Below are 90,462 nucleotides of genomic sequence, written 5' to 3'. Positions count from 1 at the left end.
GCGGCGCGCCTTCGTGTCGTCAGGCGGGTTCCCCACGGTCGGGGGGCGGGGTGCGGCCGGGGAGCGGGGTGCGTTCCTGGCCGTCCCGGTCGGCTGCGGACGCCTCTCGCAACGCCGCCCAGCGGGCGGCGCGGGCGTCCGGGTCCCAGACGGGCGGGGACGCCGGGGCGGACTCGTAGGCGTACGGGTCGAGTGCGTCGTACGAGGCGAGGGCGTCGGTGGGACCGGTGTCGGCGCCGTGCGTACCGAGCAGGTCCGGGGCGGAGGCGTGCGCGAGGTCGTCGACGGTGTGGAGCGCCGGGTCCGGGGTGGGCTCGGCGCCGGTGACGTGGGTGGTGGGGGCCGTGTGGGTGACGTTGGGGGTGGTGAGGGTGTCGGTGGCGGTGGCGGGCGGGGAGCCGGCCGGGATCGACGGTCCGGCCTTCGCCCCCGGGATCCACGCGGGGAACCGTCGGGAGCGCTTCGGGAGCGGTTGAGCCTGCGGCACGGGTGCGGGCGCCGTCGGCCGGCCCGTGGCCCGGGACTCGTCGGTCGGGGATTCGGCACGGCTCTGCCCTTGCGACGTGGCTCGGGTCCCGGTTCTGGTCGCCCCCCGGGGCTCGGCTACGGAGTCGATGCCCGGCTCGGTCCGGGACCCGGCCGCCCGAGACCCGCCCGATGTGCCGCCGGGAGCCACGGCACCCCCTCCGGTGGTCTTCGCCCGGCGCCGGAACAGCCCGAACACCCGGGCCGCCACGGACCGCTTCCGCCCTCCGGTCCCCTCACCCAGGAGCTCCCCCGGCGTTCCGCACTGCCCGGCGCCCCGGGCCACAGGCACCGCGGACGTCTTCTTCCGGCCAGTCGTCCCGGCCACGTCCGCTCTCCTCCGGGCCCGCATCCGCCACCCCCGCGCGAGCAGCGCCACCGGCATCCCCACCGCACCCACCCAGGCCCCGGCCGCGGCGCCGGCCTGCCACCACACCGGTCCGAACGCGGTCAGCGCGGCGACGCCGAGGGGTCCTCCCGCGAGGAGGGCGAGGAGGGCGAAGGCGGCGGCGGACATGAGGGCCGCGAGAAGGGCCGCGACGACCGTGCGCCCCGCGGACCACGGCACCGGCCGGGCGGCGGCGGCCCGCGCCCCGGTGAACCAGCCGACCGTCACCCCCGCGGCGAGCGGCACCGCCCCCACCACCCAGTACGCCGGTGCGCCACCGCCCGCCGGGACGGCCGCGAGCAAGGGGAACGGTGGCAGGAGAACGGCCGGAGCGGCCGCCTCCAGCGGGCCGGTGGGGTGCCCGCCGCCCAGCAGGAAGCCGGGGCCGAGGGCGTAGGCCGCCGCCCACAGCGCCGCGTTGGGGACGAGGGCCAGGCAGAGCAGCAGAACGGCGAACCGTCCGGACAGCCCTTCGGTGAGCTGGAGGAAGGAGTCGCGGGCCGCGTCGCCGTGCCAGACGAGGGACACGGCCACCAGCAGAGCGCCACCACCGCCGAGCACGAGCACGCCCGCCCCGGCGGCGCGTCCGGCGGCGGCCGCGACCTGCCGCCGGTGCGCCGTCCTCGGGGAGCCGCCGAGGAGCGCGGGCAACGGCGGCCGTGGGCACCCGCGCGCCGCCCACACCCCCGTGCCCGCCGCGAGCGCCGCGAGCAGCGGCACGCACAGCGCGGCCCACCACGACGGCCGGAGCACTCCGCCCGCTGCGTAGAGGGTGACCGCCGCGCCGACGGCCACGTAGCCGATGACGAGCCCGGCCCACGTCGCACGCGCGCTCACCCCGGAACCGTCGCCCGCGTGGTCGCGGGCCGATCGGTGCAACAGGACCACCGGCAGGGCCAGCAGGAAGAGGGGGACGAGACCGACCGGCGCGGGCTCGCCGGAGAGTGTGTCGGTGCGGACGAGTTCCACGCCGTGGGAGAGCAGCCACAGCGCCGCCGCCACGTGCAGCGCCCCGCCGGGCCCGCTGTCGGGATACGGCGAACTGATCCACAGCACGGTCACGAGGGCCACGAACGCCCCCAGTCCGAGCCCCGCCGCCAGCACCCCGCCGAGCACCCCGGCGACGAGCTTGGACGACCGCCGGCGCGCCCGCCTGAGCAGCGGCGACAACGGCGACCGGGGCGAGGACGCGTACAGGGAGGGTGCGGAGGCCGCGGGCCTCATCGGTACCCCGGTCGCCGTGGAAGGTGCCGACGGGTCGTTCGGATCGGTCGCGTGGGTCACGTCGGCCATGCTCCCAACGACACGCGCTTTACGGGTGTAACGGAGTATTTGTGCACGTGTCGCCCAATATGTGCTTATGTGTTTTTTCGTACGCAGATCGGTCCAACGGAGGTCGCTTCCGCGGGAGGCGATCCGGTGACCCGGCCCGGGACCAGGACGTCGGGCGAGCCGTCCGGCCGGGGCGCGGCCGAGTGGTACCAGCAGCCGCTCGGCGCGGGAGAAACCACCGCCGATTCCCATGCCCATGCTCATGCCCATGCCGATGCCGACACCGATGCCGACACCGATGCCGACACCGGTCTGTCGGCGCCGGCCCCGCCGCGCCTGACGCCCGGCCAGGCTTTCGACGCGCTCTACGCGTACTGCGCCCCTGCCCTCGTACAGCAGACCTATCTGCTCACCGGGCAACAGCGTCTCGCGCGCGAGGCGGTGGAGCGCGCCTTCCAGCTCGCCTGGCACCGCTGGCCGGAGGTGGCCGTCGACCGTGACCCGGCGGGCTGGGTGCGGGCGGCGGCCCACGAGTACGCCCTCTCCCCCTGGCACCGGCTGCGCCCCCGCCCCCGGCAGCACCTCGATCCGCCGCCCGCCGACCCGACCGATCGCGCCCTGCTGACCGCGCTGCTCGAACTGCCGGCCCCGTACCGCCGCACACTGCTCCTCTACGACGGCGTCGGCCTCGACCTGCCCGACACCGCCGCCGAGACGGAGTCCAGCACGCCTGCCGCGGCGGGCCGGCTGCTCTACGCCCGCGCGAGGGTCACGGAGCGGCTCCCGAAGCCGGTGGCGGCCGACGACCTCGGCCCTCTCCTGGCGGCGCTCCCCTCCGGCGTACGGCCGGGCCCCGTCAGACCCCCCGATCTCCGGGCCCGGGCCGACCTGCGCGCCCGCCGCTGGATCCACGCCGCCATCGCCTTCACCACCCTCCTCCTCACCACCACCGCCCTCACGCTGTACACGGCCCCCGACCATTACGAGGCCCCGGTGCCCCCGGGCGTCCCGGTCCACGGCGTCCCGCCGCGAGCGGCCCCCGGCCCCCTCTCCGCCCCTCAGCAGAAGCTGCGGGCCAAGCTGCGGGCGGAGAGCGCCGCCGGACCGGAACGGCTGCACCCGGAGGCCCAGTGAGCCGGGGCGCACGCCTGGCGCCGACCACCCCCGCGAACGCGTGCGGGCCCGCACCCCTGGACGAGGGGTGCGGGCCCGCGGAAGGCTCGGCCGAGCCGAAGGTCAGCCGCCGAGGATCTCGCGCGCGAGCTTCGCCGTCTCGGTGGGCGTCTTGCCCACCTTGACGCCGGCGGCCTCGAGGGCCTCCTTCTTCGCGGCAGCCGTACCGGAGGAGCCGGAGACGATGGCGCCGGCGTGGCCCATGGTCTTGCCCTCGGGCGCGGTGAAGCCGGCGACGTAACCGACGACCGGCTTCTTCACGTTCGCCTTGATGTAGTCGGCGGCACGCTCCTCCGCGTCGCCACCGATCTCACCGATCATCACGATCAGGTCGGTGTCGGGGTCGGCCTCGAACGCGGCGAGCGCGTCGATGTGCGTCGTACCGATGACCGGGTCGCCACCGATGCCGACGGCCGACGAGAAGCCGATGTCCCGCAGCTCGTACATCATCTGGTACGTCAGCGTGCCGGACTTCGAGACGAGACCGATACGGCCCGGCTTGGTGATGTCACCGGGGATGATGCCGGCATTCGACTGGCCGGGGGTGATCAGACCCGGGCAGTTCGGGCCGATGATCCGGGTCTTGTTGCCCTTGGACCCGGCGTACGCGTAGAACGCGGCCGAGTCGTGGACGGCGATGCCCTCGGTGATGACGACCGCGAGGGGGATCTCGGCGTCGATGGCCTCGACGACGGCGGCCTTGGCGAAGGCCGGCGGCACGAAGAGGACGGACACGTTCGCGCCCGTCTTCTCGATCGCCTCGGCGACGGTGCCGAAGACCGGGATCTCGGTGCCGTCGACGTCGACGGTCGTGCCCGCCTTGCGGGGGTTCACGCCACCGACGATGTTCGTGCCGTCGGCCAGCATGAGCCTGGTGTGCTTCATGCCCGTGGCACCGGTCATGCCCTGGACGATGACCTTGGATTCCTTGTTGAGGAAGATAGCCATGGCTGTTCTGTCCCTCGTCCCTTACTTCGCGGCCGCGAGCTCGGCGGCCTTGTCGGCCGCGCCGTCCATGGTGTCCACGCGCTGGACCAGCGGGTGGTTGGCGTCGGAGAGGATCTTGCGACCCAGCTCGGCGTTGTTGCCGTCCAGACGGACGACGAGGGGCTTGGTGACTTCCTCGCCCTTGTCCTTGAGCAGCTGCAGCGCCTGGACGATGCCGTTGGCGACCTCGTCACAGGCGGTGATGCCACCGAAGACGTTGACGAACACGGACTTGACGTCCGGGTCGCCCAGGATGATCTCCAGGCCGTTCGCCATGACGGCGGCGGAGGCGCCACCGCCGATGTCGAGGAAGTTGGCGGGCTTGACGCCACCGTGGTTCTCACCGGCGTACGCGACGACGTCCAGGGTGCTCATGACGAGACCCGCGCCGTTGCCGATGATGCCGACCTCACCGTCGAGCTTGACGTAGTTGAGGTTCTTCTCCTTGGCCGCGGCCTCGAGCGGGTTCGCGGCCGCGTGGTCGACGAGCTCCTCGTGGTCGGGGTGGCGGAAGTCCGCGTTCTCGTCCAGGGAGACCTTGCCGTCGAGGGCGATGACGTCGCCGGAGGCGACCTTCGCCAGCGGGTTGACCTCGACGAGGAGGGCGTCCTCCTCGATGAAGGTCTTCCACAGCGTCACCAGGACGTCGGCGACCTTGTCGGCGACCTCGGCCGGGAAGTTCGCGGCCTCGACGATCTCGCGCGCCTTCTCGGGGGTCACACCCTCGTTGGCGTCGATCGGCGTCTTGGCGACGGCCTCGGGGCGGGTGGCCGCCACCTCCTCGATCTCCATGCCGCCCTCGACGGAGGCGATGGAGAGGAAGGTGCGGTTGGTGCGGTCGAGGAGGTACGAGACGTAGTACTCCTCGACGATCTCCGGAGCGGTCTCGGCGATCATCACCTTGTGGACCGTGTGGCCCTTGATGTCCATCCCGAGGATGTTGGTCGCGTGCTCGACCGCCTCGTCAGCGGTCGCCGCGAGCTTCACGCCACCGGCCTTGCCGCGGCCACCGACCTTCACCTGGGCCTTGACCACGGACTTGCCACCCAGACGCTCGGTGGCTGCGCGAGCCGCCTCAGGCGTGTCGATGACTTCACCGGCCAGCACCGGTACATCGTGCTTGGCGAAGAGGTCCCTCGCCTGGTACTCGAACAGGTCCACGCGCGTCCGTCCCTATCAGTGAGCTAGCGGTTCGTTGGATGCGTGGGCGTGCCGCGAAGGGCAACGTGACGTCCGCCGTGAGTCACAAGGGAGGCGCACACGGTGTCCGAGCGCGCGGCATGTCCGTCTCGCAGGTTATCGCTGCTTCCCGGAGGCCCCTAAATCGCGGGTCACACCTGAGCGGTGATACCTGTCACATGATGCCGCGCTCACTGGCACCGCGTGCCGCGTATGCGGGACCTCACCGGACGGGGGCACGTCCGGTGAGGTCCCTACGAGGCCCTTCGCTCGTTGCGAAGGGCCCCTGGCGGGGTGATCTCCTCCCCGATCGGAGACCTCCCGCCACCGTCCCCGACTCGCGCCCGGACCGGGCCGACGGCTTTCGGCCGTCCGGATTCGAGCCGTGGGTCGGCTGTCCTGGGGGCTGGCGTGCGAAGGGGGTGACAGTCCTGCCGGCCGTCACGCCGCCATGTCCTCACGCCGTTACGCCGTTACGCCGCCCGGGCCCGTACGGCAGTCGCGTCGTCACGACCGCGAGGCCGTGGGCCCGGCTCCGGTGAATGCGGGGGAACTGTCGGCCGTGCCGCTCGCGGGAGTCAGGTCCGGACCCCGGGTCCGGAGGTCAGGTCCCCGAGAGCGAAGGGGCCGGGCGGCGATCGAGCTGCGGCCGACCTCCCTCCGGCATCCCCGCGCGGCATTCCCGCGGCGAAGGCACCGGCGCTAGCCGGGGAACGTGGGGATGTCCCGGTGCCGGTCCCGGGTTCCGTGCGGGGCGTCGGCCGCGGGGGCGCCGGGCGAGGCCGTCAGCGGCGCCCGGTCGGGCGTGACGACGGTCTGCGGTTCGGCGTGCCGCGGCCCGCCGTTGTCGCCGACGGAGTGCCGTCCGAGGGCACCCGTGGCGAGGCCGCCGGGGTTCGGTCGGTCGGGCACCCGCACGACGTCCGCGTCCCCGGCACCGGCGCCACGGCGAGGAGCCTCCCCGACCCACACGCCGGCGGCGGGCGGCCCGTACGTGACGGACGCCGGACCGGAAGTCCGCTCACCGTCGCTCCCCCCGTCGCCGCGGCCGTCACCGTCGACGGCCGAGTCGCCGCTCCCGGGCTGTTCCCGGCCCGGCTCCCGGGGCGCCACCTCGACGAGCGGGCTCTCCACAGGCAACGTCGTCCACCCGGACGGTTCCGGGAGCCCCGGCACCCCGGGCAGCGACGGTGTCCCGCCCGACGGCGGAAGCGGCGACGGCGGAAGCGGCGACGCCACCCCGGCCAGGCCCTCGGTGACCGACTCGACGAGATCCCCCACGGGCACCACGACGCTCTCGGCGACCGGCCGTAACACGGGGTGGATGACCGGCTGCACGACATCCTCGACGACGGGCCGCACCAGGTCCTCGGCGACCGGCTGAACCAGGTCATCGACGACGGACGGCACGACATGCTCGACGGCCTGCGGTGCGAAGCGTTCCGCCACCGGCCGCAGGGCGTGCCGACTCGACGGCCTCAGCACCGGGTCGGCCACCGGCGGTCGCAGCACCGGAACGGCCACCGGGGGGAGCGCCGGATCGGCCGTCGACTCGGCGGCATCCTCCGTGTCCCGCTCGGCGATGTCCGCCGTGATCGTCTCGATGGGCGGCCGCACGACCCGCTCGGGATCGGCATCGGTGACAGCGGCCGGGAGGGCAGCGTTGATGACGGCGGCCGAGCGGGACGACGACACCGGCGCCCCGTCGTCCGCCGCGCTCGCCCGTGCGCCGCAGAGGACGCCGAGCGCGAACAGTCCGCCCACCAGCAGCGCCACCCGCACCGTACGGCGCGCGGCGGCCCCGCGCGTCGCGCGCAGGACGGCACCGGCACCGGGGAACGCGGCTGCTGCGGTCAAGACGGGGAGGACCCTCCCGTGCGACGGAACGGCGGAGTACGGGGTGAAAAAACACGAGATGCGAACACCCGTGTGAAAGCTGTGAAGCGCCGCCGATCCTCGCACGGGACTCCCGCCGTCGCGCAAGCCCCACGTCACCGACGCGTGGTCATGTCCGCTTTTCCACCTCCCCTGTCCGGTTACCGACTGCCGCGTCGGTCACGGCCGTCGCACCCACTCCTCCCTGCTCCCCCGTGCCGCCCTGTACCCGGCCCTCCCCGTTCCGCTCCTCACGCACTGTCCGGTATCGGCAACGGCCGTTTCTCGATCGCCGCCGCCATCACCTCCGGGAAGAGGTCGGGCGTGCAGGCGAACGCGGGGGCGCCGAGCGCCGCGAGGGCCGCCGCGTGCTCGCGGTCGTAGGCCGGCGCCCCTTCGTCGGAGAGCGCGAGCAGGGTCACGAACTGCGCCCCCGACGCCTTCATCGCCGCCACCCGCTTCAGCATCTCGTCGCGTATTCCGCCCTCGTAGAGATCGCTGATCAGCACGACCACGGTGTCCGCGGGCCTGGTGATCTGCGACTGGCAGTACGCGAGTGCCCTGTTGATGTCCGTGCCGCCGCCGAGCTGGGTGCCGAACAGGACATCGACCGGGTCGTCGAGCTGGTCGGTGAGGTCGACGACCGCCGTGTCGAAGACGACGAGCCGGGTGTTGAGGGACCGCATGGACGCCAGCACGGCCCCGAACACCGACGCGTAGACGACGGAGGCCGCCATCGACCCCGACTGGTCGATGCAGAGGACGACCTCCTTCTTCACCGCCTGCGAGGCCCGCCCGTAGCCGATGAGCCGCTCGGGCACGACGGTCCGGTGGTCCGGCAGGTAGTTCTTGAGGTTGGCCGCGATCGTGCGGTTCCAGTCGATGTCGTGGTGGCGCGGCCGGTTGACGCGTGCACTGCGGTCGAGGGCGCCGGTGAGAGTCGCCCGGGTCCGGGTCGCGAGCCGCTTCTCCAGGTCCTCGACGACCTTCCGTACGACGGCCCGTGCGGTCTCCCTGGTGGTCTCGGGCATGGCCTTGTTGAGGGAGAGGAGGGTGCCGACGAGGTGGACGTCCGCCTCCACCGCCTCCAGCATCTCCGGCTCCAACAGCAGCGCGGACAGCCCGAGCCGGTCGATGGCGTCCCGCTGCATGACCTGGACGACGGAGGAGGGGAAGTACGTCCGGATGTCCCCCAGCCACCGCGCCACGGACGGCGCCGACGCCCCGAGCCCCGCCGAACGGTCCTGACCTGCCCGCGACCTGTCCCCCTTCCCGTACAGCGCGGCCAGCGCCTGGTCCATCGCCGCGTCGCGCCCGCCGAGCGCGTACCCGGTGCCGTCGGCCGCGTCCCCGCCGAGCACGAGCCGCCAGCGCCGCAGCCGTTCGTCGGCCGCGTCCACCTCGGCCCCGGTCTCCGCCCTTGTCTCCGCCTGCGTCTGCGCTTGCGTCTCCGCTTGTGTCCCCGCTGGTGTGCGCGCCTCGGTCGTCATCCGCGCGCCCCCGCCCCGGGGCGGGCCCAGAGCGGCATCACCGTCACGGTCGCCGGGCGCCTGCCCGCACGCGCACCGGGTGCCTGCCCGTTCCCGTCTCCGGTGTCGCTCGGGGTGTCCATCGCGCCGGCGGCCCGCCTGGGCTCGCGCAGTCGTTCGGTCGTCATCCCGCCACCCCCACCATGTCGTCATCCACGTTCGCCCGGCTGCCGTCGCCGTCCAGACCGAGCAGCAGCCGCAGCACCGGCAGCACGGCGTCCGCCCGGTCACCGTCGAGGTCCTCGGCGAAGCCGGGTATGCCGGAACCTCCGGGCGCCGTGCTCCTCCGCCGCCCCGGGCCGCGCCGCACCTGCTCGCCGAGCGTCCGGCGCACCCCCGCCTCGTACGCCGAGAACGTCCGCCGCAGCAACGGCAGTACGTCCGTGAACGCGTCCGCCGTGACCCCGGTGAGCCAGGCGTCCACCAGCGCGAGGAGCCGTTCGTCGTGCACGAGCAGCATCCCGCCGCCGGAGCCGCCGACGAAGCCCTCGATCCACGCCGCCGCGTCCGAGGGCGCCGTCCCCGGCGACAGCACGAGCCCCATGAGCCGCGCCGCCTCGCCCTGCGCCAACTCGCCGTCGTCCAGCAGCAGTCGTACGGCGCGCCCGCGGATCACGCCCGGCGCCGTGTCCCGTACGGAGAGGACGTGGAGCACCGCGTGCCAACGGCCCCGTATGCCGGACCCGGACCCGGAACCGGTCGCGCTTGTGCTTGCGTCGTCCGCCGTCGCGCGGTCTGCCGGGGCGGCGTCGCCGAGCAGGCCCACCGCCCCGTGCACGGCGTCGAGATGGCGGCGCATCTCCTGTGCCGCCTCGGTGTCGAGCGCGGCGCACGCGGGCGGCAGGCCGACGAAGACACGCTCGGCGAGACCGGCGGCCACCTCGGCCAGCGCCCGGGTGTCGGTGGCGCGGACGTCGCCGTAGCGCAGGGAGCGGACGAGGGCCGGGAGTGCCTGGGCGAGGTGACCGACGTCGGCGTCGAGGGCCGCGCGGTCGGCGAGCACGCGCATCACCGCGGGCAGGGCGTCGGGGAGTTCGGCGAGGAGGCAGCGCTCGGCGAGGCCGGTGATGTCGGCGAGGGACCCGGCCGTGACGGCGTCCGCCTCGGCCTTGGCGGTCGTCGCGGCGAGCACGGTGGTCCCCCAGACCCCGGCTTCGGCGACGCGCAGGGACAGCTCGGGCTCCCAGCGCAGCCGCCAGGTCTCCCGAAATGTCCCCGTGCTGCCACGCGAGGTCGTCGGCTCACCCCACTCGACGCCGAGCAGCCGCAGACGGTGCAGCAGACGGCTGCGCTCGGCGTCGTTCTCCTTGCGCAGGTCGAGCTCCACCTCCCGCTCCAGCGCCTCCGGCTTGATCCGCAGCCTGCGCTGGAGCCGGGTGAGATCCCGCTGCAACGGCACCGCCGGCGCCGCGTCGGGCACCTCTCCGAGGACGTCGCCGACCACCAGCCGGTCCTCCACCAGTGACAGCGGCACGTCCGAGCCGTCGCACATCACCGCCCGTACGGCGTCGGTGGTCTCCGTGAGACCCGGCAGCGGGCGGCCGCGCATCGCGGCGAGCGTGTCGGCCAGCCGTACCGCCTCGATGACGTGCGCGGAGGACACGATCCGGTCCTCCTCGCGCAGCAGCCCCGCCACCTTGGTGAGCCACCGCTCCACGGGGCGGTCGGGCGCGGCGAACAGATGCCCGTACCAGCCCGGGGAGTCGATGCCCGCCCCGTAGCCGCCGGCGCGGGCCAGTCGCCGGTTCGTCCACGGCACCCAGGTCATGTCCGCCTTGACCTTGGGCAGGCCCTTCAAGGATGCCCGGTCGGCGGCCACGGTCCGCCTCTCCCGCAGCGCGGGCACATGCCAGGCACCGCAGACCACGGCAACGCCGTCGTCGCCGAACTCCTTCTGGGCGGCCCGCACCTGCAACCGCATGTACGCCTCGCGCACCGGATCGCGGTCGCGTCCTCCGCTGCCGTACACCTCCCGCAGCGCTCCCATGGCCTCCTCCAGCACGGCGAACGGGGCGAACACGTCCCCGCCCGTCCCCCGGTGCTCGACGACGTCCTCCCACCACCGCTCGGCGTCGTCGTACCCAGCGGCTTCGGCGAGCGCGGCGAGCGGATCACCCCGGAGGGCCTCGTCCGGCTCGGCGGCCGGCCCGTCCGGTTCGGCGCCCTCGGATTCCTCCCTCGCCCAGGCGAGCGTGTGCGCGGCCGGCAGGTCGATGAAGCGGGCCGGGACGCCGTGGGCCAGCGCCCAGCGGAGGGCGACCCACTCCGGGGAGAACTCGGCGAAGGGCCAGAAGGAGGAGCGGCCCGGCTCGTCGACCGCGTGGGCGAGGAGCGCGACCGGGGGCCGCATGTCCTCGTCCGCCGCGAGCGGAACGAGTGCATCCGCCTCCGGCGGCCCCTCGATCAGCACGACCCGGGGCCGGGCCGCGTCCAGTGCCGCCCGCACGGCCCGTGCCGACCCCGGCCCGTGATGCCGCACCCCGAGCAGCAACGGCCCGGGCCCCCGCAGCCCGCCCGTACCGCCGGCCCCGCCGCGCGCGCCCGCGCCGACGGCCACCTCCGCATCGCCCCGCGCCTCCTGTCCCGTCACGCGCTCACCTCGCGGCACGCGCGGTAGAAGTCGGTCCAGCCGTCGCGCTCGCGGACGACCGCCTCCAGGTACTCCTGCCAGACGACGCGGTCGGCGGCCGGGTCTCGGACGACGGCGCCGAGGATGCCGGCGGCCACGTCGGAGGCGCGCAGGACGCCGTCGCCGAAGTGGGCGGCGAGGGCCAGGCCGCCCGTGACGACGGAGATCGCCTCGGCGGTGGACAGCGTGCCGCTGGGCGACTTCAGCTTCGTACGGCCGTCCGTCGTGATGCCGTCGCGCAGCTCGCGGAAGACCGTGACGACGCGGCGGATCTCGTCGACGCCGTCGGGCACGGCCGGCAGGTCGAGGGAGCGGCCGATCTGGACGACGCGGCGCGAGACGATGTCGACCTCGGCGTCGGCGCTTTCCGGCAGCGGCAGCACGACGGTGTTGAAACGGCGGCGCAGCGCGCTCGACAGGTCGTTCACCCCGCGGTCGCGGTCGTTGGCCGTGGCGATGAGGTTGAAGCCCCGTACGGCCTGCACCTCCTGCCCCAACTCCGGTATCGGCAGCGTCTTCTCGGACAGGATCGTGATGAGCGTGTCCTGGACGTCTGCCGGGATGCGGGTCAGCTCCTCGACGCGTGCCGTCATGCCCTCCGCCATCGCCCGCATGACGGGGCTGGGCACGAGGGCGTCGCGGCTCGGGCCGTGGGCGAGCAGCTGCGCGTAGTTCCAGCCGTAGCGGATCGCCTCCTCCGGGGTGCCCGCCGTGCCCTGCACGAGCAGGGTGGAGTCGCCGCTGACGGCTGCCGCCAGGTGCTCGGAGACCCAGGTCTTGGCGGTGCCGGGCACACCGAGCAGGAGCAGGGCGCGGTCGGTGGCGAGTGTGGTGACGGCGACCTCGACGATGCGGCGCGGCCCGACGTACTTCGGTGTGATCACCGTGCCGTCCGGGAGCGTCCCGCCGAGCAGATACGTGGCGACGGCCCACGGCGAGAGCTTCCAGCGGGCCGGCCGGGGCCGGTCGTCGTGGGCGGCCAGCGCGGTCAGTTCCCCGGCGAAGGCATGCTCGGCGTGTGCCCGCAGCACCTCACCGCCCGTGCGCGTGTTCGCGGGCGCGGACTGGTTGCGGCTCGGGTCGACAGTGGTCGTTCCAACGGACGCAGGCATGGCTGAGTCCCCCTCCAGCTCGGCCGGTTCGGATCTGCTGACCACCCTGCACCACGCCACTGACAATCCAGTCTGACCTGGGGAAATTAGATCGCGCAAGCCAATTGTCAGTGGTGGGATCTACCTTCGGAACATGACTCAGCAGGGGGTGCGCTGGACGGCTGAGCAGGTGCTGGCATTGGCACCTGACGCAGCGTCGCGCAAAGCCGGAAGCAAACTCGCAGCGGCAGGGCCGTGGTCGGGTACTGGCAGTTCGGACGAGGGGACGGTGTGGGGACTGTGCAAAGGAAGTGGCAGCAAGCCGTATCAGACGATCATCGACGTGGCGGACTCCGCGGGGCCCGCGTACAAGTGCGGTTGTCCGAGCAGGAAGTTCCCGTGCAAGCATGCGCTGGGGCTGCTCCTGCTCTGGGCGGGCGACGCCGCCGCGGTGCCGTCCGGGCAGGCGCCGGACTGGGCGCTGCAGTGGCTGTCAGGCCGCCGTACGCGCGCAGCGGCGAGGACGACGAGGACGGGCGCGGCATCTGGGGCCACGTCCGCTGACCCCGAGGCGGCGCGGCGCCGAGCCGAGCGGCGCGCCGACCGCGTCACCGCGGGCGCGACGGAGCTCGAACAGCGACTGACCGACCTGTTCCGCGGCGGCCTGGCCGCCGCGGAACAGGCGGGGTACGGGCTGTGGGAGGAGACGGCGGCCCGCATGGTCGACGCCCAGGCCCCGGGACTGGCGGCACGCGTCCGGGAGTTGGGCGCGATACCGGCCTCCGGCCCCGGCTGGCCGGCCCGACTCCTGGAGGAGTGCGCCCTCCTGCATCTCCTCGACCAGGGCTGGCTGCGCCGCGATCGCCTGCCGGAGGGCCTCGCGGCCACGGTCGGCTCCCGGATCGGTCTGACCGGCTCGCCGGACGGCCCCCCGGTCCACGACCGCTGGCTCGCCCTCGCGCAGTACGACACCTCCGACGCCCACTCCTCTCTGACCACCCGCCGCATCTGGCTGCACGGCCTCCGGTCGGGCCGTACGGTGCTGCTCCTCTCCTACGGAGCCGCCGGCCGCGCACCCGAACTGTCGCTGCCGGTCGGGCTGGCCTTCGAGGCCGAGGTGTCGGCGTACCCGGGTGCCGGTCAGCTGCGAGCGGCCCTGGGCGAGCGGTTCACCGCGCCCGAGCCCAGCGCCGCACGCCCCCCGGGCATCACTCCGTCCGAGGCGGCGGCCCGCTACGGCGCGGCCCTGCGGGACGATCCCTGGCTGGACTCCTTCCCGGTCACCCTCGGCCGCGTCGTCCCCGTCCCGGTCGGCGACTCCTGGCAACTGGCCGACGCCGACAGCGATCTCGCCCTCCCCCTGATCTCCTCCGCTCGCTCCCGCCCCGGTCTGTGGCGTCTGCTCTCCCTCTCCGGCGGGCTACCCGTGACGGTCTTCGGCGAGTGCGGCCACCGGGGCTTCACCCCGCTGACGGCGTGGTCGGAGGAGTCGGAGGGCGCGTACGAGACGGTCGGGCAGGCGGTGGCGCTGTGCTGAGCGGAGGCGGGAGCCGAAGCGGCATCGGCATCGCCGGCAAAAGCGGAAGCAGTGGTTCGCGGCAGACGGAGGGAACCTCATGAGCAGTGCGTCGGACGCTTCGGCGGGGCCCTCCTGGGAGGAACTGGTCACGACCGCGCTGCTCGGGACGGACCGTCGCGCGCCGGCCGGGCCGGCGCCGGGCCGGACCGCGCCCGTGGCATTGCTGGACGCGGCGGCCGTGGAGACCGTGCGGCGCCGCGCGGGGATACGGCCGGTGCGGTCGGCGGCCCGGCCGGAGCCGGTGGCGCCGGACGAGCGGCCGCCGCTGCCGCCCGCCGCCACGCGGAGGCTGGCGACACTGCTGGCCGACCGGCCCGGCACCGGAGGCGGGCGCCGGGGCACCGCGCCCGACCTGACCGAACTGCTGCCCCAGTGGCTGGCATTGGCCGACGCACATGGGTACGCGGCACCTCCGCAGGCCCTGCCCGCGCTCCTGGACGCGGCGCGCGGCCGTACCGATCTGCGTCCCGCCGTCCTCACCTTCGCGGGCGAGCGGGCCTTGTGGCTGGCCCGGTTGAACAAGGACTGGCGTTTCGCGCTGCGTGCCGCACCCGGCGGTGGCACGGCCCTGCCCGGCGCGGACGAGCCCGACCGTGTCCGGCGCCTGTGGCAGGAGGGCCTGTTCGCGGAGCGCGTCGCCCTGCTCACGGCGATACGGGCCGAGGACGCCGCCTCGGCTCGCGAGGTGCTGTCGGGGACATGGTCGACGGAGCGGGCCGAGGACCGGCTCATGTTCCTGGACACGCTGCGCACGGGTCTGGAGGCGGCCGACGAGCCCTTCCTGGAGTCCGCGTTGACGGACCGCAGCCGGAATGTGCGGGCCACGGCGGCGGAGTTGCTGTCCGCCCTGCCCGACTCGGCGCTCGCGAGGCGCATGGCGAAGCGGGCGACCGCGTGTGTGTCCGTCGACCACGCGGGCAGCACGACGACGACTGTCGGAGCCGCTGTGCTCGCGGTCGAGGCCCCGCACGAGTGCGACCCCGGCATGGAGCGGGACGGTGTGGTGGCCAAGGCTCCGGCCGGGCGGGGTGAACGGTCCTGGTGGCTCGGCCAGTTGGTGGAGGCGACGCCCCTCGCTGCGTGGTCACGGCGGTTCGGGGGACGTACACCGGCGGAGATCGTCGCCCTGCCGGTCGCGGACGGCTGGCACGGTGAGCTGCACGGGGCGTGGTGCCGGGCGGCGGTGCGGCAGCGGGATCCCGCGTGGTCGCGGGCGTTGCTGGGGTCACCCTCCACACCGGAGGCCGGCGGGCCGGGAGCCTTGTCGCTGGCGGAGCGGGCGAAACTGCTGGCGACGCTGGGAAGCATCGAGCGGGCCGAGTGGGTGGCGGGGTTCATCGCCACGCACGGTCTGTCGGAGGCGTTCCAGCTGCTCGGGGTGTGTGCGGTGCCGTGGTCTCCGCCGTTGGGACGGGCGGTGGTGGACGCGCTCGACATCGCGCGGGACGCGGGGAGTTATCCGTGGAGCTTCAGCGGCGTGATGGGGCTGGCCGAGCGGTGCCTGGATCCCGCGGAGGCGGTGCGGCTCCAGCCGCTCACCGCGACGCCGGAGGACGCGGAGGACGCGGCGCCGGGAGCGGGCGGGTACTGGGCGGAGGCGTTCCAGCGGCTCGCGACGACGTTGCGGTTGCGGGCGACGATGCGGAGTGAGCTGGCGGGGACGGACTCCGCGTGAGGAGTTGCGAGTTGGGGGGCTGAGGATCGGAGGGCTGGAGGGCTGAGGGCCAGAGGGTGCAAGATCGGCCGGCCGAGGGGCCAGGCCGGTGTGGGTGGGCAGACGCGGTCGTCGTGAGGGCTGGTCGCGCGGTTCTCCGTGCGGCCGGGCACAGGCCCCCCGGGCTCAAATGCGGGCACGGGCCGTGTTGTGCACACACGGGCGCGAGGAACTGTGCGAGCAGCCCCAGGCCACCCGCACCCGCCCCTCTCCCTACGCCCCCGTCTGCTGCCGCGCATTCGCCCGTACCCACTCCACGATCGACGCCGTCGTCGCCCCGGGAGTGAAAATCTCGGCAACTCCCTTGTCCTTGAGGGGCGCGATGTCCGCCTCGGGGATGATCCCGCCGCCGAAGACGAGAATGTCCTCGGCGTCGCGCTCCCTGAGCAGTTCGATGACGGCTGCGAAGAGCGTGTTGTGGGCGCCGGAGAGGATGGAGAGGCCGATCGCGTCGGCGTCCTCCTGGATCGCGGTGTCGACGATCTGTTCGGGCGTCTGGTGGAGGCCGGTGTAGATGACCTCCATACCGGCGTCGCGCAGCGCCCGCGCGATCACCTTGGCCCCCCGATCGTGGCCGTCGAGTCCCGGCTTGGCGACCACCACGCGGATCGGACCGGCTGCCACACCCATCGCTGCCTCCATGAAACGGCCTCCATGAAACGACTACACCAACCCGTAACAGAACACAGTCACCTATATCGCGTGAACCGCTCGAACCGCTCGGATCGCGGCTTCGGGTTCATAAGACACGTACCCGTACCACCCTCCGCGGAAGTGAACGGACGTTATCCCCAGCATCCCGTAACCGGCAGTTTCGCGGTCCGGAGCGAGGGGGAAATCACACGTGGGACACGTTCGCCGCGCACTGCTCCCGGTTTCCGCGGCTCACGCGTCGCGGGGACCTAGGTGATCACGGAGGTGATCGCGGCACCCGGGCTGCGCCCGGGCCGCTCGCCACAAGCTCCCGCGGCGTGCGCGCCACGGGGTAGCGTGCGCACAAGAGGAGTCGTCGGAAGGACGCCGTACCGCCCCACTGCCGCGAAAAGTCACGGTGACGGGACGGACCGGCACCGGCAGACGGCGGAGGGCAGGGCAACGGGGAGTCGGGAGAGCCGAGCCCCCGTCGCGTGATCGGCGCCTCAGGCATCGCACACGCACCGCACGTCACGCGCGCCACACGCATCGCGTCACGCCACCCCGCACCCGCCACCCGCCGCCCACATCCGCGACCCTTCACTAGGGCACACGGGGGGACACAGTCGTCCACCCGTCTGCCGACGGGAGGTCGCATGAAGGTCACCAGGGCGGTCACGCCCCTTCTTCCGCTCTGCGAGCGACTGCTGCCCACGAGCCTCGCGGGTCTCTCCGTGGCTCTGCTCAAGGCGACCGCCCTGGAGTTGGCGATCCTCGCCGGGCACATGCTGCTCTATCCGTCCGGAATGACCCAGGAGCGCCGGACCGCTCCCACACTCCCCCCGGCCGAGACCCCCAGGCTCCCCACCGAGGAGAAGCCCCCGGTCGTCCTGCTGCACGGGTTCATCGACAACCGCTCGGTCTTCGTCCTGCTGCGCCGCGCCCTCGCCCAGCACGGCGGCCGGCACCTCGAGTCGCTCAACTACTCCCCCCTCACCCGCGACATCCGTACCGCCGCCGAACAGCTCGGCCGGCACATCGAGGACGTCTGCGAACGCACGGGCCAGGAGCGGGTGGACATCGTCGGACACAGCCTCGGCGGACTGATAGCGCGGTACTACGTGCAGCGACTCGGCGGAGACCTCCGCGTCCGTACGCTCGTCACGCTCGGCACCCCGCACGGCGGGACGCTGGCCGTGCCGCTGGCGGACGCGCACCCCATCGTCCGCCAGATGCGGCCGGGTTCGGCACTGCTGGAGGAACTGCGGGAGCCGGCGCCGGGCTGCCGGACACACTTCGTGGCGTTCTGGAGCGATCTGGACCACGTCATGGTGCCGATGGAGACCGCCGGCATCGACCACCCCGACCTGATGGCACAGAACATCCGGGTCACCGGCATCGGCCACCTCGCCCTGCCCGTGCACCCCGCCGTCGTCGGCGAGATACGGCAGGCGCTCGACGCCCCGTCACCCGGCGCCCGTACCGCCGCCCGCCCCGGCGGCCTGACCGTGGCGTGAGCCCGCGGCCACCGACGGGGGCGCAGTGACGCTCGCCACACGACGGAAGAACCGGGACGTAAGGCGATAAACCCGGCGCACGCCCATGCGCCCCCACCACGCGCCCGACTCGTGCCACTCCTTCCGGCAGCGAGAACGCGCCCCACCTCCGGCACGCCATCACCCCGCGAAACACCTCGACCCCGCTGGCGCGGGCGTCCCGTCACCCCCACACGACGGTCGACTATCGAACGCGTTTCGAACGCAAGGCCAAGGTCGTACCCACAGACCGCCGAAAGACGCTCGAATGCCCGTTTCCTGCGCGCACGAAACCCGTTGAAGATTGTCGCGCCCGCATACCGCCGGGTACAGTCACCGCACTGCTCTGCCAGCCCCTGTCGTCGAGGCGAAAGAGAAGTTGGTGAACGATCGTCATCCGTCGGGGACCGCAACACCCCCGGCCCCGGCTTCCGAAGCCGACCCGGCGCACTACGCGTCGTACGGCCACCAGGAAGCCACCTATGGCGACTTCACCACGTACGGCGAATTCCCCGCCACCGGTTTCGACTCCGGCAACGGCGCCCCCGCGACCGCCACCGGCACCTTCGCGGCCGACCCCCTCTTCGGTGACCTGCCGGGCAATGACACCGGCTCCTACGACGCCTCCCAGTGGTCGACGGGCAACCACCAGACGCTGAACTACGACCCGTACGCCGCGCAGCACCACGCCGCCTACGACACGGGCAGTTACGAAACGACGTCCTGGTCGGCCGGTTACGAACACCTCTCCCAGGTCCCGACCCAGCCCCCGGGCCCCGACGCGAGCGGCCAGTGGGACGCCGGCAGCTGGCTGCAGGCCGAGGCGTCCGACGAGACGGGCCGGTCGGGGCACTCCGACCAGACCCAGCAGTGGGTCGGCACCCAGCACTTCGACACGGGCGCGTTCGACGCCACGCAGTGGAACAGCGACGGCACCCCGGCCGGCGACGAGCACGAGGGCCCCGCCGCGGAGTCGTACGAACACGACGGCGCCTCCGAGTCGTACGAGGCCCACGAGCACCCGCAGACCGTGGTGGTGGACCTCTCGGCCGAGGCCGCGGATTTCCACCAGCAGGCGACCGCCACCTTCGAGCAGATCGCCCCGTACGACCAGGACGAAAACCCCTCCGAGGACGACGAGTTCGAGACCGACGACGCGGACCGCGTCGCGCTCCTCGACGGCGAGGAGGAGGTCACCCCGGCGGAGACGAGGAGTGCCGGTCCCGGCAGAGCGGCCACGCGCGCGGCCTCCCGGTCGCGCCGGAAGGCTCCGGCCAAACGTTCCGCCCTGCTGACCGTGGCCGTTCCGTCGGCCTGTGTCATGGGTGTCGCCGGGATCGCGGCGGCCTCCGTCGGCGCCACGTCGGACGACACGGAGACGACGGCGTCGGTCAAGTCGGACGCCACCGCCGTGAAGCCGTCCACCGCCAACAACCAGCTGGACACCCAGCTGGAGAGCCTCTCCGCCGAGGCGGACGACTTCGCCGACCGGGCGAGCCGGACGCAGGAGCGCATCGACCTCAAGGCGCAGCAGGAGCTGGAGCAGAAGAAGGCGGCGGCCGACGCGGCCCGCAAGGAACGACTGCGGCCCAAGTTCGCGCTGCCGGTCTCCCAGCACGGACTGAGCGCGTACTACGGTCAGTCCGGCGTCAACTGGATGTCCCTGCACACCGGCATCGACTTCCCGGTCTCGTACGGCACCCCCGTGATGGCGGCGACCGACGGCACCGTGCGCACCCAGTGGAACGCCGCCTACGGCAACATGGTCGTCGTCACCGCCAAGGACGGCACCGAGACCTGGTACTGCCACCTCTCCACGTACAAGGTCGCTTCCGGTACGACCGTCAAGGCCGGCGACACCATCGCCTACTCTGGCAATTCGGGCAACTCGACCGGCCCGCACCTGCACTTCGAGGTCCACCCGGCGGGCGGCTCCGCCATCGACCCCCTGCCGTGGCTGCGCAGCCACGGGCTGGACCCGACCTGACCGGTGCCGTGACGGGCACCGTCACGGACAACCGGAACGAAGACCGGGCCCCTGCACACGCAGGGGCCCGAGGTGTGTCACGGGGCGGCGGCCCCGTCCTCCGCTACAGCTTCTCCACCGGTGCGTACCGCAGCAGCAGCCGCTTCGGCTTGGTGTCGCCGAAGTCGATCGTCGCCTCCGCGTTGGCGCCCGAGCCCCCGACGCCGACGACCGTGCCGAGGCCGAACTGGTCATGGGTGACGCGGTCGCCCACGGCGAGCGAGACCACCGGCTTCTCGCTGCCGCGACGGGTCGCGAAGCCGGACGCCCCCGAGGCCGACGAACGGGAACGGGACGACGACAGCGAGGACGCGATCCCTGAGGCCGGCCCCGAGGGCATCGGCGTGGAGGCACCCGTGCGCTTCCACTCCAGGTGCGTCGCCGGGATCTCCTCCAGGAAACGGGACGGCGGGTTGTACGAGGGCTGGCCCCAGGCGCTGCGCAGCGAGGACCGGGTGAGGTAGAGGCGTTCCCGCGCGCGGGTGATCCCGACGTACGCGAGGCGGCGCTCCTCCTCCAGTTCCTTGGTCTGGCCGAGGGCGCGCATGTGCGGGAAGACGCCGTCCTCCATACCGGTGAGGAAGACGACCGGGAACTCCAGCCCCTTGGCGGTGTGGAGGGTCATGAGCGTGATGACGCCCGAGCCGTCCTCCTCCTCGTCCGGGATCTGGTCGGAGTCGGCCACCAGCGCCACCCGCTCCAGGAAGGCGGGGAGCCCGGCAGGGGTCGCGGCCACCGCCTCGCCCTCGCCTTCCGCCGCCCCGGACTCCTGCTCGAACTCCAGGGCGACGGCGGCGAGTTCCTGGAGGTTCTCGATACGGGTCTCGTCCTGGGGGTCGGTGGAAGCCTGCAACTCGGCCAGATAACCGGTCCGTTCGAGGACCGCCTCCAGGATGGTCGCCGGTCCGGCGCCGGACTCGACGACCGTGCGCAGGTCGTCCATCAGCGTGTTGAACCGCTTGACCGCGTTGGTCGACCGGGCCGCCATGCCGTAGGCCTCGTCGACGCGCTTCAGCGCCTGCGGGAAGCTGATCTTCTCGCGCTGCGACAGGGCGTCGATCATCGCCTCCGCGCGGTCGCCGATGCCGCGCTTGGGCACGTTGAGGATGCGGCGCAGCGGGACGGAGTCCTCCGGGTTGGCGAGGACACGCAGGTATGCGAGGACGTCCCGGACCTCCTTGCGCTCGTAGAAGCGGACACCGCCGACGACCTTGTAGGGCAGGCCGACGCGGATGAACACCTCTTCGAACACACGGGACTGGGCGTTCGTCCGGTAGAAGACGGCGACGTCCCCGGCCTTCGCGTCACCCGCGTCCGTCAGCCGGTCTATCTCGTCGGCGACGAACTGGGCCTCGTCGTGCTCGGTGTCGGCGACATAGCCGGTGATCTGCGCGCCCGCGCCCGCGTTGGTCCACAGGTTCTTCGGGCGGCGGGACTCGTTGCGTTCGATGACGGCGTTGGCCGCGCTCAGGATCGTCTGGGTGGAGCGGTAGTTCTGCTCCAGCAGGATCGTCGTCGCGTCCGGGTAGTCCTCCTCGAACTGGAGGATGTTGCGGATGGTCGCGCCACGGAAGGCGTAGATCGACTGGTCGGCGTCACCCACGACGCAGAGCTCGGCGGGCGGTACGTCCCACTCGTCGGGCGGTACGTCCACGGGGTGCTCGGCGGTGCCGACCAGCTCTCTGACCAGGGCGTACTGCGCGTGGTTGGTGTCCTGGTACTCGTCGACGAGGACATGCCGGAAGCGGCGGCGGTAGTGCTCGGCGACGTCCGGGAAGGCACGGAGCAGATTGACCGTCGTCATGATCAGGTCGTCGAAGTCGAGCGCGTTCGCCTCGCGGAGACGGGACTGGTAGAGCGCGTAGGCCTGGGCGAGGGTCTTCTCGAAGCCGTCGGTGGCCTGGGCGGCGAAGTCCTCCTCGTCGATCAGCTCGTTCTTGAGGTTCGAGATCTTGGCGCTGAAGGACTTGGGCGGGAAACGCTTCGGGTCGAGGTCCAGATCACGGCAGACGAGCGCCATCAGGCGCTTGCTGTCGGCGGCGTCGTAGATCGAGAAGGAGGACGTGAAGCCGAGCTTCTTGGACTCCCGCCGCAGGATCCGGACGCAGGCGCTGTGGAAGGTCATGACCCACATCGCGTTCGCACGCGGACCGACGAGCTGCTCGACGCGCTCCTTCATCTCACCGGCGGCCTTGTTGGTGAAGGTGATCGCGAGGATCTGCCCCGGGTGGACGCGCCGCTCGCCGAGCAGGTGCGCGATGCGATGGGTGAGCACACGGGTCTTGCCGGAGCCGGCGCCGGCCACGATGAGCAGGGGCGAGCCCGCGTGGATCACGGCCGCGCGCTGGTTGTCGTTCAGCCCGTCCAGGAGCGCCGCCGCGTCGAGAGCGGGGCGGGGGGCTCCGTCGCGGTAGTACGCGTCCCGGTCCGGAGGCACGTCGAACTTCCCGCCGAACAGATCGTCCGGAAGCGGCTCCGGTACGTGATCGTCCTCGGGCGGCGGCGGGGGCTCCTCCGCGTGGCCGCGGGGGGCCTGGAGGTCCGCCAGGAAGCTGTCGTCAAAGAGGCTGCTCATCGCTCTCCGAGTCTAGGCGCCCGCACTGACAGCGGGAGGCCGCCCCGGGAAGTCCGCGTCCGCCGCGTATCGCTCCGCGGTGCCACGTACCGCGACCACGGTGCGACGGTGAGCGATCGAGCGTACCGCCTGCCGCACCGAAGAGGCTAAGGTCACGAAAACGTATCGGGCATATCGAACATCAACCTTCACACGGGCCACACGAATTGGCTAGCTTTTTCTTCTGGGCCGTACGACCCAACCGGCGAACGTCGCCGGGCCGCACGGACCTCCGCCGAGTCCGGTGCGCCTTTCCGAGGCAGCCGGAGCCGGGGACCCACCGTTCTCCGGGGTGAATCGACCCGACCGCCGCACGCGGCACGGGCCGTAGGGCAAACCTTCCGAAGCATGCGCCCGAACCCGACAGCTAACTCGGTAGGCGGACAACGGAAGGAGACGCCGAACCATGGCGCCGCACCGCAAACCGCGTCCGGCCGGAACGCGCGCGGGCATACGCACCCCCGCTCTCGCCACCGCGGCCCTCACCTCCGTGGCCCTGCTCTCCCAGTCGGCCACGGCCGCGCCCTCCGCCGACGGCAAGCCGAGCCTGGAGGAAGTCGAGAAGAAGGTCGGCGACCTCTACCGCCAGGCCGGCTCGGCGACCGAGACCTACAACGCGGCCAAGGAGAGGACGACCAGGCAGAAGAAGCAGGTCGAGACCCTCCTCGAAGCCGTCGCCAAGCGCCAGGAGAAGCTCAACGAGACGCGGGAGGAGCTGGGTTCGTTCGCCGCGGCCCAGTACCGCGCGGGCGCGACGGCCCCCGACCAGGCCTCGCTGCTACTGGCGGACGACCCGCGGGACTACTTCGACCAGAACCAGCTGATGGACCGGTTGACGGACCGTCAGAAGGAAACCGTCGACGGGTACGCCGCCGACCAGGCCGAGGCGGCGGAGAAGCGCCAGGAGGCGAGCGACAGCCTCGAACAGCTCACCGAGTCACAGAACACCCTCAAGGCCAGCAAGGCCAAGGTCCAGGCGAAGCTGGCCCAGGCCCGCGAACTGCTGTCCACCCTCACCGCCGAGGAGAAGGCCCGGCTCGCCGCGATCGAGCAGCGCGAGCGTGAGGAGGCCGACCGCAAGGCGGAGGACCTCGCACGGCAGCAGGCGGCACAGGCGACGCCCCAGGACTCCCCTGAAGCGCAGGACTCCCAGGACGGACAGGACTCCCGGACGAGCCAGGGGGGATCGGAGGCGCCCCCGGAGGGTGTTTCCGCCGGCACGGGGACGTCCACCGGCACCACCCCCGGCACCACCGCTCCGGCCGCCGACTCCACGTACGCCACGAAGGCGGCCAAGGCCATCGCCTTCGCCCGCGCGCAGATCGGCAAGCCGTACGTCTGGGGCGCCACCGGCCCCGGGTCCTACGACTGCTCCGGCCTCACCCAGGCCGCCTGGAAGGCCGCCGGCGTCGACCTCCCCCGCACCACCTACGACCAGGTCGCCGCCGGCACCACGGTCCCCCTCGCCGACGCCAGGCCCGGCGACCTCGTCTTCTTCTACGACAACATCGGCCACGTCGGCCTCTACATCGGCAACGGCATGATGATCCACGCCCCGAAGCCCGGCACGTACGTCCGCGAGGAGTCGGTCTTCTACGACGGCGAGTCCTCGGTCCACAGCGTGGTGCGACCGGCGTAGCCGCGCGGTCGCCGGGGGGCGCGGGGCCGTCAGGTCCAGAGCACCGCGATGAAGACGTTCGCGACGGTCAGCGCGCCCACCAGGCCGAACAGCGGCTTGTCCACCCTCTCCTCGTCCCGCTTCACGTAGACCAGCCCGAGGATCACGATCAGCAGGGCGAGCTTGACGCCGATCTTGATGTTGTTGACGGGCTGGTCGTCGGCCTGGTTGAGGCCGACGAGGAGCACGCCGGTGACGAGCATGGTGAGGGCACCGTGGAGCATGGCGGGCACGAAGCGGGCGGTGCCCCGCCCCATGGCCGTCATCTGGGTGAGGAAACCGCCCAGGAGCGAGGCGATGCCGATGATGTGGAGCCCGACGAGGATGTGGATGAGTACGTCCATGCGCGGAGCCTAATGAGGGGCCCTCGGCCGGCCGGGCACGGGGGCCGTCGCCGTCACGTCACGGAACGCGATGGCGCCGCGGCCACGGAGAGCCGATCTTGCATATATGCGCCGCATAGCACTGCCGCGCCACCGAGTGGTCCGAAATGACCGGATCGGTCATCGCTCAGCGTGAAGTCGGCGGCGCCTGGGCGGGATCACGGTCACATACGGTCACCTCGCGGTCGGTGCACGCCACTTCCGTACAACGCGTTACCGTGCCCTCACACCCAGGTTTAGCGTCCTCCCTCAGGTGACCGGCTCCCCACCGCCGCCCGGCCAGGGGCGGCAGTCGGACACCACCGCCGAGAAGGTCCGGCGGCGTCCCGCTCCCCCTGTGCGGGCCGCCGCCGGACGTGCCACCGCTCCCCCCAGGCGGTCCGTACGGACAGACGACGTCCGTACCGCGGACGGCGGTCGTACGGAGAGGACGTGGACTCCACGTGGCAGCGCACCGCAAGCCCAGACAGCGCTCACTCGGCGGCCATACGGTCCGCACGGCCGCGACCTTCGCCCTCGCGGGCGCGGCGACGGCGACCGGTTTCGACGGCACCGGGCACGCCGAGCCGCAGCTCACGCCCGACCAGGTCAGGGCGAAAGTGAACAAGCTGTTCCAAGAGGCCGAGGTCGCCACCGAGAAGTACAACGGCGCGAAGGAGAAGGCCGACACGGCGCAGGAGAACCTCGAAGAACTGCGCGACCAGGCCGCCCGCCGCACCGAACGGCTCAACTCGGCACGCGACGAGCTGGGTTCGCTGGCGGCGGCGCAGTACCGGCGCGGGGGCATCGACCCCTCGTGGCAGCTCGCGCTCTCCGCCGACCCGGACCAGTACCTGGACGGCGCCGCCCTCGCCGAGCGGGTCGGCAGCCGGCAGTCGGCGGATGTGGCCAGCGTCCGGAGACAGCTGCTGGAGATCGAGCGGCTGCGCGGGGCCGCCCGGGTCGAACTGGGCACGCTCAAGACCCGGCAGACCGAGCTGAAGCGGCACAAGAAGACCGTCACCTCGAAGCTGTCCGACGCCCGGCAGCTGCTCGGCCGGCTCACCACCGAGGACCGGGCACGGTTCGGCACCGCGGGCAGCACCACGGCGCACGCCTCCCGCTCCTCCGTCACCTCCCGCCGCGACCTCACCGGCCCGGTCTCCCCCGCCTCCGCCACCGCCGACGCCCCCGACTCCCGCGCCGCAGCGGCCGTCTCCTACGCCTTCTCCAAGCTCGGCAGCCCCTACGTCTGGGGCGCCACCGGCCCGCACGCCTTCGACTGCTCCGGTCTCACCCTGGCGGCCTACCGCGCCGCAGGCATCTCCCTCCCCCGCACCACCTATTCCCAGATCAACGCCGGCCGCCGCGTCTCCCGTTCGGAACTCCGCCCGGGCGACCTCGTCTTCTTCTACTCCGGCATCAGCCACGTGGGCCTCTACATCGGCAACGGCCAGATGATCCACGCCCCTAACCCCTCGGCCCCGGTACGTGTGGCCCCGCTCGACGAGATGCCCTTCGCGGGGGCCACCCGGGTGGCCTGACCCCTGACCGGCACGCCTCCTTCCCGGTCAGGACGCCTCCGCCGACGGGGGCAGGGCGGCGGGGGAGAGCCAGGCAATAGGGCGAGGCGGGGCTGGGCAGGCGCCTGGCGCTGGGGTGGGCGGGGTGGAGCGGCTTCTCCGGACAGGCCGAGGGCCGGGCTGCCCGCGCCCCGCCCCAGCGGGCTCGGCCGGGCTTCGTCCAGCCGGAGCGGTGACGGCCCGTCCGGGGCAGGACGAACTCGATCAGCGAAGGCCGCGCCGCCTCGACCGTCCTGCTGCCGCTGTCGCCCCGCACCCCGGCGCTGGCCTTCGGCGCCGACGCCCGCCCACCCCTCACACCAGGCGTCTCGCCGTCGCCCATCTCGTCAGCTCGTGCCGGTTGGAAAGCTGCAACTTCCGCAGGACGGCGGAGACATGGGACTCCACCGTCTTCACCGAGATGTAGAGCTGCTTGGCGATCTCCTTGTACGCGTAACCGCGGGCGATGAGACGCAGCACCTCGCGCTCGCGCTGGGTGAGCCGGTCGAGATCCTCGTCGACGGGCGGGGCGTCGGTGGAGGCGAAGGCGTCGAGAACGAAGCCGGCCAGGCGCGGGGAGAAGACGGCGTCGCCCTCCTGTACCCGGAAGATGGAGTCGACGAGGTCGGAGCCCGTGATCGTCTTGGTGACATAGCCTCGCGCACCGCCCCGGATCACACCGATCACATCCTCCGCCGCGTCCGACACGGAGAGCGCGAGGAACCGTACCGGCTGTTCGGCGTCCGCCATCAACGCGGAACAGCGGCGCAGGACTTCGACGCCTCCGCCGCCCGGCAGATGCACATCGAGGAGCACCACCTCGGGCCGCGTACTCGTGATCACCGAGACCGCCTGGTCGACGTCGGGCGCCTCCCCGACGACCTCCACACCCGTACGGTCCGTCTGCCCGATCTCGGCCTGCACCCCCGTACGGAACATCCGGTGATCGTCCACCAGCACGACCCGGACATGCCGTCCGGTCCCGGGGACGGCGACTCCGGCCCCGGACCCGCCTTCGGCCGCGGCGGACTGTCCGGTCGGGGCGGGCTGCCCGGTCGAGGCGGGCTGCCCCGATCCGGCCGGCACGTCGGGGCCGCCGGCAGGGGCGGCCGCTGTGGTCGTGGAAGGCGTGTCGGGCCGGCCCGACTCGTCGGGCACACCCTCGGCCGCGGTGGTGCCCCGCCCCGTCGCACCTTGCTGGTCCCCGACCGGGCCAGTGCCCGAACCGCCGTCCGCGGCAAGGTCGTTCGCCCCGTTCGCGTCACTCATGACGTCGTCTCCGCCCTCTCCATCTCCAACTCGACCTCCGTGCCGCCGTCCGGTACGGCGCGGAGCCGTGCCGTGCCTCCGTTGCGCTCCATACGGCCGATGATCGATTCTCTGACCCCCATGCGGTCGGCGGGTATCGCGTCGAGATCGAAGCCCGGACCGCGGTCACGGACGGACACGAAGACCGTCCTTCCCTCGACCTCCGCGAAGACCTGCACGGCACCGCCCTCGCCACCGTACTTGGCGGCGTTCACCATCGCCTCGCGCGCGGCCTGCATCTGTGCGGTGAGTCCTTCGTCGAGAGGGCAGTCGCCGACGACGACCACCTCTAGGGGAACGCCGTGCTTGTCCTCGACCTCCGCGGCGTTCCGCCGCACGGCCTCCGCGAGGGTGTCCGGCTCGTCGTCCTCGTCCTTTCCTGTGCCCTCGGGCTTGTACAGCCAGTTCCGCAGGTCGCGCTCCTGGGCGCGGGCGAGGCGGCGCACCTCGTTCGGGCTGTCCGCGTTGCGCTGTATCAGCGTCAGCGTGTGCAGCACCGAGTCGTGGACGTGGGCCGCGACCTCCGCGCGCTCCTGGGCGCGGATACGCATCAGGCGCTCCTCGGAGAGATCCTGGGTCATGCGGACGAGGTACGGGCCGGCCAGCAGCGTTATGCCCACGAGCACCGCGAGCGCGGCCTGCAGCACCGAGCCCAGGTGGGCGGCCGAGCCCTGCAGGACGAATATCCCGGACACACCCGCGGTGACCAGCAGGACGCCGGCCCCGGAGCGGAGAAGCGTGATCGTCCGCCGACGGCGGCCGACCTCGGCCCAGCGGGCACGCCGTGCGTTGTCCGCCTGACGCCAGACCAGGGCGACGCCGGCCGCCACGAGGACGGTGGGCCAGAGGTACGCCCGGGCGGCCCCGCCGAGATCCACGTTGCCGACGAAGACCATGGCCACGACGACCATGAGGAGGAGAGCGACTATCTGGCCGCGGTCGGGTTTGCGGGCCACGAGCCTGCGGCGGCCGTCGGGTGAGGTCTCGGTGGCGAGGGCCGGCGGCCGCTGGTTGTCGACGCCTCCCACACCGAGCGGGACGAAGAACCAGAACGCGGCGTAGACCAGGGCACCCAGGCCGTCCGCGAGGAAGAGGCCGGCGAACACGAGCCGCACCCAGGTCACGGGCAGCCCGAGATGTCCGGCGAGCCCTCGCGCCACGCCTCCGAGCCAGCGTCCGTCGCTGCTGCGGTAGAGCTTGCGCGGGGGCCGCGGAGTGTCGACTGGCAGTGCTGCGGCTTCCGGCATGCCATCGATATTCACACGCACGGCGGATCGAGGCATCAGGGTCGATCCCCGAGACGCCCCTGATCTTCGGGCCGGGCAGGCTCGAACACATCCCCGGGCGGATATCAGGGTTCGACCAGGGTCGTCCTGACTGCCATCGGGGCCGCTCGGCGGTCACGATGGACGCATGACGGATCACCAGCACGCGGCAGCGGAGCCGGGCCCCGGCTCGGGTCCGGACGCCCAGCGGCCCATGACCGAGCCGCAGGACGCCGTGCCCCCGCCACCGGACACGGGGGCGGAGGAACCGCGCGCACACGGGAGCACGGGCACAGGCACGCAACGACAGGCGGGTGCGGGCGGGCGGGCGAGCGCGGGCGCTCCCACCGATCGGACGGTCCCCGCGGACCCTCCCGGAGCTGCCGGCCGCCCCTCCCCCGGCGCGGCGGACCCGTCCGCACCTGGCTCGACGGGGCGTCCCTCCCCCGACGATCCGGTCGGGGGGCCCGCCGCTCCGCACAAGTTCCGTCGCGACCGGCGGTACAAGACGCTGGGCGGTGTCTGCGCCGGGCTCGGGCGTCAGTGCGACATGGATCCGGTGATCTTCCGGGTGGTGCTGGCGGTGCTCGCCGCGACCGGCGGCTTCGGCCTCGTCTTCTACGGCTTCGCCTGGTTGTTCGTACCGTACGACGACGAGGAGGAGAACGAGGTACGCAAGCTGCTGACCGGCAGGGTCGACGGCCAGGCCCTCGCGGGAGTGCTCTTCGCGCTGGTCGGCTGCGGCGTCTTCCTCACCATGCTGAGCAACACCACGGTCCTGACCTTCTCCGTGGTCGTCTCCCTGCTCCTGGCCGGCGCGGGGTACTGGTCGCAGCAGCGCGGCGCCCCCGACCCCGATCCGCTCGCCGCACAGGCCGTAGCCGACGCCCCACCGGAGGCCCAGGCTCCGCCCGTGGCATCCGCCTACCCCTCCTGGTGGCGCGACCCGATCATCAAGGACGGAAAGCACGTGGGCGGCACGGGCTATCTGTGGGGGCCGTGGACGGCCGCCGACCGGGACATGGCGGCAGCCGCCAACATCGCCAGGGGTGTCATGCCCGCCCGCCGCGACACCCGCACCGTGCGCCCGCCGAGACCACGTGGTCCGCGCTGGACGGGCGGCTGGATATTCCTGCTCGCGCTGCTCGCCGGTGGCCTCGGCACCGGCGCGACCTGGGAGGGCCGCCCTCTCGCCACCAGCCTGCAGACCGGTCTGGCCTGCGCGCTGACGGTGTTCGGCCTGGGTATAGCCCTGAGCGCCTTCCTCGGCCGTACCGGGGCGGGGTCGATCTTCCTGGCCCTGATCACCGCGGGGATGCTCGCGTGCACGGCGGCGCTTCCGGCGAACATCACCACAGACTGGGCCCGCACGGAGTGGACACCGCGAAACGCGAAGAGCGTGGCGCCCCGGTACGAGCTGGGAACCGGTGTGGGCACGCTGGACCTGTCCGAGGTGGAGATACCGAAGGGCGGGACGCTCACGACGAGCGTGGAGGTGGGCGCGGGCAAGGTGAGGGTGGTGGTCCCGCGGGACGTCACCGTTCGGCTCGACGTCCAAGTGGGCCTCGGTGACATCCAGTTGCCGGGTGACGACAAGGAGGACGTGGACGTGGCACCGGACAAGAGTGATCGGCTGACACTGCCCCCCGGGAAGGGCTCGGACGGCGGTGGCACGCTCGCCATCGACCTCGAAGTCGGAGTGGGACAGGCGGAGGTGGCCCGTGCTGCGTCATGAGTTCCGGCCGGGGACGCTCATAGCAGGCCTCTTCCTCACCGCCGCCGGCGTCGTGTATCTGGGCGACGCGGGCGACGCCTGGCGGACCCCTTGGTTCGCCGTGATACCGCTCGTGATCGGAGGGCTGTGTCTGGCGGGGGTGGTGGGGGTTCTGGACTACGCGATACGTGGGCACCGGGCGTTCGCACGGACGAGGCCGCCGGGGCCGCCAGGGCCGCCGGGACATGGGGGTGCGACAACGGCCGGGACGGCGGAGAGTGCCAGTACTCCTGGGAATGCGAGTCCGGCCGGCAGCGCGAATTCGCCTGGGGTGACGGGCGCGGCCGAGAACGCGAGTACGGCCGGGACGGTGACCGGGTCGGATTCGGGTGGGACGACAGGACCGAGCGGCCCTGCGGGGTGAGCCTGCCTGCATGGTCGGGGCGGCGGATGGGCTGCCGCGCGGGGCACCCGGGGCGTGGGAGAGCCAGCCGCGAACTGTGCGGGGAGCTGTGGTGACGCCTGGGCGGAGGCGGTGCGGAGCTCAGCGGTAGGCGTGTGCGCGGTGCCTGCTGCCGCCGTGACGGCGGGAGCGGATGGCCGCGTCCACGGAGAGCACCGGGGCGCCGGCGAGGACCAGGGGGATCCAGGCCATGAGGTAGGGGAGGTCGTTGCCGTAGTAGTAGGGGGATGCCGACCAGCTCACCGTCAGCCAGAGACTGAGGGAGATCAGGGCGCCGCCGAAGGCGGCGAGGCGGGTGAGGAGACCGAGGAGGGCGCCGATGCCGACGGCCAGTTCACCGATGGCAATGGCGTAGCCGAAGCCGACGGGGTTCTTGAGAGCCATGTCGATCATGGCTGGGATGGCGGAGGATTCCCTGGTGGCGCTCATCATGTCGCCGATGGAGCCGGAGCCGGAGGCCGCCATGAACGCACTGTCGGTGAGTTTGTCCAGGCCCGCATAGATGAAGGTGATGCCGAGGAAGACACGTAGGGGCAGCAGGGCGTAGCGGGTGGCCGTGTCTCGCCAGTCGGGGCCGCCATCGCGATAGGAGGTGTAGGAGTCCGTGCGAATGTCGTGAGTCATGGTCTGCGCCGCCTCTTGTCCGCCGTGCCGTTGACCCCTCAACAGACGATACGTTCGCAGGGGTGGGGGTGCTCAATGGTTAGGGCGTGTTTTTCCGGGTCGGGGATGCTTTTCGAGGGTCGAGTCGCGGCTTCGTCCGCCACGTCTACGCCGGACCATGTCATGGCCCCGCAGCCCCGGTCCGTCCCGATCCGTCCTGTTCCCGTTCCGTCTTGAGAGGCTCGCGCCTCTTCGCACTCACCCCGACTCGCTCGCGCGGCTCCGCGTCGGCGGCGTGGAGCCCGGCCGTCCGCCGGGGGCCGCGACGGCGGTTCCCCCGACGCTCACGGTCTCGCTCGTTCGCGCCCCGCCACCCCTGCACGAGCCTGGGCCCCCGGGCGCCCAGCACACTGCCGCTCGCCCGCGGCGCCCCATGCCGGGCACCCAGCACTCAGCACCGCACCCCTGCCCGGCGCCTGGCAGGTACGCCCCCGTATCTCGCCGCCCCGCCCGCTCCTCGCCCTCCCTGACGTGGTCGCTCAGTCCGCTGAGACCTCGATCGTGTAGCGGTTGGTTTCCACGCCGGCGGCCGTGACGACCTGGACGTCGACCTTGCCGGGTTCGACGTCGGCGGGGACGGGGGCGGTGAGGACGGCGTCCGTGGGGTTGCTGAAGCCGCCGGCGACGGGGACGAGGGGGACGTGGACGTGGACGGCGCCGATGCGGACGACCATGCGGGAGAGGTGATCGGCGGTCTGGGCGCCGGGCGGGACGAAGCCGGCGCCGCGGATCTCGATGTCGTCGCCGTTGCGGATGGGGGCGTCGAGATCACCGGCCTCACGGGCGCGGACGACGGAGAGGACGACAGGACGGCCGCCCTCGGCATATTTGCCGGCGACGTAGGTGGCGGCGGAGACCAGGACGAGGAGGGCCAGGCCCCAGGGGAGGTCGGGGAGTTGGTCGGGGCGGCGGGCGAGGCGGACCGCCGCGAAGGCGAGGGCGACGGCGCAGACGATCACGTACTGGATGTCCGTGAAGCTGCCTCGGCCGGAGTCGTCGGTGAGGAGGTCGGCGGCGCGAGGGCGAGGGGCGCGGACCTTCTGGAGTCGCTGGGAGAGGACACGGAGACCGACCACGCGGCGGACCAGAACGGCGATGCCGCAGACGACGGCCAGGACGGTGACGATGCCCGCGCCGCGGGTGAGGTCGAGTCCGGCGATGAGGGCGTCGCGTTCCCGGTGGTCGGAGGCGGCGGCCAGGCGGCCGACGAGGACGAGAACCGCGAAGACGACGAAGATCACCCAGGCGGCCGCGATCGCGCGGGAGGTGGACAGACGGTTGTCCTCGCCGATGACGGGGGCGAGGGCGCCACCGCGTGCCCGGTGCAGATATCCGGCGCCCGTCAGTGCCGCGCCCACCAGCAGGGCGGCGAGCAGACCGGCGGTGCGGGCGACCGTCCAGCCCGCGCCGATCGCGGTGAGGGACTGGACGAGGAGGAGGGTCACGACGGCGGCCCAGACGACGATCGCCGTGCGCAGCCACAGACGGCCGAGCCAGGCCTCGCCCTCGACGCGGCCGCGTTCGGCGACGAGGGCCGCGGACTGGGTGAGTTCGTCGGAGACCCACTGCCGAGAGGCGGACGCGGAGTGTGCGACGGCTGCCGGCAGTCCCTGCCCGGACGCGAACTCCTCCCGCTTCAGCAGGAACGCGGCGACCGCGCGCCGGTGTCCCGTACGCGCCCCGTGCGGGCAGTCCCCGCACGTGCACCCGCCTTCATGGGCCGCGCCCATGCCCCCTCTGGCCTCCTGCACCGCCACGCCCGAGCCCGCCTTCCCGCACCGCGTCGCCTGCGCGACCGCGTCCTTCGGCATTCGCCGCCGTTGTCATCGCCGTCATTGTCACGGCCGTCGTCGTCACGGCCGTCGTCGTCACGGCCGTCGTCGTCACGGCCGTCGTCGTCACGGCCGTCGTCGTCGCGATTGTTTCGTCCAGGACCCGTCTTCGGCATGGCCGTCAGCAGGACCGTTGTCGTCCGTCGTCAGTACCGTTACCTCGGTTCGGTCGCCGACGCCGCCGTCCGTGCCGTGCCGATGCCTCCGTCGCCGCCTTCGTGGACGGATCAGGGCCTCGTGGGCCTCGTCCGCACGTCCGCTCACTGCCACGGCCGTGCGGCCGTACAAGTGACCTGCGATGACAGCGAATTGTGCCGTACGGGACATGGCCCGCGTCCGGCAGGTCCACTCCGCGCAAGGGAGGAGCGGGGTGAAGTCCCGGTGTCCGTGTTGACCCGGCCGCGAGAATCCAGCCATCGCCCACCCCCGACCACCGGGGCGACAACGACCACCGCGACCGCCACGATCACCACGGCGACAACGACCACCACGACGTCCTTCTGCGGCGGCGCAGCGGATTGGGCGAACTCCACCGTCAGGGTGTCCTGACGGACGAGGAGTTCGCCCCCACGAAGGCGGCCGTGCTGCGCGACTTCTGACCGGCCGGCAGCCCGGGGCCGGCGCGCCCCGGGTCAGCTCAGCAGGTCCGGCTCGCTCCTGCTGATGTCCTGCCACAGCGGCTGGTAGTTGATCCACGCCACCAGGTCGCCGCCCGCCTGCTCCCGCGTCGCCGCGGCCAGCCGGTGTTCGATCAGCAGGGGGCGTCCCGCAGCCTTGGCGGTGAGCTGCACCTGGGCCGAGCGTTCCATCGACAGGAACCACCACGCCGCCGCGTCGACCGAGTCGCCGACCGTCAGCAGACCGTGGTTGCGCAGCACGAGCGCCTTGCGGCTGCCGAGCACGCCGGCGATGCGGCGGCCCTCCTCCGTGTCCACGGCGACGCCCGTGTAGTGGTCGTAGAGCGCCTGGTCCTCGTAGAACGCGCAGGACTCCTGGGTGATCGGGTCGAGCAGCTCGCCGAGTGCGGCCAGCGCGCGGCCGTGCACGGAGTGACAGTGCGCGACCGCGACGACGTCGGGGCGGGCAGCGTGCACCTGTGCGTGGACCGTGAAGGCGGCCTGGTTCACGTGGTAGCGGCCCTCGATCACCTGCCCGTCCTGGTTGGCGAGGACCAGGTCACTCACCGTGACGTGCTTGAACGGCATCCCGAAGGGATTGACCCAGAAACAGTCGCTGAACTCAGGGTCGCGCGCGGTGATGTGTCCCGAGACGCCTTCCTCGAACCCCAGTCGCCCGAAGATCCGCAGGGCCCCGGCCAGCCGTTCCTTGCGGTGCCGTCGCTCGTCCTCCGCCGCCTCGTGCATCGGCGGCATGGCGAACCGGAGCTGGTCGGTGGGTAGGGGCAGGGGCGGTGTGGGCCCGTGCATGTGTCCTCCAGGGTGACTTCCTTTACGAATCGGAAGTTACCGTCGGTGCCCCTGGCAGAACAGGCCCGTCCCGTGAAGAGAGTGCGCAACCGTTACGCAAGTCACGGAAGCGCGCCACACCGCACACCGTTCGCTCGGGTCGAACCGCCGCTGTACCTCGCTCGGGGTAACCGGACAGTGGGTGTCGGGTATCCGCGCGAGACTCGACGTATGCCGGAGAATCTTTCGAACTGGGGCGCGTTCGTCGCCGCCGAACCCGAACTCGCACAGACGGTCGAGGCGCGCTTCGGTGCGTTCACCCATCACGTCCTCGCCACCCTCCGCAGGGACGGCTCCCCGCGTACGACCGGGCTGGAGGTCCGGTTCGTGAACGGGGAGCTGTGGCTGGGGATGATGCCCGACTCGCGCAAGGCGCTCGATCTGCGCCGGGACCCGCGTTTCTCGCTGCAGGCCAACCCGGGCCCCGGCACGGAGATGGGCGGCGGTGACGTACGGGTGAGCGGACGGGCGGTCGAGGTCGACGATCCCGCCGTCAAGGCGGCGTACGGCGAAGAGGTGGAACCGCCGGAGCCGTTCCACCTCTTCCGCACCGAGTTGACGGAGGTCGTACGGACCTACGTCGAGGACGACACGTACCTCGTCGTCCAGATCTGGCAGCCCGGAGAGCCGGTGCGGACCCTCAGACGGACCTGAGCTCCGGCGCGCGGTACGCGGCGGGGCTCACTCCCACTCGATGGTGCCCGGGGGCTTGCTCGTCACGTCGAGGACGACGCGGTTGACGTCGGCGACCTCGTTGGTGATCCGGGTCGAGATCTTGGCGAGGACGTCGTACGGCAGCCGGGACCAGTCGGCGGTCATGGCGTCCTCGCTGGACACCGGGCGCAGGACGATCGGGTGGCCGTAGGTGCGGCCGTCGCCCTGGACGCCGACGCTGCGGACGTCCGCCAGCAGCACCACCGGGCACTGCCAGATGTCACGGTCGAGGCCGGCCGCCGTCAGCTCCTCACGGGCGATGGCGTCGGCCTCGCGGAGCAGGTCGAGCCGGTCCTTGGTGACCTCGCCGACGATCCGGATGCCGAGGCCGGGGCCGGGGAACGGCTGGCGCTGGACGATCTCCTCCGGGAGCCCCAGTTCCTGGCCGACCATCCGGACCTCGTCCTTGAACAGCTTGCGGAGCGGCTCGATGAGCTTGAACTCCAGGTCCTCGGGCAGGCCGCCCACGTTGTGGTGGGACTTGATGTTGGCCGTGCCGGTGCCGCCGCCGGACTCGACGACGTCCGGGTAGAGGGTGCCCTGGACGAGGAACGCCACCTCGGGGCCCTCGTCGGCGATGATCTCCGCCTGGGCCTGCTCGAAGACACGGATGAACTCGCGGCCGATGATCTTCCGCTTCTGCTCGGGGTCGGAGACCCCGGCCAGCGCCTTGAGGAACCGCTCCTCCGCGTCGACGACCTTCAGCTGGACGCCGGTCGCGGCGACGAAGTCCTTCTCGACCTGCTCGGTCTCGTTCTTGCGCATCAGACCGTGGTCGACGTAGACGCAGGTCAGCTGGGAGCCGATGGCCTTCTGCACGAGGGCCGCGGCGACGGCGGAGTCCACGCCGCCGGAGAGGCCGCAGATCGCGCGCTTGTCGCCGACCAGCTCGCGGATGGCCTCGACCTGCTCCTCGATGACGTTGCCGGTGGTCCAGCTGGGGGTGATGCCCGCGCCACGGTAGAGGAAGTGCTCCAGGACCTGCTGGCCGTGCGTGGAGTGCATGACCTCCGGGTGGTACTGGACGCCGTACAGCTTCTTCTCGTCGTTCTCGAAGGCGGCGACCGGGACGACGTCGGTGGAGGCCGTGACGGTGAAGCCCTCGGGGGCGGCGGAGCAGGCGTCGCCGTGGGACATCCAGACCGTCTGCTCGTCGGGGGTGCCCTCGAAGAGGGTGCTGCCGCTCTTGGCGACGTGCAGGGGGGTACGGCCGTACTCGCGGGCGCCGGTGTTGTCGACGGTGCCGCCGAGGGTGGTGGCCATCAGCTGGAAGCCGTAGCACATGCCGAAGACGGGGACGCCGGCCTCGAAGAGCGCGCGGTCGAGGCGGGGGGCGCCCTCGGCGTAGACCGACGAGGGGCCGCCGGAGAGGATGATCGCCGCCGGGTTCTTGGCGAGCATCTCCGCGACCGGCATGGTGCTCGGCACGATCTCGCTGTAGACCCGGGCCTCGCGGACCCGTCGGGCGATGAGCTGGGCGTACTGGGCGCCGAAGTCGACGACCAGGACGGTGTCGGGAACGGCGGCAGCGGGGTTCGCTGATGACACGGGGTGCCTTCCGGCGGTGGGGCGGGGGTCTGTGAGGTCGAGTCTACCGGGGTGCGCCCCGGCGGAGCGGGCCCACCGGGGACTCCGCCCCCGGCCCCCGGACCCACGCCCGTCAGTCCCCCGGCGCGGACGGGACCGGGACAGGCCGTGGCATACTGGCGCCCATGCTCACGCACCCGACCTTCCTCTTTACCTATGGCACCCGGTCCGCCGGCTGCCACGGTCGTGTTGCTTGAGCTACTGATCAGCGACTTTCCCAGGCGCCCCGGACCGACACGGTCCGGGGCGTCCTGCGTGTTCCGGGTCCTGCCGCTCCGGGGAGCCACGTCCGGCTTCGACCTCCTGCGAGGAGCTCCCCATGACCATCACGAACACGACCACCGCCGGCCCGGCCACCACCGGCGGGGCCGCCCCGCACACGACCACCGCCGACGAGGCCGCCCCGCACAGGACCGCCGTCGGCACAGCCGCCACGGGCGCGACCACCGCGGGCGGGACCGTCGTCGACTCGACCGGCGCCCGCACCGGCGAGGCGGCCGAGGTGATCGCCTGCGCCCGTGAACGCATCGACACACTGGACGACCGGATCATCGGCCTGATCCAGGAACGGACGGCGGTCTCCGCCGTGATCCAGCAGACCCGTATCGAGTCCGGCGGCCGCCGGGTGAACCTCTCCCGCGAGATGGACGTCCTCGCCCACTACCGGGACGCTCTCGGCAGGCCCGGCACCGCGCTCGCCATGACCCTGCTGGAACTGTGCCGGGGTCGCGTCTGACGGCGCACGTACGTACGCCTGCCCTCTCACCCGTACGGCGCGTGACCGTCGCACGACACGCTTCGTTGGTGTCGGTGTCCGTGCCAGCCAGGCCCGGGCCCGAAAGAACCACGCGTGGCTCCGCTGGAGCGATGAGGCGTACGGATCGTGCCGTGCGCCGTGGGACCTCGCTCCAGGGTTGTGACCGGACGGCAGGGGACAGCAGCCCGGTCACGCAAGAGAACGGCCGGCTCCGGGGACGCCCGGGGCCGACCGGCGGAATCCTGTTCAGGGGCGGCCGGAACGGTTGCGGAGGCCGTTTCCCCGCCCTCACGACGCGGAACAGGACGCCCTCGACCGCCCCCGGTCGGTACCAGGCGCACGCCCCCGGTGCGCCGGGCGCCGCCGCCCCTTGTCCACCTTCCCGAAAAGCGGCGCACACCCCCCGGCGCCGCTCTCGGGGCACCGGCGCCGCCCTGACGTCGGTGCTGACGCAGAAGGGCCCCGCGGCTTCCGTCCGACGCTGTTGGAACCAACAGCATCGCATCCGTCCCGCGGGGCCCTTCGTCACGCCGTGGTCCGCTCAGCCGGCGGCCTTCTCCAGCTTCGCGACCTGCGCGTCGAGGATCTCGTCCGGCACCTCGGCCTTGTCCGCGTCGAGCATGTTCATCGAGTAGAACCCGATGAGCGTCGAACCGCTGCGCACCACCGTGAAGGACATCGGGATCTTGGCCCCCTCGATGTCGGCCTTCAGCTTGTACGCGACGGCCTCGTCGCCCTGCTTCGGGGCGGGGCGGGACTCGACGGCGGTGTACGTGTTGCCGACGTGCTCGTATCCGTCGCAGGTCTCCGTCGCCGTGCGCAGGTCGGCCATGGCCTTCTCGGCGTCGCTCTGCTCGTGTGCGGCGAGGGCGAGGGAGACGACGCTCGCGGAGAGGTCGTCCTCGGAGGTGACGGTGCGTCCTGCTCGGGCCTTCGGCTGCGGGTCCGAGGTAAATTCGAACATGTTCGCGAGCGGCTGGCAGGCGGCCGGCTTCGCGGGAACGGGCACGCCGGACATCTCGTCCGCGGGCATGTCGGCGATCTTGTAGCCCTTCACGTCCCCCTTCGTGAGGGCCGCTTCCTTCAGCTGGGCCTCGGTCAGCGCGGCCTTTCCGCCGCCCTTTGCGTCCTGCCCGTCCCCGGCGGAGGCGCTGCCGACGGACGTCGGCTTCGCCTGCGCGTCCTTGCTCTCGTCGCCGCCCCCGCCGCACGCCGCGGTGAGCCCCAGCACGGCCGCGACCGAGACGACCACCGCAGCCCGCGACACCTTCGACCCGATGGCCCCCGCGTTCGTGTCCCCCATGGAGATGCCCCCCACCTTCACGTCCCCCACCTTCATGTCCCCCGCCTTCATGTCCCCCGCCTTCATGTCCCCCGCCCTCACGGCGTTCTCGCATGCCTCACAGAGGCCCCACAGGCCACATCAGATCATGTGTGCGACCCGGCGCCACAAGCGGTTTCAGGTAGCACTGCAGCCTCAGCATGACGTGACTCAGGTCACATGAAAAAACCGTCATCGCGGGGGCAACCCTTCACCCGGCTCATGGGTCACACCTGGCACACGAGAGAAGGACCCGCACTCGGAGGGGGGTGCGGGTCCTTCTCCGCTGCTGTCTCCCGCGCGGTCACCATCACCACGGAACGGGCCGACCGGCCTACTTTTTCGGCGGCACCCCCGGCACCGGCAGCAGGGGCAGCCGCAGCGCGCCGAAGGCGTCCTCCGGGACCGCCGGGTGCAGGGGCTCCACGGGGCCAAGCCGTTCGTAGGCCGCACCCGGGGCCGGGCGGCGGTCGGGCTCACCCTTGTTCGGCCAGTACGACATGGCGCGCTCGGCCTGGGCGGTGATGGTCAGCGACGGGTTCACGCCCAGGTTCGCGGAGACGGCGGCGCCGTCGACGACGGAGATGCCGGGGTGGCCGTACAGGCGGTGGTACGGGTCGATGACGCCGTCGGCCGCGGTGGCGCCGATGGGGCAGCCGCCGAGGAAGTGTGCGGTGAGCGGGGTGCCCATCAGCTCGCCCACATTGCTGCCGGCGAAGCCGTTGATCTCGGCGGCGAGGGCGGAGGCGGCCCTCGAAGCGGCCTCGATCTGCTTGGGGTTGGGCGCGCCATGGCCCTGACGTGCCGTCAACAGGCCCTTGCCGAGCCCCTTCGGCTTGAGATGCGTGGACAGGGAGTTGTCCAGGGACTGCATCACCAGACCGATGATGGTCCGCTCCGACCAGCGGCGGTTGGAGAGCGAACGGGCCACCAGCAGCGGGTGCCTGACCGCGTTGGCCAGCCAGCCGAGCACGCGGGAGGCGTCCGACGCGGTGCCGCCCGCGTACGGGACCTGGAGGATGGACAGGCCGCCCATCGCGTTGGATCCCTTGCCGTAGCGGACCGGCTCGATGTGGGTGTTCTCGTCGGGGTGGATGGAGGAGGTGATCGCCACGCCCCGGGTGAAGTCGACCTCGGGCGCGCCGTGGGCCTTGCGGTAGCGGCGGCTGTCGGTCTGGGCGCCGACCAGGGCCTCCGAGTTGGTGCGGGTCAGCATGCCCAACCGGTCCGAGATGTGCGGCAGTTGACCGTTCGCCTTCATACGGTGCAGCAGGGTCTGGGTGCCGTAGGTGCCGGCCGCGAGGACGACGTGGCGGGCCTTCAGCACGCGGCCCGCACCCTTGCGCCGCCGGTCGGTCGGGAGGGTGGAGACGGCGTAGCCGCCCTGCGAGTCCTCCGTCACGGCCACCACCGTCGTCATCGGGTGGACGACGGCGCCCGCCTTCTCGGCGAGGTGGAGGTAGTTCTCGTTGAGGGTGTTCTTGGCGCCGTGGCGGCAGCCGGTCATGCACTCGCCGCACTCGGTGCAGGCCCTGCGGGCGGGACCCGCGCCTCCGAAGTAGGGGTCGGCCGCCTGCTCACCGGGGGCGGCCTTCGCCTTGCCGTCGGCGTCCTCGCCGTCACCGAAGAAGACACCGACCGGGGCGAGGTGGAAGCTGTCGCCGACCCCCATCCGTTCGGCGGTGGCCTTCAGGTGCACGTCGGAGGGGGTCATCGTCGGGTTGAGGCGTACCCCGAGCATGCGGCGGGCCTGGTCGTAGTACGGCTGCAGCTCCTCCTGCCAGTCGGTGATGTCCTTCCACTGCGGGTCCTCGAAGAACGGCTTGGGCGGTACGTAGAGGGTGTTGGCGTAGTTGAGGGAGCCGCCGCCCACGCCGGCCCCGGCCAGCACCATGACGTTGCCCAGCAGGTGGATGCGCTGGAGGCCGTACATGCCGAGGGCGGGGGCCCAGAGGTAGTTCTTGAGGTCCCAGGAGTTCCTGGGGAGGGTGGCGCGGGTGAAGCGGCGGCCCGCCTCCAGGACGCCGACCCGGTAACCCTTCTCCGTGAGACGGAGGGCGGTCACCGAGCCTCCGAAGCCGGAGCCGACGACGATGACGTCGTAGTCGTACGACACGTGTTCTCCTCGTTGAGAACGGTCCTTGTCTGCGGGCCGTCTGTGGTTGCTCGCGGTTCCCCGCGCCCCTCAGGGTCTACCTGAGCCGCAGTGCCTTCATCGCCCTCAGGCTGCGGCTCATGAACTGGGCGTACTTCTCGTCGTCCATGCCGAAGGAGGGGGCCATGGGCAGCAGGCGCTGCTGGGCGACCGTCTGGGCCTCCGTGTACTTGAGGATGCCCTCGGAGCCGTGGCGGCGCCCGAGGCCGGAGTCCTTCATGCCGCCCATGGGGGACTGGACGCTGCCGTAGGCGGAGGCGTAGCCCTCGTTGATGTTGACCGTGCCGGCGCGGACACGGGAGGCGACCTCGCGGCCGCGGCGGCCGTCCTTGGTCCAGACGGAGGCGTTGAGGCCGTACGCGGTGGAGTTGGCCTCCGCTATGGCCTCGTCCTCGTCCGTGAAGCGGTAGATCGAGACGACCGGGCCGAAGGTCTCCTCGGTGCAGACGGACATGGGTTCGGTGACGCCGTCGAGGATGGTCGGCTCGTAGAAGTAGGGGCCGATGTCGGGGCGGGCCACGCCGCCCGCGACGACCTTGGCGCCCTTCTCCACGGCCTCGTCGACGTGCCGGGTGACGGTCTCCAGCTGGCGGTCGCCGACCAGGGAGCCCATCTCGGCGCCGTACGCGAGGGACTTGCCGAGGCGCATGGCCCTGGTACGGGCGGCGAAGCGCTCCAGGAAGGCGTCGGCGACGGACTCGTGGACGTACAGCCGCTCGATGGAGATGCAGAGCTGGCCGGCGGAGCTGAAGCAGGCGCGGACGGCGCCCGCCGCCGCCTTCTCTATGTCGGCGTCCGCGAGGACCAGCATCGCGTTCTTGCCGCCGAGTTCGAGGGAGACGCCGACGAGGCGGGCGGCGGCGCCCTGGGCGACCTCGCGGCCGGTACGGGTGGAGCCGGTGAAGGAGACGTAGTCGGCGTGCCGGACGACCTCGGGGCCGATGACGGGGCCCTCGCCGAGGACGACCTGGAAGACGTCGGCGGGCAGGCCGGCCTCGATGAGCAGGTCGCGGGCCCACAGGGCGGTCAGGCAGGTCTCCGTGTCGGGCTTCATCACGACCGCGTTGCCCGCGACGAAGGCGGGGATCGCGTCGCCGACGGAGAGTTCGAGCGGGTAGTTCCAGGGCGCGATCTGGCCGATCACCCCGCGCGGGTGGCGCAGCTCGACGACCTTGGTGAGGGTCGGTACGGCGCCGGTGTGCCGCTTCGGCTTCAGGTAGAACGGGGCCTTGCGGCCGTAGTGGCGGGCGGCGACCGCGACGGCCTGGACCTCCTCGTGGGCGTGCAGGCGGGCCTTGCCGGTCTCCAGCTGGATGAGGTCGAGCACCTCGGCCTGGCGCTCCAGCACCAGGTCGTGGAAGCGGAGGAGGACGGCGGCGCGCTCGCGCACCGGCCGCTGGGCCCAGACGGCCTGGGCGGCGCGGGCCCGTTCGTAGGCCGTCGCCACGTCCTCGGGGGTGGACTCCGGCAGATCGGCCAGCTTCTCACCGGTGAACGGCGTGTGGTTGGCGGTGCGGCCGGAGCCGACCACGCCCTTGGTGAGCTGGGCGACCAGTTCGGGGGTGACCACGTCGGCGGCGGTACGGGCGCCCTGGGGCGCTGCCGCGAGGGGGTTGGTGCCGGTCGTCCGTGCCGTGCCGGTCGTTCCCGTGGTGGTCGTGCCGGTCTTTTCGGGGGCCTGCGAGTCCGTCATGACGCGCAGGGTATTCCGGACCGGACGACTTTGGGTACCCGGCGGTAACAGGGTTTCACCGGGTGTCCACACCGCGCCAGTGATCGCTGGCAACGAAGTCGCTGATCAGCGCGGCGGGCGGTGCCGTGCGGGCGTCCGTGCGGCGTCGATCACCTTGTTCGAAACCGCGGGCCGCGCCCCGGGCCGCGGGTCACCGGCCTGCGCGGGGGACCCTCAGCGCCACCGGTCCCACCACCGCTGCGCCCACCCGTACCGCTCGCGGTGCTTGGGCAGGGCGGTGCGGCCGACCGCGGCGGCGAGCTTGCGCAGTCGGCGCCAGTCCAGGGGCGGCTTGGGCTCGGGGACGCCGGGGCGGTCGCGGGGCACGCGGACGCGCAGGGCCTTCGACGAGACCCGGCAGTGGACGGGGGTGGGCAGGAGGAGGGCCTCGCCGTCGACGCCGACCTCGATCTCGGGCCGGTCGGCCTCGACGACGATCTCGTCCGCGACGAGGAGGCTGAGCCCGGGGGCGTTCGGGCCGAGGACCATCCCGGCGGCCTCCGCGGCGCTGTCGACGCGCACCCCGACGACACCCAGCACCCCGGCGTCCAGCCGTTCACGGCGGCCGAGGCCGACGAGGTCGTCGCTGCGGTACACGTTGTTGCTGACGAGGACGGCCTGCGGTGCGTCGATGACGGCGTCCCCGATGCGGGCGGTGAGCCGCGGGCCCCGCTGGTGGGTGAGCAGTTCGGGCAGCAGCTCCAGCGTGGTGCGGACCTTGTCGTCACGGTAGGCGGGGCTCTGCACGACGGCGGCGTACGCGCCGAAGGAGGCGTTGTTGACGAACGGATGACCGCTGGCGTACCCGAGGTCGACGTGGAGCTCCACACCCTTGTCGGTGAGGGCGTCGAGGCAGGCGGCGGGGTTGTCGCGGTCGAGACCGAGGTCCATGGCGAAGTGGTTGCGGGTGCCGGCGGAGATGACGAGGAGGGGGACGTCGTACGCCGCCGCGATGGCGGCGACCTGGGCCTGGGTGCCGTCGCCGCCCGCGACCCCGAGGAGGTCGGCGCCGTTCCTGACGGCGTCGCGGGCCAGTACGGCGACGTCCTCGTGGTGCGCGGGATCGAGCAGATGGACCGTGGCGCCGAGCCGTTCGGCGCGCTCCTTCAGCCGGTACCGCTCGACCTTCCCGCCGCCCGACCTGGGGTTCATGATGAGGAAGGGGCGGGCGGGGGCGGGGGTGTGGTGCTCGGGCACATGGACCTGGTGGGACTTGGTGCTCCTGAGGGCGAACTTGCCGGACCAGACGGCCACGGCCCAGAGCCCGGCGGAGACGATCACGACCCAGAGCAGGTTGACGACGGCGAACCACCAGATGACGCCGGCCGGCGCGGCCACCGCCAGCACTCCCGCCGCGATCCGGACGGCGCCGCGGTGGATCAGGACCCACCACAGCGAGGCCACGGTGAGGCCGGCGCCCAGCACGACGCCCGCGACGAGCAGCAGGCTCGCGGCGCGCGCGTAACCGAGCGGCAGGAGTACGGCGAGAGCGGCGCAGGCGAGTGCGGCCCTGGCCGCCCAGCGCTGTCTCGCGTGAGCCCGCACGTCCAGGTGTTCGATGCCCACGCTCGCTCGCCCTTCGCGCCGATCATGCACTTGACACGGCATGTTAGGGGCAAGGGGCCGGACAAAGCGATGCCTCATGGACACCGGCCGTGTCGCCCTCGCCGGTCCTCGCGGGTCCTCGCCGGCTTCTCCGGCCGCCCTCCGGCCGCTCTCCGGCCCTCACCAGGTTCACGCGCCGGTCCTCGTCGGCTCCCCTCGCCGGGCCTCGCCGACCCTCTCCGGTGGCGAGCACGAACCCTTCACCACAACCGCCCTGCCCCGCTTGGCTTTTGTTCGAGCGGGCCGCCTATAGTCCGGATGCGCACGCGAGCAGGCCGTGTGGGCGCTCCCCCTGTGGACGTTTCGAGCCACGCGCGGTCGCGGACGGGTCGATCGGACCCCGCTCGCCGGGGACAACGGACGCCTGCCGTCGGGTCGTTCTTCGAAGGGCGGGTGGCCGTGCGTCGCCTCTGGGGTTGTCTGTCTCTCTGCGCCGCCGTGGTCGCCGCGCTCCTCATCTCGGACACGCGGGACAGCACGGCGGCCGACCGCAACGAGGCCACGTACTCCTACGGTTCGCACACCCGCCAGACCCTCGACGCCTACTGGAACGCCGCCGGTGAGGAACACAACGGGACACAGCCCGGCATCGTGATCCTGCACGGCGGCTACTGGCACGAGGACACCGGCTGGGCCACCTGGTCGCGCACCTTCGCGGACGCCGGGTACGCCGTCTTCACCGTGGACTACCGGCTGAACCACGACGCCGCCTGGCCGGCCCAGCGGACCGACGCCCTCTCCGCGCTCGACTGGATCCGTGGCCACGCCGCCGACTTCGACCTCGACATCAACCGGATGGTGCTCCTCGGCTCCTCCTCCGGAGGCCAGATCGCGACCAGCGTGGCGACGTACCGGTCCGGTGCCTACGGCCTCGACGGCGTGGTGGGGCTGTCCCCCGTCGTCGACCCGTACCGCGCCTGGCGGGACGGCAACGCCGCCACCGCGACGGACCGGCAGCGCAGGCTCCGCGACAACGCCGTCATTCTGGCGCGCTGCTCCCCGGAGACCGAGGCGGGAACGAAGACGCGGACGGGGACGGCTTCGGGGGCGAAGGACCCGGCCACCGCGTCCCCCCACCCGGGCTGCCGGGAGACCTGGAACGACATGGCGGCCGGAAGCCGGGCGTCCGGGGCCGACGACGCCCCCATGTACCTGATCCACTCCAAGGGCGACCCGGTACCCGCGCAGCCCTCACTCGCCCTGGAAGCGGCCGAGGAGAAGGACCACAACATGCCCGCCAACGGGGTCACCGTGAAGACCGTGGCCGGCTCCGCGCACGGCGGGGCGCTGCTGGACGACCCGAAGGTGGCCGAACGGGTCACGGCCTGGATCGCCGAGAGGACGTACTGAGCGCCTACGTGTGGACGAACCGCAGGTTCGCCAGGACCGTACGCGCGATCTCGCGGCCCTGCCCGGTGAAGTGCCCCTTGCCCGGATAGTCGATCCAGACCCGGTACACGTCGCCGTCGGCCGCCCGGTAGTACAGGACCCGCGCCTCACGCAGCCGCGGTGCCCGTGTGTCGGTCGTCGTGTACCTGATGGTGTTCTCGGCGGCCTCCCGGCCCTCGAACGTCGCCTCCTGCGGTTTCCCCTTCGGCGTCGGCGTGTCGGCGATGTCCAGGCTGTACTCGCCGTCCTTGACCAGCTCCCAGTCGGCGTACGCCTTGTCCAGGGCGTTGTCCGGGATCTCGCCGTCCTTGTCGTCCATCGTGATGTCCCGGTCGACGTTGATCCGGATCAGTCCGCTCGGGTCGCTGTACTGCGCGAAGGTGCCGTCCGTGGCGTCCGGCTCGAACGTGTCCTTCACGAAGTCCCGGGGCACGCCCACGCTCGCGGCGACCTTCGTGCCGAGGTCCCGCTGCTTCCAGCCGTCCGGCAGGGGTCCCGCGAAGGGGTCGGCGACGACCAGGTACGCCGTCACCGCCGCCGCGACGACCACCGCGCCGAGCCCGGCGAGGGTCTTGGCACCGACCCGGACACCCTTGGGGTTCGGGGGCGGGGGCCCTGCGATGTGCCGGACCTCCTGGGTGGGGGCGAGCGCCGGCGGGTTCGCGGCCGTCTCCAGCAGTTCGCGGACGCGCGCGGCGGCCGGGCGGCGCGCCGGGTCCTTCTGCAGCAGGCCGTTGATGGCCTCGGCGAGCGGGCCCGTGGCCGAGGCGGGCGCCGCCGGCGTGGCGTTGAGGACGGACTGCAGGGTCGCCGGCGTGTTGCTGCGCCGGAACGGCGACACGCCCTCCGTGGCGGCGTAGAGGACGACCCCGAGCGACCAGAGGTCCGACGCGGGGCCGGGCCGCTGGCCCAGCACCCGCTCGGGGGCGATGTACTCGGGCGAGCCGACGATGCCCCCGGTGTCCGTCAGGTTCGTCTCGCCCTCGATCTGGGCGATGCCGAAGTCGGTGAGGACGACCCGGTCGTGGCGGCCGAGGAGGACGTTGTCCGGTTTCACGTCCCGGTGCAGGATGCCCGCCGCGTGCGCCGCCTCCAGCGCGCCGAGCACGTCGAGGCCGATTCTCGCCGCGTCGCGCACCCCGAGGGTGCCCTCCTGGAGGGTGTCGCCCAGCGAGTGCCCCCGGACCAGTTCCATCACGATCCAGGGCCGGCCGTCCACGACCGCCACGTCATGCACGTTCACGACCGACGGATGGTCGAGCCGGGCCGCCGCACGGGCCTCGCGGCGCATCCGTTCGAAGGCGTTGGCCCGTTCACGCTCGGGAAGGTGGTCCGGTACGCGCGGCTCCTTGACCGCGACCTCACGGTCCACCGTCTCGTCCTTGGCCCGCCACACCGTGCCCATGCCGCCGTGGCCGAGCTTGGCGAGCAGCCGGTAACGGCCCGCGATCAGGCGTCCGGTGCCGGGGTCCTGCGGGGGTTGCGGGGCCTGCGCCGGCGGCTGGGGCTGGGGCTGGGGCTGCGCCGAGAGTGACGGCGCCGGCTGCGCCACCACTGCCGCCGGCTGAGCGTACGGGTTCCCCGGGTACGGCACGCTCGGCTGCGGCGGTTGCAGTCCGAAACTCGTCGACTCGTCCGACCCGTAGCCGGATCCGTAAGGGGCTCCCCCGTTGCTGCTCATACGCTCATCTGTATCGCGGCGAGCCCGTCGGCATCCACCCCCGTCGCTTTCCGGTCACAGACCCGTGACGCGGAACGCCGCATATCTCCGCTTTGGTACGAACGCGCATGCCGGTCGCAGGTGCACGAGAGCACCGCCCGGCCGCGCCGGGCAGCACGGCCGGAGCCGCGCGCGGAAGCGCGGCTCAACCGCGTACGAACGTGTCCACCGCCACGTCGAAGTACTCCTTCGCCTCGCTCACCTTCCCGACGGGCGCCGACACCCACACGTCGTACAGCCGCCCGTCCTGCTCCCAGCACAGGTCGTAGGTGTGCCGGGGCCCCTCCGCCGCGCTGAAGCCGTCCCAGGTGAACTCCCAGAGCGCGGCGGGGCGTCCGCCGTGGGTGGTCTCGGTGACCCTGCCGTCGCGGTAACCGGGGTTCGTCGAGGGCCCCTCCTCATGGGCGCGCCGCATCACCCCGGCCGGCCCGCCCTCCTCCGGGTCGTCGAGTTTGACGCCGATCCGGATCACCTGCCCCGGCGACATGTAGAAGACCCGCTTCCCCTGCGGTTCCCGGGTGAAGTCGTCCGGTACGGCGAGGCTGAAGCCCCGGTCGTCCTCGGCCAGTCGGTACCCCGAGGGCGCGGCCGGCGCGGTGGCCGCCCGCGAGCGCGTGATCGTGGGCGTGGCGTCGGCCGACGTACCGGCGGTGCCGTCCGTCGGCGTACCCGGCGTGCCGGATCCGCCGCCGGACACGCCGGACACGCCCGGGGTGGTCGGCGTGCCCGCCGTACGCGACGTGTCCGGCGTGCGCGGCACCGAGGTGCCCGGCGTGCCGCCGCCTCCCCCGCCGTCTCCCTCCCGCATCAGCAGCACCGTCGCCGAGACACCCGCCCCGGCGATCGCGGCCACCAGCGCGGCCGCGACCAGCACACTCCGGGTGGAGCGCGGCTGCCGCTGCGCGGGCTGCTCCCGCAGGGTCACCTGAGGGCCGTCGGACGCGGGCGGTCCGGGCGGCGGCGGCCCGCCCGCCGCCGCCCCGTCCGGGGCGGCGCCCCCGGACGGGGCCCCGCGCCGCATGTCGCGCCCCGGGCGCGGCACGTCCCGCCGGGTCGGGGTGTAACCGGCCGACGTCCTCGGGGCCTTGGTCGTCCTCGGTGTGCGGCCGGTCTCCCGGAAGGCCCGCAGCAGCCGCTCCGCCTCCGTCGCGTCGAGACGGCGGTCCGGATCGCGCTCCAGCAGCCCCCGGACGACGGGGAGGAGCGGCGCGGCCTGCGCGGGCGGCCGGATCTCGTCGACGACGACCGCGTGCAGGATGCCGCCCAGCGAGTCCCGCCGGAACGGCGACTCCCCGCTGAGTACGGCGCAGAGCAGCGCGCCCAGCGACCACAGGTCGGACTCCGGCCCGGTACGGGTCCCGGCCATCCGTTCCGGCGCGGTGTACTCGGGCGAGCCGACGAAGGACCCGCTCTCGGTGAGCGTGGTCGCGCCGGCGACCTGGGCGATGCCGAAGTCGGTGAGGACGACACGGTCGGTGCCGGTCTCCACCAGGACGTTCGCCGGCTTGAGGTCGCGGTGCAGCACCCCGGCGTCGTGCGCCCGGCGCAGCGCGCCCAGCAGGTCGATCCCGATCCGCGCGGCCTCCCGCGCGTCCATGGGCCCCTCGGCCTCGATGCGCTCGGCGAGCGAGCCGCCGTTGATCAACTCCATGACGATGTAGGGGCGTTCGTCCTGTTCGACGACGTCGTGCACGACGATGATGTGCGGGTGGCCGAGCCGGGCGACCGCCCGCGCCTCCCGCAGGGTGCGCTCGCGGCGCTGCCGGGACCGCTCCTCCGGGAGCGAGTCGTCGAGGGCCAGCTCCTTGACCGCCACCTGCCGGCCGAGGAGTTCGTCGGTGGCGCGCCACACGATCCCCATACCGCCGCGGCCGATCCTGGCCTCCAGCCGGTACCGGCCCGCTATGAGACGGACGTTCTCCCCCTCGGTCCCCATACGCCCCATCATGCCGCACCGGACCGAAACCCTCCGGTGCCGCGGAACGGCCTGGCCGACAAGCGACGTACGCGCGACCCCTGAGCGCCACGCGAGCGCCGTGCGGGAGACCCGTGCGTCGGGCTCACTCCGTCGGCCGGCACCTCAGCCCCGGCTCACCCCTTCGGCGGGGGACGCCAGCTGCGCAGCACCGCGTAGAACTGCTTCTCCGCCGTGTCCCAGTCGGCCACGGGGGCGGACATGTAGATCGTGTACTCGACGCCGTCCCGGGAGAGATACATCTGTTCGATCGCCCGGCGCGGCCCGGGGAACTCCGTGTCCTTCGCCGGCGCGGTCCAGGTGAAGTCCCACAGCGCGCCCGGCCGGTCGCGGAAGATGTTCTCCTTCAGACTGACCTGCTCGTACTCGGGCCGCGCCGTCCGCAACTGCTCCTCCAGGTCGAGCTGGTGGTGGTACGGACTGTCGAAGTCCGGCGCGTCGTCGACGGCGATCCTGAGGAAGTGCTCACGGTTGTCCGGGGTGTAGTCGATCTGTGTCCCCATCACCTTCCGCTTCCACCCCTCGGGCAGGGCGAGGCTGAAACCCTCCGGGTCCTCGACCCGCTTCCACCCCTCGGGCACCCCGGCGTCCGCGTTCGACCCGGCCGTGGTGGAGCCGCTTTTCGTGCGCCACACGTCCGCGTAGTGCATCGCGGCGGCGCCACCACCGCCGATGAGCGCGGCCAACAGGAGAACGGTCACGGCCGTACGGACCCGGCCGCGCCGCCCGGCGGTGGACGGCGGAGCCGGAGCGGCCGGGGCGGACCCGAGGCCCGGGGCCATCGGGGCGGCCGGCGTACCGAAGGTGTCGGCGGCCGTCCCCGAGGTGGGGTGCCCCGGCACCCACGCGCCGCCATCCGCAGCCGTACCCGTTCCGGACCCACCACCCGTATCCACACCGGGCGTACCAGGAGCACCGGACGTACTAGGCGTACCGGGCGCACCGAGCGCGCCCTTCGCGCCACGCGCGCCCCCGCCCACCCCGCCGTCCGGCGCGGCACGCCCACCCGTGTCGTCCTCCGCGCCCGCCGGGTGCTGCCGGGTCGGCACATACGCCTGGGCCACCCGGGGCCGCCGCCCCTCCGCCGCCTCGGCGAGCATCTGTTCGGCTTCGGCGGCGGCGGGACGTACGGCCGGGTCCTTGCACAGCAGCGCGGTGATGACGGGCCCCAACGGCCCGGCCTGCGCGGGTTCGGCGGCCTCCTCGCCCACCACGGCCTGCATCGTGGTGAGCGGTGTGGTGCGCCGGAACGGTGACTTGCCCTCGACCGCCGTGTACAGCGTGGCTCCCAGCGACCACAGGTCGGACGCCGGGCCGGGGTCGTGCCCGCGCACCCGCTCGGGGGCGATGTAGTCGACGGACCCGACGATCTCGCCGGTCCGGGTGATGGTCGTGTCGCCCTCGACCTGCGCGATCCCGAAGTCGGTCAGCAGGACCCGCCCGTCCTCGGCGAGCAGGACGTTGCCCGGCTTCACATCGCGGTGCAGGACGCCGGCCCGGTGGGCGGCGCCCAGCGCGCGCAGCACCCACATCCCGATCCGTGCCGCCTCGCGCGCCTCGACGCGCCCTCGCTCCTTGACCGCGTCGGCCAGGGAGACTCCTTCGACCAGCTCCATGACGATCCACGGCCGGTTGTCGTGCTCCAGCACGTCGTGCACGGTGACGACGGCCGAGTGGTTGATCCGTGCCGCCGCGCGCGCCTCCGCCCGGGTCCGTTGCAGGAGGATGCCCTGCTCGTTCTCCGAGACGTAGAGCGCGGCCGTCAGCTCCTTGATCGCGACGGCCCGGTGCAGCACCTCATCGTGCGCACGCCAGACCCGTCCCATGCCACCGCTGCCGATCGTGTCGACCAGCCGGTAGCGCCCCGCGAGGAGCAGCCCCTGCATCTGATTCACGTTGCCCCGCAATGTTCTTGACAGGGTCACATTAAGGAGCGGCCCGCGCCCCGGGGAACCGGCCGGGCCGCACAGGGACAGCACTGTGACGGTTCTCGCTTCCGCGGCCGGAACGCAACCTTCCGAAGGTTGCGCGCCCCGCGCCCGTTCGCCCCGCCGACGCCCTCGCGCGCGCCTCCCGAAGCTGCCGTCGACCCGTGGCCGGCTCGCCGGAAGCCGCTAGCCGGTCACCTTGTACGTGGCGGCCGCCTGCTCGTACAGCCGGGTGACCTCGTCCCGTTCCGCCTCCGGTCCGCGCAACTGGACCACGTGGTAACGCCCGTCGAGAAGGATCGCGAGGTTCCGTACGTAGACGCCGCGTCCCTCGGAGTCCTGCCAGGTGAACTGCCCCTCCGCCGAGGTCACCCCGCCCACCTCGATCAGCCGCATCCCCGTCGACGTGGCCCAGGACGAGTCCCGGAAGGGCTGCAACTCACGCTCGCCCTCCCGCTGGTACTTCAGCGGATCGCCGCCGTACGTCGCCCTGCTGTCCCGCCCGGGCACGAGGATCAGCTCGAAGTCGCCCCGGGAGTACACGATCTGACCGCGCCCGTTCTTGGCGCTGCGGTCCCAGCCGGTGGCGACGGCGACCTGGAACCCCTCGGGGTCCTTGCGCAGGGTGAACCCCTGGGCGACCTCGGGATCACCGGTCTGTGTCTGCGTCGAACCGGACGACTCCGACGGGCTCGCCTCGTCCTGGTCCTTCTCGCCGCCGTCGGGCGAGTTCGAGTTCTGGTCGGAGCCGGGTCCGTCGCTCGCCGTGGGCGACGGACTCCGCTGCCCGGCGCTGTCCGTACGGCTGCCCGCGTCACCGCGCTCGTCGCTCGGCGCGGCCTTCGGCATGAACACCACGGCGTAGGTGACCGCCGCCACCAGCGCGAGCAGGATCAGCAGGAGCAGGTTGCGGCCGAGCTTGCGGGGCTGCGGGGGCTTCTCCCGGGTGCGCTTGTGGCGGGCGTGCGCACTGGTCGCGGGCAGCCCGGCCCGGCGCCTGCGGACCAGCTCGCCGCGCCGCCGTACGATCGGCAGCCGGCTCGCGTCCACGGGCGGCGCCGGCACGACGTGTGTACCGGCCTCGGGTTCGGGCGCCGACCGCACCAGTGAACGCAGCCAGCCGCGCAGTTCCTCGAAGTCCAGCCGATCGGTGGGGTCCTGGCGCAGCAGGGACTCCACGACCGGGCGCAGCGGCCCGCACTCCTCGGCGAACGCGGGCGGCTCCGCGCACACCAGCTGCACCAGCTCGGCGGTGTTCTCCTCCGGATACGGCGCGTGTCCCTGCACGGCCCGGAACAGCAGCGCCCCGAGCGCCCACAGGTCCGTCGAGGGCCCGATCGGGGCCGCCAGCTGCCAGTTCTCGTGCACCGGCCCGGCCTGCTCCGGCGCCCACCGCTCCGTGACCGGCCCGACCACGGCCATCCGCGCCTGCCGCGCCCGCTCGGCGGCGAGCGCGGTCGCGGGCCCGCGCCGGGCGGCGGCCCCGCCGCCGGCACCGTCCCAGGGAACGCTGTCCGCGACACGCGCGGCGTACGGACCGGCCGGGTCGTCGTCACCGGAGTGACCGGCGTACCCGGCATGCTCGGAGTACCCGGAGTCCTGAAGCGCGTCGTGCCCGGGGACCCGGTGCGTGCCGGTGTCGCCGTCGTCGAAGGGGGCGTCGGCCCGGCCGGCCCCGGCCGGGCCTGCGCCGAGCGGACCGGGGGCGTAGGGCGAGAAGTCGCCGGACGCCGGAGCACCCCGGCCGTTGCCGCCTGGCACGGCCGTCCCGCCTCGGGGTGCCGCGCCGTGCCAGGCGCTCGTGGCGCCGCCGTTCGCGAGGACACCGTAGGGGTCGGCGATCTGGCCGAGCGGCACGGGGCGCGTCCCCCCGCCGGGAGCGGGGTCGCCGTCGCGCCCCGGGCCCGTCGCCGGGGTGTCCTGCGGGGCCGGCCGCTGCGCGGGCAACCCCGTGCCCGGCCCACCCCGCTGGTCGTCCTGCACGCGGGCCGCGGCCCGCGCGCCCGCCCGGTACGCGGCGATCGCGCCCGCTCGCGCCGCCCGGGCGTCCCCGCCGGCCTCCAGCGCGCGCTGCCCCCCGGAGGGGTCCGCGCCCTTGGCCGTCGTACGTCCCGCGCGTGCCTCTATCGCCGCCCGCCGCGCGGCCTCGGGGTCCTCGACGACGCCCCCGGGCCCGTCGGCACGGGCGCCGCCGTACGTGCTCCCGCCGGTGCGCCCGGGCAGGGCGCCCCCGGGTGCCGACGCCGCGCGCGCGGCCGGAAGGCCACCGGGCGGCACCGGGTCACGCCGTACCGCGTGTCCCCCGCCGGGCCCCACGGCCGGCACGCCCGCGCCGCCGTCGGGTGCCCCGGGCGGCTGGTCCTCGAACTCCCGTGCGGGCACCGGGTCGTACCCGCACAGCGCCTCTTCCGCCGCTCCGACCGCCAGCCCGGTCAGCATCACCCGGCCGTCGTCGCAGACCAGCACCGTACGGGCGGTGATGTTCCGGTGGACCCAGCCGTGGGCGTGCAGCGCCCGCAGCGCGGTGAGCACGTCGGCGGCGACCTCGGCCGCCCGGTACGGGGTCAGCGGCTGTTCGGCGAGCAGTGCGGCGAGGGTCCGGGCGGGCACCAGTTCGCTCACTATCCACAGCGAGCCGCCCTCGGCGAACACGTCGAAGACCTGGTCGAGCCGCGGATGGTCGGGGATCTGCGCGGCGGCCTGCGCCGCCTCGACGGCCCGGCGGACGGCGGGGTCCGCGGACCCGCGTGCGGTCCGCGCCGCTCCCCGGCGCCCGCCGCCGTCCCGTGCCACATAGCCTTCGGGCAGCCCGTCCGCGTCGAGCATCTCCGCCTCGACGACCTCGGGCAGCGGCACCTGCCGGACCAGGACCTCCTGACCGCTGTAGGTGTCGAAGGCGCGCAGCTCCGGGGCGAGTTCGTACTCGTCGGAGGGGGGCAGCGGCAGGCGATAGCGGTCGGCGAGTACACGCCCCGCGTATGCGTCCACAACACCCTCCCCCGGCCGCCCGGTTGGTCAATTCCGTTCGCCTTGTGTCCCGTTCCGCTCTTGATGCGTGCGGTCCGCAGCCCTTCACGATACGTGCCGGAGGCAACTCACATTGACTCGATGCGATATCTCGTTCGTCTCGAATGTGCTCGAACGCATCCGATCTTCCCCGGAAGGGCCGCCCCCGAACTCACCCGGCGGGCACAAGTGCCGAAGCCGCGGTCACTTCGAGGCAGTCGCCCCGTCCCACGCCCCCGCACGCCCCCCGCGGAACCCGGAGCCGAAGCACGAGATCGCACGCGGACTCAGCACGAACGAACCGGCGCACACCACTGACTCACGCGCGCCCCGGGCGCACACCGTCACGGACGGGATGCGCCCGGCACCTCACGACTTCGGCTTGAACGTCTTCGTGAAGGTCCGCCACGTGTCCTTGCGCAGCTCGCCGCTCCACTCGGACGCCTTCGCGGTGTACATCAGCGCGTAGCCCTGCCGGGAGTCGACGACGAAGCCGCGGTCGATCGACCGGTACTTCGTCCCGCTCTCCACATAGGTGAACTCCCAGTCGGCCGCGTTCCAGCCCCGGTAGTCCACCGCCTCTATTCGGATCCGCTTGTACTGCGAGCGGACCATGTACCGCTCCTGGTTCTTCCAGTCCGCGACCGGGTCGTCCTTCGGCGTGGTCGTCCAGCCGACGAGCAGCCGCTGCCCGTCGGGGCCGGAGAAACGGGCCCCCGCGGTACCCGTCGACTGGTACTTCCATCCGTCGGGCAGCCCGATCGAGAAGCCCTGACCGCTCTTGTACGTCTCCGTCGCGAGGGTGCCCGAGCCGGAGCCGTCACCGCCCACGGATCCGTTCGACCCGCCCGTGGGGTTCGGCGAACTGCCGCCGGACCCGCCCGGACCACCGGCTTCCTCCGTCGTCTCCCCGTCCGGACTGGGGTCGGACCCCTTGTCGGCTTCCTTGCTGTCCTTGCCCTTGTCGTCCGTGCCGCCCTTGCCGTCCGTGCCCTTGCTGCCGGCGTCGCTCCCCGACGCCGCCCCGCTGGACGCGGCCGCCTTGGTGTCGGCGCCCTTGCTGTTGTCGGAACTGTCGCCGTCGCCCCGGGTGAGCACGAAGACGGTCCCGAGGACGACCAGGACCACGGCCACGGCGATGGCGGCCAGGGTCCGCCGCGACACCACGTCCGTGATCGGAGCGCGCGGCACCGGCCGCGGCGGCAGGTCCGGCGGCGGCACCTGCGGCCACCCGGAACTCCGCTTCGGCGCACCGGCGTTCCCCGCGGCGTCACCCGCGCCCGCCGCACGCGGCCCCGGCACCCCCGGCGCCGACGCGCCCGCCGTCCGTCCCGAGCCACCGCCGGCCTTGGCGGCACCGGCACCGGAGGACACTCCGACGGAGGCGGACCTCGTCGTCACGGCCGCCGAGGACGCGGACGCGGCGGCCGCCCCGCCGGAAGCCTTGCCCGAAAGCCCACCTGAGGCCCCACCACCGGCACTCCGGGCCACACCGGTGCCGGCGGCAGCGGCCCCGGCCGCGCCCTTGCGCATGGACCACCGAGGCGCGCGCGGCCGCTCGCCGCCGCCCTCCTTGGCCCCCGCGCCACCGGACCCGCCCTTCTTCGGGCGCTCCTCCGGCACCGGCGGCAACGGCACGACGCGTGTCGCGTCCACCGGGTCGACGTCCTTCGGATCGGGCGCGTGGATCACGGTGTTGAGCATCGCCCGCGCACCGGCGTCGTCGAGCCGCCGCTCGGGGTCCTTGGTCAGCAGCCCGAAGATGACGTCCTTCAGGGGACCGGCCCGCTTCGGCTCCGGCACCGGCTCGGTCATCACCGCGGTCAGTGTCGCTATGGCCGAGCCCTTGTCGTAGGGCGGCACCCCCTCGACCGCCGCGTAGAGGAGACCGCCGAGCGACCACAGGTCGGCGGCGGGCCCGGGCTTGTGGCCGCGGGCCCGCTCCGGCGAGATGTACGAGGGCGCGCCCACGAGCATGCCGGTCGAGGTGATGGAGGGGTCGCCCTCGACCTGCGCGATGCCGAAGTCGGTGAGGACGACCCGGCCGTCGCGCTTGTCGATGAGGACGTTCGACGGCTTCACGTCCCGGTGCAGGATGCCCTCGCGGTGCGCGGCGCGCAGCACGTCGAGAATGGCGAGCCCCACCTCGGCGGCCCTCTTCGGTTCGAGCACGCCGTCCTCGCGGATGGCCTCGGCGAGCGACTTGCCCTCGACGAGCTCCATCACGATCCACGGACGGTCGTCCTCGTGCACGACGTCGAAGACCGTCACCGCGGCGTTGTTGCGGATCCGCGCGATGGCCTTGGCCTCGCGCAGGGTGCGCGTGATCAGGCGCCGTTTCTCGTCCGCGTCGATGCTCGACGGGAACCTCAGCTCCTTGACGGCGACCGTACGGCCCAACGTCTCGTCCTCGGCACGCCACACCGTGCCCATGCCGCCGCGACCGAGCACCCCTCCCAGCCGGTACCGCCCGGCGAGGAGACGTGCGTCCTTGTCCTGACGGGAATCCCCAGCCCGCTCCGCCTCCGACATGCGTCCCCTCATACAACCCGCCCTGACAGAGCCTCCATTGTCACCCACCCGCCAAGCGCCCCACGCCCTGGGCCCCCCTCAACCAGCCACGGCGGCGGCCGAGAAGGGTCGGGAGGCGCACAGGTGGGGGCCGGGCGGGGGCGGGCGGGGGACGGTCACCACCCGCCGCGCCCGGCGGTCCCGGCTACAGGGGCACGATGTCCGGCGCCCCCAACCGGGCCGCGTCCGCGGTCAGATCGTCCGGCTGACGCTGTGACTCCCGCTCCGCCTCGACCCTCTTCTCGTAGTGGCGCGCCTCCCGCTCGATCTGCTCCTTGTCCCAGCCGAGCACCGGCGCCATCAGCTCCGCGGCCTCCCGCGCACTGCGCGTCCCCCGGTCGAACGTCTCGATGGAGATCCGCGTCCTGCGGGTGAGCACGTCGTCGAGATGCCGGGCGCCCTCGTGCGAGGCCGCGTACACCACCTCGGCCCGCAGATAGTCGTCGGCCGCGTGCAACGGCTCGCCCATCGACGGGTCGGAGGCGATCAGGTCGAGCACCTCCTCGGCCGCCGATCCGTACCGGTTCAGCAGATGCTCCACCCGCACCACGTGCAGTCCCGTGCTCGCCGCGATCCGCGCCCGCGCGTTCCACAGCGCCCGGTACCCCTCCGCCCCCAGCAGCGGCACGTCCTCGGTGACACACTCCGCGACCCGCTGGTCCAGGCCGTGCACGGCCGCGTCCACCGCGTCCTTGGCCATCACCCGGTACGTCGTGTACTTGCCGCCGGCCACGACCACCAGCCCCGGCACCGGGTGCGCCACGATGTGCTCCCGCGAGAGCTTGCTCGTGGCGTCCGACTCGCCCGCGAGCAGGGGCCGCAGCCCGGCATAGACCCCCTGCACGTCGTCCCTGCTCAGCGGCACGGCCAGGACCGAGTTCACATGCTCCAGCAGATAGTCGATGTCCGCGCTGGAGGCCGCCGGGTGCGTCTTGTCGAGGTCCCAGTCGGTGTCGGTGGTCCCCACGATCCAGTGCCTCCCCCAGGGGATCACGAACAGCACGGACTTCTCGGTCCGCAGGATCAGACCGGTCGTGGAGTGGATCCGGTCCTTGGGTACGACCAGATGGATGCCCTTGGAGGCCCGTACGTGGAACTGGCCCCGCTCGCCCACCATCGCCTGGGTGTCGTCGGTCCACACCCCGGTGGCGTTCACGACCTGCCGGGCGCGGATCTCGTACTCCCCGCCGCCCTCGACGTCCCGCACCCTGGCCCCGACCACCCGCTCGCCCTCCCGCAGGAAGCCGGTCACGCGCGCACGGTTGGCGACCTTCGCCCCGTACGACGCGGCCGTGCGCACCAGGGTGGCCACGTAGCGGGCGTCGTCCATCTGGGCGTCGTAGTACTGCAGGGCCCCGACCAGCGCGTCCTTCTTCAGACAGGGGGCGACGCGCAGGGCGTGACCGCGGGTCAGATGGCGGTGGACCGGCAGTCCCCGGCCGTGGCCGCGCGCCATCGACATCCCGTCGTACAGCGCGACGCCCGAGCCCGCGTACCACCGCTCCCAGCCCTTGCGCTGCAAGGGATAGAGGAACGGCACGGGCTTCACCAGATGCGGTGCCAGCCGCTCCAGCAGCAGCCCTCGCTCCTTCAACGCCTCGCGCACGAGGGCGAAGTCGAGCATCTCCAGATAGCGCAGACCGCCGTGGATCAGTTTGCTGGACCGGCTGGACGTGCCCGACGCCCAGTCACGCGCCTCGACCAGGCCCGTGGACAGACCGCGGGTCACGGCGTCCAGGGCCGTCCCCGCACCGACCACGCCACCACCCACGACCAGCACGTCCAGCTCACGCTCGGCCATACCCGCCAGTGACTCGGCGCGCTGCGCCGGTCCCAGTGCCGCTGTCCTCACCGCTGCCTCCTGCTGTCGGTCGCGCCGCCCCGCCTGTCCCCGCCCGTCGGGCGGGAACCCATCCATGTCCCCCTGCCCAAAATTCTGACCGCCTCGCCCGACTTCGGCCACCACCCGCCCCCGGCCTGTGGATAACTCCGCAGGACGCGCGCAGAAAAACGACCTCCCAATCCCGCATATCGGTCATATTTACGCCTAGTGTGACATTGCGCTCGCTCGTCCAGACCACAGGGCTTGCGCGTCTGTCCCGCTTCGGTTATTGGGAAGGACGGCCCACGCCATGCCCGCAGATCTCGCCGTCATCGGACTCGGCCAGTTGGGGCTGCCGCTGGCCCAGGCCGCCGTCGCCGCCGGCATCGCCACGCTCGGTTACCGCACCGGCCCGGACTCCGGTTCCCTCACCCCCGGCGAACTGCGCCGCATGCTCGCCCGCGGCTTCAAGCCCACCACCAGCCCCGCCGAACTCGGCCGGGTGCGTACGGCGGTCATCTGCGCGCCCACCCCTCCCGGCGCCGACGGCTCGCTCGACCTCACCCAGGTCGAGGAGGCAGCCAGCACGCTGGCCGCGCGGCTGCGCCCGCACACCACGGTCATCCTGGAGTCCCCGGTCCCGCCGGGTACCACCGGGGACCTCCTGCGCCCCCTGCTCGAAGAGGGCTCCGGACTCCGTGCGGGCCGCGACTTCCACCTCGCCTACTCCCCGCCCCGCGTGGACCCGGGCAACCGCGCCTTCGGCCCCGCCAACACCCCCAAGGTGATCGGCGGCCTCACCCCCGCCTGCACGGAATCGGCGGCGGCGTTCTACGGCCGCCTCACCGACAAGGTGGTACGCGCGCGTGGTCTGCGCGAGGCGGAGGCGGTCCACCTCCTGGAGACCAACTACCGCCACGTCAACATCGCCCTGGTCAACGAGATGGCCGCGCTCTGCCACGACCTGAACGTCGACCTCTGGGACGTCATCCGCTGCGCCGAGACGAAACCCTTCGGCTTCCAGGCGTTCCGCCCCGGCCCCGGCGTCGGCGGCCACGCCCTCCCCCAGGACCTCGCGGGCCACGCCCCCCGCTCGCTCCGCATGGTCGAGCTGGCCCAACGGGTCAACCACCGCATGCCCCAGTACGTCGTCCAGCGCGCCGCCACCCTCCTCAACGAGCACGGCAAGTCGGCCCGGGGCGCCCGCGTCCTCCTGCTCGGCATCACCTACAAGCCCGACGTCCCCGACCAACAGGGCACCCCCGCCGACGAGATCGCCCGCCGCCTCATCGAACTCGGCGCCCATGTCAGCTACCACGACCCGCACGTCCCCACCTGGAGCGTCCTCGACCGCCCCATTCCCCGCGCCGACTCCCTCTACGAGGCCACCGCCGACGCCGACCTGACGATCCTCCTCCAGCAACACCGCACGTACGACCTCCAGGGCCTGTCGGTGAAGGCGCAACTGCTGCTGGACACCCGGGGAGCCACACCCACGGGGGCGGCGCACAGGTTGTGAGAGGGGTGCACGACACAGCCCCGGCCTCCGGGGCTGGTGGCAGACACCGCCCCACCCCGGTACCGTACGGAAACAGGTGAGGCCCACCGCAGCGGTCACTGCGGCAGGCTCCTGGATGGTTCACGGAGTGTCCGCCCCTATTCCGCTTGGGGGCGGCCGCTCACCATCCGAAAAGCCGCAAGATCCACTTCCTCCGGCACTTCACCATCCGAAGACGGACTCGGTCCCAGCGGGTGGGCTTGCGGTGACGTCCCATGGGCGCCCCCTTCCACGACACCGCCCGTTGACCCGGTAGGCGGTCCGTCGGAATCGGTCCGGGCCCCGAGGGCGGGGTCCGGACCATGTCCTTGGAAGGGGGCTCCCAGCCGAACTGGGGCGCCGGACACGAACGTTATCGCCCGGCTACGCCCATTCGGCCCACATTCGTCCCCCACACCCCCACACCCCCACGCGCCCCCACCCCACAACTCACGCCCCCGCCACCCCACTTGGGCACACAAAAGGGCCCGGTCACCCGAAGGCGACCGAGCCCCAAGAGCCCCGCTCAAGCCGAGCGCGGCGTCACGTCACCGCATGTGCTGCGAGTCCGCCACCGTGACCTCGACCCGCTGGAACTCCTTCAGCTCGCTGTACCCGGTCGTGGCCATCGCCCGCCGCAGCGCACCGAAGAGGTTCATGGAACCGTCGGGCGTGTGCGAGGGCCCGGTGAGGACCTCCTCGATCGTCCCCACCGTCCCCAGGTCGACCTTCTTGCCGCGCGGCAGTTCCTCGTTCACCGCCTCCATGCCCCAGTGGTTGCCCTTGCCGGGCGCGTCCGTGGCGCGGGCCAGCGGGGAGCCCATCATCACCGCGTCGGCGCCGCAGGCGATCGCCTTCGGGATGTCGCCGGACCAGCCGACACCGCCGTCGGCGATGACGTGCACGTACCGGCCGCCGGACTCGTCCATGTAGTCCCGGCGGGCGGCGGCGACGTCGGCGACCGCCGTGGCCATCGGGACCCGGATGCCGAGCACGTTGCGCGTGGTGTGCGCGGCGCCGCCGCCGAAGCCGACGAGGACGCCGGCCGCGCCGGTGCGCATCAGGTGCAGGGCGGCCGTGTAGGTGGCGCAGCCGCCGACGATCACGGGGACGTCCAGCTCGTAGATGAACTGCTTCAGGTTCAGCGGCTCGTGCGAGCCGGAGACGTGCTCCGCGGACACGGTCGTCCCGCGGATGACGAAGATGTCGACGCCCGCGTCCACGACGGCCTTGGAGAACTGGGCGGTGCGCTGCGGGGAGAGCGCGGCGGCGGTCACGACACCCGAGTCGCGGACCTCCTTGATGCGCTGCCCGATCAGCTCCTCCTTGATGGGAGCGGCGTAGATCTCCTGGAGGCGACGGGTCGCGGCCTCGTCGGGCAGGCTGGTGACCTCGTCGAGCAGCGGCTGCGGGTCCTCGTACCGCGTCCAGAGCCCTTCGAGGTTCAGGACGCCGAGGCCGCCCAGCTCACCGATGCGGATGGCGGTGGCCGGGGAGACGACCGAGTCCATGGGTGCGGCCAGGAACGGCAGCTCGAAGCGGTAGGCGTCGATCTGCCAGGCGATCGAGACCTCCTTCGGGTCCCGCGTACGGCGGCTGGGGACGACGGCGATGTCGTCGAAGGCGTACGCCCGGCGGCCGCGCTTGCCGCGCCCGATCTCGATCTCAGTCACGTCTGTGGCCTTTCCCTGATGCGTTCAGCGTCTACCAGTATCGCCGACGGGCACGCCGAGGGCGGTTCCGGAGTCCCCCGGAACCGCCCTGGAGCAGCGTGCCGTCTACTTACGGCTGTAGTTCGGCGCCTCGACCGTCATCTGGATGTCGTGCGGGTGGCTCTCCTTGAGGCCCGCGGAGGTGATCCGGACGAAGCGGCCCTTGGTCTCCATCTCCTCGATGGTGGCCGCGCCCACGTAGCCCATGGTCTGGCGCAGTCCGCCGACGAGCTGGTGCAGCACGTTGGCCAGGGGACCGCGGTAGGGCACCTGGCCCTCGATGCCCTCGGGCACGAGCTTGTCGTCGGCGGCCACCTCGGCCTGGAAGTAGCGGTCCTTCGAGTACGACCGGCCCTGGCCGCGGGACTGCATCGCGCCCAGCGAACCCATGCCGCGGTAGGACTTGAACTGCTTGCCGTTGATGAACTGCAGCTCGCCGGGCGACTCCTCGCAGCCCGCGAGGAGGCTGCCCAGCATCACGGTGTCGGCGCCGGCGGCGAGCGCCTTGCCGATGTCGCCGGAGTACTGCAGACCGCCGTCGCCGATGAGCGGGACGCCGGCCGGACGGGCGGCGAGAGAGGCTTCGTAGATGGCGGTGACCTGCGGGACACCGATACCGGCGACCACCCGGGTCGTACAGATCGAGCCGGGGCCCACGCCGACCTTGATGCCGTCGACACCGGCGTCGATCAGCGCCTGGGCGCCGTCGCGGGTGGCGACGTTGCCGCCGATCACGTCGACGGGGACGCTCGACTTGATCTTCGACATCCAGCTCAGGGCGTTGCTGTTGTGGCCGTGCGAGGTGTCGACGACCAGGAAGTCCACGCCGGCCTCGGCGAGGGCCTGGGCCCGCTCCAGCGCCTCGGGGCTCGCGCCCACGGCGGCGCCGACGATCAGCCGGCCCTCGGAGTCCTTGGCGGCGTTCGGGTACTGCTCGGCCTTGACGAAGTCCTTGACCGTGATGAGGCCCTTGAGGATGCCCGCGTCGTCGACCAGCGGGAGCTTCTCGATCTTGTGGCGGCGCAGCAGCTCCATGGCGTCCGCACCCGAGATGCCGACCTGGCCCGTGACCAGCGGCATCGGGGTCATCACCTCGCGCACCTGACGGGAGCGGTCGGTCTCGAAGGCCATGTCACGGTTGGTGACGATGCCCAGCAGCTTCTTGTTCCCGTCGGTCACCGGGACACCGCTGATGCGGAACTTGGCGCACAGGGCGTCGGCCTCGGCGAGCGTGGCGTCCGGGTGCACGGTGATCGGGTCGGTGACCATGCCGGACTCGGAGCGCTTCACGAGGTCGACCTGATTGACCTGGTCCTCGACGGAGAGGTTGCGGTGCAGGACGCCGACGCCGCCCTGGCGGGCCATCGCGATCGCCATACGTGACTCGGTGACCTTGTCCATCGCCGCCGAGAGCAGCGGGATGTTGACACGGACGTTGCGGGAGATGCGGGACGAGGTGTCGACCGCGTTGGGGAGCACCTCGGATGCGCCCGGCAGCAGCAGCACGTCGTCGTAGGTGAGCCCGAGGGTCGCGAATTTTCCGGGCACTCCGTCGACGTTGGCAGTCATGACACCTTCCCCAAATGGCCTTGATCGGTGCGGATGTCCATGCTAACGGGAAGCGCGGGGCACACATTCCACGGTACGAAGTGATACCGGGCTTCGTATGTTCGTACGGAATCCACACCTCCCGTGTTCACGCGGAGGCGTCCGGAAGCCCGTACGGCTACTGCTCGGCGAGCGCCCGGAGCCTGCTGAGGGCGCGGTGCTGGGCCACCCGGACCGCGCCCGGTGACATGCCCAGCATCTGTCCTGTCTCCTCGGCCGTGAGACCCACCGCGATGCGCAGCAGCAACAGCTCCCGCTGGTTCTCGGGGAGGTTGGCCAGCAGTTTCTTGGCCCACTCGGCGTCGCTGCTGAGCAGGGCGCGCTCCTCGGGGCCGAGCGAGTCGTCGGGGCGCTCGGGCATCTCGTCCGAGGGGACGGCCGTCGACCCGGGGTGGCGCATCGCGGCGCGCTGGAGGTCGGCGACCTTGTGGCCGGCGATGGCGAAGACGAACGCCTCGAACGGCCTGCCGGTGTCCTTGTAGCGCGGCAGCGCCAGGAGGACGGCGACGCAGACCTCCTGCGCCAGGTCCTCCACGAAGTGCCGCGCGTCACCCGGGAGCCGGGACAGACGGGTACGGCAGTAGCGCAGCGCCAAGGGGTGGACATGGGCGAGCAGATCGTGCGTGGCCTGCTCGTCCCCGTCGACCGCGCGATGCACGAGCGCACCGATCGCTGTCGTCTCGTCGTCGCGCATCGGTCCATGGTGCCTTGCGGCCGTCCGGTCCGTGGCGCCACGTCCATGGTTGTGCACCGAAGCGTTATGAGCAGGTGCGCCGGAACTCATCTCCTGCGCCCTCCCCTCCCGCTCGTTCGACTGCTCCCCGAGAAGCTCCACACCTCAAGGATGCGGCATCCGCGGCGAAACGAGCAGCGGGCCTCGGCGCGACCCCGCTCACCACGCCGCTCACCACGCGGTGAGCACCCCCGCCCGCCTCGCGGCAGGCGGGGAATCCCGAACCCCCGTCGCGGTTCACCTAGCGGACCAGGCCCCAGCGGAAGCCGAGCGCCACCGCGTGCGCGCGGTCCGAGGCGCCGAGCTTCTTGAACAGGCGCCGGGCGTGGGTCTTGACGGTGTCCTCGGAGAGGAACAGTTCGCGGCCGATCTCGGCGTTGGAGCGGCCGTGACTCATGCCCTCCAGCACCTGGATCTCCCGTGCGGTGAGCGTGGGCGCGGCGCCCATCTCCGCGGAGCGCAGCCGGCGCGGGGCGAGCCGCCAGGTCGGGTCGGCGAGGGCCTGGGTCACCGTGGCGCGCAGCTCCGCCCGGGAGGCGTCCTTGTGCAGGTAGCCCCGCGCTCCGGCGGCGACCGCGAGGGCCACCCCGTCCAGGTCCTCGGCGACGGTGAGCATGATGATGCGCGCCCCGGGGTCGGCGGACAGCAGCCGCCGTACGGTCTCGACGCCGCCCAGTCCGGGCATGCGTACGTCCATCAGAATCAGATCCGAGCGGTCGGCCCCCCAGCGGCGGAGGACTTCCTCGCCGTTGGCCGCCGTGGTCACGCGCTCGACGCCGGGCACGGTGGCCACCGCGCGGCGCAGCGCCTCTCGGGCGAGCGGGGAGTCGTCGCAGACGAGGACGGATGTCATGGCCGCCCTCCGCAGCTGATGCGCGTCACCTTGAGCCTCCAGGCTGGTACGAAATCGTCACCTGTGCGGTCGGCACTCACGAGCGGACACGAACGCCTGCCCGAGCGCTTGTTGCTTCAACCGCCTCCGCCCGTCTCAACGACGGTCACTCGAAAGAGTTACGGGATGGCCGGCTACCTTCGGCACTCTACGTGAGGGCGCGCACACGGTGCAGACATGCACAACGGACCCTCAATGTTTCATCACAACCTATGCCCCATTCAGCCGTTTTTCTTCCCCTTTGTTGGTGTCTGAGGCTAGATTCGCAATGAGTCATATTTTCATCTCCTTAGATAGTCGATGTACGGTCATGGGCAACATCTCCGCCCATAACGGCAACAAGGGGACATGTAATGGCAGATTTCTCCCGCCTTCCCGGACCGAACGCTGATCTGTGGGACTGGCAGCTCCTCGCGGCGTGCCGCGGGGTCGACAGCTCACTCTTCTTCCACCCCGAAGGAGAACGCGGTGCGGCACGGAGCGCTCGTGAGAACTCGGCCAAGGAGGTCTGCATGCGATGCCCGGTCCGCGCCCAGTGCGCGGCCCACGCCCTCGCGGTGCGCGAGCCGTACGGCGTGTGGGGCGGGCTGACCGAGGACGAGCGCGAGGAACTCATGGGCAGGGCGCGCCACCGGCTGGTGACGGCGTCCGCGTCCGCGCCGGGGGGCGACAGCGGTTCGGACGACTGAAGGAACGTTTCTCTAGACGGCTGGACGGCTTGGACGACTGGACGGCGCCGGACCGTCCGGCGTCACCGCGCGGCCGCTCCGGCCAGCCGGTCCAGCGTGGCCGCGACCGTGGGCACCTGCGCCAGGTCCGGCAGCGTCAGCGCCACGATCTCCCGGCGCACCACGGGCTCGACCGTCACCATCCGCACCCCCTTGGGGCGCACGGACTCGATCGCCAGCTCCGGCAGGACGGCGACCCCGAGGCCCGCGCCCACCAGGCCGACCACCGCCGGATAGTCGTCGGTCGCGAAGTCGATGCGGGGCGTGAAGCCCGCGCTCTCGCAGACCCGCACCAGCTGCCCCCGGCAGCGCGGGCAGCCGGCGATCCAGGACTCCGCGGCGAGTTCCCCGATACCGATGGACGGCGTACGGGCCAGCCGGTGCCCCCGTGGTACGAGCCCGACGAGCCGGTCCGTGAGCAGGGGCCGGACCACCAGGTCGGCCCACTCCCCCTCCTCCGCGCCCGGCGCTCCCTCGTAACGGAACGCGAGCGCGATGTCGCAGTCGCCCTCGCGGAGCATCTCGACCGAGCGCGGCGGCTCGGCCTCCTCCAGGGAGACCCGGGTGCCGGGGTGGTCGGCGCGCAGGGCGGCCAGGGCGGTGGGCACGAGGGTGGAGCTGCCACTGGGGAAGGAGACCAGGCGAACCCGGCCGGCGCGCAGTCCGGCGATGGCGGCGACCTCCTCCTCGGCCGCCGTCAGTCCCGCGAGGATGCCGGCCGCGTGCCGCACCAGGGCCTCGCCGGCCTGGGTCAGCCGCGTCTCTCGGCCGCTGCGCACGAGCAGCGGTGTGCCGACGGAGGATTCGAGCGCCTTCATCTGCTGGCTGACGGCGGGCTGGGTGCAGCCGAGTGCGCGGCCGGCCGCCGAAAAGGAGCCGGTGGCGGCGACGGCGCGCAGAACGCGGAGATGACGGGCCTCGATCACGCGGTCGAGCATAAGCGCGGCTTGGGCGAGGCACCGAATATCGCGTCGACGCTTTGCCCCCGGCCGCCTACCGTGCCTGTATGAAGCTTCTGTCACTGAATGTGGGGCGTCCCAAGGCCGTCGACGTCCCGGAGGAGTCGAAGCGCGTCTCGGGCATCGACAAGCGGCCGGTGGACGGGCCGGTGCGGGTGGCGGCCCCGGGGCCCAAGGGGGTCGGCGCCAGCGGGGTGGCCGGGGACGCGGTGTGCAACACCGAGCATCACGGCGGTGACGACCAGGCCGTGTACGCGTTCGCCCGCGAGGACCTGGACGGCTGGGAGCGCGAACTGGGCCGCACCCTGCCCAACGGGGTCTTCGGCGAGAACCTCACCACCGAGGGGCTCGACGTCTCCGGCGCCCTCGTCGGCGAACGCTGGCGGATCGGTCCCGAGGTGGTCCTGGAGGTCACGTGCGGCCGTGTCCCCTGTCTGAACTTCCAGCGCCATCTGGGCGAGCAGGGGTGGGTCAAACGCTTCACGCGCCAGGGCGCGCCCGGCGCGTATCTCCGGGTGATCCAGCCCGGCGAGATCCGTGCGGGGGACCCCGTCGAGATCGTCCACCGGCCCGCCCACGACGTCACCGTGAACCTCGCCTTCCGGGCCACGATGGGCGAACGCGACCTGCTGCCACGGCTGTTGGCGGCGGGTGAGGCGCTGCATCCGGAGCTGCTGGAGATGGCGCGGAAGCACGCGGCGCAGCAGGAGTGACGGGCCGGCCGGCGGCGGGGTGTCCGTGAAGGCGCCCCGCCGGTGCGGGTGTTCCGCGGAAGGCCGGCGAAACCGCCGCCGTGCGCGCGGTGGAGCGGGCGGGCCCGCACAGTTCCGGTCACTACGCTTGCGCCATGACAACGGCTCTGATTACGGGATCGACCGCGGGGATCGGCGCCGCCTTCGCGCGGCGCCTGGCGGCGGACGGGCACGACCTGGTGCTGGTGGCGCGTGACACCGAGCGGCTGCGGGAGCAGGCGACCGAGTTGCACGACCGGCACGGCGTCGAGGCGGAGGTGCTGACGGCGGACCTCGCGACGGACGACGGCATCGAGTCGGTGGCGCGGCGGCTGTCGGACCGCAAGAACCCGGTCGACCTGCTGATCAACAATGCCGGCTTCGGCAACAAGGGCCGCTATCTCGACGTCTCCATGGCCGACGAGCTGCGCATGCTCAAGGTCCACTGCGAGGCGGTCCTCCGTCTCACCTCGGCGGCCTGCGAGTCCATGCGCGAGCGCGGCCGGGGAGGTGTGGTGAACGTGGCGTCGGTCGCCGCGTTCGTACCGCGGGGGACGTACGGGGCGTCGAAGGCCTGGGTCGTGCAGTTCACCCAGGGTGCCGCGCGCGACCTGGCCGGCACCGGTGTCCGGCTGATGGCGCTGTGCCCCGGCTTCGTGCGCACCGAGTTCCACGACCGGGCCGGCATGGGCACCGACAGCATCCCCTCGTGGATGTGGCTCGACGCCGACAAGCTGGTCACGGCCGCCCTCACCGACCTGTCCCGGGGCCGGACGGTCTCCATCCCCGACCCGCGCTACAAGGCCCTGATGGGTGTGGTGAAGGTGGTGCCGCGGGGGCTGCTGGGCGGGATCAGCTCGAAGACGGGACGCAAGTACGGGCCGCAGTAGCGGCGGCGGCCGGGCCCGAGGGCCGGGGCGGCGTCCTGGGGGTGAAAGGCGGCGGGTGCCGGGGGACAATGGAGCTGTTCACCCGGACGCAGGGGGGCCGGAGGCGGTCTCATGACATTCGTGCAGCTCATCGACTGCAGGACCAGCCGGTTCGACGAGATGGACCGGCTGATGGACACATGGGTCGAGCAGACCAGGGGCAAGCGGACGGCGACGCACAGCGTGATCGGGAAGGACCGGTCGGACGGGTCGCACTTCGTGGAGATCGTGGAGTTCCCGTCGTACGAGGAGGCGATGCGGAACTCCGGGCTGCCGGAGACGGAGCGGATCTTCCAGGAGATGGTGGCGCTGTGCGAGGAGATGCCCACGTTCACGGATCTGGACGTGGTGCGGGACGAGCAGCTGTACGCCGGGACGTCACGGCGGTTCCTCGCGACCATCGCCGCCGAGGGCGAACTGCCGCCGCTGGACGGCCTGCTCGCGGAGGGCTACCACGACCACGTTCCCTCGGAGGAACCGGACGCCATCGGGATGGACGCGTTCCGGCGGACCGTCGAGGAGTGGCGGGGCGGGTTCGACTTCGCGTTCACCGTGGAGGACCAGATCGCCCAGGGCGACCGGGTGTGCACGCGGTGGACCTGGAACGCGACCCACACGGGGGACTTCCTCGGGATTGCGGCCAGCGGCCGGAAGGTCCGGATGACGGGGACGCTCGTCCACCTGTTCTCCCCCGAAGGAAAGATCACCGAGGGATGGTGGGAGTACGACCGGCTCGGGCTGATGGGGCAGTTGGGGGCGCTCGACGACCTGGAGAGCTAGGGAGGCAGGACCGGGGCCGGGGAGCTCCGCCCGGCAGTGGAGCGTCTTGGCGACCGGATCCTTCCGAGCTGTAGGACCAGCCGGGTTTCCGGCTACGCGACGCCCGCCCGATCGGTGCATGGGCGGCGCTGGGCGGAGTGGCCCCGCTCGCGGACACCCGGCTGGTGGGAGCCGGTGTCGGTGGGACGGCTCGGGCAGCCATCTCGGGCTGTCGTCCGGTGGCCAGGGCGGTATCGCCGAGGGCAGGGACCCACGCGAGGAATCGGCCGCGCGGCTCGTCGACGTCCGGTGGCGTACGGGTACCGGCGTGGCGTACGGGGAACGGGCGCCCCTGCCGTCGACACCCTCGGTCGCGTGGGTGGTGGGGAGCCCTGCACCGGGCTCCCCACCACTCCTGACTCCCCTGTCACGCGGAGTACGTGCGGAGTACGTCACGCGGAGTAGAGGGACAGGGCTCCATTGATGTCGTCCTGAACCAGGTCCCGCTTCGTCATGTTCGCAGCGACCAGCGGCGCCATCACCGCTCCGAGGACACTGGAGTGGCCGAGGCCGAGAATGTGCCCGAGTTCGTGCAGGGCGACCGTCTCCACGTCGAAGCAGTCCGCCACGGCCCCGATGCTCCAGGTGTGTTCGGTGTCGTCGAAGTGGACGGGCTTCGGTGTGCTCCCGTTCGTGACGACCCCGCATCCCGGCGGGAAGTCCGCGTGTGCGAGGACTCCGCCGACCATGCTGTGATCCGGATCGTCGGCGGACCGCCACCCGATCACGATGTCGGGATCCTGAGCCGACGTGACCTCGGCGAACGTCACCGGGACCGAGGCGGACCACGTCTGCAGTGCACTTCGCACGGCGTCGAACTCCTGGCCGGGGCCCGCGTCGTCGGTCCCCGTGTCGAAGGTGAACGTAAGATCGCGGTGACCCCAGGCGCACCTCGCGGCGAACGCCACGCCGTCTTCCATGTCCAGCATGGCGCAGCGAGGCTGGGTCATCGCGGCGCGAGTCCGCTCGTCGAAATCGCCGGTCGCGGGAAGCCCGTTGAACTCCTGGAACCTCTCCAGCGCGCGAGACGTCGGATCGTCCACCCTGTTCTCGCTGTATTCGTCGGTCAGGTAGCCGAACCGGTTGAGGAACCCTTGCACCCGCCCCAGTCCGCGAACCTCCTCCCCCGCTTCGACGGGCGGCACATTCGCGATCTTGGGAAAAGCGAGAACGGAAGCCATCTCATCCTCCCTTGCATGGTGAATTGCTGGGTGTGGAAGACAAATGAAGGGTGAAGCTCCGTACAGGGGATCAGCCGGTGAACCGGATGCCGTGGACGACCCGCAGTGCGATGGACGACCCGCAGTGCGAATCCCTCGGTGCCCCGGGGCTCGATCTCACGATCGGGAAAGCAGCCCCCGCCACATGCGATCCGTCCTCGTCCGTGAACTCCACGACCCGGGCCGGCCGACCGCCCACCTCCCGCAGAGAGGCGGCGTGTTCAGGGCGTCGGCCGCAGGGGTCGGCGAACCATCGAAGGGAATTCCAGGGTTTCACCGGGGACTACCGTCCGCAACCCGGGATTTCCGCGTAACGCCCCAGGGACGAACCAACGCTCCGTCACCCGTTCGCATGGGGCACCACCGCGTCCGGGCCACACGCGCCGGCCGGGGCGGCCGAGGCGCGCGAGGCGCACCCGGGCGTGGTGCACCCGGTCGGCACGGCCGTCGCACACGGGGGTGACGGCGACGGCGACGTGCGGTCACGGAGGTGGGCCGGGCACCGGGCGAACGTCACTGACCGCCTGCCTCGTGTCCCTGACGGTCCCTCACCGGCGAACGGACAGATCGGCATCCACGCCGTACGAGGGCTGAGAACGCCGAGGCCCTGCCCCGAGGCTCGCCAGGGGTGAGCCTCGGGGCAGGGCCGGGGACGGGCAGAGCGCGCGCTGCGCGGCTGAGGCCCAGCCCCCGGCAACCGGGAACTGGGCCTCAGAAGTGCCTGCCGACGTGCGTGACGTCAGTGGGCGTGGCCGTGGCCGCCGTGGCCCGCGTCGGCCGGCTCCTCTTCCTTCTTCTCGACGACCAGGGTCTCGGTCGTCAGGAGGAGGGAGGCGATGGAGGCGGCGTTCTCCAGGGCGGAGCGGGTGACCTTGACCGGGTCGATGACACCGGACTTGACCAGGTCGCCGTACTCGCCGGTGGCGGCGTTGAAGCCCTGGCCCTTGTCCAGCTCGGCGACCTTGGAGGTGATGACGTAGCCCTCCAGGCCGGCGTTCTCCGCGATCCAGCGCAGCGGCTCGACGGCGGCCTTGCGGACGACGGCGACACCGGTGGCCTCGTCGCCGGTCTTGCCGAGGTTGCCCTCCAGGACCTTCACGGCGTGGACGAGCGCGGAGCCACCACCGGAGACGATGCCCTCCTCGACCGCGGCGCGGGTCGCGGAGATGGCGTCCTCCAGACGGTGCTTCTTCTCCTTCAGCTCCACCTCGGTGGCGGCGCCGACCTTGATCACGCACACGCCGCCGGCCAGCTTCGCGAGGCGCTCCTGGAGCTTCTCGCGGTCCCAGTCGGAGTCCGTGTTCTCGATCTCGGCCTTGATCTGGGCGACGCGGCCCTGGACCGCACCGGAGTCACCGGCGCCGTCGACGATCGTGGTGTCGTCCTTGGTGACGGTGACGCGGCGGGCGGAGCCGAGCACGTCCAGGCCGACCTGGTCGAGCTTGAGGCCGACCTCCTCGGAGATGACCTCGGCGCCGGTCAGCGTGGCCATGTCCTGCAGCATCGCCTTGCGACGGTCGCCGAAGCCGGGGGCCTTGACGGCGACCGCGTTGAAGGTGCCGCGGATCTTGTTCACGACCAGGGTGGACAGGGCCTCGCCCTCGACGTCCTCGGCGATGATCAGCAGCGGCTTCGAGGCGTTGGCCTGGATGACCTTCTCCAGCAGGGGCAGCAGGTCGGCGATGGCGCCGATCTTGCCCTGGTGGATGAGGATGTACGGGTCGTCGAGGACGGCCTCCATACGCTCCTGGTCGGTGACGAAGTACGGGGAGAGGTAGCCCTTGTCGAAGGCCATGCCCTCGGTGAAGTCCAGCTCCAGACCGAAGGTGTTGGACTCCTCGACGGTGATGACACCGTCCTTGCCGACCTTGTCCATGGCCTCGGCGATGAGCTCGCCGACCTGCTGGTCCTGGGCGGAGAGACCGGCGACGGCGGCGATGTCCGACTTCTCGTCGATCGGGCGGGCGGTCGCGAGGAGCTCCTCGGACACGGCCTTGACCGCGGCGTCGATGCCCTTCTTCAGGGCGGCCGGGGAGGCACCGGCGGCGACGTTGCGCAGGCCCTCGCGGACGAGCGCCTGGGCCAGCACGGTGGCGGTGGTCGTACCGTCACCCGCTACGTCGTTGGTCTTGGTCGCCACCTCCTTCACCAGCTGGACGCCGAGGTTCTCGTACGGGTCCTCGACCTCGACCTCGCGGGCGATGGTGACGCCGTCGTTGGTGATGGTGGGGGCGCCGAACTTCTTGTCGATGACGACGTTGCGGCCCTTGGGGCCGATCGTCACCTTGACCGTGTCGGCAAGCTTGTTGACGCCGCGCTCGAGGGCGCGACGGGCGTCCTCGTCGAACTTCAGGATCTTCGCCATGGGAGCGGTTCAGCCCTCTCGGAAAACGTGGGTGAAACGAACTGCGCCCCGGGCGCCCGGCTGATGATGGTCGCGGGGGCCAGGGGCGCAGCTCAAAAAACGATGGGTGAATTACTTCTCGATGATCGCGAGCACGTCGCGAGCCGAGAGGACGAGGTACTCCTCGCCGTTGTACTTCACCTCGGTGCCGCCGTACTTGCTGTACAGCACGATGTCGCCGGTCTTGACGTCGAGCGGCAGGCGCTCGCCGTTCTCGAAGCGGCCCGGACCGACGGCGAGGACGACGCCCTCCTGGGGCTTCTCCTTCGCGGTGTCCGGGATGACCAGGCCAGAGGCGGTGGTCTGCTCGGCGTCGAGCGGCTGGACCACAATGCGGTCCTCGAGCGGCTTGATGGCAACCTTGGAGCTGGTGGTCGTCACGATCCGACCTCCCCCTTCGGAGATCTCACGGGGTTAACTGTCTGAGGTGGCGACCAGGTGGATCCGTCGTCGCGGGTGCCGGACCTGCCCGTCGCTGGTTGGCACTCTCCAGGGGGGAGTGCCAGACCTGAGACTATGACTGCGATTAGCACTCGGTCAAGCGGACTGCTAATCAAGTCGGTCGCGGCGGGTCGGCGGGCGGTGACCGGCGGGCTTGAGCGGGACGCCGGTCACGTGCCGCAGGGGCGCCTCAGAGGTAGTCCTCCAGGCGGCCGACCGTCAGACCCTGCTCCTGGATCCGGCGCAGCAGCCGCGTCGTCATCTCCGTGAGGGTGGCGCCCTCGAGCTGGGCCGGGCCCCGGAACTGGGCCAGGACGATGTCGCCGGGGCGCAGGCGGTCGCCGACGGCGTAGCGGAGGTCGTTGATCTGCATGGAGGCCCGCCACAGGACGACGGCCGCGATGCCGCAGTCGGCGGCGGCGCGGAGCGTGGTGGTGTCGTGGACGCCGTAGGGCGGGCGGAAGAGGGTCGGCCGGGCACCGAAGCGCTGCCTGAGCTTGTCCTGCTGGCCGCAGATCTCGGCGCGCTGTCCCGCGTACGGCAGGCCGCGCAGGGCGGTGTGGTCGAGGGTGTGGTTCTGCACGGTCGCCCCGACGGCCCGCAGCCGGGCGAAGTGGCCGTAGCCCGGCCCCACGACACTGTCCGTCAGGAACATGCTCACCGGCAGCCGCAGCTCACGCACCATGTCGACGAACCTCGGGTCCTTCTCCGCGCCGTCGTCGTACGTCAGGAAGACCACCTTGTCCCGGGTCGGCACCCGGTCGACGACGGGCGGCAGCCCAGGGCCGGCCGCGCGGAGCCGGGAGGGCCGGTCGGGATTCTCGGGGGCGTGAGCGAGGGGGGCGGTGAGGCCCCAGCGGCGGTACGGGGGTGAGTGGGGGTGGGGGCGCGCGTCTCCGGGAGCGCGGGCGCCGTCCGCGCCGGGGGTGTCCGGGACCGGGCCCCGCTCGCGCGCGGGCGCGGTCGCCGAGGGCGGCGTCCCGACAGCCGGGGGCGAGGGCGGCCTCGTCCCCCGCGCCGACGGGCGGTCGTTCACCGTCGCTTCGGCCCCGGGCGCCGGCGCCCGGGAGGCACGGCCGGCGGGATCGGCCGCGCACCCGGCGAGGAGCAGGGCGGCCAGGGCCAGGAGCGCGGCAGGAGCGGCGAGAGCGGAGCGGACGCGGGAGCCCGGCGTACGCCCCCGCGCCCCGTCGGCCGTCACAGGTAGTCCTCCAGCCTCGCCACCGCGTAGCCCTCGGCGGTGGCCCGGTCCAGGAAGCGGCGGACCATGTCGGGCATGGTGCCCTTCCAGTCGGACCTGCCCCGGAAGTGGCTGAGGACGATGTCGCCGGGACGGAGCCGGCGGTCGGCTTCGCGATGCTCCCAGCGGTCGGCGAAGACCTCCTCGTTCCAGAGGGGGACGGCCTCGATCCCGCAGGACCTGGCGGCGCGCAGGGTGTCCCGGTCGTAGCTCCCGTACGGCGGCCGGAAGAGCGTGGGCCGCTTGCCGTACCGCTTCTCGATCACGTCCTGCATGCCGCAGATCTCGTGCTTCTGGGCGGCGTAGGAGAGGGCGGGCAGATGGCGGTGGTTGAGGGTGTGGTTGTCGAGGGTCACGCCCCGGTCCCGCATCCGCGCGAAGTAGCCGTAGTCCTCCTTGATCAGGTAGTCGCTGAGGAAGGCGGTGTACGGGATGCGCAGTTCGCTCATCATCCGCAGGAAGGCGGGGTCCTTCTCGGCGCCGTCGTCGATCGTGAGGAAGAGGACCTTGTCACGGGTGGGGACGGTGGTGAGGACCGGGGGCAGCCCGTCCTCCTCGTGGCCGTCGACCTCGAATCCCTTGCGTGTCCGGAGCACCGGCTTCCGCGCCGGGGGCGCCGGCGCGAGCAGGGGCACCCCGGCCAGCCCCCAGCGCTTCGCCGCGGCGACCCGCGCGGCGTGCGCCCGGCGCAGCTTCCCGGCGTACGCGTCGAGGGCACGGGCACCCGGCGCTTCGAGAGGCGGTCGCTGCCCGCGCTCCTGGCCGTGGGCGGGCCCCGCGGTGCCCTCCTGCTCGGCCACGCCCTCCCTGGCGTCGCCCCCGCCTCCCCCGGCGCACCCGGACACGATGACCGCGGCGGCGAGCACGGCGACGCCGCCCCGGACCGTGCCGCCCCCTCTCCAGAAACGCGCCCACTTTGCGATCTTTACATCATTTTGTCGTACAAGTCGCATGGCGCCGCATCCTCGCAGGGCCGGCCCTCCGCACGGCCCCGACACCGCCGTCCGGCCCCCACCGTCCACCGACTGGCCCACGCCCCCTCCCCCTGACCGACAATGGCCCGGTGAACGACCTGGACCCCGCCGCCTTCCTCACCCCCCTGCTCACCCCCGAGGGCCGCGCCCTCCTCGACGAGGTGCGCGACACCGAACCGGCGCGGGAACTGGCCGTGGCGACCCGGCTGCGCCGCGACCACCCGGCGCCCCTGGTGTCCGCGGCCCTCGCCCAGGCACGGCTGCGGCAGCGCGCGGCGGCGAAGTTCGGCGCGGCGGACGCGGGGCGGATGTTCTTCACGCCCAACGGAGTGGAGCAGTCGACCAGGACGACCGTGGCGGCCTACCGGGCCGCGTGCTTCCGGGCGCTCGGCGTGCGGTCGGTCGCCGATCTGTGCTGCGGCATCGGCGGGGACGCGATCGCGATGGCGCGCGCCGGAATCCGGGTACTGGCCGTCGACCACGATCCGCTGACGGCGGCGGTCGCCCGCGCCAACGCCGACGCGCTCGGCCTCGCCGAGCTGATCGAGGTGCGCGAGGCGGACGTGACGGAGGTGGACACCGCCGGGTTCGACGCCGTGTTCGTCGACCCGGCCCGGCGGTCCTCCGCGCGGGGCCGGATCTTCGACCCGGAGGCCTACTCCCCGCCCCTGTCCTGGGCCGTGTCGGCCGCGCTCAAGGCTCCCCTGGGCGCGCTGAAGATCGCGCCCGGCATCCCGCACGAGGCGATCCCCCCGGCCGCCGAGGCCGAGTGGATCTCGGACGGCGGCGATGTGAAGGAGGCGGTGCTGTGGTTCCGCGAGGGCGGCACCCCGGGGGCGCGGCGCGCGATGCTGCTGCCCGCGGAGGCGGGCATCCGGGCCTCCCCCGACACGATGCTGCCCGACCCTCCGGTCCGCCCGGTCGGCCGGTACCTGTACGAGCCCGACGGCGCCGTCATCCGCGCCCACCTGGTCGCCGAGGTCGCACGAGACCTGGCGGGCGGACTGATCGACCCCACGATCGCCTACATCACCGCCGACGAGCACCACGTCACCCCGTACGCCACCGCCTACGAGATCACCGACCGGCTCCCCTTCGGGGTGAAGAAGCTGAAGGCCCTGCTGCGGGAGCGCGAGGTCGGCGTGCTGACCGTGAAGAAGCGGGGCTCGGCCGTGGAGCCGGAGGAACTGCGCAAGAAGGTCAAGCCGCAGGGGCGCAACTCGGCCACGGTCTTCCTGACCCGGGTCGCGGGAGCGCCTTCGATGCTGATCGGCCGCCCCGTCTGACCCCTACGGACCTCGGGCGACCCTCCTCACGCCCCCTCCTCCGCCCGCGCCAGCAGCAACGCCCGCTCCCGCTCGTTGCGCGCCAGCCCGGCCGCCCGTACGAACTCGGCGCGGGCCTCCTCCGTCCGGCCCAGCCGCCGCAGCAGATCCCCGCGGACGCTGGGCAGCAGGTGGTAGTCGCGCAGGGCCGGTGCGGCGGTGAGGCCGTCCACGATCTCCAGGGCGGGACCGGGTCCCTCGGCCATGGAGACGGCGACCGCACGGTTCAGCTCCACCACGGGGGACGGGGCGCGGGCGGCCAGCAGGGCGTACAGGGTGGCGATCTTCGGCCAGTCCGTCTCCGCGTAGGTGTACGCCTGGGCGTGGCAGGCGGCGATCGCGGCCTGCAGGGCGTACGGACCAGGGGCGCCCGGCGCGCAGGCGGTGGCGCGGCCGAGGGCGGTGAAGCCCCGGGCGATGAGCGGGCGGTTCCAGCGGCGGCGGTCCTGGTCGGCGAGCAGGACCGGCTCCCCGGTGGGTCCCGTGCGGGCGGCGGTCCGTGACGCCTGGAGTTCCAGCAGGGCCGCCAGGCCGTGCACCTCGGGTTCCTTCGGCATCAGCTGGGCCAGCACACGGGCCAGCCGGAGGGCGTCCTCGCACAGGGCCGGGCGCAGCAGGTCGTCGCCGGCGGTGGCCGCGTACCCCTCGTTGAAGATCAGGTAGATGACCTCCAGCACGGAGTCGAGGCGGGCCTCGCGGTCGGGGCCGTACGGCACCTCGAAGGCGACGTTCCGCGTGGCCAGGGTGCGCTTGGCGCGGACGACGCGCTGGGCGATCGTCGGCTCGGGGACCAGGAAGGCGCGGGCGATCTCGGGGGTGGCCAGGCCGCCGAGGAGGCGGAGGGTGAGGGCGATACGGGCCTCGGCGGAGAGCACGGGGTGGCAGGCCGTGAAGACGAGGCGGAGCAGGTCGTCGTCGATGTCGTCGGGGTCGGACGGCCGGTCGAGGTACGGCCCCGCCGTCTCCAGGTCCCGGCCCACCTCGGCGAGTTTGCGCGCGTACCGTTCCCGGCGGCGCACGAGGTCGATCGCCCGGTGCTTGGCGGTGGCCGTCAGCCAGGCGCCCGGATTGTCCGGCACCCCGTCCCGCGGCCACTGCTCCAGCGCCGCCACGAGCGCGTCCTGGGCCAGTTCCTCCGCGATGCCGACGTCCCGCACGATGCGCGCGACCCCGGCGATGATCCGGGGCGACTCCATGCGGAAGACGGTCTCGACGGCCACATCGTGGGTGGACCGGGACGCGGGGGCGGGACCGGAGGCAGAGGTGGGCTGCGGGGTCGTCACAGCCCACCATCAGACACCCGGACGGCGCCCCGGCCAAGCGGACTCGGGGCGCAGGCAGGGCTCAGGGCTCCATGATCTCCCGCACCTCGCAGGTGACGGTCCAGTGCTCCTCGTGCACCTTCAGGAACCGCTTGGTCCACTCGATGGCCTCCGCCATGTCCTTGGCCTGGACGATGGCGTACCCGCCCACGACCTCCTTGGACTCGGTGAACGGCCCGTCGGTGACGGAGAGCTGCCCGCTCTCCCAGCGCACTCGCGTGCCCTGCGCGGTCGGGGACAGACCGGCGGTGTCCAGCAGCACGCCCGCCTTCGTCATCTCCTCGATCAGGTCCCCCATCCGCTGCATCAGCTCGGGGCTCGGGCCCTCGGCGGGGGCGTTCGTCTCGTCGATCCGGACCATCGACAGATAGCGCGGCATGGTGACTCCAGGTGCGTCGGTGGCCGGGGCTTCTCCCCGACTCTCACCCCTACGTCGAACGGCCGCACCCCGGATCGACACGGCCGCCGGAATTTCCGGGAAAAGTTTCTCGCGACCCCTCCGGCCGCCTCTTCGGCGCCCCGGTCAGGGGCCCTGGCCGCTTCAGAGAGCCCGGCTACTTCAGCGACTCCCAGAGCTTCCTCGCCTCGGGCTCCCGTGCCACCACCCGGTTGCTGTCGTACGGGGCCGGCGCGACCGGCATCATCACGGTCGTGGTGGCCTCGGAGGACAGGCCCTCCAGGCTCCGGCCGAGGCGCACCAGGTCGGTGATCGAGGCGAGTCCCGTGTCCGTGGTCAGGCTGGCGGTGGCCGCGTCGGCGGCCCGGTAGAGCTGGGCGGGGTTCGTCAGGAGGTCGGTCGAGGAGATCTGGTCCAGCAGGGCCTTCACCAGCTTCTGCTGGAGGCCGATACGGCCGAGGTCGCTGCCGTCACCGATGCCGTGGCGGGTGCGGGCGAGGGCGAGCGCCTGCTCGCCGTCGAGGTGGTGGGTGCCGGCGGCCAGTTTCAGGTGGCTGTCCTCGTCGTCGATGTCCTCGTCCGTCGTGACCGTGACTCCGCCGAGCGCGTCGACGAGGTTGGCGAAGCCGGCGAAGTCGATCTCCATGTAGTGGTCCATGCGGACGTCCGTCATCGCCTCGACGGTCTTGACCGCGCAGACCGGGCCGCCGACCGCGTACGCGCTGTTGAACATCACGTTGTACGCCACCGCCGTCGAACCGCCCGACTCCAGCGGGCAGGACGGGCGGGTGACGAGGGTGTCGCGGGGGATGCTGACGACGGTCGCCCCGGTCCGGCCCTCGTCGACGTGGACGACCATCGCCGTGTCCGAGCGGGCGCCCGTGCCCTCGTCTCCGCCGCCGAGCGCGGCGTTCTCCTTGCCGCTGCGGGAGTCGGAGCCGAGGACGAGGATGTTCAGCGCGCCGCTCGGCAGGGACTCGGCGGCGGCCGACGCCTCGGGTGCGGCCGTCGAGGTGGCTCTCGCGGGGCGGTCGTCGCCGAGGGCGGTGTTGATGTCGACGCCCTTGATGTTGGCGTTGAGCCGCCAGAACGTCCAGCCCAGGCCGCTCGCGGCGAGTACGAGGACGCCGGCGAGGGCGAAGCCGGCGATTTTCAGCCGGCGCCGCCGTCTGTCCGGGGCGGTGGCCGTGTCCATACCTGTGGCCGTGCCCATACCTGTGGCCGGGCCTGTGCTCGTGGCCGTGCCCCCGTCGGCGTCCCCGCGCGCGTTTCCTTCACCAGTCACACACATGAACATACGTCCGAATTGTTACGGCGAGGAACTGCCTGTCGCCGTTCCTTCGGAAATTCTCAGATTTCTCGTGCTTCTCAGCCGAGGGTCACGGTCGGCACCGGGTTGGTGCCGCTCCAGGTGCCGTTGAAGCCGAAGCTGACCGAACCGCCGCTCGGGACGCCGCCGTTCCAGGAGGCGTTCGAGCAGCTGACGGCCGTGCCGGTCTGGGTGCAGATCGAGTTCCACGCCTGGGCGAGCTGTTGTCCGGCCCCGAAGGTCCAGTTGACCCGCCAGGAGGAGAGCGAGGAGCCGGCGGCGCAGCGGATCGTCACGTTGCCGGTGAAGCCGGTGTTCCACTGGTTGGCGACGGTGTACGCCGCCGAGCAGCCGGCCGGGACGGGGGGTTCGGTGACCGTGCCACCGAGTGCCGTCACGATGCCGTGGTAGGCCGGTTTCGGGGCGTAGTTCTCGTCGTACGGGGTGGCCGCGCCCTCTCCCGGGAACACGTCCGGGATCCAGGAGTCGGAGTCGGTGAAGCCCCAGACGGTGACGGCGGTGCAGCGGGTCACGGCCACGCAGGCCTTCACCACGGTGTCGTACTCGGTGCGCTGCTGGGCCAACTTGGCCTGAGTGGCCGGAAGTTGCATCCGGATGTCGAGTTCCGTGATGGCGACGTCCACGCCGAGGTCGGCGAAGCGCTGGATGTTCTGCTGAAGGGTGGCGGGGACCTGACCGAGGATCAGGTGGGCCTGCAGGCCGACGCCGTCGATGGGCACGCCGCGGGCCTTCAGGTCGCGGACCAGGTTGTAGAGGGCCGTGCTCTTGGCGTTGACGCCCTCGACGTTGTAGTCGTTGATGTAGAGCTTGGCGGCGGGGTCGGCGGCCCGGGCGGCGGTGAGGGCCTGGGCGATGTAGTCGGTGCCGAGGCCGTTGTACCAGAGGGTCCGGCGGTAGGTGCCGTCCTCGTTGAAGGGCTCGTTGACCACGTCCCAGGCGGCGAGGCGGCCCTTGTAGCGGCCGACCTCCAGCGCGATGTGGTCCTCCATCAGCCGGCCGAGCTGGGCGGGGGTCCAGGTGCCGTTCTGCAGCCAGTCGGGGTTCTGGCTGTGCCAGACCAGGGTGTGACCGCGTACGTCCTGGTCGTTGGCCTCGGCGAAGTCGACGATCCGGTCGGCCTCGGTCCAGTCGAAGGTGCCCCGGGTGGGCTCCACGGAGGCCCATTTCATCGCGTTGCCGGGGGTGAGCCAGTTGAACTCCCGGGCCGCGGTCTCGCCGTAGGTGCCGGTGAGCTTGGAGCCGGTGACGGCGGTGCCGATGCCTTTGCCCTTGGCGGCGGCGAGGGCCCGTAGGGGCGGGTCGGCGGCGTGGGCGGTGGGGGCGGTGGTGATCAGGGCGGTGGTGAGGGCGGCGAGAGTGGTGAGGGTGGCGAGCAGGGGGGCGAGACGTGAACGTCGGGGGGTTCTGGGGGTTCTCGAGGTTCTGGAGGTTCTCATGGCGGGGGCCTCCGAAAGTTTCGGTTGTGTAACCGATTGACTGCGGAGGAGTGTGGAGGGGGTTGTGCCGCTCGTCAATACATCAACTTCCGGCCAGGGCGCTCCGCTCGGGGCGGGTGTGCGTGTGCGCGTGCCGGAGGCTGTACGTGGTCGGCCGCCGCGCCGTCGGGGTTGTTCGCGCGGTTCCCCGCGCCCCTGAAAGACAGGTCCGTCGCCACGTGCCGCGCCGTCCTGGGTGCTCGCGCGGTTCCCCGCGCCCCTTCAGGGGGGCGGGGGTGTGGTCGTGCTGCTTCGGATCACCAGGGTGGTTGCCAGTTCTACTCTCGTTGCCGTTGAGGGGGTGTCCTGGCGGCCCAGGTCCAGGACCAGGCGGGCGGCTGCCTCGGCCATCTTCATCAGGGGCTGGCGTACGGTCGTCAGCGGGGGGCCCACCCAGCGGGCGACCGGCAGGTCGTCGAAGCCGACCACGCTGAGGTCCTCCGGGATGCGCAGGCCCAGTTCGCGGGCGGCCTCGTAGAGGCCGAGGGCCTGGAGGTCGTTGCCGGCGAAGACGGCCGTGGGGCGGTCGGGGCGGCGCAGCAGCTCCAGCCCCAGCCGGTAACCGGTCTCGTGGTGGAAGTCCCCGGCCTTGATCAGGTCGGCCGCGACCGGCAGCCCGGCGGTCTCCAGCGCGGCCCGGTAGCCGTCGACCCGGGCGCGGCTGCAGATCATCCGCGAGGGCCCGCTGATGGCGCCGATCCGCCGGTGCCCGAGTTCGACGAGATGGCGGGTCGCGGCGAGGCCGCCCTGCCAGTTGGTGGCGCCGATCGAGGGCACGTCGTCACCGGGGTCGCCCGCCGGGTCCATCACCACGAACGGGATGGCGCGGCTGGTGAGCAGGGCGCGCTGGGACTCGTCCAGACCCGACAGGACGAGGACGACGCCGTGCGGGCGGCGCGCGGCGACCTGGTCGGCCCAGGTGCGGCCGGGGGTGAGCCGGCCCGCGCTCTCGGAGAGGACGACGCTCAGCCCCTCCTCGCGCGCGACGTTCTCGACGCCCCGGATGACCTCCATCGCCCACGCGCTCTCCAGCTCGTGGAAGACCAGGTCGATGAGGGGGGACCGGCTCGCCTCGGCGCGCCGGCGGCGGTAGCCGTACTCGCGCAGCAGCTCCTCGACACGGGTGCGAGTCGCGGGCGCGACGTCCGCACGGCCGTTGAGCACCTTCGAAACAGTCGGAGCCGAGACGCCGGCCTGCCGGGCGATCTCGGCGAGCGTCGCGGTCTGCGTGGACTGGGACGCACGCGCTCTTGTCTGGATTTCCTCGGGCTTCGCGGGCTTCATGAGCGGGATCGTATCCCTGCGCGACCTCTTGACGAACCCTTTCGGCGGCCATACGTTCCCGGAACATTCGAAGTGCCATCCGAAACATTCGTCTTGTCGAGCGGCTGAACATTCGCGAAGGGTGCTGTCATGGAGTCGAGTAGAGGTCAGGCCGCCGGTACGAGCACGGGCGCCCGGCCGTTCAGCAGGCGCTGGTTCCTCGGCGCCGGTTCCGCCTCGTTGGTCACCGCGGGACTGGGCACCGGCCTCACCGCCTGCGGCTCCGGCGGCGGGTCCGGCGGCGGGGACGGCAAGACGCTCACCGCGTTCGTGTACGGCGACGACGCGGTGAAGGTCCAGCAGGCGGGCGTCGACCGGTTCAACAAGTCGGCCGCGGCGAAGAAGGCCGGCGGCACCGTCAAGCTGCAGAAGGTCCCGGGCTCCGACTACTCCCCCAAGCTCCGCACGGCGATGGGCTCGCCCAGCGCCCCGGACATCTTCTTCAACTGGGGCGGCGGTTCGATCAAGCCCTACGAGGACGCGGGCAAGCTCGTCGACCTCACCGACATCATCGACGACGACCCGGTGCTCAAGAACGGCTTCCTGCCCTCGGTCCTGTCCGCCGGTGACCTGGGAGGCCGCCACTACGGCATCCCGATGCGCGGCATGCAGCCGGTGATCCTCTTCTACAACAAGACGGTCTTCGCCGAGCACAAGCTCCAGCCGCCCACCACCTGGGACCAGTTGCTCGACAACAACGCCAAGCTGAAGAAGGCCGGCATCACCCCCTTCGCCCTCGGCGGCTCCGACCTCTGGCCCAACCTGATGTGGCTGGAGTATCTGGTCGACCGGCTCGGCGGCCCCCAGGTCTTCAAGCGCATCCAGGAAGGCGACTTCGAGGGCTGGGGCGACCCCGCGATGCTCAGGGCCGCCGAACTGGTCAAGGAACTCGTCGACGACGGCGCCTTCGGCTCCAAGTTCACCTCGGTGTCCTACGTCAACGGCGGCGCCCCCGCGGTCTTCGCGCGCGGCAAGGCCGCCATGCACCTGATGGGCTCCTGGGAGTACTCGACGCAGCTCGGAAAGTTCCCGGACTTCGCCAAGAGCAACCTCGGCTGGGCCCCCTTCCCGACCGTCGAGGGCGGCACCGGCGATGTCCTCAACGTCGTCGGCAACCCCACCAACTACTGGTCCATCAACGCCCGGACGAAGAACAAGGACCTGGCCGTCGGCTTCCTCAAGGACTGCGCCTCGGAGGCGTACGCGAAGGCGCTGATCGACAACGGCGACGTGCCGACCACGTCGAACGCGGCCGCCCTCCTCGCCTCCGCGCCCAACCCGGAGTACGCGAAGTTCCAGTACGACATGGTGCAGAAGGCTCCCGCCTTCACGCTCTCCTGGGACCAGGCGCTCGGCGACGGCCTCGGCACCAAGATGCACACGGAGATCGGCAAGCTGTTCGCGGGCAAGTCCTCGCCGAGCGAGTTCGTGACGGCGTGCAAGGGGCTGAAGTGACCGTCACGGTCGAGAAGGCCCCGGCGGCGGCACGGAAGGGACCGGAGCACCGCGCGAGCCGCGCCGGCCGTCCGCACGCCGCCTGGGCCCTTCCCGGTGTCCTGTTCTTCACGTTCTTCGCGGTCGTCCCGATGGCCCTGGCCCTGTACCTCTCCTTCACCAGCTGGGACGGTCTGGGCGACCCGCGGCCGGTCGGCCTCGACAACTGGCGGAAACTCCTCGACGACCCGCGGATGACCCAGTCCCTGTGGCTGACCGTCGTCCTGACGGTCGCCAGCTGGGTCTTCCAGACGGTGATCGCCCTGCTGCTCGGCGTCTGGGCGGCGGGCCGGCAGCGCAACCGCGCGATCCTCTCCGCGGTCTTCTTCGTGCCGTTCCTGCTCTCCTCCACGGCCATCGCGATCCTGTTCTACGCCCTGCTCGACCCGAACTTCGGCATCATCCAGGCGGACACCCTGGGCTCGCAGAGCGGTGCGTTCCTCGCGATCGTCTTCGTCGGCGGCTGGCAGTTCATCCCCTTCCACACCCTGATCTACCAGGGCGGGGCCCGTCAGATCCCGGAGGTCCTCTACCAGGCCGCCGCCATCGACGGCGCCGGCCGCTACCGCCAGTTCTTCTCGATCACGCTGCCGCAGCTGCGGCACACGATCACCACGTCCACGGTCCTGATGGTCGTCGGCTCTCTGACGTACTTCGAGACGGTCCTGATCCTCACCAAGGGCGGCCCCGGCACGGACACCGCGATCCTGCCGTACCTGATGTACGAGGCCGGCTTCAAGACGTACGACTTCGGCTACGCGAGCGCCATCGCGTCGTTCCTGGTCATCGCCGCGACGGGCCTCTCGCTGGTCCTGGTCCGGCTGACGGGCTTCGGCGCCATGCGCAGCACCCGCGAAGGGATGTGACGGAGTGTCACACGACACGTTGGCGCGCCCCACGAGCACCCGGCAGCCGGACGGGAGCCCGTCCACGGAGTCACCCCGGCGCCGCCGGCACTGGACGCGGCGCGCCAACCCGGTCGCGGGCCTCGGCGCGTTCCTCTGGCTGGTCATCGTCCTGATCCCGATCTACGCGATGCTGTCGGCGTCGCTCACGGGCGCGGACAAGGCCCTGACGGGCAACCCCCTCAAGCCTCCCACCGACCCGACCCTCGACAACTACAACACCGTCCTCACCAGCGGCTTCGGCCATCTGATGAGCAACACGGCGATCGTCGCGGTGTCGGTCGTGGGCATCGTCCTGGTGCTGTCGATCCCCCTGGCCTACGTCACCGTCCGCACCCGGAACCGCTGGTCGAACGCCGCGTTCCGGCTGTTCCTCCTGGGCGTGGCGATCCCGGCGCAGGCGGTCGTCGTGCCGTTGTATCTGCTGATCGCGAAACTCGACCTGTACGACACCCTCCTGGCCGTCATCCTGCCGACGGCCGCCTTCGCGATGCCGGTCTCCGTCCTGGTCCTCGTCGGCACCCTGCGGGACGTGTCGGAGGACCTGTACGAGGCGATGGCCCTGGACGGCGCCTCACCGCTGCGGGTGCTTTTCCAGCTGACGATCCCGCTCGCCAAGGGCGGCATCAGCACGGTCGTCATCTTCTCCGCGCTGCAGGCCTGGAACGGCTTCCTCTTCCCGCTGATCTTCACGCAGTCCGACGGCCCACGCGTCCTGACGCTCGGACTGTTCAACTACGTCAGCCAGTTCGGCGTGAACATCCCCGCCCTGCTCGCCTCGGTCGTCCTCTCCGGCATCCCGATCTTCGCCGTGTACCTGGTGGCGCGGCGGGCGCTGGTGGGCGGGTTGATGGGCGTGGGCGGCAAATGAGCCCTCTCCGCATCCCTGGAACTCACCGACCCCTGACAGGAGTCGTATGACCACCCCTTGGCGTGACCGCGCCCTGCCCGCCGCCGAGCGGGTCGAGGACCTGCTGTCCCGGATGACCCTCGAAGAGAAGACCGCGCAGCTGTACGGCGTGTGGGTGAAGAACGACGCGAACGGTGAGGACATCGCCCCCGACGAGGCGGGCATGACGGAGGCGTTCGACTTCGACGAGCTGATCACCCGGGGCCTCGGCCAGCTCACCCGTGTCTTCGGCACGGCCCCCCTCGACCCGGCCGAGGGCGCCAAGGTGCTGGCCCGCTTCCAGCGCCGCATCATGGCCGCGAACCGTTTCGGCATCCCGGCCGTCGCCCACGAGGAGTGCCTGGCCGGTTTCACCAGCTGGCGCGCGACGGCGTACCCGGTCCCCCTCGCCTGGGGCGCGACCTTCGACCCCTCGCTCGTCGAGGAGATGGCCCGGAACATCGGCCACGACATGGCGTCGGTCGGTGTCCACCAGGGCCTGTCCCCCGTCCTGGACGTCGTCCGCGACCCGCGCTGGGGGCGGGTCGAGGAGACCGTGGGCGAGGACCCGTACCTGGTGGGCACCATCGGCTCGGCGTACGTACGGGGCCTGGAGTCGGCCGGGATCGTGGCCACGCTGAAGCACTTCGCCGGGTACGCCGCCTCGGTGGGCGCCCGCAACCACGCACCCGTGCGCGCGGGCGTCCGCGAGTTCGCCGACGTGGTCCTGCCGCCGTTCGAGATGGCACTGCGGGAGGGCGGCGCCCGCTCGGTCATGGCCGCGTACACGGAGACGGACGGCGTCCCGGTCTCGGCCGACCGGCGCCTGCTCACCGAACTCCTGCGCGACGACTGGGGCTTCACGGGCACGGTCGTCTCCGACTACTTCGGCATCGGCTTCCTGGAGACCAACCACCGCGTGGCGGGCAGCCGCGCCGAGGCCGCTCACGCCGCGCTGGCCGCCGGGGTCGACGTGGAGCTGCCGGGCCTGCGCTGCTACGGCGAGCCCCTGGTGGCGGCGGTCCGCGCGGGCGAGGTCCCCGAGTCCCTGGTGGACCTCGCCGCCCGCCGCGTCCTGATCCAGAAGTGCGAACTGGGCCTCCTGGACGAGGACTGGAGCCCCGAGCCGCCCACGCCCGCCGCCGACCTGGACCCCCCGCGCAACCGCGCCCTGGCCCGCCGCCTGGCCGAGGAGTCGGTGGTCCTGTTGGACAACCCCGACGCCGTGCTGCCGCTCGCCCTCGACCTGCGGATCGCGGTCGTGGGCCCCCGGGCCGACGACCCGCTGGCCATGCTGGGCTGCTACTCCTTCCCCTCCCATGTCCTGCCCGCGCACCCCGGCACCGCCCTCGGCATCGAGATCCCGACCGTCCTGGAGTCCCTGCGCACGGAACTCCCGGACGCGAAGATCACGTACGCCACCGGCAGCACGGTCGACGGCGGCGACACCGGCGGGTTCCCCGAGGCGGTCGCCCGCGCCTCCGAGGCCGACGTCTGCGTGGCGGTCCTCGGCGACCGCGCCGGACTCTTCGGCCGGGGCACCTCCGGCGAGGGCTGCGACGCGGAGGACCTCCGGCTGCCGGGCGTCCAGGCGAAGCTGCTCGACGCGCTGGTCGCCACGGGCACACCGGTGGTCCTGCTCCTGCTGACCGGCCGCCCCTACGCACTGGGCCGCTGGAACGGCAGGCTGGCGGCCACCGTCCAGTCCTTCTTTCCCGGGGAGGAGGGCGGCCCGTCGGTGGCGGGAGTGCTGTCGGGCCGCATCTCCCCCTCCGGCCGCCTCCCGGTCAGCGTCCCCGACCGCCCCGGCGGCCAGCCGTGGACGTACCTCCAGCCGCCCATGGGCCTCCTCGGCGGCGCGAGCAACATCGACCCGACCCCGTTGTACCCCTTCGGGCACGGCCGCTCGTACACGACGTTCGCGTGGACGGACTTCCAGGAGCAGGGCACCTCGGTCACCACGGACGGCGACACCACGTACGACGTGTCGGTGACCGTCCGCAACACGGGTGAACGAGCGGGCGCGGAGGTCGTCCAGCTGTACCTGCACGACCCGGTGGCCACGGTGACCCGCCCGGACGTACGCCTGATCGCCTACCGGCGCGTGGAGCTGGAGCCGGGTGCGGCCCAGCGGGTGACGTTCCGCTTCCACCCCGACGTGTCGGCCTTCGCGGACCGCTCGGGCCGGCTCGTGGTCGAACCGGGTGCCCTGGAACTGCGGTGGGGCGCGTCGAGCACGGACATCCGCCACCGGGCCACGCTCACGCTGGAGGGGCCGGTACGGGAGGTCGGCCCGGACCGCCGGCTGCACTGCGGGACGGAGGTCCGGGCCATGGAGAACTGACGGCGGTCAGGCCGCCTGGGCCGCCGCGTGCACGACGAACGCGGCCCAGGCGGCGGGGCCGAGGCCGAGGTGGGGGCGGGTGGTGTCTTTGGAGTCCCGGATGTGGATGGTGGTGGGGGTGGGGGCGATCTCTATGCAGCTGTCGTCTGCGGTGCCGCTGTAGGTCGACTTGCGCCATTCCAGGGCGACTTCGAGGCAGTCGTCGCCCTGCGGGCTGCTGTAGCTGCTCTTGAACCACGTGAGGTCGTTGCTCATAGCGCTCCTCGAATCTGCCTGAGCAGGTCCTTGGAGTCACCCGGCGGCAGGGCCTGCGAACGCAGTGTCGCATACCGCTGGCCAAGGGTAACGACCTCTTTTACGTCGGCGATCAGCCGCCCGTGCTGCTGTCCTTCGGCGTATGCGTAACGCCTCCCGTCCTCCGTCTCCAGCAGCCGGAGCGGGCCAGCGAGGCAAGCGTGCGCCTCGAAGGCCATCGGCATGATCTGCACCTGCACGTTACGGGCGGCCGCGCAGGTCAGGACGCAGTCCAGCGCGTCGCTCATGACAGCCGGACCACCGAGGCGACTGCGCAACACCGCCTCGTCGATGATGAAGCTGAACGACGTGCCGAGGCGTTCACGCATCAGCTGCTGCCGCTCCATGCGCGCACGTACCTGCTCCTCCATCTCCTCGTCGCCGACCACGGGGATGTTGTTGGAGAACGCGGCCCGGACGTACGCCTCGGACTGCAACAGTCCAGGCAGGATGCGGCACTCGTACGTGTCGAGGCTCACCGCCTCCCTTTCCAGCCTCGCCCACGTCCTGAACCAAGCCGCCAACCCCGGCTGTCGAGCCATGTGCTGGAAAGCGCCTCGCACCGCCCCCGTGCCGCCCGTGGCCTCCTCCGCCAGCTCCACGAACCGCTGGTCCGCGAGCCGTCGCCCCAACTCGATGGACGCGACGGAGTGGCGGGACAGATGGACGAGCGCCCCGAACTCCTCCCGGCTCACCCCCGCATGCTCGCGCAGCGCCCGCACCACCGCCCCGAACGCCCGCATGCTGTCCGACGACTCGGGCTCACCGCCCGGCCCCTGCGCCGCCCATTCCACACCGTGCACCATCGACCCAGAGTGACCGCACGATCACGGTACTGTCCACCGAACAGCCGCGTACTCCCCGTTCCGTACGCGCGGTCGGCGTCCTTACCCCACGCTCACCGGGGCCGGCTATAACAGCGCGGTGAACGACGGCATCGAACGGGAGTACCGCAGACGGCGCGTACCACCCGCGTTCCTCACCACACTGGTCGCGGCGGTGCTGGTCTCCGCCGGTGCGCTGCACGCGATGGCGACGCTCGGGCCGTCGGGCTGGAACGTGCTGGCCGTGGTCGCCTGGGTGGCCACGGCGA

The 90,462-nt window shown here is 72.2% G+C and carries 66 protein-coding genes, 1 pseudogene and 1 riboswitch (1 of these 68 cut by a window edge); of the genes and pseudogenes, 23 read left to right on the top strand and 44 right to left on the bottom strand.

Annotated features, from left to right (window positions below; all coding sequences use genetic code 11):
* Nucleotides 1-19 precede the first annotated feature (19 nt).
* Complete coding sequence (locus tag ACFU5F_RS01730) at nt 20-2,206, bottom strand: DUF6350 family protein (protein ID WP_383880407.1); 2,187 nt, start codon at nt 2,204-2,206, stop codon at nt 20-22.
* A 126-nt stretch (nt 2,207-2,332) separates the two neighbouring features.
* Between ACFU5F_RS01730 and ACFU5F_RS01725 the strand changes: the two genes are divergently transcribed.
* Complete coding sequence (locus ACFU5F_RS01725) at nt 2,333-3,319, top strand: RNA polymerase sigma factor (RefSeq protein ID WP_383880404.1); 987 nt, start codon at nt 2,333-2,335, stop codon at nt 3,317-3,319.
* Between the two features lie 102 nt (nt 3,320-3,421).
* Here ACFU5F_RS01725 and sucD read toward each other — a convergent pair whose 3' ends face one another.
* The 7 genes from sucD to ACFU5F_RS01690 form a co-directional block, all read right to left on the bottom strand.
* A complete protein-coding gene (gene sucD, locus ACFU5F_RS01720) occupies nt 3,422-4,306 on the bottom strand; it encodes a succinate--CoA ligase subunit alpha (RefSeq protein ID WP_383880401.1) in 885 nt (294 codons plus the stop codon).
* 21 nt (nt 4,307-4,327) lie between these two features.
* Nucleotides 4,328-5,506: an ADP-forming succinate--CoA ligase subunit beta gene (gene sucC, locus ACFU5F_RS01715; protein ID WP_383880398.1), complete on the bottom strand. Its 1,179-nt coding sequence runs from the start codon at nt 5,504-5,506 to the stop codon at nt 4,328-4,330.
* 720 nt (nt 5,507-6,226) lie between these two features.
* Nucleotides 6,227-7,381: a hypothetical protein gene (locus tag ACFU5F_RS01710; RefSeq protein WP_383880395.1), complete on the bottom strand. Its 1,155-nt coding sequence runs from the start codon at nt 7,379-7,381 to the stop codon at nt 6,227-6,229.
* Between the two features lie 269 nt (nt 7,382-7,650).
* Nucleotides 7,651-8,889, bottom strand: coding sequence for a VWA domain-containing protein (locus ACFU5F_RS01705; protein ID WP_383880392.1), 1,239 nt, complete (start codon nt 8,887-8,889; stop codon nt 7,651-7,653).
* On the bottom strand, nt 8,886-9,056 hold the full coding sequence (locus ACFU5F_RS01700; RefSeq protein WP_383880389.1) for a hypothetical protein: 171 nt from the start codon (nt 9,054-9,056) through the stop codon (nt 8,886-8,888). Before ACFU5F_RS01700 ends, ACFU5F_RS01705 begins: the two co-directional genes overlap by 4 nt.
* Nucleotides 9,053-11,419: a DUF5682 family protein gene (locus ACFU5F_RS01695; RefSeq protein ID WP_383880444.1), complete on the bottom strand. Its 2,367-nt coding sequence runs from the start codon at nt 11,417-11,419 to the stop codon at nt 9,053-9,055. The genes ACFU5F_RS01700 and ACFU5F_RS01695 overlap by 4 nt, the downstream gene beginning before the upstream one ends.
* Nucleotides 11,420-11,514: 95 nt before the next feature.
* Nucleotides 11,515-12,669, bottom strand: coding sequence for an AAA family ATPase (locus ACFU5F_RS01690; RefSeq protein WP_383880386.1), 1,155 nt, complete (start codon nt 12,667-12,669; stop codon nt 11,515-11,517).
* A gap of 133 nt (nt 12,670-12,802) precedes the next feature.
* On the opposite strand from ACFU5F_RS01690, the gene ACFU5F_RS01685 reads away from it, so the two are divergent.
* Nucleotides 12,803-14,185 (top strand): SWIM zinc finger family protein, encoded by a 1,383-nt coding sequence (locus ACFU5F_RS01685; protein ID WP_383880383.1) that lies wholly within the window; start codon nt 12,803-12,805, stop codon nt 14,183-14,185.
* 79 nt (nt 14,186-14,264) lie between these two features.
* Nucleotides 14,265-15,902 carry a DUF5691 domain-containing protein gene (locus tag ACFU5F_RS01680; RefSeq protein WP_383880381.1) on the top strand — a complete coding sequence of 546 codons (1,638 nt, stop codon included), beginning with the start codon at nt 14,265-14,267 and terminating at the stop codon, nt 15,900-15,902.
* Nucleotides 15,903-16,154: 252 nt separating this feature from the next.
* Here the strand turns inward: ACFU5F_RS01680 and ACFU5F_RS01675 are convergent, their stop codons facing one another.
* The gene (locus ACFU5F_RS01675; protein WP_383880442.1) at nt 16,155-16,571 is read right to left on the bottom strand and encodes a cobalamin B12-binding domain-containing protein; all 417 of its coding nucleotides are present in this window, start codon (nt 16,569-16,571) and stop codon (nt 16,155-16,157) included.
* Nucleotides 16,572-17,230: 659 nt separating this feature from the next.
* On the opposite strand from ACFU5F_RS01675, the gene ACFU5F_RS01670 reads away from it, so the two are divergent.
* Complete coding sequence (locus tag ACFU5F_RS01670) at nt 17,231-18,091, top strand: esterase/lipase family protein (protein ID WP_383880378.1); 861 nt, start codon at nt 17,231-17,233, stop codon at nt 18,089-18,091.
* Between the two features lie 400 nt (nt 18,092-18,491).
* Nucleotides 18,492-20,096: a M23 family metallopeptidase gene (locus ACFU5F_RS01665; protein WP_383880375.1), complete on the top strand. Its 1,605-nt coding sequence runs from the start codon at nt 18,492-18,494 to the stop codon at nt 20,094-20,096.
* A 103-nt stretch (nt 20,097-20,199) separates the two neighbouring features.
* Here the strand turns inward: ACFU5F_RS01665 and pcrA are convergent, their stop codons facing one another.
* Complete coding sequence (gene pcrA, locus ACFU5F_RS01660) at nt 20,200-22,710, bottom strand: DNA helicase PcrA (RefSeq protein WP_383880373.1); 2,511 nt, start codon at nt 22,708-22,710, stop codon at nt 20,200-20,202.
* A gap of 262 nt (nt 22,711-22,972) precedes the next feature.
* Nucleotides 22,973-23,147, top strand: a riboswitch (cyclic di-AMP (ydaO/yuaA leader).
* A gap of 8 nt (nt 23,148-23,155) precedes the next feature.
* On the opposite strand from pcrA, the gene ACFU5F_RS01655 reads away from it, so the two are divergent.
* Nucleotides 23,156-24,388 carry an NlpC/P60 family protein gene (locus ACFU5F_RS01655; RefSeq protein ID WP_383880369.1) on the top strand — a complete coding sequence of 411 codons (1,233 nt, stop codon included), beginning with the start codon at nt 23,156-23,158 and terminating at the stop codon, nt 24,386-24,388.
* A gap of 29 nt (nt 24,389-24,417) precedes the next feature.
* On the opposite strand, the gene ACFU5F_RS01650 is transcribed toward ACFU5F_RS01655, so the two are convergent.
* Nucleotides 24,418-24,771, bottom strand: coding sequence for a hypothetical protein (locus tag ACFU5F_RS01650; protein ID WP_383880366.1), 354 nt, complete (start codon nt 24,769-24,771; stop codon nt 24,418-24,420).
* A gap of 482 nt (nt 24,772-25,253) precedes the next feature.
* Between ACFU5F_RS01650 and ACFU5F_RS01645 the strand changes: the two genes are divergently transcribed.
* A complete protein-coding gene (locus ACFU5F_RS01645) occupies nt 25,254-26,333 on the top strand; it encodes an NlpC/P60 family protein (protein WP_383880363.1) in 1,080 nt (359 codons plus the stop codon).
* A 333-nt stretch (nt 26,334-26,666) separates the two neighbouring features.
* Here the strand turns inward: ACFU5F_RS01645 and ACFU5F_RS01640 are convergent, their stop codons facing one another.
* Nucleotides 26,667-27,437 (bottom strand): LuxR C-terminal-related transcriptional regulator, encoded by a 771-nt coding sequence (locus ACFU5F_RS01640; RefSeq protein WP_383880439.1) that lies wholly within the window; start codon nt 27,435-27,437, stop codon nt 26,667-26,669.
* A gap of 179 nt (nt 27,438-27,616) precedes the next feature.
* A complete protein-coding gene (locus ACFU5F_RS01635; RefSeq protein WP_383880361.1) occupies nt 27,617-28,906 on the bottom strand; it encodes a PspC domain-containing protein in 1,290 nt (429 codons plus the stop codon).
* A 166-nt stretch (nt 28,907-29,072) separates the two neighbouring features.
* On the opposite strand from ACFU5F_RS01635, the gene ACFU5F_RS01630 reads away from it, so the two are divergent.
* A complete protein-coding gene (locus ACFU5F_RS01630) occupies nt 29,073-30,659 on the top strand; it encodes a PspC domain-containing protein (RefSeq protein ID WP_383880358.1) in 1,587 nt (528 codons plus the stop codon).
* 523 nt (nt 30,660-31,182) lie between these two features.
* Here the strand turns inward: ACFU5F_RS01630 and ACFU5F_RS01625 are convergent.
* Together ACFU5F_RS01625 and ACFU5F_RS01620 are read right to left on the bottom strand one after the other, a co-directional pair.
* Nucleotides 31,183-31,725, bottom strand: a complete 543-nt coding sequence (locus tag ACFU5F_RS01625; RefSeq protein WP_383880355.1) for a DoxX family protein — start codon at nt 31,723-31,725, stop codon at nt 31,183-31,185.
* Nucleotides 31,726-32,243: 518 nt separating this feature from the next.
* The gene (locus ACFU5F_RS01620) at nt 32,244-33,494 is read right to left on the bottom strand and encodes a hypothetical protein (RefSeq protein ID WP_383880437.1); all 1,251 of its coding nucleotides are present in this window, start codon (nt 33,492-33,494) and stop codon (nt 32,244-32,246) included.
* Nucleotides 33,495-34,078: 584 nt separating this feature from the next.
* Here ACFU5F_RS01620 and ACFU5F_RS01615 point away from each other — a divergent pair.
* Nucleotides 34,079-34,195, top strand: a pseudogene (locus tag ACFU5F_RS01615) (Tat pathway signal sequence domain protein); the annotation flags it as partial.
* A gap of 33 nt (nt 34,196-34,228) precedes the next feature.
* Here the strand turns inward: ACFU5F_RS01615 and ACFU5F_RS01610 are convergent.
* On the bottom strand, nt 34,229-35,023 hold the full coding sequence (locus ACFU5F_RS01610; protein WP_383880352.1) for a class II aldolase/adducin family protein: 795 nt from the start codon (nt 35,021-35,023) through the stop codon (nt 34,229-34,231).
* 210 nt (nt 35,024-35,233) lie between these two features.
* Here ACFU5F_RS01610 and ACFU5F_RS01605 point away from each other — a divergent pair, with 210 nt between their 5' ends.
* Nucleotides 35,234-35,716 (top strand): pyridoxamine 5'-phosphate oxidase family protein, encoded by a 483-nt coding sequence (locus tag ACFU5F_RS01605; RefSeq protein WP_383880350.1) that lies wholly within the window; start codon nt 35,234-35,236, stop codon nt 35,714-35,716.
* A 27-nt stretch (nt 35,717-35,743) separates the two neighbouring features.
* Here ACFU5F_RS01605 and guaA read toward each other — a convergent pair whose 3' ends face one another.
* A complete protein-coding gene (gene guaA / locus ACFU5F_RS01600) occupies nt 35,744-37,324 on the bottom strand; it encodes a glutamine-hydrolyzing GMP synthase (RefSeq protein ID WP_383880347.1) in 1,581 nt (526 codons plus the stop codon).
* A 358-nt stretch (nt 37,325-37,682) separates the two neighbouring features.
* Between guaA and ACFU5F_RS01595 the strand changes: the two genes are divergently transcribed.
* Entirely contained in the window at nt 37,683-38,099 is a 417-nt protein-coding gene (locus tag ACFU5F_RS01595; protein WP_383880345.1) for a chorismate mutase, read from the top strand.
* 562 nt (nt 38,100-38,661) lie between these two features.
* Here ACFU5F_RS01595 and ACFU5F_RS01590 read toward each other — a convergent pair.
* The 4 genes from ACFU5F_RS01590 to ACFU5F_RS01575 form a co-directional block, all read right to left on the bottom strand.
* Complete coding sequence (locus ACFU5F_RS01590) at nt 38,662-39,489, bottom strand: hypothetical protein (protein WP_383880343.1); 828 nt, start codon at nt 39,487-39,489, stop codon at nt 38,662-38,664.
* A 286-nt stretch (nt 39,490-39,775) separates the two neighbouring features.
* The gene (locus ACFU5F_RS01585; RefSeq protein WP_383880341.1) at nt 39,776-41,557 is read right to left on the bottom strand and encodes a GMC family oxidoreductase N-terminal domain-containing protein; all 1,782 of its coding nucleotides are present in this window, start codon (nt 41,555-41,557) and stop codon (nt 39,776-39,778) included.
* A gap of 76 nt (nt 41,558-41,633) precedes the next feature.
* Nucleotides 41,634-43,289 carry a succinic semialdehyde dehydrogenase gene (locus ACFU5F_RS01580; protein WP_383880338.1) on the bottom strand — a complete coding sequence of 552 codons (1,656 nt, stop codon included), beginning with the start codon at nt 43,287-43,289 and terminating at the stop codon, nt 41,634-41,636.
* 213 nt (nt 43,290-43,502) lie between these two features.
* Complete coding sequence (locus tag ACFU5F_RS01575; RefSeq protein ID WP_383880335.1) at nt 43,503-44,894, bottom strand: diacylglycerol/lipid kinase family protein; 1,392 nt, start codon at nt 44,892-44,894, stop codon at nt 43,503-43,505.
* A 438-nt stretch (nt 44,895-45,332) separates the two neighbouring features.
* Between ACFU5F_RS01575 and ACFU5F_RS01570 the strand changes: the two genes are divergently transcribed.
* A complete protein-coding gene (locus ACFU5F_RS01570; protein ID WP_383880332.1) occupies nt 45,333-46,283 on the top strand; it encodes an alpha/beta hydrolase in 951 nt (316 codons plus the stop codon).
* A 4-nt stretch (nt 46,284-46,287) separates the two neighbouring features.
* Here the strand turns inward: ACFU5F_RS01570 and ACFU5F_RS01565 are convergent, their stop codons facing one another.
* From ACFU5F_RS01565 to ACFU5F_RS01540, 6 genes are all read right to left on the bottom strand, one after another.
* Nucleotides 46,288-48,003: a serine/threonine-protein kinase gene (locus ACFU5F_RS01565; RefSeq protein ID WP_383880329.1), complete on the bottom strand. Its 1,716-nt coding sequence runs from the start codon at nt 48,001-48,003 to the stop codon at nt 46,288-46,290.
* A gap of 184 nt (nt 48,004-48,187) precedes the next feature.
* The gene (locus ACFU5F_RS01560; protein ID WP_383880327.1) at nt 48,188-49,978 is read right to left on the bottom strand and encodes a serine/threonine-protein kinase; all 1,791 of its coding nucleotides are present in this window, start codon (nt 49,976-49,978) and stop codon (nt 48,188-48,190) included.
* 155 nt (nt 49,979-50,133) lie between these two features.
* A complete protein-coding gene (locus ACFU5F_RS01555) occupies nt 50,134-51,903 on the bottom strand; it encodes a protein kinase (protein WP_383880435.1) in 1,770 nt (589 codons plus the stop codon).
* Nucleotides 51,904-52,131: 228 nt separating this feature from the next.
* Nucleotides 52,132-54,933, bottom strand: a complete 2,802-nt coding sequence (locus tag ACFU5F_RS01550; protein ID WP_383880324.1) for a protein kinase — start codon at nt 54,931-54,933, stop codon at nt 52,132-52,134.
* Between the two features lie 387 nt (nt 54,934-55,320).
* Nucleotides 55,321-57,483 carry a serine/threonine-protein kinase gene (locus tag ACFU5F_RS01545; protein ID WP_383880321.1) on the bottom strand — a complete coding sequence of 721 codons (2,163 nt, stop codon included), beginning with the start codon at nt 57,481-57,483 and terminating at the stop codon, nt 55,321-55,323.
* 184 nt (nt 57,484-57,667) lie between these two features.
* On the bottom strand, nt 57,668-59,374 hold the full coding sequence (locus ACFU5F_RS01540) for a glycerol-3-phosphate dehydrogenase/oxidase (protein WP_383880318.1): 1,707 nt from the start codon (nt 59,372-59,374) through the stop codon (nt 57,668-57,670).
* Nucleotides 59,375-59,654: 280 nt separating this feature from the next.
* On the opposite strand from ACFU5F_RS01540, the gene ACFU5F_RS01535 reads away from it, so the two are divergent.
* Nucleotides 59,655-60,863 carry a nucleotide sugar dehydrogenase gene (locus ACFU5F_RS01535; protein WP_383880316.1) on the top strand — a complete coding sequence of 403 codons (1,209 nt, stop codon included), beginning with the start codon at nt 59,655-59,657 and terminating at the stop codon, nt 60,861-60,863.
* A gap of 566 nt (nt 60,864-61,429) precedes the next feature.
* Here the strand turns inward: ACFU5F_RS01535 and ACFU5F_RS01530 are convergent.
* The 4 genes from ACFU5F_RS01530 to ACFU5F_RS01515 all read right to left on the bottom strand — a co-directional run bounded on the left by ACFU5F_RS01530 (nt 61,430) and on the right by ACFU5F_RS01515 (nt 65,787).
* A complete protein-coding gene (locus ACFU5F_RS01530; RefSeq protein ID WP_383880313.1) occupies nt 61,430-62,554 on the bottom strand; it encodes a GuaB3 family IMP dehydrogenase-related protein in 1,125 nt (374 codons plus the stop codon).
* A gap of 105 nt (nt 62,555-62,659) precedes the next feature.
* Complete coding sequence (guaB, locus tag ACFU5F_RS01525; protein WP_383880311.1) at nt 62,660-64,162, bottom strand: IMP dehydrogenase; 1,503 nt, start codon at nt 64,160-64,162, stop codon at nt 62,660-62,662.
* Nucleotides 64,163-64,319: 157 nt separating this feature from the next.
* The gene (locus ACFU5F_RS01520; RefSeq protein ID WP_013001361.1) at nt 64,320-64,895 is read right to left on the bottom strand and encodes a sigma-70 family RNA polymerase sigma factor; all 576 of its coding nucleotides are present in this window, start codon (nt 64,893-64,895) and stop codon (nt 64,320-64,322) included.
* 280 nt (nt 64,896-65,175) lie between these two features.
* Nucleotides 65,176-65,787 (bottom strand): response regulator transcription factor, encoded by a 612-nt coding sequence (locus tag ACFU5F_RS01515; protein ID WP_003948568.1) that lies wholly within the window; start codon nt 65,785-65,787, stop codon nt 65,176-65,178.
* Between the two features lie 392 nt (nt 65,788-66,179).
* Here ACFU5F_RS01515 and ACFU5F_RS01510 point away from each other — a divergent pair, with 392 nt between their 5' ends.
* Nucleotides 66,180-66,515, top strand: a complete 336-nt coding sequence (locus ACFU5F_RS01510; RefSeq protein ID WP_383880307.1) for a WhiB family transcriptional regulator — start codon at nt 66,180-66,182, stop codon at nt 66,513-66,515.
* Nucleotides 66,516-66,577: 62 nt separating this feature from the next.
* Here ACFU5F_RS01510 and ACFU5F_RS01505 read toward each other — a convergent pair whose 3' ends face one another.
* Nucleotides 66,578-67,480: a LysR family transcriptional regulator gene (locus ACFU5F_RS01505; RefSeq protein ID WP_383880304.1), complete on the bottom strand. Its 903-nt coding sequence runs from the start codon at nt 67,478-67,480 to the stop codon at nt 66,578-66,580.
* Nucleotides 67,481-67,560: 80 nt separating this feature from the next.
* Between ACFU5F_RS01505 and ACFU5F_RS01500 the strand changes: the two genes are divergently transcribed.
* From ACFU5F_RS01500 to ACFU5F_RS01490, 3 genes are all read left to right on the top strand, one after another.
* Nucleotides 67,561-68,226 carry an MOSC domain-containing protein gene (locus ACFU5F_RS01500; protein ID WP_383880301.1) on the top strand — a complete coding sequence of 222 codons (666 nt, stop codon included), beginning with the start codon at nt 67,561-67,563 and terminating at the stop codon, nt 68,224-68,226.
* A 134-nt stretch (nt 68,227-68,360) separates the two neighbouring features.
* Nucleotides 68,361-69,134, top strand: a complete 774-nt coding sequence (locus ACFU5F_RS01495; RefSeq protein WP_383880299.1) for an SDR family NAD(P)-dependent oxidoreductase — start codon at nt 68,361-68,363, stop codon at nt 69,132-69,134.
* A 111-nt stretch (nt 69,135-69,245) separates the two neighbouring features.
* Nucleotides 69,246-69,953 (top strand): ester cyclase, encoded by a 708-nt coding sequence (locus ACFU5F_RS01490; RefSeq protein WP_383880296.1) that lies wholly within the window; start codon nt 69,246-69,248, stop codon nt 69,951-69,953.
* A 431-nt stretch (nt 69,954-70,384) separates the two neighbouring features.
* On the opposite strand, the gene ACFU5F_RS01485 is transcribed toward ACFU5F_RS01490, so the two are convergent.
* The 5 genes from ACFU5F_RS01485 to ACFU5F_RS01465 form a co-directional block, all read right to left on the bottom strand.
* The gene (locus ACFU5F_RS01485; RefSeq protein WP_383880294.1) at nt 70,385-71,173 is read right to left on the bottom strand and encodes a matrixin family metalloprotease; all 789 of its coding nucleotides are present in this window, start codon (nt 71,171-71,173) and stop codon (nt 70,385-70,387) included.
* A gap of 778 nt (nt 71,174-71,951) precedes the next feature.
* Nucleotides 71,952-73,577, bottom strand: coding sequence for a chaperonin GroEL (gene groL / locus ACFU5F_RS01480; protein WP_013001367.1), 1,626 nt, complete (start codon nt 73,575-73,577; stop codon nt 71,952-71,954).
* Between the two features lie 111 nt (nt 73,578-73,688).
* The gene (groES, locus tag ACFU5F_RS01475) at nt 73,689-73,997 is read right to left on the bottom strand and encodes a co-chaperone GroES (protein ID WP_003998759.1); all 309 of its coding nucleotides are present in this window, start codon (nt 73,995-73,997) and stop codon (nt 73,689-73,691) included.
* Nucleotides 73,998-74,247: 250 nt separating this feature from the next.
* Nucleotides 74,248-75,258, bottom strand: coding sequence for a polysaccharide deacetylase family protein (locus ACFU5F_RS01470; protein WP_383880291.1), 1,011 nt, complete (start codon nt 75,256-75,258; stop codon nt 74,248-74,250).
* A complete protein-coding gene (locus tag ACFU5F_RS01465; RefSeq protein ID WP_383880289.1) occupies nt 75,255-76,250 on the bottom strand; it encodes a polysaccharide deacetylase family protein in 996 nt (331 codons plus the stop codon). The genes ACFU5F_RS01470 and ACFU5F_RS01465 overlap by 4 nt, the downstream gene beginning before the upstream one ends.
* A 110-nt stretch (nt 76,251-76,360) precedes the next feature.
* Between ACFU5F_RS01465 and ACFU5F_RS01460 the strand changes: the two genes are divergently transcribed.
* Nucleotides 76,361-77,557, top strand: a complete 1,197-nt coding sequence (locus ACFU5F_RS01460; RefSeq protein WP_383880287.1) for a methyltransferase domain-containing protein — start codon at nt 76,361-76,363, stop codon at nt 77,555-77,557.
* Between the two features lie 26 nt (nt 77,558-77,583).
* On the opposite strand, the gene ACFU5F_RS01455 is transcribed toward ACFU5F_RS01460, so the two are convergent.
* The 5 genes from ACFU5F_RS01455 to ACFU5F_RS01435 all read right to left on the bottom strand — a co-directional run bounded on the left by ACFU5F_RS01455 (nt 77,584) and on the right by ACFU5F_RS01435 (nt 83,404).
* Nucleotides 77,584-78,879: an RNA polymerase sigma factor gene (locus ACFU5F_RS01455; protein WP_383880285.1), complete on the bottom strand. Its 1,296-nt coding sequence runs from the start codon at nt 78,877-78,879 to the stop codon at nt 77,584-77,586.
* Between the two features lie 61 nt (nt 78,880-78,940).
* Nucleotides 78,941-79,297 carry a YciI family protein gene (locus ACFU5F_RS01450; protein ID WP_383880282.1) on the bottom strand — a complete coding sequence of 119 codons (357 nt, stop codon included), beginning with the start codon at nt 79,295-79,297 and terminating at the stop codon, nt 78,941-78,943.
* Nucleotides 79,298-79,472: 175 nt separating this feature from the next.
* Entirely contained in the window at nt 79,473-80,606 is a 1,134-nt protein-coding gene (locus ACFU5F_RS01445; RefSeq protein ID WP_383880432.1) for an LCP family protein, read from the bottom strand.
* Nucleotides 80,607-80,683: 77 nt separating this feature from the next.
* Complete coding sequence (locus ACFU5F_RS01440; RefSeq protein ID WP_383880280.1) at nt 80,684-82,081, bottom strand: endo-1,4-beta-xylanase; 1,398 nt, start codon at nt 82,079-82,081, stop codon at nt 80,684-80,686.
* Between the two features lie 261 nt (nt 82,082-82,342).
* Entirely contained in the window at nt 82,343-83,404 is a 1,062-nt protein-coding gene (locus ACFU5F_RS01435) for a LacI family DNA-binding transcriptional regulator (protein WP_383880278.1), read from the bottom strand.
* A gap of 129 nt (nt 83,405-83,533) precedes the next feature.
* On the opposite strand from ACFU5F_RS01435, the gene ACFU5F_RS01430 reads away from it, so the two are divergent.
* The 4 genes from ACFU5F_RS01430 to ACFU5F_RS01415 are packed head-to-tail and all read left to right on the top strand — an operon-like array spanning nt 83,534 to nt 89,075.
* Nucleotides 83,534-84,898, top strand: coding sequence for an ABC transporter substrate-binding protein (locus tag ACFU5F_RS01430; RefSeq protein WP_383880276.1), 1,365 nt, complete (start codon nt 83,534-83,536; stop codon nt 84,896-84,898).
* Entirely contained in the window at nt 84,895-85,803 is a 909-nt protein-coding gene (locus tag ACFU5F_RS01425; RefSeq protein ID WP_383880273.1) for a carbohydrate ABC transporter permease, read from the top strand. The genes ACFU5F_RS01430 and ACFU5F_RS01425 overlap by 4 nt, the downstream gene beginning before the upstream one ends.
* 4 nt (nt 85,804-85,807) lie before the next feature.
* Nucleotides 85,808-86,713 carry a carbohydrate ABC transporter permease gene (locus ACFU5F_RS01420; RefSeq protein WP_383880271.1) on the top strand — a complete coding sequence of 302 codons (906 nt, stop codon included), beginning with the start codon at nt 85,808-85,810 and terminating at the stop codon, nt 86,711-86,713.
* Between the two features lie 46 nt (nt 86,714-86,759).
* Entirely contained in the window at nt 86,760-89,075 is a 2,316-nt protein-coding gene (locus tag ACFU5F_RS01415; RefSeq protein WP_383880269.1) for a glycoside hydrolase family 3 N-terminal domain-containing protein, read from the top strand.
* 6 nt (nt 89,076-89,081) lie between these two features.
* Here the strand turns inward: ACFU5F_RS01415 and ACFU5F_RS01410 are convergent, their stop codons facing one another.
* Entirely contained in the window at nt 89,082-89,330 is a 249-nt protein-coding gene (locus ACFU5F_RS01410) for a DUF397 domain-containing protein (RefSeq protein WP_383880267.1), read from the bottom strand.
* Nucleotides 89,327-90,175, bottom strand: a complete 849-nt coding sequence (locus ACFU5F_RS01405; RefSeq protein ID WP_383880265.1) for a helix-turn-helix domain-containing protein — start codon at nt 90,173-90,175, stop codon at nt 89,327-89,329. Before ACFU5F_RS01405 ends, ACFU5F_RS01410 begins: the two co-directional genes overlap by 4 nt.
* A 118-nt stretch (nt 90,176-90,293) precedes the next feature.
* On the opposite strand from ACFU5F_RS01405, the gene ACFU5F_RS01400 reads away from it, so the two are divergent.
* On the top strand, nt 90,294-90,462 hold the beginning of the coding sequence (locus ACFU5F_RS01400; protein WP_383880263.1) for a PH domain-containing protein. The gene runs 566 nt beyond the window's last position; the window shows 169 of its 735 coding nt (coding positions 1-169); it begins with the start codon at nt 90,294-90,296; its stop codon lies off the right edge, out of view.

The sequence above is a fragment of the Streptomyces sp. NPDC057438 genome, assembly GCF_042802995.1.
Taxonomy (GTDB): Bacteria; Actinomycetota; Actinomycetes; order Streptomycetales; family Streptomycetaceae; genus Streptomyces.
The sequence above is the reverse complement of the archived record's forward strand: the minus strand, read 5'-3'. Positions and strand labels throughout refer to the sequence as shown.

Bases quoted from the DNA above. Each gene is read 5' to 3' on its own strand.
- ACFU5F_RS01610 (WP_383880352.1), bottom strand. From the start codon at position 35,023: ATGCACGGGCCCACACCGCCCCTGCCCCTACCCACCGACCAGCTCCGG.
- ACFU5F_RS01555 (WP_383880435.1), bottom strand. From the start codon at position 51,903: ATGCAGGGGCTGCTCCTCGCGGGGCGCTACCGGCTGGTCGACACGATC.
- ACFU5F_RS01405 (WP_383880265.1), bottom strand. From the start codon at position 90,175: ATGGTGCACGGTGTGGAATGGGCGGCGCAGGGGCCGGGCGGTGAGCCC.
- ACFU5F_RS01620 (WP_383880437.1), bottom strand. From the start codon at position 33,494: ATGGGCGCGGCCCATGAAGGCGGGTGCACGTGCGGGGACTGCCCGCAC.
- ACFU5F_RS01520 (WP_013001361.1), bottom strand. From the start codon at position 64,895: ATGCGCGACGACGAGACGACAGCGATCGGTGCGCTCGTGCATCGCGCG.
- ACFU5F_RS01515 (WP_003948568.1), bottom strand. From the start codon at position 65,787: ATGACATCCGTCCTCGTCTGCGACGACTCCCCGCTCGCCCGAGAGGCG.
- ACFU5F_RS01590 (WP_383880343.1), bottom strand. From the start codon at position 39,489: ATGAAGGCGGGGGACATGAAGGCGGGGGACATGAAGGTGGGGGACGTG.
- ACFU5F_RS01565 (WP_383880329.1), bottom strand. From the start codon at position 48,003: ATGAGCAGCAACGGGGGAGCCCCTTACGGATCCGGCTACGGGTCGGAC.
- sucD (WP_383880401.1), bottom strand. From the start codon at position 4,306: ATGGCTATCTTCCTCAACAAGGAATCCAAGGTCATCGTCCAGGGCATG.
- ACFU5F_RS01595 (WP_383880345.1), top strand. From the start codon at position 37,683: ATGACCATCACGAACACGACCACCGCCGGCCCGGCCACCACCGGCGGG.
- ACFU5F_RS01495 (WP_383880299.1), top strand. From the start codon at position 68,361: ATGACAACGGCTCTGATTACGGGATCGACCGCGGGGATCGGCGCCGCC.
- ACFU5F_RS01500 (WP_383880301.1), top strand. From the start codon at position 67,561: ATGAAGCTTCTGTCACTGAATGTGGGGCGTCCCAAGGCCGTCGACGTC.
- ACFU5F_RS01635 (WP_383880361.1), bottom strand. From the start codon at position 28,906: ATGCCGGAAGCCGCAGCACTGCCAGTCGACACTCCGCGGCCCCCGCGC.
- ACFU5F_RS01605 (WP_383880350.1), top strand. From the start codon at position 35,234: ATGCCGGAGAATCTTTCGAACTGGGGCGCGTTCGTCGCCGCCGAACCC.
- ACFU5F_RS01415 (WP_383880269.1), top strand. From the start codon at position 86,760: ATGACCACCCCTTGGCGTGACCGCGCCCTGCCCGCCGCCGAGCGGGTC.
- groL (WP_013001367.1), bottom strand. From the start codon at position 73,577: ATGGCGAAGATCCTGAAGTTCGACGAGGACGCCCGTCGCGCCCTCGAG.
- ACFU5F_RS01560 (WP_383880327.1), bottom strand. From the start codon at position 49,978: ATGGGGACCGAGGGGGAGAACGTCCGTCTCATAGCGGGCCGGTACCGG.
- ACFU5F_RS01580 (WP_383880338.1), bottom strand. From the start codon at position 43,289: ATGACGGACTCGCAGGCCCCCGAAAAGACCGGCACGACCACCACGGGA.
- ACFU5F_RS01650 (WP_383880366.1), bottom strand. From the start codon at position 24,771: ATGGACGTACTCATCCACATCCTCGTCGGGCTCCACATCATCGGCATC.
- ACFU5F_RS01690 (WP_383880386.1), bottom strand. From the start codon at position 12,669: ATGCCTGCGTCCGTTGGAACGACCACTGTCGACCCGAGCCGCAACCAG.
- ACFU5F_RS01545 (WP_383880321.1), bottom strand. From the start codon at position 57,483: ATGTCGGAGGCGGAGCGGGCTGGGGATTCCCGTCAGGACAAGGACGCA.
- ACFU5F_RS01435 (WP_383880278.1), bottom strand. From the start codon at position 83,404: ATGAAGCCCGCGAAGCCCGAGGAAATCCAGACAAGAGCGCGTGCGTCC.
- ACFU5F_RS01430 (WP_383880276.1), top strand. From the start codon at position 83,534: ATGGAGTCGAGTAGAGGTCAGGCCGCCGGTACGAGCACGGGCGCCCGG.
- ACFU5F_RS01700 (WP_383880389.1), bottom strand. From the start codon at position 9,056: ATGACGACCGAACGACTGCGCGAGCCCAGGCGGGCCGCCGGCGCGATG.
- ACFU5F_RS01705 (WP_383880392.1), bottom strand. From the start codon at position 8,889: ATGACGACCGAGGCGCGCACACCAGCGGGGACACAAGCGGAGACGCAA.
- ACFU5F_RS01670 (WP_383880378.1), top strand. From the start codon at position 17,231: ATGAAGGTCACCAGGGCGGTCACGCCCCTTCTTCCGCTCTGCGAGCGA.
- ACFU5F_RS01510 (WP_383880307.1), top strand. From the start codon at position 66,180: ATGGCAGATTTCTCCCGCCTTCCCGGACCGAACGCTGATCTGTGGGAC.
- ACFU5F_RS01465 (WP_383880289.1), bottom strand. From the start codon at position 76,250: ATGCGACTTGTACGACAAAATGATGTAAAGATCGCAAAGTGGGCGCGT.
- ACFU5F_RS01440 (WP_383880280.1), bottom strand. From the start codon at position 82,081: ATGAGAACCTCCAGAACCTCGAGAACCCCCAGAACCCCCCGACGTTCA.
- ACFU5F_RS01535 (WP_383880316.1), top strand. From the start codon at position 59,655: ATGCCCGCAGATCTCGCCGTCATCGGACTCGGCCAGTTGGGGCTGCCG.
- ACFU5F_RS01490 (WP_383880296.1), top strand. From the start codon at position 69,246: ATGACATTCGTGCAGCTCATCGACTGCAGGACCAGCCGGTTCGACGAG.
- pcrA (WP_383880373.1), bottom strand. From the start codon at position 22,710: ATGAGCAGCCTCTTTGACGACAGCTTCCTGGCGGACCTCCAGGCCCCC.
- ACFU5F_RS01675 (WP_383880442.1), bottom strand. From the start codon at position 16,571: ATGGGTGTGGCAGCCGGTCCGATCCGCGTGGTGGTCGCCAAGCCGGGA.
- ACFU5F_RS01680 (WP_383880381.1), top strand. From the start codon at position 14,265: ATGAGCAGTGCGTCGGACGCTTCGGCGGGGCCCTCCTGGGAGGAACTG.
- ACFU5F_RS01450 (WP_383880282.1), bottom strand. From the start codon at position 79,297: ATGCCGCGCTATCTGTCGATGGTCCGGATCGACGAGACGAACGCCCCC.
- ACFU5F_RS01730 (WP_383880407.1), bottom strand. From the start codon at position 2,206: ATGGCCGACGTGACCCACGCGACCGATCCGAACGACCCGTCGGCACCT.
- ACFU5F_RS01410 (WP_383880267.1), bottom strand. From the start codon at position 89,330: ATGAGCAACGACCTCACGTGGTTCAAGAGCAGCTACAGCAGCCCGCAG.
- ACFU5F_RS01445 (WP_383880432.1), bottom strand. From the start codon at position 80,606: ATGTGTGTGACTGGTGAAGGAAACGCGCGCGGGGACGCCGACGGGGGC.
- guaB (WP_383880311.1), bottom strand. From the start codon at position 64,162: ATGACTGCCAACGTCGACGGAGTGCCCGGAAAATTCGCGACCCTCGGG.
- ACFU5F_RS01630 (WP_383880358.1), top strand. From the start codon at position 29,073: ATGACGGATCACCAGCACGCGGCAGCGGAGCCGGGCCCCGGCTCGGGT.
- ACFU5F_RS01685 (WP_383880383.1), top strand. From the start codon at position 12,803: ATGACTCAGCAGGGGGTGCGCTGGACGGCTGAGCAGGTGCTGGCATTG.
- ACFU5F_RS01655 (WP_383880369.1), top strand. From the start codon at position 23,156: ATGGCGCCGCACCGCAAACCGCGTCCGGCCGGAACGCGCGCGGGCATA.
- ACFU5F_RS01625 (WP_383880355.1), bottom strand. From the start codon at position 31,725: ATGACTCACGACATTCGCACGGACTCCTACACCTCCTATCGCGATGGC.
- ACFU5F_RS01485 (WP_383880294.1), bottom strand. From the start codon at position 71,173: ATGGCTTCCGTTCTCGCTTTTCCCAAGATCGCGAATGTGCCGCCCGTC.